The 111138-nt window shown below is 74.6% G+C and carries 111 protein-coding genes (1 of these 111 only partly in view); 44 read left to right on the plus strand and 67 right to left on the minus strand.

All coding sequences use genetic code 11. From position 1 onward, the window contains the following. Positions 1 to 16: 16 nt before the first annotated feature. The 6 genes from Q3W71_RS24455 to Q3W71_RS24480 all read right to left on the minus strand — a co-directional run bounded on the left by Q3W71_RS24455 (position 17) and on the right by Q3W71_RS24480 (position 7012). Entirely contained in the window at positions 17 to 775 is a 759-nt protein-coding gene (locus Q3W71_RS24455) for a class I SAM-dependent methyltransferase (RefSeq protein ID WP_302921795.1), read from the minus strand. Between the two features lie 208 nt (positions 776 to 983). Beyond that, positions 984 to 1487, minus strand: coding sequence for a DUF2231 domain-containing protein (locus Q3W71_RS24460; RefSeq protein WP_302921796.1), 504 nt, complete (start codon positions 1485 to 1487; stop codon positions 984 to 986). Positions 1488 to 1563: 76 nt separating this feature from the next. Next, the gene (locus tag Q3W71_RS24465) at positions 1564 to 2304 is read right to left on the minus strand and encodes a GAF and ANTAR domain-containing protein (RefSeq protein WP_302921797.1); all 741 of its coding nucleotides are present in this window, start codon (positions 2302 to 2304) and stop codon (positions 1564 to 1566) included. A gap of 175 nt (positions 2305 to 2479) precedes the next feature. Next, complete coding sequence (gene secA2, locus Q3W71_RS24470) at positions 2480 to 4771, minus strand: accessory Sec system translocase SecA2 (RefSeq protein WP_302921798.1); 2292 nt, start codon at positions 4769 to 4771, stop codon at positions 2480 to 2482. Between the two features lie 149 nt (positions 4772 to 4920). After that, positions 4921 to 6009: a zinc-binding dehydrogenase gene (locus Q3W71_RS24475; protein WP_302921799.1), complete on the minus strand. Its 1089-nt coding sequence runs from the start codon at positions 6007 to 6009 to the stop codon at positions 4921 to 4923. After that, positions 6002 to 7012, minus strand: coding sequence for a Gfo/Idh/MocA family protein (locus Q3W71_RS24480; protein ID WP_302921800.1), 1011 nt, complete (start codon positions 7010 to 7012; stop codon positions 6002 to 6004). The genes Q3W71_RS24475 and Q3W71_RS24480 overlap by 8 nt, the downstream gene beginning before the upstream one ends. 226 nt (positions 7013 to 7238) lie before the next feature. On the opposite strand from Q3W71_RS24480, the gene Q3W71_RS24485 reads away from it, so the two are divergent. The 5 genes from Q3W71_RS24485 (at position 7239) to ctaD (ending at position 12984) form a co-directional block, all read left to right on the plus strand. Further along, entirely contained in the window at positions 7239 to 8222 is a 984-nt protein-coding gene (locus tag Q3W71_RS24485) for a glucosyl-3-phosphoglycerate synthase (RefSeq protein WP_302922077.1), read from the plus strand. A gap of 55 nt (positions 8223 to 8277) precedes the next feature. Further along, positions 8278 to 9435, plus strand: coding sequence for a glycosyltransferase (locus Q3W71_RS24490; RefSeq protein WP_302921801.1), 1158 nt, complete (start codon positions 8278 to 8280; stop codon positions 9433 to 9435). Between the two features lie 130 nt (positions 9436 to 9565). Then, a complete protein-coding gene (locus Q3W71_RS24495; RefSeq protein ID WP_302922078.1) occupies positions 9566 to 10018 on the plus strand; it encodes a DUF4383 domain-containing protein in 453 nt (150 codons plus the stop codon). Between the two features lie 148 nt (positions 10019 to 10166). Beyond that, entirely contained in the window at positions 10167 to 10892 is a 726-nt protein-coding gene (locus tag Q3W71_RS24500) for an ATP-binding protein (protein ID WP_302921802.1), read from the plus strand. Between the two features lie 88 nt (positions 10893 to 10980). Further along, positions 10981 to 12984, plus strand: coding sequence for a cytochrome c oxidase subunit I (gene ctaD, locus Q3W71_RS24505; RefSeq protein ID WP_302921803.1), 2004 nt, complete (start codon positions 10981 to 10983; stop codon positions 12982 to 12984). Between the two features lie 65 nt (positions 12985 to 13049). Here the strand turns inward: ctaD and Q3W71_RS24510 are convergent, their stop codons facing one another. Beyond that, the gene (locus tag Q3W71_RS24510; RefSeq protein WP_302921804.1) at positions 13050 to 14189 is read right to left on the minus strand and encodes a SigB/SigF/SigG family RNA polymerase sigma factor; all 1140 of its coding nucleotides are present in this window, start codon (positions 14187 to 14189) and stop codon (positions 13050 to 13052) included. Positions 14190 to 14407: 218 nt separating this feature from the next. Further along, complete coding sequence (locus Q3W71_RS24515; protein WP_302922079.1) at positions 14408 to 15811, minus strand: hypothetical protein; 1404 nt, start codon at positions 15809 to 15811, stop codon at positions 14408 to 14410. Between the two features lie 248 nt (positions 15812 to 16059). On the opposite strand from Q3W71_RS24515, the gene Q3W71_RS24520 reads away from it, so the two are divergent. Further along, positions 16060 to 16287, plus strand: a complete 228-nt coding sequence (locus Q3W71_RS24520) for a CDGSH iron-sulfur domain-containing protein (RefSeq protein ID WP_302921805.1) — start codon at positions 16060 to 16062, stop codon at positions 16285 to 16287. Positions 16288 to 16362: 75 nt separating this feature from the next. Here Q3W71_RS24520 and Q3W71_RS24525 read toward each other — a convergent pair whose 3' ends face one another. Genes Q3W71_RS24525 through Q3W71_RS24535 form a run of 3 tightly spaced genes read right to left on the minus strand, consistent with a single transcriptional unit; the run spans position 16363 to position 20387 of the window. Then, positions 16363 to 17454: an iron-containing redox enzyme family protein gene (locus tag Q3W71_RS24525; RefSeq protein WP_302922080.1), complete on the minus strand. Its 1092-nt coding sequence runs from the start codon at positions 17452 to 17454 to the stop codon at positions 16363 to 16365. Between the two features lie 52 nt (positions 17455 to 17506). Next, complete coding sequence (locus Q3W71_RS24530) at positions 17507 to 19270, minus strand: thiamine pyrophosphate-binding protein (protein ID WP_302921806.1); 1764 nt, start codon at positions 19268 to 19270, stop codon at positions 17507 to 17509. Further along, positions 19263 to 20387 (minus strand): Vms1/Ankzf1 family peptidyl-tRNA hydrolase, encoded by a 1125-nt coding sequence (locus tag Q3W71_RS24535; protein WP_302921807.1) that lies wholly within the window; start codon positions 20385 to 20387, stop codon positions 19263 to 19265. Before Q3W71_RS24535 ends, Q3W71_RS24530 begins: the two co-directional genes overlap by 8 nt. Positions 20388 to 20530: 143 nt before the next feature. On the opposite strand from Q3W71_RS24535, the gene Q3W71_RS24540 reads away from it, so the two are divergent. Next, complete coding sequence (locus Q3W71_RS24540; protein WP_302922081.1) at positions 20531 to 21079, plus strand: hypothetical protein; 549 nt, start codon at positions 20531 to 20533, stop codon at positions 21077 to 21079. Positions 21080 to 21112: 33 nt separating this feature from the next. Here the strand turns inward: Q3W71_RS24540 and Q3W71_RS24545 are convergent, their stop codons facing one another. Continuing rightward, positions 21113 to 21469, minus strand: coding sequence for a DUF3817 domain-containing protein (locus Q3W71_RS24545; RefSeq protein ID WP_302921808.1), 357 nt, complete (start codon positions 21467 to 21469; stop codon positions 21113 to 21115). 173 nt (positions 21470 to 21642) lie between these two features. On the opposite strand from Q3W71_RS24545, the gene Q3W71_RS24550 reads away from it, so the two are divergent. Beyond that, complete coding sequence (locus Q3W71_RS24550) at positions 21643 to 23121, plus strand: glutamate--cysteine ligase (protein WP_302921809.1); 1479 nt, start codon at positions 21643 to 21645, stop codon at positions 23119 to 23121. Positions 23122 to 23145: 24 nt separating this feature from the next. Here the strand turns inward: Q3W71_RS24550 and Q3W71_RS24555 are convergent, their stop codons facing one another. The 5 genes from Q3W71_RS24555 to Q3W71_RS24575 form a co-directional block, all read right to left on the minus strand. Further along, positions 23146 to 24078, minus strand: a complete 933-nt coding sequence (locus Q3W71_RS24555; RefSeq protein WP_302921810.1) for an ion transporter — start codon at positions 24076 to 24078, stop codon at positions 23146 to 23148. A gap of 241 nt (positions 24079 to 24319) precedes the next feature. Continuing rightward, the gene (locus Q3W71_RS24560) at positions 24320 to 24892 is read right to left on the minus strand and encodes a GNAT family N-acetyltransferase (RefSeq protein ID WP_302921811.1); all 573 of its coding nucleotides are present in this window, start codon (positions 24890 to 24892) and stop codon (positions 24320 to 24322) included. A gap of 43 nt (positions 24893 to 24935) precedes the next feature. Continuing rightward, positions 24936 to 26108: a zinc-dependent alcohol dehydrogenase gene (locus tag Q3W71_RS24565; RefSeq protein ID WP_302921812.1), complete on the minus strand. Its 1173-nt coding sequence runs from the start codon at positions 26106 to 26108 to the stop codon at positions 24936 to 24938. Positions 26109 to 26133: 25 nt separating this feature from the next. Further along, a complete protein-coding gene (locus Q3W71_RS24570; protein ID WP_302921813.1) occupies positions 26134 to 27087 on the minus strand; it encodes an SRPBCC family protein in 954 nt (317 codons plus the stop codon). Between the two features lie 145 nt (positions 27088 to 27232). After that, positions 27233 to 27847 carry a TetR/AcrR family transcriptional regulator gene (locus Q3W71_RS24575; RefSeq protein WP_302921814.1) on the minus strand — a complete coding sequence of 205 codons (615 nt, stop codon included), beginning with the start codon at positions 27845 to 27847 and terminating at the stop codon, positions 27233 to 27235. A 172-nt stretch (positions 27848 to 28019) separates the two neighbouring features. Here Q3W71_RS24575 and Q3W71_RS24580 point away from each other — a divergent pair, with 172 nt between their 5' ends. After that, positions 28020 to 29009, plus strand: a complete 990-nt coding sequence (locus tag Q3W71_RS24580; RefSeq protein ID WP_302921815.1) for an alpha/beta fold hydrolase — start codon at positions 28020 to 28022, stop codon at positions 29007 to 29009. 117 nt (positions 29010 to 29126) lie between these two features. Then, entirely contained in the window at positions 29127 to 29996 is an 870-nt protein-coding gene (locus tag Q3W71_RS24585; RefSeq protein ID WP_302921816.1) for an alpha/beta fold hydrolase, read from the plus strand. Positions 29997 to 30008: 12 nt separating this feature from the next. Here the strand turns inward: Q3W71_RS24585 and Q3W71_RS24590 are convergent, their stop codons facing one another. Further along, positions 30009 to 30911, minus strand: coding sequence for a LysR family transcriptional regulator (locus Q3W71_RS24590; RefSeq protein ID WP_302921817.1), 903 nt, complete (start codon positions 30909 to 30911; stop codon positions 30009 to 30011). Positions 30912 to 30992: 81 nt separating this feature from the next. Here Q3W71_RS24590 and Q3W71_RS24595 point away from each other — a divergent pair, with 81 nt between their 5' ends. The 8 genes from Q3W71_RS24595 to Q3W71_RS24630 all read left to right on the plus strand — a co-directional run bounded on the left by Q3W71_RS24595 (position 30993) and on the right by Q3W71_RS24630 (position 36497). Continuing rightward, on the plus strand, positions 30993 to 31994 hold the full coding sequence (locus Q3W71_RS24595; protein ID WP_302921818.1) for a DMT family transporter: 1002 nt from the start codon (positions 30993 to 30995) through the stop codon (positions 31992 to 31994). A 100-nt stretch (positions 31995 to 32094) separates the two neighbouring features. After that, entirely contained in the window at positions 32095 to 32523 is a 429-nt protein-coding gene (locus tag Q3W71_RS24600; RefSeq protein ID WP_302921819.1) for a hypothetical protein, read from the plus strand. Continuing rightward, the gene (locus Q3W71_RS24605) at positions 32517 to 32744 is read left to right on the plus strand and encodes a helix-turn-helix transcriptional regulator (protein WP_368051115.1); all 228 of its coding nucleotides are present in this window, start codon (positions 32517 to 32519) and stop codon (positions 32742 to 32744) included. Before Q3W71_RS24600 ends, Q3W71_RS24605 begins: the two co-directional genes overlap by 7 nt. Then, the gene (locus Q3W71_RS24610; RefSeq protein ID WP_302921820.1) at positions 32741 to 33736 is read left to right on the plus strand and encodes an NAD(P)-dependent alcohol dehydrogenase; all 996 of its coding nucleotides are present in this window, start codon (positions 32741 to 32743) and stop codon (positions 33734 to 33736) included. The genes Q3W71_RS24605 and Q3W71_RS24610 overlap by 4 nt, the downstream gene beginning before the upstream one ends. A gap of 29 nt (positions 33737 to 33765) precedes the next feature. Then, on the plus strand, positions 33766 to 34305 hold the full coding sequence (locus tag Q3W71_RS24615; RefSeq protein WP_302921821.1) for a GNAT family N-acetyltransferase: 540 nt from the start codon (positions 33766 to 33768) through the stop codon (positions 34303 to 34305). Positions 34306 to 34401: 96 nt separating this feature from the next. Beyond that, complete coding sequence (locus Q3W71_RS24620; protein ID WP_302921822.1) at positions 34402 to 35337, plus strand: cyclase family protein; 936 nt, start codon at positions 34402 to 34404, stop codon at positions 35335 to 35337. Between the two features lie 169 nt (positions 35338 to 35506). Beyond that, on the plus strand, positions 35507 to 35854 hold the full coding sequence (locus tag Q3W71_RS24625; protein WP_302921823.1) for an antibiotic biosynthesis monooxygenase: 348 nt from the start codon (positions 35507 to 35509) through the stop codon (positions 35852 to 35854). Positions 35855 to 36065: 211 nt separating this feature from the next. Further along, positions 36066 to 36497, plus strand: a complete 432-nt coding sequence (locus Q3W71_RS24630) for a RidA family protein (RefSeq protein WP_302921824.1) — start codon at positions 36066 to 36068, stop codon at positions 36495 to 36497. A gap of 9 nt (positions 36498 to 36506) precedes the next feature. On the opposite strand, the gene treZ is transcribed toward Q3W71_RS24630, so the two are convergent. The 3 genes from treZ to glgX are packed head-to-tail and all read right to left on the minus strand — an operon-like array spanning position 36507 to position 42659. Next, positions 36507 to 38240 carry a malto-oligosyltrehalose trehalohydrolase gene (treZ, locus tag Q3W71_RS24635; protein WP_302921825.1) on the minus strand — a complete coding sequence of 578 codons (1734 nt, stop codon included), beginning with the start codon at positions 38238 to 38240 and terminating at the stop codon, positions 36507 to 36509. Then, entirely contained in the window at positions 38237 to 40540 is a 2304-nt protein-coding gene (gene treY / locus Q3W71_RS24640; protein ID WP_302921826.1) for a malto-oligosyltrehalose synthase, read from the minus strand. Before treY ends, treZ begins: the two co-directional genes overlap by 4 nt. 1 nt (position 40541) lies before the next feature. Continuing rightward, on the minus strand, positions 40542 to 42659 hold the full coding sequence (gene glgX / locus Q3W71_RS24645) for a glycogen debranching protein GlgX (protein ID WP_302921827.1): 2118 nt from the start codon (positions 42657 to 42659) through the stop codon (positions 40542 to 40544). A gap of 334 nt (positions 42660 to 42993) precedes the next feature. Here glgX and Q3W71_RS24650 point away from each other — a divergent pair, with 334 nt between their 5' ends. Then, on the plus strand, positions 42994 to 44397 hold the full coding sequence (locus tag Q3W71_RS24650) for a glycosyltransferase family 4 protein (protein WP_302921828.1): 1404 nt from the start codon (positions 42994 to 42996) through the stop codon (positions 44395 to 44397). Between the two features lie 306 nt (positions 44398 to 44703). Here the strand turns inward: Q3W71_RS24650 and Q3W71_RS24655 are convergent, their stop codons facing one another. From Q3W71_RS24655 to Q3W71_RS24670, 4 genes are all read right to left on the minus strand, one after another. Then, entirely contained in the window at positions 44704 to 45987 is a 1284-nt protein-coding gene (locus Q3W71_RS24655; RefSeq protein WP_302921829.1) for a citrate synthase, read from the minus strand. Positions 45988 to 46233: 246 nt separating this feature from the next. After that, a complete protein-coding gene (locus Q3W71_RS24660) occupies positions 46234 to 48246 on the minus strand; it encodes a sulfatase-like hydrolase/transferase (RefSeq protein WP_302921830.1) in 2013 nt (670 codons plus the stop codon). 175 nt (positions 48247 to 48421) lie between these two features. Next, on the minus strand, positions 48422 to 49846 hold the full coding sequence (locus Q3W71_RS24665; protein ID WP_302921831.1) for a class I SAM-dependent methyltransferase: 1425 nt from the start codon (positions 49844 to 49846) through the stop codon (positions 48422 to 48424). A 10-nt stretch (positions 49847 to 49856) separates the two neighbouring features. Then, on the minus strand, positions 49857 to 50006 hold the full coding sequence (locus Q3W71_RS24670; protein ID WP_192902051.1) for a hypothetical protein: 150 nt from the start codon (positions 50004 to 50006) through the stop codon (positions 49857 to 49859). 171 nt (positions 50007 to 50177) lie between these two features. Between Q3W71_RS24670 and Q3W71_RS24675 the strand changes: the two genes are divergently transcribed. Further along, a complete protein-coding gene (locus Q3W71_RS24675; protein WP_302921832.1) occupies positions 50178 to 50579 on the plus strand; it encodes a VOC family protein in 402 nt (133 codons plus the stop codon). Positions 50580 to 50616: 37 nt separating this feature from the next. Here the strand turns inward: Q3W71_RS24675 and Q3W71_RS24680 are convergent, their stop codons facing one another. After that, positions 50617 to 51306, minus strand: a complete 690-nt coding sequence (locus tag Q3W71_RS24680; RefSeq protein WP_302921833.1) for a helix-turn-helix transcriptional regulator — start codon at positions 51304 to 51306, stop codon at positions 50617 to 50619. 84 nt (positions 51307 to 51390) lie between these two features. On the opposite strand from Q3W71_RS24680, the gene Q3W71_RS24685 reads away from it, so the two are divergent. Then, positions 51391 to 52245 (plus strand): arginase family protein, encoded by an 855-nt coding sequence (locus Q3W71_RS24685; protein ID WP_302921834.1) that lies wholly within the window; start codon positions 51391 to 51393, stop codon positions 52243 to 52245. Positions 52246 to 52248: 3 nt separating this feature from the next. Here Q3W71_RS24685 and Q3W71_RS24690 read toward each other — a convergent pair whose 3' ends face one another. The 3 genes from Q3W71_RS24690 to Q3W71_RS24700 are packed head-to-tail and all read right to left on the minus strand — an operon-like array spanning position 52249 to position 54743. Next, on the minus strand, positions 52249 to 53727 hold the full coding sequence (locus Q3W71_RS24690) for a cell wall metabolism sensor histidine kinase WalK (RefSeq protein ID WP_302921835.1): 1479 nt from the start codon (positions 53725 to 53727) through the stop codon (positions 52249 to 52251). Further along, positions 53705 to 54451, minus strand: coding sequence for a response regulator transcription factor (locus Q3W71_RS24695; protein WP_302921836.1), 747 nt, complete (start codon positions 54449 to 54451; stop codon positions 53705 to 53707). Before Q3W71_RS24695 ends, Q3W71_RS24690 begins: the two co-directional genes overlap by 23 nt. 58 nt (positions 54452 to 54509) lie before the next feature. Then, the gene (locus Q3W71_RS24700; RefSeq protein WP_302921837.1) at positions 54510 to 54743 is read right to left on the minus strand and encodes a hypothetical protein; all 234 of its coding nucleotides are present in this window, start codon (positions 54741 to 54743) and stop codon (positions 54510 to 54512) included. A 189-nt stretch (positions 54744 to 54932) separates the two neighbouring features. Here Q3W71_RS24700 and Q3W71_RS24705 point away from each other — a divergent pair, with 189 nt between their 5' ends. The 3 genes from Q3W71_RS24705 (at position 54933) to Q3W71_RS24715 (ending at position 57533) form a co-directional block, all read left to right on the plus strand. Next, complete coding sequence (locus Q3W71_RS24705; protein WP_302921838.1) at positions 54933 to 55880, plus strand: serine/threonine-protein kinase; 948 nt, start codon at positions 54933 to 54935, stop codon at positions 55878 to 55880. 82 nt (positions 55881 to 55962) lie between these two features. Then, positions 55963 to 56391: an OsmC family protein gene (locus Q3W71_RS24710; RefSeq protein ID WP_302921839.1), complete on the plus strand. Its 429-nt coding sequence runs from the start codon at positions 55963 to 55965 to the stop codon at positions 56389 to 56391. A gap of 299 nt (positions 56392 to 56690) precedes the next feature. After that, positions 56691 to 57533, plus strand: coding sequence for a hypothetical protein (locus tag Q3W71_RS24715; protein ID WP_302921840.1), 843 nt, complete (start codon positions 56691 to 56693; stop codon positions 57531 to 57533). A 42-nt stretch (positions 57534 to 57575) separates the two neighbouring features. Here Q3W71_RS24715 and Q3W71_RS24720 read toward each other — a convergent pair whose 3' ends face one another. The 5 genes from Q3W71_RS24720 to Q3W71_RS24740 all read right to left on the minus strand — a co-directional run bounded on the left by Q3W71_RS24720 (position 57576) and on the right by Q3W71_RS24740 (position 61975). Next, a complete protein-coding gene (locus tag Q3W71_RS24720; protein ID WP_302921841.1) occupies positions 57576 to 58070 on the minus strand; it encodes an ATPase in 495 nt (164 codons plus the stop codon). Positions 58071 to 58225: 155 nt separating this feature from the next. Further along, on the minus strand, positions 58226 to 58672 hold the full coding sequence (locus Q3W71_RS24725) for a response regulator (protein ID WP_302921842.1): 447 nt from the start codon (positions 58670 to 58672) through the stop codon (positions 58226 to 58228). Positions 58673 to 58742: 70 nt separating this feature from the next. Next, positions 58743 to 59087, minus strand: a complete 345-nt coding sequence (locus tag Q3W71_RS24730; protein WP_302921843.1) for an STAS domain-containing protein — start codon at positions 59085 to 59087, stop codon at positions 58743 to 58745. Positions 59088 to 59201: 114 nt separating this feature from the next. Beyond that, a complete protein-coding gene (locus tag Q3W71_RS24735; protein ID WP_302921844.1) occupies positions 59202 to 60242 on the minus strand; it encodes a B12-binding domain-containing protein in 1041 nt (346 codons plus the stop codon). Next, positions 60239 to 61975 (minus strand): PP2C family protein-serine/threonine phosphatase, encoded by a 1737-nt coding sequence (locus tag Q3W71_RS24740; protein ID WP_302921845.1) that lies wholly within the window; start codon positions 61973 to 61975, stop codon positions 60239 to 60241. The genes Q3W71_RS24735 and Q3W71_RS24740 overlap by 4 nt, the downstream gene beginning before the upstream one ends. A 172-nt stretch (positions 61976 to 62147) precedes the next feature. On the opposite strand from Q3W71_RS24740, the gene Q3W71_RS24745 reads away from it, so the two are divergent. Next, the gene (locus Q3W71_RS24745; RefSeq protein WP_302921846.1) at positions 62148 to 62492 is read left to right on the plus strand and encodes an STAS domain-containing protein; all 345 of its coding nucleotides are present in this window, start codon (positions 62148 to 62150) and stop codon (positions 62490 to 62492) included. A 79-nt stretch (positions 62493 to 62571) separates the two neighbouring features. Here the strand turns inward: Q3W71_RS24745 and Q3W71_RS24750 are convergent, their stop codons facing one another. Next, positions 62572 to 62886, minus strand: a complete 315-nt coding sequence (locus tag Q3W71_RS24750) for a hypothetical protein (protein ID WP_302921847.1) — start codon at positions 62884 to 62886, stop codon at positions 62572 to 62574. A 212-nt stretch (positions 62887 to 63098) separates the two neighbouring features. On the opposite strand from Q3W71_RS24750, the gene Q3W71_RS24755 reads away from it, so the two are divergent. Next, the gene (locus Q3W71_RS24755; RefSeq protein WP_302921848.1) at positions 63099 to 64079 is read left to right on the plus strand and encodes a DUF2267 domain-containing protein; all 981 of its coding nucleotides are present in this window, start codon (positions 63099 to 63101) and stop codon (positions 64077 to 64079) included. A gap of 113 nt (positions 64080 to 64192) precedes the next feature. Continuing rightward, entirely contained in the window at positions 64193 to 64978 is a 786-nt protein-coding gene (locus Q3W71_RS24760) for a spermidine synthase (protein WP_302921849.1), read from the plus strand. 70 nt (positions 64979 to 65048) lie between these two features. On the opposite strand, the gene Q3W71_RS24765 is transcribed toward Q3W71_RS24760, so the two are convergent. Further along, on the minus strand, positions 65049 to 66350 hold the full coding sequence (locus Q3W71_RS24765; RefSeq protein ID WP_302921850.1) for an NAD(P)/FAD-dependent oxidoreductase: 1302 nt from the start codon (positions 66348 to 66350) through the stop codon (positions 65049 to 65051). Positions 66351 to 66390: 40 nt separating this feature from the next. Continuing rightward, positions 66391 to 68541 (minus strand): glycogen debranching N-terminal domain-containing protein, encoded by a 2151-nt coding sequence (locus Q3W71_RS24770; RefSeq protein WP_302921851.1) that lies wholly within the window; start codon positions 68539 to 68541, stop codon positions 66391 to 66393. Between the two features lie 119 nt (positions 68542 to 68660). Here Q3W71_RS24770 and Q3W71_RS24775 point away from each other — a divergent pair, with 119 nt between their 5' ends. Then, positions 68661 to 70106 (plus strand): M20/M25/M40 family metallo-hydrolase, encoded by a 1446-nt coding sequence (locus Q3W71_RS24775; protein ID WP_302921852.1) that lies wholly within the window; start codon positions 68661 to 68663, stop codon positions 70104 to 70106. Positions 70107 to 70217: 111 nt separating this feature from the next. Beyond that, positions 70218 to 70379 carry a hypothetical protein gene (locus tag Q3W71_RS24780; RefSeq protein WP_302921853.1) on the plus strand — a complete coding sequence of 54 codons (162 nt, stop codon included), beginning with the start codon at positions 70218 to 70220 and terminating at the stop codon, positions 70377 to 70379. Positions 70380 to 70426: 47 nt separating this feature from the next. Here Q3W71_RS24780 and Q3W71_RS24785 read toward each other — a convergent pair whose 3' ends face one another. The 8 genes from Q3W71_RS24785 to Q3W71_RS24820 form a co-directional block, all read right to left on the minus strand. Continuing rightward, entirely contained in the window at positions 70427 to 70954 is a 528-nt protein-coding gene (locus Q3W71_RS24785; RefSeq protein WP_302921854.1) for a GNAT family N-acetyltransferase, read from the minus strand. Positions 70955 to 71058: 104 nt separating this feature from the next. Continuing rightward, complete coding sequence (locus tag Q3W71_RS24790) at positions 71059 to 71424, minus strand: nuclear transport factor 2 family protein (protein WP_302921855.1); 366 nt, start codon at positions 71422 to 71424, stop codon at positions 71059 to 71061. Positions 71425 to 71531: 107 nt separating this feature from the next. Further along, the gene (locus Q3W71_RS24795) at positions 71532 to 71825 is read right to left on the minus strand and encodes a DUF6510 family protein (RefSeq protein ID WP_088993634.1); all 294 of its coding nucleotides are present in this window, start codon (positions 71823 to 71825) and stop codon (positions 71532 to 71534) included. A 16-nt stretch (positions 71826 to 71841) separates the two neighbouring features. Continuing rightward, a complete protein-coding gene (locus Q3W71_RS24800; protein WP_302921856.1) occupies positions 71842 to 72588 on the minus strand; it encodes a ferredoxin reductase in 747 nt (248 codons plus the stop codon). Then, on the minus strand, positions 72585 to 73175 hold the full coding sequence (locus Q3W71_RS24805) for a sulfite oxidase-like oxidoreductase (RefSeq protein ID WP_302921857.1): 591 nt from the start codon (positions 73173 to 73175) through the stop codon (positions 72585 to 72587). Before Q3W71_RS24805 ends, Q3W71_RS24800 begins: the two co-directional genes overlap by 4 nt. 81 nt (positions 73176 to 73256) lie before the next feature. Beyond that, on the minus strand, positions 73257 to 74273 hold the full coding sequence (locus Q3W71_RS24810) for a TerC family protein (RefSeq protein ID WP_302921858.1): 1017 nt from the start codon (positions 74271 to 74273) through the stop codon (positions 73257 to 73259). A 185-nt stretch (positions 74274 to 74458) separates the two neighbouring features. Then, complete coding sequence (locus Q3W71_RS24815; protein WP_302921859.1) at positions 74459 to 75448, minus strand: glycosyltransferase family 9 protein; 990 nt, start codon at positions 75446 to 75448, stop codon at positions 74459 to 74461. Further along, positions 75441 to 76613 carry a glycosyltransferase family 4 protein gene (locus tag Q3W71_RS24820; RefSeq protein WP_302921860.1) on the minus strand — a complete coding sequence of 391 codons (1173 nt, stop codon included), beginning with the start codon at positions 76611 to 76613 and terminating at the stop codon, positions 75441 to 75443. Before Q3W71_RS24820 ends, Q3W71_RS24815 begins: the two co-directional genes overlap by 8 nt. Before the next feature lie 148 nt (positions 76614 to 76761). Here Q3W71_RS24820 and Q3W71_RS24825 point away from each other — a divergent pair, with 148 nt between their 5' ends. Then, positions 76762 to 77928 (plus strand): CaiB/BaiF CoA-transferase family protein, encoded by a 1167-nt coding sequence (locus Q3W71_RS24825; RefSeq protein ID WP_302921861.1) that lies wholly within the window; start codon positions 76762 to 76764, stop codon positions 77926 to 77928. Positions 77929 to 78079: 151 nt separating this feature from the next. On the opposite strand, the gene Q3W71_RS24830 is transcribed toward Q3W71_RS24825, so the two are convergent. Beyond that, positions 78080 to 78490, minus strand: coding sequence for a DUF2267 domain-containing protein (locus tag Q3W71_RS24830; RefSeq protein WP_302921862.1), 411 nt, complete (start codon positions 78488 to 78490; stop codon positions 78080 to 78082). A gap of 181 nt (positions 78491 to 78671) precedes the next feature. On the opposite strand from Q3W71_RS24830, the gene Q3W71_RS24835 reads away from it, so the two are divergent. Continuing rightward, the gene (locus tag Q3W71_RS24835; RefSeq protein WP_302921863.1) at positions 78672 to 78941 is read left to right on the plus strand and encodes a DUF2795 domain-containing protein; all 270 of its coding nucleotides are present in this window, start codon (positions 78672 to 78674) and stop codon (positions 78939 to 78941) included. Between the two features lie 393 nt (positions 78942 to 79334). On the opposite strand, the gene Q3W71_RS24840 is transcribed toward Q3W71_RS24835, so the two are convergent. Together Q3W71_RS24840 and Q3W71_RS24845 are read right to left on the minus strand one after the other, a co-directional pair. Continuing rightward, entirely contained in the window at positions 79335 to 80000 is a 666-nt protein-coding gene (locus Q3W71_RS24840) for a hypothetical protein (protein ID WP_302921864.1), read from the minus strand. Between the two features lie 47 nt (positions 80001 to 80047). Beyond that, the gene (locus Q3W71_RS24845; RefSeq protein WP_302921865.1) at positions 80048 to 81019 is read right to left on the minus strand and encodes a pirin family protein; all 972 of its coding nucleotides are present in this window, start codon (positions 81017 to 81019) and stop codon (positions 80048 to 80050) included. A 211-nt stretch (positions 81020 to 81230) separates the two neighbouring features. Here Q3W71_RS24845 and gdhA point away from each other — a divergent pair, with 211 nt between their 5' ends. After that, positions 81231 to 82568 carry an NADP-specific glutamate dehydrogenase gene (gene gdhA / locus Q3W71_RS24850; RefSeq protein ID WP_302921866.1) on the plus strand — a complete coding sequence of 446 codons (1338 nt, stop codon included), beginning with the start codon at positions 81231 to 81233 and terminating at the stop codon, positions 82566 to 82568. Positions 82569 to 82689: 121 nt separating this feature from the next. Further along, on the plus strand, positions 82690 to 84060 hold the full coding sequence (locus Q3W71_RS24855) for a hypothetical protein (RefSeq protein ID WP_302921867.1): 1371 nt from the start codon (positions 82690 to 82692) through the stop codon (positions 84058 to 84060). A gap of 19 nt (positions 84061 to 84079) precedes the next feature. On the opposite strand, the gene Q3W71_RS24860 is transcribed toward Q3W71_RS24855, so the two are convergent. The 5 genes from Q3W71_RS24860 to Q3W71_RS24880 all read right to left on the minus strand — a co-directional run bounded on the left by Q3W71_RS24860 (position 84080) and on the right by Q3W71_RS24880 (position 89639). Then, complete coding sequence (locus Q3W71_RS24860; protein ID WP_302921868.1) at positions 84080 to 85246, minus strand: CapA family protein; 1167 nt, start codon at positions 85244 to 85246, stop codon at positions 84080 to 84082. A gap of 103 nt (positions 85247 to 85349) precedes the next feature. Then, positions 85350 to 85943, minus strand: coding sequence for a hypothetical protein (locus Q3W71_RS24865; RefSeq protein WP_302921869.1), 594 nt, complete (start codon positions 85941 to 85943; stop codon positions 85350 to 85352). A gap of 844 nt (positions 85944 to 86787) precedes the next feature. Further along, positions 86788 to 87486: a hypothetical protein gene (locus tag Q3W71_RS24870; RefSeq protein WP_302921870.1), complete on the minus strand. Its 699-nt coding sequence runs from the start codon at positions 87484 to 87486 to the stop codon at positions 86788 to 86790. A gap of 415 nt (positions 87487 to 87901) precedes the next feature. After that, a complete protein-coding gene (locus Q3W71_RS24875; RefSeq protein WP_302921871.1) occupies positions 87902 to 89026 on the minus strand; it encodes a DUF3626 domain-containing protein in 1125 nt (374 codons plus the stop codon). 139 nt (positions 89027 to 89165) lie between these two features. Further along, a complete protein-coding gene (locus tag Q3W71_RS24880; protein ID WP_302921872.1) occupies positions 89166 to 89639 on the minus strand; it encodes a VOC family protein in 474 nt (157 codons plus the stop codon). 273 nt (positions 89640 to 89912) lie between these two features. Between Q3W71_RS24880 and Q3W71_RS24885 the strand changes: the two genes are divergently transcribed. Next, the gene (locus tag Q3W71_RS24885) at positions 89913 to 90845 is read left to right on the plus strand and encodes a sensor histidine kinase (protein ID WP_302921873.1); all 933 of its coding nucleotides are present in this window, start codon (positions 89913 to 89915) and stop codon (positions 90843 to 90845) included. Continuing rightward, the gene (tsaA, locus tag Q3W71_RS24890; protein ID WP_302921874.1) at positions 90842 to 91258 is read left to right on the plus strand and encodes a tRNA (N6-threonylcarbamoyladenosine(37)-N6)-methyltransferase TrmO; all 417 of its coding nucleotides are present in this window, start codon (positions 90842 to 90844) and stop codon (positions 91256 to 91258) included. The genes Q3W71_RS24885 and tsaA overlap by 4 nt, the downstream gene beginning before the upstream one ends. Before the next feature lie 10 nt (positions 91259 to 91268). Here tsaA and Q3W71_RS24895 read toward each other — a convergent pair whose 3' ends face one another. Both Q3W71_RS24895 and Q3W71_RS24900 read right to left on the minus strand, forming a co-directional pair. Continuing rightward, complete coding sequence (locus Q3W71_RS24895) at positions 91269 to 91898, minus strand: MBL fold metallo-hydrolase (protein WP_302921875.1); 630 nt, start codon at positions 91896 to 91898, stop codon at positions 91269 to 91271. Further along, entirely contained in the window at positions 91898 to 92983 is a 1086-nt protein-coding gene (locus Q3W71_RS24900) for an S-(hydroxymethyl)mycothiol dehydrogenase (protein ID WP_302921876.1), read from the minus strand. The genes Q3W71_RS24895 and Q3W71_RS24900 overlap by 1 nt, the downstream gene beginning before the upstream one ends. A 196-nt stretch (positions 92984 to 93179) precedes the next feature. Here Q3W71_RS24900 and Q3W71_RS24905 point away from each other — a divergent pair, with 196 nt between their 5' ends. Continuing rightward, a complete protein-coding gene (locus Q3W71_RS24905; protein ID WP_302921877.1) occupies positions 93180 to 93599 on the plus strand; it encodes a hypothetical protein in 420 nt (139 codons plus the stop codon). Positions 93600 to 93670: 71 nt separating this feature from the next. Here the strand turns inward: Q3W71_RS24905 and Q3W71_RS24910 are convergent, their stop codons facing one another. The 3 genes from Q3W71_RS24910 to Q3W71_RS24920 all read right to left on the minus strand — a co-directional run bounded on the left by Q3W71_RS24910 (position 93671) and on the right by Q3W71_RS24920 (position 96795). Continuing rightward, on the minus strand, positions 93671 to 94966 hold the full coding sequence (locus Q3W71_RS24910) for a nitrate/nitrite transporter (protein ID WP_302921878.1): 1296 nt from the start codon (positions 94964 to 94966) through the stop codon (positions 93671 to 93673). Next, a complete protein-coding gene (locus Q3W71_RS24915; RefSeq protein WP_302921879.1) occupies positions 94963 to 95619 on the minus strand; it encodes a GntR family transcriptional regulator in 657 nt (218 codons plus the stop codon). Before Q3W71_RS24915 ends, Q3W71_RS24910 begins: the two co-directional genes overlap by 4 nt. Positions 95620 to 95688: 69 nt before the next feature. Then, complete coding sequence (locus Q3W71_RS24920) at positions 95689 to 96795, minus strand: CapA family protein (protein ID WP_302921880.1); 1107 nt, start codon at positions 96793 to 96795, stop codon at positions 95689 to 95691. A 71-nt stretch (positions 96796 to 96866) separates the two neighbouring features. On the opposite strand from Q3W71_RS24920, the gene Q3W71_RS24925 reads away from it, so the two are divergent. Both Q3W71_RS24925 and Q3W71_RS24930 read left to right on the plus strand, forming a co-directional pair. Continuing rightward, a complete protein-coding gene (locus tag Q3W71_RS24925; protein WP_302921881.1) occupies positions 96867 to 97760 on the plus strand; it encodes a glycosyltransferase family 2 protein in 894 nt (297 codons plus the stop codon). 128 nt (positions 97761 to 97888) lie between these two features. Then, positions 97889 to 99067: a low temperature requirement protein A gene (locus Q3W71_RS24930; RefSeq protein WP_302921882.1), complete on the plus strand. Its 1179-nt coding sequence runs from the start codon at positions 97889 to 97891 to the stop codon at positions 99065 to 99067. On the opposite strand, the gene Q3W71_RS24935 is transcribed toward Q3W71_RS24930, so the two are convergent. Genes Q3W71_RS24935 through Q3W71_RS24945 form a run of 3 tightly spaced genes read right to left on the minus strand, consistent with a single transcriptional unit; the run spans position 98976 to position 102299 of the window. Continuing rightward, positions 98976 to 99872 (minus strand): alpha/beta fold hydrolase, encoded by an 897-nt coding sequence (locus Q3W71_RS24935; RefSeq protein WP_302921883.1) that lies wholly within the window; start codon positions 99870 to 99872, stop codon positions 98976 to 98978. The genes Q3W71_RS24930 and Q3W71_RS24935 overlap by 92 nt on opposite strands. Then, complete coding sequence (locus tag Q3W71_RS24940; protein WP_302921884.1) at positions 99869 to 100807, minus strand: SDR family oxidoreductase; 939 nt, start codon at positions 100805 to 100807, stop codon at positions 99869 to 99871. Before Q3W71_RS24940 ends, Q3W71_RS24935 begins: the two co-directional genes overlap by 4 nt. Continuing rightward, entirely contained in the window at positions 100800 to 102299 is a 1500-nt protein-coding gene (locus Q3W71_RS24945; protein ID WP_302921885.1) for an NAD(P)/FAD-dependent oxidoreductase, read from the minus strand. Before Q3W71_RS24945 ends, Q3W71_RS24940 begins: the two co-directional genes overlap by 8 nt. A 115-nt stretch (positions 102300 to 102414) precedes the next feature. On the opposite strand from Q3W71_RS24945, the gene Q3W71_RS24950 reads away from it, so the two are divergent. After that, positions 102415 to 103077, plus strand: coding sequence for a TetR/AcrR family transcriptional regulator (locus Q3W71_RS24950; protein WP_302921886.1), 663 nt, complete (start codon positions 102415 to 102417; stop codon positions 103075 to 103077). A 96-nt stretch (positions 103078 to 103173) separates the two neighbouring features. Here the strand turns inward: Q3W71_RS24950 and Q3W71_RS24955 are convergent, their stop codons facing one another. The 3 genes from Q3W71_RS24955 to Q3W71_RS24965 are packed head-to-tail and all read right to left on the minus strand — an operon-like array spanning position 103174 to position 104834. Beyond that, the gene (locus Q3W71_RS24955; protein ID WP_302921887.1) at positions 103174 to 103803 is read right to left on the minus strand and encodes a GyrI-like domain-containing protein; all 630 of its coding nucleotides are present in this window, start codon (positions 103801 to 103803) and stop codon (positions 103174 to 103176) included. Further along, positions 103787 to 104320, minus strand: coding sequence for a PadR family transcriptional regulator (locus Q3W71_RS24960; RefSeq protein ID WP_302921888.1), 534 nt, complete (start codon positions 104318 to 104320; stop codon positions 103787 to 103789). Before Q3W71_RS24960 ends, Q3W71_RS24955 begins: the two co-directional genes overlap by 17 nt. A gap of 4 nt (positions 104321 to 104324) precedes the next feature. Beyond that, positions 104325 to 104834, minus strand: a complete 510-nt coding sequence (locus Q3W71_RS24965) for a VOC family protein (RefSeq protein WP_368051131.1) — start codon at positions 104832 to 104834, stop codon at positions 104325 to 104327. Between the two features lie 155 nt (positions 104835 to 104989). Between Q3W71_RS24965 and Q3W71_RS24970 the strand changes: the two genes are divergently transcribed. Then, positions 104990 to 105640 carry a flavin reductase family protein gene (locus tag Q3W71_RS24970; RefSeq protein WP_302921889.1) on the plus strand — a complete coding sequence of 217 codons (651 nt, stop codon included), beginning with the start codon at positions 104990 to 104992 and terminating at the stop codon, positions 105638 to 105640. A gap of 8 nt (positions 105641 to 105648) precedes the next feature. Here Q3W71_RS24970 and Q3W71_RS24975 read toward each other — a convergent pair whose 3' ends face one another. Next, complete coding sequence (locus Q3W71_RS24975) at positions 105649 to 106110, minus strand: hypothetical protein (protein WP_302921890.1); 462 nt, start codon at positions 106108 to 106110, stop codon at positions 105649 to 105651. Further along, positions 106110 to 106589 (minus strand): hypothetical protein, encoded by a 480-nt coding sequence (locus tag Q3W71_RS24980; protein ID WP_302921891.1) that lies wholly within the window; start codon positions 106587 to 106589, stop codon positions 106110 to 106112. The genes Q3W71_RS24975 and Q3W71_RS24980 overlap by 1 nt, the downstream gene beginning before the upstream one ends. 44 nt (positions 106590 to 106633) lie before the next feature. On the opposite strand from Q3W71_RS24980, the gene Q3W71_RS24985 reads away from it, so the two are divergent. After that, the gene (locus Q3W71_RS24985; protein WP_302921892.1) at positions 106634 to 107620 is read left to right on the plus strand and encodes a YafY family protein; all 987 of its coding nucleotides are present in this window, start codon (positions 106634 to 106636) and stop codon (positions 107618 to 107620) included. Between the two features lie 10 nt (positions 107621 to 107630). Here the strand turns inward: Q3W71_RS24985 and Q3W71_RS24990 are convergent, their stop codons facing one another. After that, positions 107631 to 107987, minus strand: coding sequence for a nitroreductase/quinone reductase family protein (locus Q3W71_RS24990; RefSeq protein WP_302921893.1), 357 nt, complete (start codon positions 107985 to 107987; stop codon positions 107631 to 107633). Between the two features lie 195 nt (positions 107988 to 108182). Here Q3W71_RS24990 and Q3W71_RS24995 point away from each other — a divergent pair, with 195 nt between their 5' ends. The 3 genes in view from Q3W71_RS24995 to Q3W71_RS25005 are tightly spaced (each overlapping or abutting the next) and all read left to right on the plus strand, a layout consistent with a single transcriptional unit that may run on beyond the window. Beyond that, complete coding sequence (locus tag Q3W71_RS24995; protein WP_302921894.1) at positions 108183 to 108818, plus strand: ATP-binding cassette domain-containing protein; 636 nt, start codon at positions 108183 to 108185, stop codon at positions 108816 to 108818. Continuing rightward, positions 108815 to 110086, plus strand: a complete 1272-nt coding sequence (locus Q3W71_RS25000; RefSeq protein WP_302921895.1) for an extracellular solute-binding protein — start codon at positions 108815 to 108817, stop codon at positions 110084 to 110086. The genes Q3W71_RS24995 and Q3W71_RS25000 overlap by 4 nt, the downstream gene beginning before the upstream one ends. Next, positions 110083 to 111138 carry the 5' portion of an ABC transporter permease subunit gene (locus tag Q3W71_RS25005; RefSeq protein WP_302921896.1) on the plus strand. The gene runs 708 nt beyond the window's last position, so only the first 1056 of its 1764 coding nucleotides appear in the window; it begins with the start codon at positions 110083 to 110085; its stop codon lies off the right edge, out of view. The genes Q3W71_RS25000 and Q3W71_RS25005 overlap by 4 nt, the downstream gene beginning before the upstream one ends.

Here is a 111138-nt window from a genome sequence, read left to right on the forward strand (position 1 = left end):
CTCAGGGTGGTGGTGGTCAGGGGCGGTGGGTTTGGATGAGGAAGCGGCGGGCGTGGGCGGTGAAGGGGCCGTCGGTGCGGATGCGGTGGTGGAGGCGGGCCAACTGGGGGCGGTAGCGGTCGACGGTGAAGCCGGGGACGGTCCAGACCACCTTGCGCAGGAACCAGACCACCGCGGCGATGTCGTGGAACACCGTGCGCAGAGTCGCCTCGCGCAGGTCCACCACGGTCAGCCCGGCCGCCCGCGCGGCGGCCACCGCCTGCTCCGGATGGCGCTCGGCCGGTGGCGGCAGCGGCCCGAGGATCGCCTCGCTGAGCTCGCGGACCGTGCCGGGGCCGATCTGCTGGGACAGGAACGTCCCGCCCGGACGCAGCACCCGCGCCGTCTCGGCCCAGTCGGTGCGTACCGGGTGCCGGCTGACCACCAGGTCGAAGGTGGCGTCCCGGAACGGCAGCGGGGCGTCCGGGGTGACCGCGACGACGGTGGCGCCGACCCGGCGCAGCACCCGGCGGGCCACGAGCACGTTCGGCGGCCACCCCTCGGTGGCCACCAGCAACCGGGGCGGTTGCGGCACCTCGGCCAGCACCTCGCCGCCGCCGGTGTCCACGTCCAGCGCCGCGTCCGCCGTCGCCATCCGGGCCGCGACCAGGCGGGCGTACCCCCAGGGCGGGCGTTCCTCGGTGGCCCGGCCGGCCAGCCAGTCGAAGGCCCAGCCCTCGACCGGGGCGGCCGCCCCCTCGGCGAGCAGTTCCTCGAAGCTCGGGTCGGTGGTCATCCGGCCAGCCTGTCCGGCCGGGCCCGGCCGGGCAACGCAATTGCCGCCACCGGCCGGGTCGCCGACGCCGCCCCGCCGCCCGGCGAGGACCCGCGGGTCAGGAGCGCGGCGAAACGATCTCGACGGCACCCGGTCGCCCCGCTGAACGTGCCGGCCAGGTCGCCGGCGCCGCCCCGCCGGGCCCCGCCGCCCGGCGAGGACCCGCGGGTCAGGAGCGCGGCGAAACGATCTCCACCGTCGAGCCGGTCGCGCCGCTGAGCGCGTCGAACGTGGTCGGCTCGGTCCGCCGGCCGGCGTCGAACTGGCGCATCAGCCGGGCGCCGAGCCGTACCCCGATCCCGCCGACGGCGAGCGCGACCACCTCGGTCAGCAGCAGCACCACCGACGCGCCGCGCTGCGGCGCGTCCGCCCGGATCAGGCAGCCGATCAGGAACAGGCCGGCCATGGCCGTGTTCACCAGGTTGAAGGTGATCGCCGTCCGGCGGGTCCGGTCGCCCGGCACGTCCCACAGGTCGATCATGCCGGCGATCGCGGTCAGCCCGGCGGCCACCAGCGCGGCGACCGCCGTCCAGTAGCCGACCTCGCCGAGGAACGCGGGCCCGCCGAGGACGTCGGTCAGGTCGAAGACGGTCGCGCTGACGAAGAGCCCAAAGGGGAACGTCACCAGCATCGGTTGGATCGGGTGTCCCTGCACCCGCAGCCGGCTCTGCATGGGTCCTCCCCTGGTCCGCTGCTCAGCCCACCAGTCCAGGGTGCTACCCGGCCGCCAACCGGGTGAAACGACGCGGTCAGCCGCTCCGTTGCCGGGAGACCGTGCTGACCAGCCGCTCGGCCACCTCGCGCAGCGGAATGGACAGCGACGACGCGGCGCTGCGCAGCACCTCCAGCGCCTCCGGCGCCGGGCAGCCGCGCTGCGTCATGATCACCCCGATCGCCTGCCCGACCACCCCGTCGCCGAGCAGCGACGCGTCCCGCTCCCCGGCCAGCGCCGCCTGCCGGGCCCGGTCCCGGACGGCGGCCAGCAGCAGCCCGGCGTGCTCGGCCAGCAGCATGGCGGTGAGCTGGTGGCCGGTGGTGAGCGCGTCGGAGGCGCCGGCGTACAGGTTGATCGCGCCGATCACCTGCTCGTCCACGTCGACCGGCGCCGAGATCACCCCGTGGACGCCGAGGTCGCGTGCCCGCACCGTCCAGGTCGGCCAACGCCGCTCCCGGCCCAGGTGCTCGGAGCGGATCATCTCCCGGCGGCGGATCGCCTCCATGGCCGGGGTGTCCGGGCCGTGCCGCAGGTCGTCGAGGCCGGCCAGCCGGGCGTCCGAGGCGGCCACCCCGGCCGGCTCCCCGGCCCGCAGCGCGGTGAAGCCGCACCAGGTGACCCCGTCGACGGCGTCCCGGGTGATCCGCACCAGGGCGGTGAGCGCCGCGTCGAAGTCGTCCACGGCGATCAGGCCGGCGGTCAGCTCCCGCAGCAGCGCCGCGGTCTCCAGCACCCCGAGCGTCTCGACCGCCGGCACCCGCGTGTCCAGGTTCACCGGTCCACAGCCCCCGCCGCCCCCGAACCGCCAGCCGGTGCTGTCATCACCCGTGTCATCCTCTTGTTCTCCCGACTCTAGGGCCCCGGCCTACTACCCCGGCGAACATGGGTCGAAACGGCCTAAAGGGGGCCGCGGCCGGGCGCGCGGACGCGCCGGACGCGACCCCCGGGCCTCAGCGGGACGCGCCGGTGAGCCGCCGCCCGACCGAGGCGATCAGCCGGTCGAGCTCGGAGCCGAACGGGTTGTCGTGCACCAGGTACGTCCAGGTGGCGCTCGGCCGGACCAGCTTCGCCGCGTCCGGCTCCCAGTCCTCGTCGAACTCGGTCTCCTCGAACGTCGCGATGGTCCGCCTCTCGATCTCCGGGACCAGCTCGTTGAAGGCCGGCACCGCGGCCCGGTGGAACTCGTCGAGCGGGTCGAGCCGGCCGAGCGCGCGCAGGTGCACGCCCTCGCGTACCTCGGACAGCTCGGCCAGGTGGTCGGCCCAGAGCCGGTCGAGGTGGTAGAGGGCGATCGACCGGGCCACCCGGGCGAGCAGGTCCTCGTCCATCTCGCCGGCCTTGTCCGGCACCTTGTCCAGCAGCATCAGCGCCGCCACGTCGGTGGTCAGCAGCCGCTCGCGGCGCTCGGCGAGCGCCTTGCGCTGCTGCTCGATGACCACGCTGTAGCGCCAGGTGTTGCGGTGGATCTCGTGGTTGACGCCCTCGGCGACCCGCTGGGCGTGCTCCACGGCGTAGTCCACCAGCTCGTCGGTGACCAGACCGTCGGCGTTCATCCGCGGCGACGCCGGGACGGTGTCGCCGGCGTGCCGGACGACCAGGTCGTCCTCCAGGCTGACGAAGAAGACCGAGCCACCCGGGTCGCCCTGCCGGCCGGCCCGGCCGCGCAGCTGGTCGTCGACCCGGCGGCTGTCGTGCCGGCCGCTGCCGATCACGTAGAGGCCGCCGAGCTCGGCGACCCGGTCCCGGTCGGCCTGGTCACTGCCGCCGAGGCGGATGTCCACGCCCCGGCCGGCCATCTGGGTGGAGACGGTCACCGCGCCGTACGCGCCGGCCTCGGCGATGATCGCCGCCTCCTCGTCGTCGTTCTTGGCGTTGAGCACCACGCAGGGCACCCCGGCGGCGTTCAGGCCGGCGGCCAGCCCCTCGGACTCCTTGACGTCCAGCGTGCCGACCAGCACCGGCCGCCCGCGCTCGTGGTTGCGCTTGATCTCGTCGATCAGCGCCTCCTCCTTCTCGGCCCGGGTGGCGTAGATCCGGTCCGGCTCGTCCTCGCGGACGCACGGGGTGTTCGGCGGGATCACCGCGACCTCGAGGCCGAAGAACTCGCGCAGCTGGTCGCCGACCAGCACCGCGGTGGCCGTCATGCCGCACACCTTCGGGTAGAGCGCGATGTACGCCTGCACGGCGATGGTGCCCAGCACCTCGCCCTCGGCGGTGGCGTCCAGGCCCTCCTTGGCCTCCACCGCGGCCTGGAGCCCGTCCGGCCAGCGGCGGCGCTGGGCGACCCGGCCGCGCATCTCGTCGATCAGCTCGACCGACCCGTCCCGGACGATGTAGTCCACGTCGCGGTGCAGCAGGGCGTGCGCGTGCAGCGCCACGTTGACCGCGGAGAGCTGCTCGACGTGCTCCTCGTCGTAGAGGTCGAGACCGAGCTTGGCCTCCACGGCGGCCAGGCCGGCGGCGGTGAAGGCGACGCTGCGGCCGTCCTCGGCCACCGTGTAGTGCTTGCCCTTGCGCAGCCCGCGCACCAGGGCGGCGGCCGCGTGCACCGGGTCCTGCTCGCCGGGCACCGCGCCGGCCAGCACCATCGGCACCCGGGCCTCGTCGATCAGGATCGAGTCGGCCTCGTCGACGATCGCGGTGCGCAGCGCCGGCTGCACCCGGTCGGCGAGGTCGGTGACCAGCTGGTCGCGCAGGTAGTCGAAGCCGGCCTCGCTGACCGAGACGTAGGTGACGTCGCAGGCGTACGCGTCGCGGCGCTCCTGCGGGGTGGAGGCCTCGTTGACCCAGCCCACGGTGAGGCCGAGCAGGTGGTAGACCGGCTCCATCCACTGGGCGTCGCGGCGGGCCAGGTAGTCGTTGACGGTGAGCACGTGCACCGGGCCGTTGCCCAGCCGGACGTGCCCGTACGCGGCGATGGTGGCGGTGAGCGTCTTGCCCTCACCGGTGGCCATCTCGGCGACCTTGCCGGAGAGCAGCGCCATCGCGCCGAGCAGCTGCACGTCGTACGGCCGCTGGTCGAGGCCGCGGCGGGCGGCCTCGCGGCCGATCGCGCAGATCTCCTCGTAGCCCTCGGCCCGGCCGGCGGCCTCGGTCAGCTCGACGTCGTCGAGCGCCGACAGCTCCTCCTCGCGGGCCTCGATGGCCGGCAGCAGCTTCTCCAGCGGCGCCAGGTCGACCGTCGTTCCCGGGCGCTGGAGGAACCGGCGGAACCTGGTCTTCAACCGTTGCGACACACCCATGAGCGGCAACGGTACGCGACGCGGCTGACCTTGGGCGGCCCGCCCGGCCGCGGGGCGCGCCGCCCGTTTGCCGCGATCTTGCAGTCGTTGCCCCGACGAATGCGGCAGATGCCGCGGAACAGGGACCAGAACTGCAAGATCGCGGCGGGTCAGGGGGTTAGGACCACCTGGAGTTCCTGGCGACGCCGCTCGGCGAGGTCGGTGAGGAGGGTGGGGGCCTCCTCGAAGGGCACCACCGCCGAGACCAGGTGCTTGCGGATCAGGTCCCCGTACGCGCGCAGCAGGTCGATGGTGTCGGCGGAGAGCCGCTCCCGGTCCCAGGTGGGGGCGAGCCCGCGGGGCACCCGGCCGATCTGGGCGCAGCGCAGCGACAGCCCGTTGTGGTGGAACTCCTCGCCGAGCCGGACCGCGTCCGCGCCGGCCTGGTAGAAGGCCAGGTCGATCACGGTGCCCTGCGGGCGGAGCAGGCGCAGCGCCAGGTGCAGCGCCCAGGCCTGGCCCCGGCACTGGAACACCACGTCGGCGCCCCGGTCACCGGCGGTGTGCGCCCAGCGGGTCTTGAGCACCACCGCCGGGTCGTCGGCCTCCGGGTCGAGGGTCTCCAGGCCGAGCGCCTCGGCGACCTCCCGCCGCCGCGGGGTCGGGTCGAGCACCACCACCGAGGCGGCGCCGTGCCGGCGGGCGAACAGCGCGGTGAGCAGGGCCACCACCCCGCTGCCGACCACCGCCACCCGGCGCCCGCGCACCCCGTCGCCGAGCCCGCGCACGTCCGTGCCGTAGAGGTCGGCGGCGGCGTGCAGCAGGCCGTTGGCGCAGATCGGCCCCATGTGCGCGACGTAGACGCCGAGCAGCGGGTCCAGGTCGTCGGGGAGCGGGACGAACCGCTCGGCGAGCGGGTCGGCGACGTGGCCGGTGCGGTGCCCGTAGGTCATCGCGCCGACGGCGCCGACCTCGACCGCCGGGGTGGCGCTCTCCACCACCTCGGCCACCTGCATGTAGCCCAGCCGGGTGACCGGATACGGGGTGCTCGCCTCCCCGGGCTGGAACAGCCCCAGGTCCGCGTTCCAGGCGACGTTGAGGTACGGGTTGGTGCCCTTGACGTAGCTCAGCTCGGTGCCGGCGGAGACCCCGCTGAACAGCGTACGGACCCGGAAGGTGCCGGGGCGCAGCTCGGCGGCGTCCTGCTCGACCAGCTCCACCCGACCCGGGCCGGGCACCGTGACGACCTTGTCACGCATCGACCGTCACCCCCGTGCGCAGGGTCGCCGGGGCGGCCGGCGCGGCCAGCCGGACGGGAGTGCCGGTGCGGGCCGAGTCGGCCACCGCGACGGCCAGCCGCTGGGTGCCCAGCGCCTCGGCGTACGGGACCCGGATGTCGTCGCCGACCCCGCGCACCGCGTCGACGAACGCCCGGTCGACGGCGACCCGGGCGGCGTCCGGGTCGGCGGGGAACCGGCGCTCCCCGTCACCGTCCCGGACGACCAGGCCGTCCTCGGTCAGCGCCAGGGCCAGCCCGTCGGCGAGGATCTCCAGCCCGGCGCGGTGCTTCCAGCCGAGCACGCAGGCGGCGGTCAGCGTGCCGACCGCGCCGCTGCTGAAGCGCAGCGCGGCGGTGGTGACGGAGTCGATGTCCGCCCCGTCGACCGGGGGCGGTGTGCCGTCGGCGTACGCGGTCACCTCGCTCACCTCGCCGGCCAGCACCCGGATCAGGTCCAGCACGTGCGCGGCCTGCTCGACCACCGGGCCACCGGAGCGGTCCCGCCGCGACCACCAGGCCACCGGGGGGACCTTGTCCAGCCAGGCGCCGGCCACCATCCGCACCGGGCGGTCGGCCAGCAGGCGGCGGGCCTGCTCCACCACCGGCAGGTAGCGCCAGTGGTGCCCGACCGCGGTCCGCAGGCCGCGCCGGGCGACCAGCTCGCCGATCCGCTCGGCGGTGGCGAGGTCGACGGCGACCGGCTTCTCCACGAACATCGGCAGCCCGGCGGCGATCACCGCCTCCTCCGCCGGCCCGTGCGCGAACGGCGGGACGCAGACGTACACCGCGTCCGGCCCGGCGGCGAGCAGCTCCTCGACACCGGCGCAAACCCGCGTGTCGTACGCGGCGGCCAGCTCGGCGGCGGCCGCCGGCAGCACGTCGGTCACCCCGACCAGCTCCACGTCGGCGAAGCCGCTGAGCACCCGGGCATGGCGTTGCGCCACCCCACCGGCTCCTACCAGTCCCACCCGGCACGTGCGCATCCAAGCCCCTCCCACCCACTGTTCATGTCGTCGAGGTCAGCACTCCCCTCGGGTGGGCGCAATCAAACGTTCACGACCCGGGAACCCCCGCATGCCACGTTTGTGATCAGGCTGTCGGGGATGATCCGGTTAGCGCGTGGTGGGAAGTGGGAAAACCCTCCCTTGGATTTTCCGCCTCGATCAGGGGGTGCCTGTGCGGAATACGGAATCGACGGTTTCGCCGGTGGTGGAGGCGTGGGCCACCTACCGGACGACGTCAGCGGCCGACTGGCCGGCGCGGCGGCTGCTGCGCGCCAAGGGTGACACCCGGGTCAGCGTGGTGCTGCCGGCCCGCAACGAGGAAGCCACGGTCGGCGCCATCGTGTCGACCATCCGCGAGCACCTGGTGGACCGGGTGCCGCTGGTCGACGAGCTGATCGTGGTCGACTCCCGGTCGACCGACCGCACCGCACAGGTGGCCCGGGCGGCGGGCGCCGAGGTGGTCAGCCAGGACGCGATGACCCGGGGGCTGCCCCGGCTGACCGGCAAGGGCGACGCGCTCTGGGCCGGGCTCGCCGCCGCCGAGGGGGACGTGGTGGCCTTCATCGACGCCGACCTGCGGGAGTTCCGTCCGCACTTCGTGAGCGGGCTGATCGGCCCGCTGCTGACCGACCCGTCGGTCGACTTCGTCAAGGGGTTCTACCACCGGCCGCTGGTCGGTACGGCCGGGGTGGAGGCCGACGGCGGCGGCCGGGTGACCGAGCTGATGGCCCGGCCGCTGCTCAACCTGTTCTGGCCGGAGCTGGCCGGCTTCGTGCAGCCGCTGGCCGGCGAGTACGCCGGCCGCCGGGAGGTGCTGGAGCAGGTGCCCTTCGTCTCCGGCTACGGCGTGGAGACGGCCATGCTCATCGACCTGCTGGAGCTGGTCGGGCTGGACGCGCTGGCCCAGGTGGACCTCGGCGAGCGCAAGCACCGCCACCAGGACACCGCGGCGCTGGGCCGGATGTCGGCCCAGATCATGCTCACCGCGTGGTCGCGGTTGCAGCGGCGCGGCTGGGCCAGTCCCGGGGCGGTGCCCGCCGCGCTGCTCACCCAGTTCCGGCGGGGCGGCTCGGAGGCGCTGCCGAACCTGGAGCGGGAGATCGTGGTCAGCGACGTCTCCATCGAGGAGCGCCCGCCGCTGGCGCAGCTGCGGCACCGGGTGCCGCGTCGCCGGGTGGCGGCGGCGTGAGGCGCCGGTCGGCGGCGGCGAGCCCCGGTCCCCGCGCGGGACGGGGGGCGGCGCGATGAGCCTCACCGTGTTGATGAACGCCGGGCCCTGGCTGTCCGTGCCACCGCCCGGCTACGGCGGGATCGAGAACGTCGTCGCCACCCTGGTGCCGGAGCTGCGCCGGCTCGGCGTACGGGTGGTGCTCGCCTCGGTCGGGACCAGCAGCCTGCCGGTCGACGAGCTGGTGTCGGTCTTCCCGGACGGCCAGTTCGCCCAGCTGCAACGGCCGTACAACCAGGTCTGCGGCGTCGCCCAGGCGCACCTGGGCGGGGTGGTCCGGGCCCTGCGCTCGCGCGACGACATCGACCTGGTGCACGACCACGTGGAGGCGGTCGGGCTGGCCACCCTCGCCGCGATGGGCCCGGACGCCCCGCCCGCGCTGCACACCCTGCACTGGGACCTGGCCAAGCACCCGGCGCTCTACGGCACCTTCGACGGCGGCGACCGGGTCCGGGTCAACGGCGTCTCCGCCTCGCAGTTGGCCCGGGCGCCCGAGGCGCTGCGGGCGCACTCGGTCGGGCACGTGCACCTGGCCACCCCGCTGGCCGTCGGCGCCGACCGCCGACCGGCGGCGCGCAAGGGCGACTACGCGCTGATCCTCGGCCGGATCAACCCCGGCAAGGGGCAGGACCTGGGCGCCCGGCTGGCCCAGCAGGTCGGGGTACCGCTGGTGCTGGCCGGCCCGGTCGGGCCGTACCACCGGCCGGAGGATCTGGCCGCGGCCGGCGACGAGGCCCGGCAGAACCCGGACGTCCGGTTCTTCCTGGACGAGGTGGCCCCGCACGTGGACGGCGAGCTGGTCCGCTGGGTCGGCACGGTGGCCGGGCAGGAACGCGACGACCTGCTGGCCGCGGCCCGGGCCACGCTGTTCCCGCTGCGCTGGGAGGAGCCCGGCGGCACCGCGGTGGTCGAGTCGCTCGCGCTCGGCACGCCGGTGGTGGCGACCGCCCGGGGCTGCCTGCCGGAGCTGATCGAGCACGGCCGCACCGGGCTGCTCACCACCGACGAGGAGGAGCTGGGCGAGCTGCTGCTGGCGGCCAGCCTGCTCGATGGGCGCGAGTGCCGTCGGGAGGCCGCCGTGCGGTTCACCCCGGCGGTGATGGCGCGGGAGTACGTGCGCCTCTACGACCAGGTCCGTCAGCACGCCACCGCCCGCCGCCTGCAACCGGCCTGACAGTTGCGCGACGAGCACCGGCCGGGTCCCGCCACGCGGGGCCCGGCCGGACTGTTTGCCGGCCGCCGGAGCGGGTAGCCGGGCAGGGCTCTGCACCGCCGCACGGAGGGAGTCCGCGGTGACCGGTCCGATGGCGCACTCGCGCGCCCGATCCAACCCGGCCGACGGCAAGGCCCCGGTACGCCGGGCCGCCATCATCGTGTCCTGGGTCTTCGTTCTCGTCGGCCTGCTCGGGTTCGTGCCGGGCATCACCACCAACTACGGCGACCTGGGGTTCGCCGGCCACCAGTCGGAGGCGAAGCTGCTCGGCGTGTTCCAGGTCTCGGTGCTGCACAACCTCGTGCACCTGCTGTACGGGGTGGTCGGGCTGGCGCTGGCCCGGACCGTCGCCGGCGCCCGGACGTACCTGATCGGCGGTGGCGCGATCTACCTCGTGCTGTGGCTCTACGGCCTGGTGGTCGACCACGACAGCGGGGCGAACTTCATCCCGCTCAACATGGCCGACAACTGGCTGCACCTCTTCCTCGGCGTCGGCATGATCGCGCTGGGCCTGCTGACCACGCGCCGCACCGCCCGCCGCTGACGCGGCACCGCCCGGCCGCGGCGCCGACCATGGGCCACCACCGGCGACGACCACGTGACGGTCGTCGCGGGGGTGGCCCGCCCCGTTTGACCCGCCGCGCGCCCGGGTAGTTCGCAGTCCTGCGGACGAGACCCGAACGAGGGCGGAGATGTCGAGCCGGATCAGCTGCCAGGTGAGCGACGGGTCGCCGACCGTCGTCCGGCTCGGCGGCGACCTGGACCTGGTCACCATGCGCTCGGTGCACCGGGTACTGGACCGGTGCCTGGCCGCCCAGCCCGACGCGCTGGTGGTCGACCTCGCCGACGTCACCGTCCACGACCGGCTCGCCCTGTCCGTCTTCGCCGCCGCCGCCCGGCAGGCCGCCGACTGGCCGGCCGTGCCGCTGGTGCTCTGCGCCCCGTCCCCCGAGGCCGCCGCCTGGCTGGCCGAGTCGACCACCTGCCGGGTGGTGCCGGTCCGGCGGGACTGCGACGAGGCGGTCCGGGTCGCCGGCGCCGCGGCGGCGCCCCGGCTGCGGGCCCGGCTGGAGCCGGCGGCGGGGGCCTGCCGGCGCGCCCGCGAACTGGTCGCCGACGCCTGCGCCCGGTGGAGCCTGCCGGAGGCGGTCGGCCCGGCCTCGGTGGTGCTCTCCGAACTGGTCGGCAACGTGGTCCGGCACGCCGGCACACCCATGCAGGTCACCCTCACCCTGCGCCGGCCCTGGCTGCACCTGACGGTGGTGGACGGCAGCCCGGACGCCGCCCGGCCCGGCGACCCGGACCTGCGGGCCGAGGGCGGCCGGGGGCTGATGCTGGTACGCGAGCTGGCCCAGCGCTGGGGCAGCGTGCCGGCCGGGGACGGGAAGGTCGTCTGGGCCACCCTGCCCGCGAATTGACCGAAATTACCGCCTTCGCCTGGTTACATGGACGGAGCGGCGGGTAGCCACGCCCGTCCTTTCTGTCGTCATGGCGGGGTGAGAGTCAATGCCCAGACGGGTCACCACGGAACCCGGACGCGACCGCGGACCGGCCATCCTGGCCCCGGCCCGGTTCGGCGGCTACCCCGGACCGCTGCGCAAGCCGCTCCCGGGCGGCAAGCTGATCCGGTTCCTGGCCACCACCGACCACAAGCAGATCGGGCTGCTCTACCTGCTCACCTCGTTCCTGTTCTTCATCGCCGCCGGCATCGAGGCGATGCTGATCCGCGCCGAACTGGCCCGGCCGGGCCTGCAGTTCCTCTCCTCGGAGCAGTACAACCAGCTGTTCACCTCACACGGCGCCGTGATGCTGCTGCTCTTCGCCACCCCGGCGGCGTTCGGGTTCGCCAACTACATCGTGCCGATCCAGATCGGCGCCCCGGACGTGTCGTTCCCGCGGCTCAACGCCCTCGCGTACTGGCTCTACCTGTTCGGTGGCGTGATGGTGATCGCCGGTTTCCTGACCCCGCAGGGCTCCGCCGACTTCGGCTGGACCGCGTACACCCCGCTGAGCAGCGTGGAACACTCCCCCGGCGTCGGCGCCAACATGTGGGTGATGGGGCTGGTCATCTCCGGCCTGGGCACCATCCTCGGCGCGGTCAACCTGATCACCACGATCCTGACCCTGCGCGCGCCCGGCATGACCCTGTTCCGGATGCCGATCTTCACCTGGAACATGCTCTTCACCAGCGTCCTGGTGATCCTGGTGTTCCCGCTGCTCGCCGCGGCGCTGCTGGCGCTGTCGGCGGACCGGCTGCTCAACGCGCACGTCTACGACCCCGGCACCGGTGGGCCGATGCTCTGGCAACACCTGTTCTGGTTCTTCGGCCACCCCGAGGTGTACATCATCGCGCTGCCGTTCTTCGGCATCATCACCGAGATCATCCCGGTCTTCTCCCGCAAACCGATCTTCGGCTACACCGGTCTGGTGCTCGCCACCATCGCCATCACGGTGCTGTCGATGACCGTGTGGGCGCACCACATGTTCGCCACCGGGCAGGTGCTGCTGCCCTTCTTCAGCATCCTCAGCTACCTGATCGCGGTGCCCACGGGGGTGAAGTTCTTCAACTGGATCGGCACCATGTGGAAGGGACAGATCACCTTCGAGACGCCGATGCTGTTCGCGATCGGCTTCCTGGTGACGTTCCTGCTCGGCGGGCTCACCGGGGTGCTGCTGGCCAGCCCGCCGGCGGACTTCCACACCCACGACACCTACTTCGTGGTGGCGCACTTCCACTACGTGGTCTTCGGCACCGTGGTGTTCGCGCTCTTCGGCGGCTTCTACTTCTGGTGGCCGAAGATGACCGGTCGGCTGCTCGACGAGCGGCTCGGCAAGGTGCACTTCTGGACCATGTTCATCGGCTTCCACGGCACCTTCCTGGTGCACCACTGGCTCGGCAACGAGGGCATGCCCCGCCGGTACGCCGACTACCTGCCCAGCGACGGGTTCACCGCGCTGAACACCATCTCCAGCATCTTCGCGTTCGTCCTCGGCATCTCGACGCTGTTCTTCATCTGGAACGCCTGGAAGTCCTGGCGTTACGGCGCGATGGTGACGGTGGACGACCCGTGGGGCTTCGGCAACTCGCTGGAGTGGGCGACCACCTGCCCGCCGCCACTGCGCAACTTCGACCGGATGCCCCGGATCCGCTCCGAGCGGCCGGCCTTCGACGCCAAGTACGGCCCGCTCGTCGCCGACCTCGGCCGGGACCTGCCGCAGCGCACCACCAAGCCACCGCAGGGCTTCCGCGACGAGATGCACCGGGAGACGCACCTGCCCGAGTCGCCGGCCGCCGAGGGCGCGCACGGCGCGCGGGAGGCGGTCGCCTACCAGCCGGCCCCGCAGTCCGGCGCCCGGCCGGTGGACGTGCCGGAGCCCGGCGACGTGCGCCGGCCCAGCTTCGAGCAGACCGACGAGCCGGAGGAGACGCACCTCGGCGCGCAGCGGGCACCGCAGCCCAACGACGAGTGGCGGCACCCGCGCGGGTCCGGCGACACCCGGGAGAACTGACCGCGCACCGACGCAGGGGGCCGGCGCGTCAGCGCCGGCCCCCTGCGTCGTCGTCCTTCGCGCCGTCAGCCGTCCCGGCCCGGCGCCAGGCCGGCGGCGGTGAGCGAGCGGCGTACCGCGGGCTGGACCCGGGTCAGCCGCAGCGGCACCCCGGTACGCGCGGCCGCCTCCCGGCCGGCCATCAGCGCGGCGATCCCGCCGGCGTCGAAGCCGCCCGCGCCGACCAGGTCCACCACCACCTCGGCCGGCTGGCCGGTGACCGCCTCCAGCATGGCCCGGCGCAGCTGGTCGGCGCCGTCCCGGTCGACCTCCCCGCCGACCTCGACCACCACCCGGTCGCCGTTCTGCTTCACCGAGATCCGGGTGCGGCCGGGATCCGGCTCGGCGGCGCCGTTCTGCCAGGGCGGCGGCGCGTCGGCCAGCATCGCCTGGCGCAGCCAGGTCAGCGCCCGGGACAGCAGCCGGGAGACGTGCATCTGGGAGATGCCGAACCGGGCGGCGATCTCGGCCTGCGTCTGGTTGCCGTAGAAGCGCATGGCCAGGATCCGCCGCTCCCGCCAGGGCAGCCGGTGCAGCAGCCCGCTCACCGTCACCCGGTCGTCGACGGATTCCAGCGCGTTGTCCGACTCCCCCACCAGGTCGCCGAACTCGGCGGAGCTCTCCCCGCCGACCGGCGCGTTCAGCGACGCCGGGCTGTAGCCGGCGGCCGACTCCAGCGCGGCGAGGATCTCCTCCTCCGGGGTCTCCAGCCGGGCGGCCAGCTCCGCCACCGTCGGCGCCCGGGACAGCTCGCTGGTCAGCGCCGCGGTGGCCTGCCCGACCTCCAGGATCAGGTCGCGCAGCCGGCGGGGTACGTGCACGCCCCAGGTGCGGTCCCGGAAGTGCCGCTTGATCTCGCCGACGATGGTGATCGCCGCGTACGCGGTGAACGAGCCCCGTTCCGGGTCGTACCGGTCGACCGCGTTGACCAGTCCCAGCCGGGCGACCTGCTCCAGGTCCTCCAGCGGCTCGCCCCGCCCCCGGTAGCGGCGGGCCAGCCGGCCGGCGAACGGCAGGGCGAACCGGACCAGGTCGTCGCGGGCCTCCTGCCGCCGCTCCGGTGGCAGTCCCTCGATCCGCGCCGCGTACGCCATCGCCGCCGCGTCGAGGTCCTCCAGACCCCGGTCGGTGGGTGGTGGTGTGGTCGTGCCGGTCTGTCCGAACATCCGCGCCTCCCTCAGGAAGGTCCCCCGCCCGGATTTGGGAAACCGGTCGTGCGCGTGGCCGCACCACGCACCGGGCCGGAAGTGGGTTACGTGACTGGGGTGCCAGCGGGCGCCGCACTACGCGGCGTGATCAGGCCGTCGCAGCCAGCGGTGTTCCCGCTCCGTAGGTACTCAATCACGGGATCCCCGGTTCGCGAGGATGTTTCGCCGGGCCCGCCTCAACAGACCAGCAGGCCGTGCTGGGTGCCGCTGTCCCGGAGCGCGGCGAGCGCCACCGGCACGGCCAGCGGCGGCGGTACCGGCAGGTCGTACGGCTGGGCCCGGAGCACCTCGGTGGCCCGCCGGGTGGGTACCGTGGTGACCGGGTAGCCGCGCGCGGTCGGCCGGTCCAGCGCGCGCCGGCGACGGCCGAACCCGGCGACCGCGAGCCACTGCGGCAGCCCGGCCAGCGCCGGCGAGCGGACGCCGGGCGGCTCGGGCAGCACGTCCACCGAGCTGAACGGCTCGCTGCCGGCCAGCCACCACTCCGCCCCCTCGACGCTGCGCCGGGTGGCGTTCTCGCACCAGTACGGCACCAGGCCGGCGCGGACCACCTGCCACGGGTCGAGCAGCCGGCCGCACTCGACCACCAGCCGGTCGCCGGTCTTGCCGGCGGCGCGCAGCCAGCCGCGGTACAGGTCGGCGGTGGCCGCGCTGAGCGCCTCCGGCCGGGGGAACAGCACCCGGTGCAGCGGATGCCCGTGCCGGCCGGTCCACTCCCGGGTGCTGAGCTCGAAACCGGACTCCACGACGTGTTCGGCGTAACCGGTCGGCGAGGTGACCTCCGGCGGCTCCCAGTGCGCGCCGTCCCCGCCGGCCGAGCGGAGCACCTGGCGCAGCGCGTGGCTGTCCGGGTGGAAGTCCACCGGGTCCAGCCCGCTGGCCGGGCAGCCGACCTGGAAGCTGTGCCCGGGGGCGGAGTCGAGCACCGGCCAGGTCCGCGCGTCGCGCAGCAGCAGCACCGGCGCGCCCGGCGCCAGCCGGTCGGCCAGGAACCGCCGGTACGCCTCCGGCAGCGCCTGCCACCGGGCCGTCAGCGCCACCGTCGCGCCGGCCAGCGCACCCCGGCTGGCCGGGCAGTGCACCTGGCGTACGTGCAGGTCGGTGTTGCCGGCGAGCAGCCGGGCGGCGAGCGCGGCGCCGTGGTCCAGGGCGGCCCGCGGCCGGTCCACCGCGCCCTGCGCCCAGTGCACGGTCATCTCGAATCCGGTGGGCAGCCAGGGCACGCCCAGCGCGACCGCGAGGTGCGCCGCCGCACCGTGCGGCGAGCCGACCAGCACCCCCGGGTAGCGCCGGCGCGGGTACTGGTCGACGAACCACGCCGCCACCCGGTCCGCTTCCACCTCCGCCGTCTGCCCGCAGGTCAGCGCGACCCGGCCGGCGGCCCGGTTGGCCGCCGCCCGGCGGACCGGCTCGGGGGCGCCGGTGAACCGGGACAGCGGGCCGATGTGCCCCAGGTCGGCGCAGTCCACCCCGCGCAGCGCCCGGGCGGTGGCGCCGACCAGGATCCGCGCGGCGCTGCCGGGCGCCACGACCCGGTCGCCGGCCAGCCCGGCGCCCTGGGCCGTGAGCCCCTCGCGCACCTTGCGCACCGGCCCCACCTTGCCTCGATCGCTCACCACGCGGCCCGGCTTCCCGTCCCGATGCGGTTCAAACGGGGCATCCCCCACCGGGCGGGAGCAATCCGGTGATCTTCCGGCCCTTCGCCGTCCCGGACCGTTGGCCCCCTCCCGGCCCGCGCGTCCCGGCTGGGCCGGCCCGACTCGGTCGTCCCGGGTGGGCGCGGCGTCCCGCGGGTTTCGGACCGGCCGGGACGGGCACTTCACCGCCCATGCGCGAGGACCAGCACACTCCCCCGGCGGCCACGATCACCCCGTACCAGGACGGCCCACTGCTGGTGCGGGGCGACTTCGCCCTGGTCACCCCGGACGGGCAGACCATCGACGCGCGACGCGGCACGGTCGCCCTGTGCCGCTGCGGCAAGTCGGCCCTCAAGCCCTTCTGCGACGGCACCCACAAGGCCGTCGGCTTCCGCGCCGGCACCAACCGCGAGAGCTGACCACCCCGTCGATCGTGAAGTTGTTGTCGGCCGGCACGGCGTGTCGGGTCACCAACTTCATGATCAGCGGGGCGGTCAGGCCACCGCGGTGAGCGAGGATGGGGTGGTGGGGGCGGAGAGGGTGCGGGTGGGGTTCGCGGGGGTGCGGGGGGTACGCAGGGAGCTGCGACCGGCGGCCCAGGCGTCCAGCACGTACGCGGCGAAGAGCCGGTCCACCGCCAGCGCGGCGGCCGCGCCGAAGACCACGTCCGGCGCCAGCGCCGGCTCCACCTCTACCAGCCCCCCGCACAGGTCGTGCGCGGCGATCTGCTCGTGCACCGCGTCCGCCTCGACGTGCTCGTCGTAGAAGCGGGTGGCCACCTCGTCCAGGCCCAGCCGGCGCAGCCCGTTGCCGTAGCGGCGGTTCGGCAGCGACGAGGTCATCTCGTAGGCCGCCAGGTGCCCGAGCAGCGCCCCGCGCAGCCGGCGGTGCAGACCGAACAGCGACATCAGGTTGTTGGTGGCCAGGGTGACCGCCGGCACCGCGTCCAGGTGGGCGGCGTACCCGGTGTCCAGGCCGAGCCGGGCCATGGTGGTGCGGAACAGCTCGGCGTGCATCCGGTCCAGCCGCCCGTTGCCGTACTCGTCCATCTGGATCTCCACCAGGGCGGCCTTGGCCGGGCCGCCGAGGCGGGGCAACGCCCAGCTGTGCGGGTCCGCCTCCCGCAGGTGGTAGACCGAGCGGTGGGTGACGAACTCGCGGAACTGCGCCAGGGTGGCCCGCCGCTGCAGGTGCGCGGCGAGCGACGGCCCGTCGTCCGCGGCGACCACGTCGGCCAGCGCCGCCGGGACCCCGGCGGGCAGCACCGCCGGCAGCGGGCCGACCAGCCGGCGCACCGCCGCCTCGAACACCCGCTCGGCGGACGACCGCAGCGCCAGCAGCGACGGCTGCCACTCCCAGTCGTCGGCGACGTCCCGCCAGCCCCGGTAGTGCGTCTCGTAGCAGAGGAAGAGGGTGAGCTGGAGGTCCTCGTCGGTCAGCGGGTCGGCCGGGTCCAGCGCCGCGGCGAGGTCGTCCGGCAGGTCGTGCGGCGGGCGCCGCAGCGCGTCGAGCACCGCCGCCGACACGGGTCCGCGCGGGTTCGGCAGGGGCGCGGGGCCGTACCGCCGGTCAACGGACTCGGACAAGGTCACCTCCAGCATCGAACTGAGGATCACCAGTTGCCCAGGCAGGCTGCCGCTAAACGAGATCCTCCGCCTCCACGGCCACCCCGGCCGCCAGCATCCGGTCGCGGACCCGGCGCGCGGCGTCGCCCTCGGCGAAGACACCGCGCAGGTCGGCGAAGGCCGGCTCGGGCGGCGCCAACGGCACCCCCGGGTCCACCACCGCCTCCAGCACGCAGGGGCGGTCCGCGGCCAGCGCCTCGTCCCAGGCCGCGCCGACCAGCTCCGGCCGGTCCACCCGGACGCCGTGCAGCCCGAGCAGCCGGGCCCAGCCGGCGTACGGCACGTCGGGCCGGCGCTGGGACACATCGGACGTCGGCTGCCGGCCGCCCCCCATCCCGGACTGGTCGCGGTTGTTGAGCACCAGCACCACCAGCCGCGGGTCGGACCAGCGCGACCAGTGGTGGGCGACGGTGATCAGCTCGGCCAGGCCGTTGAGCTGCATCGCCCCGTCGCCGACCAGCGCGATCACCGGCTGGTCGGGGGCGGCGAGCTTGGCCGCCACCGCGTACGGCAGGGCGCAGCCCATCGAGCCGAGGGTGCCGCACAGCTGGGCGTTGACCCCCGGGGGCAGTTCCAGGTGCCGGGCGTACCAGTAGATGACCGAGCCGACGTCGACGGCTATCGACCCGGCCCGCGGCACCCGGGCGGAGAGTTCGTGCAACACCAGCTGCGGGTTGACCGGCTCGGCCGGCGCGCCGGCCCGGTCCGCCGCCTCGGTGCGCCAGCGGTCGACCGAGCGCTCGACGGTGGCCCGCCACCCCTGGTTCGGGTCGTTGCGCACCCGGGCGAGCAGCGCGCGCACGGTCTCCGCGGCATCGCCGACCAGCGGCACGTCCACCGGGTAGCGGGTGCCGATCCGGCGGCCGTCGAGGTCGATCTGCACGGTGCGGACCTGGCCGGCCATCGGGAAGTAGTCGGTCCACGGGTCGTTGGTGCCGATCAGCAGCAGGGTGTCGCAGCCGCCCATCAGCTCGGCGCTGGCCGGCGTGCCGACCTCGCCGAGCACGCCGGTGTGGAAGGGTAGCCGCTCGTCGAGCACCGGCTTGCCGAGCAGCGAGGTGGCCACCCCGGCGCCGAGCCGGTCGGCGAGCGCGACGATCTCGTCGGCCGCGCCCCGGGCGCCCTGCCCGACCAGGATGGCCGGGCGCTGCCCGGTGCCGAGCAGCTGCGCGGCGGCGTCCAGGTCCACCTCGTGCGGCAGCACCCGGGCCAGCGGCTCGCCCGGGGTGGCGGTGACCACCCCGGCCGCCTGCGGCTGCAGGTCGGGCACGGCGATCTCCTGCAACTGCCGGGGCAGCACCACGCAGACCGGGCTGCGGGTCGCCGCGGCGGTGCGGAACGCCTGGTCGAGCAGGGCCGGCACCTGCTGGGGCGTACGGGCGTAGCCGACGAACTGGTTGCACACGTCGCCGAAGAGCCGGCTCAGCCCGATCTCCTGGTGCGCGCCGCCGAGCGGGCCGGAGATGTCCTCCCCGACGATGGCCACCACCGGCTTGCTGTCCAGCTTCGCGTCGTAGAGCCCGTTGAGCAGTTGCACCGCGCTCGGCCCCTGGGTGGCCAGGCAGACGCCGATGCCGCCGGTGAACTTGGCGTGCCCGGTGGCCATGAACGAGGCGGTCTCCTCGTGCCGGGCCGGCACGAACGCCGGGTCCCCGCCGGCCGCGTCCAGCGCGTCGACCACCGGCGCGATGGCCGCACCGGGATAGCCGAAGGCGCGCGGTACCCGCCACGCGCGCAACCGCTCGACCACCAGGTCGGCGACGGTGCGCTCAGCCATTGCCCCGCCCGGGGGTGCTCGCGTCCGCGTAGCGCAGCACCGCGCCCACCCCGTCGACCAGCTCCGGGGCCTCGTCCGGGCCGAGCACGGTGAGCTCGGCGTCGGTGCCGACCAGCGCGCGCACCAGCGCGGCGTCGGCGCGGACCTTGGCCGGGTCGGTCACCGACATCGCGTTCAGCTCACCCGGGTCGGTGGCGATCTCGGTGGGCTCCGGGCCGATCCACAGCTCCCCGGTGGCCGACGGGTCGTCCACGATCAGCATGTTCTCCACCTGGTTGCGCTGCAGGGCGGAGACCACGGCGTCCAGCCCGGCCCCCACGTCCTCCTGCATGCCGAACCGGTCCAGCGTGGCGCTGATCCGCTGGTCGGCCACCTCGGCGATGGTCTGCACGGTGAGGTCGTCCAGCAGGGTCTGGTCGGCACCGGCGGCCCGGGAGCCGGCGTCGGTGCGCACCACCGCGTCCTGCCAGCGGTTCGGCATCTGGGCGGCGATCATCCCGGTGGCCCGGACGTCGCCGGCCACCACCAGCACCTCGGCGCCGACCTTCTCGGCCAGCTCGACGGCCGCCGCGGTGACGTCGCCGGCGTTGTGGTGCCAGGCCTCCATCGCGGCCCGCTGGTAGCGGGACTGGGACCAGCCGCCCGGCTGCACCCGGCGCAGCTGGTGGGTCTCCCGCCCGGCGACGTGCGAGCGGCGGGGCACCCCGCCGGCGCTGATCGCCATCGCGTCCGCGCCGGTGCGGTCGGCCAGCACCCGTACCCAGGCGACCTGCTCGCCGCGCTGGGCGAGCAGCGGCATCACGTGCGGCAGCGCGGAGAACGCGGCCAGGTCGCGCAGCGGCGGGGCCGACAGGTACTCGGAGAGCACCACCCGGCCCCGGGTGGCGAAGATCGCGAGCCCGTAGTCCCCGGCCATCGGATCGTGCCCCCGGACCACCCGTTCCACGGCGTCGATACTCGCCACGTCGGCGCGCTGCCGCTGGAGTTCGTCGCGCAGCGCGCGCCAGCGCAGGTCGAGCGCCGGGTGGGCGTCCTCGGTGTTGGCCGAGGCGTCCAGGTAGACCGAGCACCACGGCCCGGGTCGGTCGTAGAGCGGGCGCAGGAAGGACAGCTGCATGCTCGACCCCTTTCCAGCTCGGCCCTGCGCTTACCCGCGCGACCGCGGTTGTCACCTGGCCGGTGAGCGGGCGTGACCCGGGTTCATTCACGTCGTTCAACCTGCGCGGACCGATACCATCAGTGAACGGAACCGGACTCTGGGTGGTGGGGATGGACAGCGACCTGCATATCCGGCGGATCGTCCACCCGACGGAGCGGATCGTCACCGGCCGGGTGGTCCGGCTCATGGACGGCTACGCGCGGGAGCTGAAGGTGGGCCAGCCGGTGCTGGTCGCCGTGCTCGCCGCGGCCGGGGTGGCCGGGCTGCTGGTGGCGCTGGTCCGGGCGCTGCTCTCGATCGGCTCCGGCGGCAGCCGGCGGGCGTTCAAGGACCTGCGCAAGGGCCCGGAGTACCTGGTCACCCCCCTGCGGATCCGGGACACGGTCGGCCAGCTCTGCGAGGTGGAGCTGCACGGGCACCTGCCGCAGAGCGCGCTGCACCCGGCGGACCACGTCCAGTTGACCCTGCGCCGGCAACGCGACCCCGACCTGCCGCCGAAGGTGGAGCGGATCGTCAACCTCACCACGGGGCAGCTGCTCACCCCGCGTACCGCGACCCTCTGGTCACACCTGGGCCCGCCGCTGCTGCTCCAGGCGGCGCTCGGCGCGCTGCTGGTCGCCGCGCTGCTCGCCTGGTCCGCGCTGACCTGACCCCGGACCAGCCGGCCGGATCGGCCGGCGGTCTCAGCCGACCGGGGTCGGGGTGCGGGTCGGCCCGGCGGCGGTGCGCAGCATCCCCCGCCGGTGCGCCCAGCGCTCGAAGGCGATCGTGGCGAACGGCGGCACCGCGCAGGCCAGCGCGACGAGGGTGGCCGGCCAGCTCCACCGGTGCAGCCGGGCGACGACGGCGACCAGGGCGACGTACGCGACGAACAGCCCGCCGTGGATCGGCCCGAAGATCTGCACCCCGATCTCGTTGCCGGGCGGGCCGTACTTGACGGCCATGCCGGCCAGCAGCCCCGCCCAGGAGCACGCCTCGGCGATCGCGGCCGCCACGAAGAGCCGGGTCAGCCGGGTACGCAGGGTGGGATCAGCGGTCACGGCGAGCCATGCTACCCGGCGCCCCACCGGGCCGGACCGGCCGCACCGGCGGTGCCGGCGGAACCCGTGCCGGATTAACACCCGTCCGGTACGGGAAAGGACCGGGCGGGGTCTTCCCCGGCTCGTCACCTCCGTGCGAGTTTGGTGGAACCAGCGGTGACAGGGTGGTGACCATGGGCGAGGACGTCGGCGTACGCAACTTCAGCCGGGAGGATCGGGCCCGCTACCGGGAGAAGGTCCGCCGCTGTCTGGACGTCTTCGCGGAGATGCTGCGCGAGTCCCGGTTCGACGTCGACCGGCCGATGACCGGCCTGGAGATCGAGTTGAACCTGGTGGACGACGACTCGATGCCGGCGATGCGCAACGCCGACGTGCTGGCCGCGGTGGCCGACCCGAGCTTCCAGACCGAACTCGGCCAGTTCAACGTGGAGATCAACGTCGAGCCCCGCCGGCTGGCCGGCACCGGCACCGCCGAGTTCGAACGGCACGTGCGGGCCAGCCTGAACGCGGCCGAGGAGAAGGCCCGCACGGTCGGCGCGCACATGGTGATGATCGGCATCCTGCCCACCCTGCGCCCCGAGCACCTGACCGCGGAGACGCTCTCGGCCAACCCGCGCTACCGGCTGCTCAACGAGCAGATCTTCGCGGCGCGCGGCGAGGACCTGCGCATCTCGATCAACGGGGTGGAGCGGCTGGCCGTCACCGCCGACACCATCACCCCGGAGGCGGCCTGCACCAGCACCCAGTTCCACCTCCAGGTCAGCCCGGCCCAGTTCGCCGACTACTGGAACGCCGCCCAGGCCATCGCCGGGATCCAGGTGGCGCTCGGCGCGAACGCGCCGCTGCTCTTCGGCCGGGAGCTGTGGCGGGAGACCCGCATCCCGCTGTTCCAGCAGGCGACCGACACCCGGCCGGAGGAGATCAAGGCGCAGGGCGTACGACCCCGGGTGTGGTTCGGCGAGCGCTGGATCACCACTGTCTTCGACCTGTTCGAGGAGAACGTGCGCTACTTCCCGGCGCTGCTGCCGGTCTGCGAGCCGGAGGACCCGGCCGAGACGCTCGCCGCCGGCGGGGTGCCGAAGCTGTCCGAGCTGCGGCTGCACAACGGCACCATCTACCGGTGGAACCGGCCGGTCTACGACGTGCTGCGCGGCCGCCCGCACCTGCGGGTGGAGAACCGGGTGCTGCCCGCCGGGCCGACCGTGCTCGACACCGTCGCCAACGGCGCCTTCTACTTCGGGCTGGTCCGGGCGCTGGCCGAGGCGGACCGGCCGCTGTGGTCGCAGATGTCGTTCAGCGCCGCCGAGGAGAACTTCTCCAACTGCGCCCGGCACGGCATCGACGCGCAGGTGTACTGGCCCGGCCTGGGCTACCTGCCGGTGACCGAACTGGTGCTGCGCCGGCTGCTGCCGCTGGCCTACCACGGGCTGGACCGGTGGGGGCTGGACCCGCAGGAGCGGGACCGGCTGCTCGGCATCATCGAACAGCGCTGCCTGACCGGGCGCAACGGGGCCAGCTGGCAGGTGGCCACGCTGCACCGGCTGGAGTCCGCCGACCACCTGGACCGGCCCGAGGCGCTGCGCGAGGTGGTGCGCCACTACGTCGACCTGATGCACAGCAACCGGCCGGTGCACGAGTGGCCGCTGCCCTGACCGGGCGCGGTGGGGCGGACGGGCTCAGGGCCGGTGTGGCGGCCGGGCGTGGCCGTCCTCGCGGTCGATGCGCAACTCCCGCTCCAGTTCGGCGATGACCGCCCGCAGGTCGTCCAGCCGCTGGGTGAGCGCGATTCGGTCCACCTCGTCGGGCACGCCGTCGCCGTCCTCGTCGTAGCCGGGCGCCAGCCGCTCGGTCATCTCCAGCCGGCGGGCCTCCTCCATCGAGTTGACGATGACCGCGATCAGGATGTTGAGCAGCAGGTTCACCGTGATGAGCACGTAGCTGACGTAGTAGAGCAGCGTCCACGGCGACACCGCCATGCCCTGCTCGATCAGGTCCGGCAGCGTCTCCAGCGACAGCAGCACGAACAGGGTCAGCAACGACCGCCCGATGTCGCCGTACTGCTCGGGGTAGGTGTCGGCGAACATCAGCCAGCCGGCCATGCCGTAGACGTACAGGGTCACCACGGCCAGCGCGAGGAAGCCGGCGACGCCGGGCAGGCTGCGCAGCAACGCCGCCACGATCGTGCGGAGGCCGGGCGAGAACCGGACCAGCCGCAGCACCCGGGCCACCCGCACCACCCGCAGCAGCGCCGAGTCGCCGTGCAGCCCCGGGATGAAGATGGCGAGGGTGACCAGGAAGTCGAAGACGTTCCAGCCGTGCCGGAAGAACTCCTGCGGCCGCCGGCCGTAGGCGAGCACCCGGATGACGATCTCGACCACGAAGGCGACCCGGAACGCCAGTTCCAGCCCGTGCAGGATCGGCCCGGCCCGGCCCAGGTCCGGGTACGTCTCCAGGCCGAGCACCACCCCGTTGGCCATGATGAGCACGATGATGGCGACCTCGAACGGGCGGGACCGCACGACGCGGGCGCACCGGTCGGCCACACTGGACCGGTCCGGGGCGGACGCACCGGTGGCCCGCCGCTGGTCGGGCACGCGGGGACGACTCACCGGGCGGCGAGCGCAGACGCCACACCCGGTCGCCGGCCGCGCCGACCGGCCGATCGCGACTGTTCGGCGAGGGCCTTGGGCACGACGAGCATGGCGACAGCCTAGCGAGTGATCACGCCTCGGCGGATCCTCGGCACCGGCCACCCTCGCCGGTGAGCGTGCTACCGCGGACCCATCGTGATGACTGTGCGATATCACCGAACCGGGCGACACGTCCGCGCCGGGAGGGTGCCGCGCCGGGTCAGCCCGCCGTCGCCGGCCACGGGGACGGGTCGTCGCGCAGCCGGCTGTAGAGGTAGCCGTCGCGCCACCGGCCGGCGCGGAACTCGCTGGCCCGGATCACGCCCTCGAACCGGAAGCCGGCCTTCTCCAGCGACCGCTGCTCGGCCGCGTTCTCCGGGTGGGTGCCGGCCTGGATCCGCTGCGCCGGGGTGTGCGCGAACAGGTAGTCGCAGAGCAGCGCCTGCGCCCGCCAGCCGATGCCCCGCCCGCGCCACTCCGGCAGCAGGGCGATGCCGATCTCCCAGTACCCGGCCGGCCCGGCGTACCGCCCGGCCCGGTAGCTGACGAAGCCGACCGCCCGCTCCGGGTCGACCTCGACGACCAGCCGCCCGTCGTCAGCGCCGAGGTAGCCGTCGGCGGCGAAGCGCCGGGCTGGGGCTGCGGCGTCCCGGAATCCGCTCCAGTCCAGCCCGATCAGGCCGGGCTCGCTGACGAAGCGGCGCAACATCGCCAGGTCCGGCTCGGCCACCGGGCGCAGCCGGACGGTGAGGCCGTCGGTCTCGTGCTCGATCCCGGCCAGCGATTCGTCCATTCGCGACACGCTAGCGGGCCACCGGCCGGCCCCGCCGCCCGGGTCAGACCGTCAGCAACACCTTGGTGCAGTCGTCCTGCTTCTTCTGGAAGATCTTGTAGCCCTTCGGCGCGTCGGCCAGCGGCATCCGGTGGCTGATGATGAAGCTCGGGTCGATCTCGCCCCGCTGGATCCGCTCCAGCAGCGGCCGGGTGTAGCGCTGCACGTGGCACTGTCCGGTCCGCATGATCAGCGACCGGTTCATGAAGGCCCCCATCGGGAACTTGTCCACGAACCCGCCGTACGCGCCGACCACCGAGACCACCCCGCCGCTGCGGCAGGACAGGATCGCCTCGCGCAGCGCGAAGGGCCGTTCCGTCTCCAGCCGCACCGCCTGCTTGGCCCGGTCGTACGCGTAGATCGCGGCGTTGCCGTGGTGCCCCTCCAGGCCGACCGCGTCGATGCACGCGTCCGGCCCCCGGCCGGCGGTCAGCTCGTTGAGCGCGTCGAGCACGTCGGTGTCCTCGTAGTTGATCGTCTCGGCGCCGGCGTGCTCGCGGGCCAGCCCCAGCCGGTACGGGTACCGGTCGATGACGATCACCCGGTCGGCGCCGAGCAGCCGGGCGCTGGCCGCGGCGAGCAGCCCGACCGGGCCGGCGCCCCAGACGGCGACCACGTCACCCGGCTTGATGTCGCACATCTCGGCGCCCATGTAGCCGGTCGGGAACACGTCGGCGAGCATCACCGCCTGCTCGTCGGGCACCTCGTCGGGGACCTTGATCGGGCCGACGTCGGCGAACGGCACCCGGGCGTACTCGGCCTGGCCGCCGGCGTAGCCGCCAAGCAGGTGGGAGTAGCCGAAGATGCCGGCCGGCGAGTGACCCATGACCTTCTCGGCGATGCCGGCGTTGGGGTTGGAGTTCTCGCAGACCGAGTAGAGGCCGCGCTGGCAGGAGGTGCAGTGCCCGCAGGCGATCGGGAACGGCACCACCACCCGGTCGCCGGGCCGCAGGTTGCGCACCTGCGGGCCGACCTCGACCACCTCGCCCATGAACTCGTGGCCGAGGATGTCGCCCTTGCGCATGGCCGGGATGTAGCCGTGGTAGAGGTGCAGGTCCGAGCCGCAGATCGCGGTGGAGGTGATCCGGACGATCGCGTCCCGGGCGTTCATGATCTTCGGGTCGGGCACGTCGATGACCTTGACGGTGTCCTTGCCCATCCACGCGGTGGCCTTCATCGGCTCTCCTTTCCGGGTCGGTCGGTCATCGGGTGGCGGCCGGCAGCGGCTGGGCCGGGCGTTGCATGACCTGCTGGCGGACCGAGATGCCGTCCGGGCTGCCCTCGGAGCGGACCACCTCGCCGGTCTCCAGCACCTGCTTGAACCGGCGCAGGTCGTCACGGACCTGCTGCTCCGGCTCCTCGCCGAAGAGCTTGGCGACGGTCCGGCCGAGCGCGCCGCCCGGCGGGGCGTAGCGCAGCTGCACGCGGACCTCGGTGCCCCGGTCGCCGGGGGCCGGTACGAAGCGGACCCGGCCGGCGTTGGGCACCCGGGTGCCGGGCAGCGACCGCCAGGCCAGCGACCGGTTCGGCTGGTCGTCGATGATCTCCGCGTCCCACTCGACCGAGCGGCCGGCCGGGCCGCGGGCGACCCAGTGCGAGCGGCGCAGGTCCTCGGCGCGCACCGACTCCAGGTGGGACATGAACCGGGGCAGGTTCTCCACGTCCCGCCAGTACCGGTACGCCTCGGCGGGCGTGCGGTTGACGGTGACCGCCAGTTCCATCCGGATCAGTCGCTGCCGGGCCCGGTGGGCGCGGCTGGCCCGTACCGCGGTGACCAGGTCGACGGCGGCGATGCCGGCGACCACGGCGGTGGTGAGGGCGACCCGCCGGCGGCGCTCGCCGCCGCGGTCGGCCATCGCCCGACCGAGCAGGGTCAGGTCCATCGCGTCGCCGGCCACCCTGGTCCACGCCCAGCCGGCCGGCCGGCGTCCGGCGATCAGCCCGGCCGCGTGCGCCAGCTCGCGGGCGCCGACCGCCGGGATCACCGCGCGGGCCGCGGGTGAATCGTCCACTCCGGTCAGCCGCGCGAGGGGACCGGGCGCGGCGAGCGCGCCCGCGCCGAGCGCCAGGCTGAGCCAACCCAGCGCCCGGGGCAGCAGCGCGGTCGGCTCCGGCCCGTCCAGTTCGGGCAACAGCACCTCGTCGGACCTGTCCACGGTCTGCCTCCTCGGTCGGCACGAGGCCGCCCGGTGCGACGGCGGGCGGCCTGGCGGTGAATCCGCCACCGTGACGCTATGCCCCGGAAACGGGCCATGAACCCGATTCCGCCGAGGTGACCGGGACGGCTTGCCGGCCGGAGGCTCAGCGGCGGCGGTACGACCGGTCCAGCAGCTCGACCAGTTCGTCGGCGGCGCGGCCGCTGTCGAAGTCCGGTCGGGCCAGCTGCTCGGCGACGATGGCGTCGACCGCGCCGTTGACCAGCACGGCGGCCAGGTCCGGGTCGACGTCGGGGCGGTAGTCCCCGGTGGACCGGGCGGCCTCGACGAGAGCCGCCACGCTCTGCCGGCGGCTCGGCGCGTCCGGCCGGTCGGTGACGCCGGTCTCCTCCGCGATGGCCTCGACGATCATCCGGGCGTGCTCGGGGTGCGCCCGCAGGTGGGCGACGAGCGAACGCACGTAGGCCGCCAGGGCGTCGGCCCCGGAGGCCGCCTCGACGGCCGCGCCGACCTCCGCGACCAGTGCCTCGATGGCCGCGGCGTAGGCGGCCCGCACCACCGCGTCCTTGGAGGGGAAGTGGTAGAGCACGGCCGCCTTGGACAGGCCCGCCGCCTCGGCGATGCGCGCCAGGGAGGTGCCGGCGTAGCCGTGCCGGGCGACCAGGTCGGTGGTCACCCGGATGAGCTGGGCACGCCGCGCCTGCTCGGTGAGGGTCAGCGGCCGGTCGGCGCGGTCCCTGCGGGTGGCGTCCGGTGTCATGCGGCGGTCCTCGGCTCTCGGGCGGTCGGCCCCGGCCAGCCTAGCCGGCCCGGCCGCCTGGCTGACCGGACGGTCGGTGTTTCTACCGCATGGTAGAAAATCTGACCGCTCGGTAGAATGGGGGACGCGAACGATCCATCGGAGATCACCACCGGAACCGAAGGTGAGCACCATGCGAGTACGCGTACCTCAGCTGCGGAATCGGCGGCGCTGGCTCCTCGGCGGCGCCCTGGCCCTGGTCACCGCCCTGGCGGTGACCGCCGGGCTCGCGCTGCACCAACCCTCGCCGGTCGGCTACTTCGTCTCCACCGAGGCGCAGGACCGCTTCGACCGGGCCTACCGGCGGGCGATGGCCGACCTGCCCACGCCGGACCGCACCCTCGACGTCCGGACCAGCTACGGCGTGGTCCGGGTCTACCACTTCGCCGGCGCCTCCCCCGCCGCCGACCCGCTGCTGCTGCTGCCGGGCCGGGCCGCCCCCTCGCCGGTGTGGGCCGACAACCTGCCGGCGCTGCTGCGGCTGCGCAACGTGTACACGGTGGACCTGCTCGGGGAACCCGGGATGAGCGTCCAGCGCCGCCCGATCGGCTCGGCCGAGGACCACGCGCAGTGGCTGCACGAGCTGCTGCGCGGGCTGCCCGAGCAGCGGCTGCACCTGGTCGGCCTGTCGATCGGCGGCTGGACGGCGATGAACCTCGCGGCGCACCGGCCGGAGAAGGTCGCCAGCGTCGTCCTGGTGGAGCCGGTCCTGGTCTTCACCGACCTGTCCTGGGCGGCGGTGCTCCGGTCGATCCCGGCGAGCGTGCGCTGGTTCCCCCGCTCCTGGCGGGACGACTTCGCCAGCTGGACGGCGAACGGCGCACCGGTCGAGGACGTCCCGGTCGCCGAGCTGATCGAGGCCGGGATGCAGTCGTACGTGCTGAGGCTGCCGACCCCCGACCGGCTCACCGAGGAGCAGCTCGCCGGCGTGCGGGTGCCGGTGCTGACCCTGCTCGCCGGGAAGTCGCCGATGCACGACGCCGCGGCCGGGGCCGAGCACGCCCGCCGCGTCCTGCCCGACGGGGTGGTGAAGGTCTACCCGGACGCCTCGCACGCGATCAACGGCGAACACCCGGAGGAGATCGCCGCGGACATCGCCGCCCACCTGACCCGCGTCCGGTGACCGGGGGGCCGCCCGCCGACGCCGCGCCACGCGCGAACGCGCGACCAGGCCGCCGCGGTGGGGCAGGATGACCGGTGGCTGTCGAGTTCCCCGAGTGGTGAAGAGGTCGCAGGCGCCATGGGTAGCCCGGAACTGGTCAGGTACGAGATCGGCGACGCCGAGCTGGCGGTGCGGTTGGCGGGCGACCGGCAGCAGCCGGCGCTGCTGCTGATCCACGGGTTTCCGGCCTCCTCGGCGTCGTTCCGGAACGTGATCGACACCCTCGCGCGGACCTGCTTCGTGATCGCTCCCGACCTGCCCGGGTTCGGTGGTTCCGCGCCGATCGACCGGCCCTCGTTCGCCCGGTTCGCGGACCTGGTCGGCGAGCTGCTCGCCCGACTCGACGCCCGGTCCTTCCACCTCTACCTGCACGACTACGGAGCGCCGGTGGGGCTCCACCTCGCCACCCGGGCGCCGGAGCGGGTCCGCGGCCTCATCGTCCAGAACGCCAACGCCCACACCAGCGGGATGGGGCCCACCTGGTCGGCCACCCGCGCCTACTGGGACGACCCCACCCCGGAACGGGCGGCCGAGGCGACCGCGCACCTGAGCTTCGAGGGGGTGCGCGACCAGTACGTGGGCGGCATACCCGGCGACCTCGCCGAGCGCGTCGACCCCCGGCTGTGGGCGGAAGACTGGCGGATCATGTCGCTCCCCGGCCGGCTGGAGACCAACCGCGCGCTGGTGCTCGACTATCGCCACCACGTCGCGCGCTTCGGGGAGATCGCCGACTACCTCGCTCGCTGGCAGCCACCGGCGCTGATGCTGTGGGGGCGGCACGACATCTTCTTCGACCTCGCCGAGACCCTCTCCTGGCTGAGGGCGCTGCCGCGGATGGAGGCGCACATCCTCGACGGACCACACTTCCTGCTGGAGACCCACCCGGTCGAGTGCGCCGCCCTGATGGACGCCTTCATCCGCCGGGTGGAGGAGCAGCGCCGCCGGTGAGCGGCCGCCGAATCACCGCGCCGGACCCACCAGCGTCACGGCCTCCCGCAGCGCGGCGACCGCCGTCCGCACCGCCGGGGCGTGCTCGACCCCGTCGTGCACCACCGCGTGGATCGACCGGATCGGTGTCGGGCGGACGAGCCGCACGCAGGTCACGCCGGGGGGCAGGTGGGCCGCGCCGAGCGCGGGGAGCACCGTCGGGCCGATGCCGGCCGCGACGAAGGCGAGCGCCGTCGGGTAGTCGTGCGCCTCGACCCGGAAGGCCGGGCTGAACCCGGCGGCGGTGCAGGCCTCGATGAGGTTGTCGCGGCACCAGCCGCGGGCGAAGTCGTTGTCGACCCAGCCCTCGTCGGCCAGGTCGGCCAGGTCCACCTGCCCCTTGCCGGCGAGGCGGTGCCCGGCGGGGAGCACCGCCACGTAGGGGTCGTCGACCAGGTGCTCGGCGGTGAGGCCGGAGCCGGGGTCGAAGCCTGACCCGGCCACCACCACCTGGATGTCGGCGCGCTCCTCCCGGCTGTCCGGGATCTGTTCGCGCAGTCGCAGGTCGAGCCGGACACCGGGGTGCTCGGTGAGGATGCGCCGCACCACGAGCGGCATCCACGCCGCCCCGACCGACGCGAAGTACGCGACGGAGAGTGCGCCGGTGCGGCCGGCCCGCAGGTCGGCGACCAGCGACTCGGCCGCGCCGAGCCGGGCGAGCACCCGTTCGGCTTCGGCGGCCAGGGCGTGCCCGGCCGCCGTGGGCCGCAGGCCCCGCCCGGCCCGGGCGAGGAGGGTGAGGCCCGTCTCGCGCTGGAGCGCGGTGAGGTGCTGGCTGATGGCGGAGGGGGTGTAGCCGAGGTTGGACGCGGCCGCCTGGACGGACCCGGACGCCACGACGGAGCGGAAGACACGGAGACGGTGGACGTCGAGCATGCCACGACTATAAAGCTCGACTGAATCGTGGTGAAGATACATTCACTGGTGCTGCACGGTAAGCCGCACGAGAATCACCACATGACCCGTGCGCGCACCGCCAGCCTCGCCGCCCCGAGCCGCTCCGACGCCCGGCCCGCGGCGGCCGGAGACGCACCCACCGGCGTTCCGGCGGACTCCCGGCCCCGGTCGTGGCCGACCGTGGCCGCCGCCGGAATCACCGTGTTCCTGTGGGCGTCGGCGTTCGTCGGCATCCGCTTCGCCGGGCACGACTACTCCCCCGGCGCCATGGCGCTGGGCCGGATGGCGGCGGCGTCGGCCGCGCTGAGCGCGTTCGTGGCCCTCACCGCCGGCGTCCGGCGCGAGCGGGCGCCGCACGCCGCGCCGGGCCGCCGGGCCGCGCTGCCCCGGGGCGGCACCCTGGGACTGATCGCGCTCTGGGGCGTGGCCTGGTTCGGCGGGTACAACGTGGCACTCAACGCGGCCGAGCGGCTGGTCGACGCCGGCACGGCGGCACTGCTGGTGGCGATCGCGCCCATCCTCGTCGCGGTGGCCGCGGTCGCCGTCCTGGGCGAGCGGCTCACCGGCCGGCTTGGCGTCGGGGTGGTGGTCGCCTTCGCGGGGGTCGCCCTGATCGCGGCCGGCGGCTTCACCGGGCAGGCAGACAAGGTCGGCGTCGCGCTGGCGGTGCTCTCCGCCGTGCTGTACGCCTTCGGCGTACTGCTCCAGAAGCGCCTGCTGGCGCGGGTGGACGCCGTGACGATGACCTGGCTCGGCGCGCTGGCCGGGACGGTGGCCCTGCTGCCCTTCGCGCCCGCGCTCGTCGCGGAGCTCGCCGCGGCCCCGGCGCCGGCCACCCTGGGCATGCTCTACCTGGGGGTGTTCCCGACCGCTGTCGGCTTTCTCGCCTGGGGCTACGTGCTGTCCCGCTGGACCGCCGGCCGCACCACCGCCGCCACCTACCTGTCGCCGCCGGTGACCGTGCTGCTGTCGTGGACGCTGCTGGGCGAGGTACCGGCGCCGCTCGCGCTGCTCGGCGGCGCGCTCTGCCTGACCGGCGTGGTGTTCGCGACCCGCCGCTGACACCCTCGCGCCCGCCTCCCCGATGTAAAACTTTCTAGACACGATGTCAAGAACGCCTTACTCTGACTGTGTCAAGGATTCTTTACATCGGGAGGCGGTCATGACGCACGAGGAGAAACGCGCCTGGATCATGCTGGTGGTCAGCGCGGTCGGCTACGCCGTCTACGCGACCGTCGTGCTGAGCCGGGTCGACGGCGAGCCACTCGCCGCCACCCCCTACGCCGGCGTTCTGCTGTGGACCATCGGCGGCGCGATCGTCGCCAGCATCGTGGCCGAGATCGCCATGGGCGTGGTGAACCCCCGGGCGTCCCGGGTCAGGGACGACCGCGACCGGGAGATCGGGCGGCTCGGCGACCACGTCGGCCAGGCGTTCGTCATCATCGGCGCGGTGTCGGCGCTGCTCATGGCGCTGGCCGAGTGGGACTGGTTCTGGATCGCCAACGTCATCTACCTGTGCTTCGTCCTGTCGGCGGTGGTCGGCTCCCTGGCGAAGGTGATCGTCTACCGCCGGGGTGTCCCGCAGTGGTGAAGCCGACCCGCGTCACCAACAGCATCCGCGCGCTGCGCTTCGCGCACGACGAGATGACCCAGGCCGAGCTGGCCGAGCGGATCGGCGTGACCCGGCAGACGGTCATCGCCATCGAGCAGGGCCGCTACTCCCCCTCGCTGGAGATGGCGTTCCGGATCGCCCGCGTGTTCGGCGCGCGGCTCGACGACGTGTTCCAGTACCCCGAGGAGGCGGCACCGTGAAAGCCATCGTCCACGACAGCTACGGCCCGGCCGACGTACTCCGGCTCCGCGACATCGACCAGCCGGCCATCGGCGACGACGACGTGCTGGTCCAGGTCCGCGCCGCCGCGGTCGACCCCGGAGTGTGGATCTTCATGACCGGCCGCCCCTACCTGGCGCGGCTGGCCAGCGGGTTGCGCCGGCCCCGGGTGCCGGTGCTCGGCCGGGACCTGGCCGGCGTGGTGGCCGCGGTCGGCGCCCGGGTGACCCGGTTCCGGCCGGGCGACGAGGTCTACGGCACCTGCCTGCGCGGCTCGTACGCCGAGTTCGCCAGCGCGCCGCAGCGGCGCCTGGCCCACAAGCCGGCCAACCTGTCGTTCGCGCAGGCCGCCGCGGCGCCGGTCTCCGGGATGACGGCACTGCGCGCGGTCCGCGACAGCGGCCAGGTCCGCGCCGGGCACCGGGTGCTGGTCATCGGCGCGTCCGGCGGCGTCGGCTCCCACGCCGTGCAGATCGCCAAGGCGTACGGGGCGACGGTCACCGCCGTCTGCGCCCCGGCCCGGGCCGAGTTCGTCCGCTCCCTCGGCGCCGACGACGTCCTCGACTACACCAGCGAGGAGGTCGACCGCGACGGCCCGGTCTACGACGTGGTCATCGACACCGGCGGCGACCGGCCGTTCTCGCTGCTGCGCCGCGCCCTCACCCCGCGCGGGACGCTGGCGCTGGTCGGCGGCGCGTACACCAAGGGCCCGGTGCTCAGCGGCTACGACCGGCAGATGGTCCGCGCACCGCTGCTGTCCCTGTTCGTCGGCCAACGGCTGCGCAGCGTCAGCGCCGTGGAGCGGGCCGAGGACCTGGCGGAGCTGGGGAGGCTCATCGAGTCCGGCGCGCTCACCCCGGCGGTGGACCGCACCTATCCCCTGGCCGAGACGGCGGACGCGATCCGCCACCTCCGGGACGGTCACCCGGCCGGAAAGATCGTCATCACCATGCCCGGATTAACCGGTCGTTGATCAGCCGGGCCGGCTGTTAGCGTCGGGCGGTGTTCGCCACCGAACGGGTGCGACTGCGCCCACCCACGCCCGACGACGCGCCGAACCTGTTCCGCCTGAAGAGCGATCCCGAGCTGCACCTGATCACCGACGGCGAGCCGTTCCTGCCGCGCCACGTCGGCCAGCTCCGGGCCTGGCTGGAGCGGCAGGTCGTCGAGCCGGCCGACGGCCAGAGCCCGGTGCTGCTGCTGGCCGAGACCGTGGCCGACGGCACCTTCCTGGGCCGCGGCGTGCTGTGGGGGATCAACGCGTTCAACGGGTACGGCCACCTCGGCATCGCGCTGGTCCCCGAGGCGCGCGGCCAGGGGTACGGGACCGAGGTGATCCACCTGCTCTGCCGGTACGGCTTCCGCAACCGCAACCTGCGCCGGCTGGAGCTGGAGACGCTGGCCAGCAACACGGCCATGCGGCGGACCGCGGAGGCGTGCGGCTTCACCCACGAGGGCACCCAGCGGGAGCGCGAGTACGACGGCGACGGCTTCGCCGACTTCGTGCTCTACGGCCTGCTCCGGCGCGACTGGAAGCCGTAACCGGGCGGTCCTAGCGGGAGGGCGGGATAGCCTACCTGCGGCGCCGCGATCCGCGTGACCGGAGGAGTCGATGCTGGGATGACGGCAGAGCGACCGATGCCCACACAGGACGACGTGCTCGGGTACTTCCACACGCTGTCGAACTGGGGACGGTGGGGCGACGACGACCAGCTCGGGACGCTGAACCACATCACCGACGACGTCCGGCTGGCGGCGGCGCGGGCCGTACGCCACGGCAGGAGCGTGTCGTGCGCCTGGGAGGTCGCCGCACCGGAGGAGATGGAGCGGTCGACGACGACGTGCCCGTGCGCCGCCGACATGCCGGGTGCCGAGAACATGCCGCCCGCCTTCCACGCCGACCGGCGCTGGGGCTTCTCGTCCGAACGGCTCGGCATCATGTTCCACGGCAACACCGTCACCCACCTCGACTCGCCGTGCCACATCTTCTGGGACGGCACGATGTACAACGGGCGGTCGCACTCGCTGGTCGACGCCGCCACGGGATCGGGGTGGGCGGCCGTCACGGCGGCGGCGAACGGGATCGTCACGCGTGGTGTCCTGCTGGACGTCGCGAGGGTCCGTGACGTGCCGTGGCTGGAACCGGGGCAGGGTGTGTTTCCCGACGACCTGGAGGAGGCCGAGCGTCGCCAGGGCGTGCGGGTGCGACCCGGCGACGCGGTACTCCTGCGGACCGGCTACGGCCGCTTCCGGCACGAGTCCGGTGCTACCAGTGGTGTCACCCAGGCCGGCTGGCACGCGTCCTGCCTGCCGTGGCTGCACGAACGGGAGGTCGCGCTGATCGGCGCCGACACCCCGCAGGACGTCCAGCCGTCGGGGTACGACGACGTGCTGATGCCGGTGCACGCCGTGAGCCTCGTCGCGATGGGGCTGTGGCTGCTCGACAACTGCGACCTGGAGGCGTGCGCGACGACGGCCGCCGACCTCGGCCAGTGGGACTTCCACCTCGCGGTCGCGCCGGTCCGCTTCGCCGGTACGTCCGGCAGCCCGGTCAACCCGATCGCCACCTTCTGACCTGACGTACCCCGTCAGGCCGGCCGCCCGCGATCCTGTTCACCCACGCCGCCCGGTGTCGATCCCGGTCACGAGCGGGCGTGGCATCGCGGTAAACCGGGTTGTGGACCCGGGTGGGCGCGCGAGATCGTTTGAGGCGGCACCCTGCCGCACCTGTTGGAGGACTTGAATGGCCGACCTCGCGCCCGCATCGCTGCCCGCCCCGCCCTACTACGCGGTCGTGTTCACCTCCGTGCGGACCCCTGGCGACAACGGCTACCGGGACCGGGCCGAGCAGATGCTGAAGCTGGCTGCCGACCAGCCGGGATTCCTCGGCGTCGATTCGGCTCGCGGTGCGGACGGTCTGGGGATCACGGTGTCGTACTGGCGAGACGAGGAGTCGATCGCGGCCTGGCGGGCTCACGCGGAGCACGCCCCGGTCCGTGCCCACGGGCGGGAGCACTGGTATGCCTCGTTCGCGGTGCACGTAGCCAAGGTCGAGCGCGCCTACGGTTTCACCCGCCCAGCAGGTCGGTAGGCGCCGCCGCGGTTTCACCGCCGCCACTTGGACGCCCCGGCCGGCCTGTTCCTTCCGCCCCTGCGTCTCGCGCAGAAGCTGGACGGTCCGGCAGCTGCGGCTGGAGCAGGACGACAGTTGTCACGATTGGTAATCGCCTAAGCACTCTCGGCGACTATTGTCGATCGGGGACAGCGGCGTCCAACCAGCGGTCGCGGAGGGGCGAGGACGAATGGCCGGTGACGTTCGTGCGGGCGAAGTCGACGAACTGACGTTCATCAACCCGACGGGTCTCTACGATCCTCGGCCGAACGCGTACTCACATCTTGCGGTGTTCCCGGCCGGCTGGCGAATGATCCTTCCGGCCGGACAAGGCGGCGAGACCGAGGACGGCGTCCTGTCGGAGGACTTCGGGACGCAGCTCAGGCAAGCGCTGACGAACACGGAGACCGTGCTCGCGGCCGCCGGCGCCACGATGTCGGACGTGGCGAAGTTCAACCTGCTCATCGTCGACCACGACGAGGAGAAGTTCGGGGTGGTGAAACAGGAGTTCGGTCGGGTGTGGGGTGACCGCAAGCCGGCATGGACGCTGATCCCGGTGCCCGCCCTGGCGTTGCCCGGCATGCTGGTGGAGATCGACGTCATCGCTGTGGTGCCGCGCTGAGAGAACAGCTCACAGCGCCACTATCGCCGCCGTCTCCGCCGGTAGCTCGATCCGGTCCCGCATCACCGTGACCCCGTCCCCGGTGGCCAGCAGCACCCGCCGCGCCACCCCGGGCAGCGTGATCCGCTGCGGCTTCGCCGCCAGGTTCGCCGCCACCAGGCACTCCCCCCGCCGCATCACCAGGAACTGGTCCCCGTGCCGTACGTCCACCGCCGACAGCCGCGGATCCGACAGGTCAGCCCGCGACTTCCGCAGCGCGATCAGCCGCCGGTAGAACTCGTACATCTCCCGGTGCTCCGGCTTGTCCAGCTCCGCCCAGTCCAACCGCGACCGCAGGAACGTCTCCGGATCCTGCGGATCCGGCACGTCAGCCGAGGCCCACCCGTGCGAGGCGAACTCCCGCTTGCGCCCAGCGGCGACAGCAGCGGCAAGCTCCGGTTCGGGATGCGACGTGAAGAACTGCCACGGCGTGGAGGCCGCCCACTCCTCCCCCATGAACAGCATCGGCGTGAACGGCGCCGTCATCAGCAGCGTCGCGCCCACCCGCAGCAGCGCAGGCGACAGCGAAGCCGAGATTCGATCCCCAGTAGCCCGGTTCCCGATCTGGTCGTGGTTCTGCAAATAGGCCACCAGCCGGTGCCCGGGCAGCCGCTGGCGGTCCACCGGCCGCCCGTGGTGCCGCTGCCGGAACGACGACCAGGTGCCCGCGTGGAAGAACCCGCCGGTCAGCACGTCGGTCAGCGCTTCGAGCGACCCGAAGTCCCCGTAGTAGCCCTGCCGCTCTCCCGTCAGCAGCGTGTGCAGCGCGTGGTGGGCGTCGTCGTTCCACTGGGCGTGCAGGCCGTACCCGCCGGCCTCGCGGGGCGTGATGAGCCGCGGGTCGTTGAGGTCGGATTCGGCGATCAGCGACAGCGGCCGGCCCAGGTGCGTCGACAGCGCCTCGACCTCGACGGTCACCTCTTCGAGCAGATGCACGGCCCGGGAGTCGGGCATGGCGTGCACGGCGTCCAGCCGCAGGCCGTCGACGTGGTAGTCGCGCAGCCACATCAGCACGGAGTCGATGATGTAGCGGCGTACGCCGTCGGAGTGCGGCCCGTCCAGGTTGACGGTGCGGCCCCACGGGTTGCTCTGCTCGCTGAGGTACGGCGCGAACATCGGCGCGTAGGCCCCGGAGGGGCCGAAATGGTTGTAGACGACGTCGAGGATCACCCCCAGCCCCTTGGCGTGGGCGGCGTCGACCAGGCGTTTCAGCCCGTCCGGCCCGCCGTAGGGCTCGTGCGGGGCGAACCAGCAGACCCCGTCGTACCCCCAGTTGTGCTCGCCGTTGAAGGCGTTGACCGGCAGCAGCTCGATCAGGTCGACGCCCAGGTCGACCAGGTGGTCGAGCCTGCCGATCGCCGCGTCGAAGGTGCCCTCGGGGGTGAACGTGCCGACGTGCAACTCGTACAGAACGCTGCCGGGCAGTTGGCGGCCGGTCCACGACGCGTCGGTCCAGGGGAACGAGGGATGGGAGTAGAGCCGGCTCGGTCCATGCACGCCGGCCGGCTGCCACGCCGAGCGCGGGTCGGGCAGCGGTTGGTCGTCGTCGTCGAGGAGGAAGGCGTAGTCGGTGCCGGGGCCGGCGCCGGGCACCTCGACCCGCCACCACCCGCCCGGGCCGGGGCGCATCGCGCGGTCCGCGTCGCCGGTCAGGCGCAGCCGGACCCGGGTGACGTCCGGCGCCCACACCGCGAATTCGGTCATGACGCAGCCTCCACGGACTCGGTGGTGGGAGCCAGCAGCGCGACGGGATAGGTGCTCAGCAGATCATGAAGGAGCAGCTCAGACCCACTGTAGACCCGACCGGTGAACATGTCCCTAACTCGATGAACAGAAATCGACAGGGTGGTGCCGCGCCACCCGCCGGCGGCGGCCAGCCGCAGCGGCAGCCGGGTCGCCACCGCTGTCGCGCCACCCCGGTCGAAGGCCACCACGTGCCGGGCGGCCGGCCCGCGCACCGGCACCGGCCGGTAGCCGGTGAACAGCTCCGGGCGGTCCCGCCGCAGCCGCAGGGTCCGCGACACCACCAGCAGCTTCGCCGCCCCGCCGGCGTCGACCGCCGGCCGCCAGCCGGCGTCGAGCCGGGCCAGCAGCCCTCGGCGTACGGCGAAGTCGACCGGCCGCCGGTTGTCCGGGTCGACCAGGGAGTTGTCCCACAGCTCGGTGCCCTGGTAGGTGTCCGGCACCCCGGGCATGGCCAGCTGCACCAGCTTCTGCCCGAGCGAGTTGGACCAGCCCGCCGGGGTGATCTCGGCGGCGAAGGCGCCGATCGAAGCGGTCAGGGCGGCGTCGTCGTACATCGCGTCGACCAGCGCGTGCATGGCCCGCTCGAACGCCGGGTCGGGGTCGGTCCAGCTGGTCGACGCGGCGGCCTCCCGGGCCGCCTTCTCGGCGTACGCGTGCAGGCGCTCGCGCTCGATCGGCCAGGCGCCGACGGCGGTCTGCCACAGCAGGTGCGCGAAGGCCGGGTCCGGCAGCGGTACCCGTGCCATCCAGTCGCCCACCAGCGACGCCCAGCGCTCCGGCAGCTCCGACAGGACGGCCAGCCGGGCCCGCACGTCCTCCGACCGCTTGGTGTCGTGGGTGGAGAGCGTGGTCATGCTCGCCGGCCAGCGCACCTGCCGGGCGGTGGCGAACCGGTGGAACTCGGCCGGCGGCACGCCGAAGTGCGCCGGGCTGCCGCCGACCTCGTTGAGTGCCACGAACCGGCTCCACCGGTAGAACGCGGTGTCCTCCACGCCCTTGGCCATCACCGCGCCGGTGAACTGCGGGAACCGCTGGGCCAGCTCGTCGTCGGGGTCGCGCAGCCGGCGGGTCAGCGCGTCCAGGGCGCCGGTGAGGTCGGGGCGGCGCCGGCCGGCCTCGGCGCGGGCGGCGGCCAGGTGCCGGGCGCCCTCCGGCGGGTAGCCCCGGTACACCGGGAAGGCGGCGGCGAGTTCGGCCAGCGCCGACCGGGCCGCGGCCGGCTCCACCTCGGGGACGAGCGCGGCCAGCCGGGTCAGCTCGGCGGCGAGCAGCCGGGTGGCCGCGGCCAGCTTGGTGTCGTGGGTCAGGTCCTGCCACGAGGTGGGGTGCCCGACCAGCCGGGTGTCCAGGGCGGTGAAGTCGGCTTCGACGTCCGGGTCGACGAAGAGGCCGCCGACGGCGGCGAGGGCGTCGTAGCCGGTGGTGCCGTCCACCGGCCAGTCCGGCAGTTCCTCGCCGTACTCCAGGATCTTCTCCACCACCAGCCAGGCGCCCGGCGCGGCCGCCCGCAGCCGGGCCAGGTAGCCGGCCGGGTCGCGCAGGCCGTCGGGGTGGTCGACCCGGATGCCGTCTACCTCGCCGGCCGCCGCCCAGCGCAGGATCTCGGCGTGCGTGGCGGCGAAGACCTCCGGGTCCTCCACCCGCAGCCCGGCCAGGTCCGAGACGGCGAAGAACCGGCGGTACGTCAGCTCGGCGTCACCGCGCCGCCAGGAGACCAGCTCGTAGTGCTGCCGGTCGTGCACCTGGCGGGGCGTGCCCTCGCCGGTGCCGTCGGCGATCGGGAAGCGGTGCTCGTGGTAGCGCAGCTCGCCGTCGGCCAGCTTGAGGTCGTCGAGCGCGTCCGGGGTGTCGGCCAGCACCGGCAGCAGCAGCGGGCCGCGCTCCCAGTCGATGTCGAACCAGCCCGCGTACGCCGACTCGCGGCCCCGGCGCAGCACGTCCCACCAGGCCGGGTTGGCCGCCGGCACGGCCACCCCGGCGTGGTTCGGCACGATGTCCACGACCAGGCCGAGGCCGGCCGCCCGCAACGCCCGCACCAGGCGTTGCCGGCCGGACTCGCCGCCCAGTTCCGGGCTGACCGCCCGGTGGTCGACCACGTCGTAGCCGTGCGCGGAGCCGGGCGTGGCGGTCAGCAGCGGCGCGCTGTACAGGTGGCTGACGCCGAGGTCGGCCAGGTAGTCGGCGAGGCCGGCGGTGGCGGCCAGGTCGAAGCCGGGGCGGACCTGCACGCGGTAGGTGGCGCGCGGGGTGGTCGCCATGTCAGGCCGTCCTCTCCAGCACCACCACGCAGCGGTCCGGCACGGTCAGCGCGCCGCCGGCCTCGACCACCGCCGTCTTCTCCGGTTCCGGTTCGGCGGTGCTGATCACCACTTCCCAGCGCTGCCCGAACTCGGGACCGGGCAGGGTGAAGTCCAGCGGCGCGTCGTGGGCGTTGAAGCAGAGCAGGAAGGAGCTGTCGACGTGGCGCTGGCCGTACTGGCCGCGTTCGCGGATGCCCTCGCCGTTGACGAAGAGCGCCACCGAGCGGCCGAAGTCGTTGCCCCAGTCCTCGCCGGTCATCTCCCGCCCGTCCGGGGTGTACCAGGCCAGGTCGGGCAGGGGCTCGTCGACCAGCCGGGAGCGCACCGGCAGGCCGGTGAAGAACCGGCGGCGGCGGAACACCTGGTGCCGGCGGCGGAAGGCGACCAGCTTGCGGGTGAACTCCAGCAGCTCGGCGTCGGCGCCGTCCCAGTCGATCCAGGCCAGCTCGCTGTCCTGGCAGTAGGCGTTGTTGTTGCCCCGCTGGGTGCGGCCCAGCTCGTCGCCGTGCCCGATCATCGGCACGCCCTGGGAGAGCATCAGGGTGGCCAGGAAGTTGCGCCGCTGCCGGGCCCGCAGGGCGAGCACCGCCGGGTCGTCGGTGGGCCCCTCCACGCCGCAGTTCCAGGACCGGTTGTGGCTCTCGCCGTCCCGGTTCTCCTCGCCGTTGGCCTCGTTGTGCTTGTCGTTGTACGACACCAGGTCGGCCAGGGTGAACCCGTCGTGACAGGTGACGAAGTTGATGCTGTGGAACGGGCGGCGCCCGTCGTCCTGGTAGAGGTCGGCCGAGCCGGAGATGCGGGAGGCGAACTCCGCCAGGGTGGCCGGCTCGCCGCGCCAGAAGTCGCGCACGGTGTCCCGGTACTTGCCGTTCCACTCGGTCCACACCGGCGGGAAGTTGCCCACCTGGTAGCCGCCGGGGCCGACGTCCCACGGCTCGGCGATCAGCTTGACCTGGCTGACCACCGGGTCCTGCTGCACCACCTCGAAGAAGGTGGAGAGGCGGTCCACCTCGTAGAACTCCCGGGCCAGGGTGGCGGCCAGGTCGAAGCGGAAGCCGTCGACGTGCATCTCGGTCACCCAGTAGCGCAGCGAGTCCATGATCAGCTGGAGCGAGTGCGGGCTGCGTACGTTGAGGCTGTTGCCGGTGCCGGTGTAGTCGACGTAGTAGCGCCGGTCGTCCTCGCTGAGCCGGTAGTAGCTGGCGTTGTCGACGCCCTTGAAGCTCAGCGTCGGGCCGAGGTGGTTGCCCTCGGCGGTGTGGTTGTAGACCACGTCGAGGATGACCTCGATGCCGGCGGCGTGCAGCGCCTTCACCATGCCGCGGAACTCCTGCACCTGCTGGCCGAGCCGGCCGAGCGCGGAGTAGCCGTGGTGCGGGGCGAAGAAGCCGATGGTGTTGTAGCCCCAGTAGTTGCGCAGTCCCAGGTCGGCCAGCCGGTGGTCGTGCACGAACTGGTGCACCGGCATCAGCTCGATGGCGGTCACCCCGAGCCGGGTCAGGTGCTCGATCATCGGCGGCGAGGCGATGCCGGCGTACGTGCCGCGCAGCTCCTCGGGGATGTCGGGGTGGCGCATGGTCAGGCCGCGCACGTGCGCCTCGTAGATCACCGAGTGGTGGTACGGGGTGCGCGGCGGGGCGTCGTTGCCCCAGTCGAAGTACGGGTTGACCACCACCGACTTGGGCATGAACGGCGCCGAGTCGGTGGTGCTCATCCGCTCCGGGTCGCCGTGCTCGTAGTCGTAGACCGCCGGGTCCCAGGTGACGTCGCCGTCGATCGCCTTGGCGTACGGGTCGAGCAGCAGCTTGTGCGGGTTGCAGCGCAGCCCGTTCGCCGGGTCGTACGGGCCGTGCACCCGGTAGCCGTACCGCTGCCCGGGCTCGATGCCCGGGACGTAGGCGTGCCAGACGTAGGCGTCCACCTCGCGCAGCTCGACCCGCCGCTCGGCCCCGACGTCCCACTCGTCGAAGAGGCAGAGCTCGACCCGCTCGGCCACCTCCGAGAAGATCGCGAAGTTGGTGCCCATCCCGTCGTAGGTGGCCCCGAGGGGATAACGCTCACCCGGCCAGACCTGCATGTCGCTCCTTCGGCGCAAGATCATGAGCGCACCACGCACCATGAGCACACCACGCGGCGAGGCCGGCGGTGCGCACGCCGGGTATTGCCCCGCCCGCTCCGCGGCCAATCCACCCGTTCGGCCGATGACCGTAATCCGCCCGACTGATCCGCGTTGAACCCTTCGGGTGGCGTCCGTCACCTTGGCCCTTTTCGAGATGCGGGATCGGCGCCGATGCCTTTTGCTTGTTCGCGGGACGCGCCCGCGCGTCGCCGCCTCGGCCCTCGGCCACCCTTCCTTCCGCTCCGCCGGCACCGGCGCCGGCGCGTTCCAGCCTGCATGGACGGAGATTGATGTGACCACGCTGCGGGTCGGCGAGCCGCTCGCCACCGCCTCGGACCGCACCTGCCGGCCCACCCCGACGTCCCGCCCCGCCATCCCGCAGCCCACCACCGGCGGCGTGGCCCCGCCGTCCCGGCGCATCCTGATGCTGTCCTGGGAGTACCCGCCGGTGCTCGTCGGCGGCCTCGGCCGCCACGTCCACGCCCTCTCCGTCGCCCTCGCCGCCGCCGGCCACCAGGTCACCGTCGTCACCCGCCACGCCGACGGCGCACCCCTGGAGGAATACGCCGACGGCGTCCGCGTCATCCGCGCCGCCGAAGACCCCGTCACCTTCCCCCTGGCCACCAACAGCCTGCTGGCCTGGACCATGGCCTTCAACCACACCCTCACCCGCGCCGCCCTGCGCGCCACCGACACCGCCCACTACGACGTCATCCACGCCCACGACTGGCTCGTCGCACACACCGCGATGACCCTGCGCGATCACCTGGACGTCCCGCTGGTCAGCACCATCCACGCCACGGAGGCCGGCCGGCACCAGGGTTGGCTGCCGGAGGAGATGAACCGCACCATCCACGGCGTCGAGCACTGGCTCAGCACCGAGTCGACCCGGGTGATCGTCTGCTCGGGTTACATGCGTGACGAGGTGGGCGCGCTCTTCGGCGTGCCGGGCGGCCGGGTCGACGTGGTGCCCAACGGCGTCGAGCCGCGGCGCTGGCGGGCGCCGGCGGCCGCGATCGCCGCCGCCCGGGATCGGTTCGCCGGCACCGGACCGCTGGTCACCTTCGCCGGCCGGCTGGTGTACGAGAAGGGCGTGCAGCACCTGCTCGCCGGGCTGCCCCGGCTGCGGGAGCGGCACCCCGGGCTGCGCGTGGTGATCGCCGGCGACGGGCCGTACCGCGGCGAACTGGAGGCGGACGTGCACCGGCTCGGCCTCGGGGCCGCGGTGAGCATGCCCGGTTTCCTCGGCGGCACCGACCTGCCCGCGGTGATGGCGGCGTCGGACTGCTTCGCGGTGCCGAGCATCTACGAGCCGTTCGGCATGGTGGCGCTGGAGGGCGCGGCGGCCGGGGCGCCGCTGGCGGTCTCCGCGACCGGCGGGCTGGCCGAGATCATCGAGCCCGGGGTCACCGGGATGACGTTCCGGCCGCACGACCCGGACGGGCTGACCGACGCCGTGCACGCCCTGCTGTCGGACCGGGAGCGGGCCCGCGCGCTGGCCCGCCGGGCCCGGGCGATGGTGCACGAGCAGTACGGCTGGGCGGCCATCGCGCAGCGCACCGCGGCCACCTACGCGGCGGCGATCGCCGGCGCCCCCGCCTTCACCGCCGAACGCGCGGCGCAGCGGATGGCCCAGGGCCACCAGCTCCCGGCCATCGCCGAGGGCAACCTCCTGGCCGCCGCCGGCCTGCGCTGACCCGCACGGACCGGACAGCTCGACCGACCGCACCCCAACCGTGTCGAGCTGCCCTCACCGACGGGGCAGCGACGAACCGCACCCGACCCCGTCGAGCTGCCCCCACCAACGGGGCAACGCGACCAACCCGCACGCCGACCCCGTCGAGCTGCCCGCGCGGACGGGGCGATGAATCCGCCGCGTCCCCACGTGCGTGGTCTCATCGGCGGGGCAGCTCGACAGGGCGCGAGCAGGGGTACAGGCCCCCCGCACGACGGAACAGGCCGCCGACCCTCACGAGGGTCGGCGGCCTGTTCGACGCGGTGGTCAGCGCTCGGTGAGCGGCAGGTAGTCGCGCTGCGGGGAACCGGTGTAGACCTGCCGGGGGCGGCCGATCTTGGTCTCCGGGTCGTTGATCATCTCGCGCCACTGGGCGATCCAGCCGGGGAGCCGGCCCAGCGCGAAGAGCACCGTGAACATCTTGGTCGGGAAGCCCATGGCCTTGTAGATCAGGCCGGTGTAGAAGTCCACGTTCGGGTAGAGCTTGCGGGAGACGAAGAAGTCGTCCGCCAGGGCGATCTCCTCCAGCTCCATCGCGATGTCCAGCAGCGGGTCCGGCTTGGCCATCCGGCCGAGCACGTCCTGCGCCGCCTTCTTCACGATCGCGGCCCGCGGGTCGTAGTTCTTGTAGACCCGGTGGCCGAAGCCCATCAGCTTGACGCCGTCCTGCTTGTCCTTGACCTTGCGGACGAAGGAGCGTACGTCGTCGCCCTCGGCCTGGATCTTCTCCAGCATCTCCAGCACTGCCTGGTTGGCGCCGCCGTGCAGCGGGCCGAACAGCGCGTTCACGCCGGCGGAGACCGAGGCGAAGAGGTTGGCGTTGCTGGAGCCGACCAGCCGCACGGTCGAGGTCGAGCAGTTCTGCTCGTGGTCGGCGTGCAGGACGAAGAGCATGTCCAGCACCTTGGCCATCACCGGGTCGACCTCGTACGGCTCGGCCGGCACGCCGAAGGTCATCCGCAGGAAGTTCTCCACGTAGCCCAGCGAGTTGTCCGGGTACAGCAGCGGCTGGCCGATCGACTTCTTGTACGCGTACGAGGCGATGGTGGGCACCTTCGCCATCAGCCGCACGGTGGACATCTCCACGTGCGAGGAGTCGAACGGGTCCAGGCTGTCCTGGTAGAAGGTGGAGATCGCGCTGACCGCCGAGGAGAGCACGGCCATCGGGTGCGCGTCGCGCGGGAAGCCGTCGAAGAAGCGGCGCATCTCCTCGTGCAGCAGCGAGTGCCGGCGGATCCGCTCGCTGAACTCGGTCAGCTGCTGCTCGGTCGGCAGTTCACCGTAGATCAGCAGGTAGGAGACCTCCAGGAAGGAGGACTTCTCGGCCAGCTGCTCGATCGGGTACCCCCGGTACCGCAGGATGCCCGCGTCGCCGTCGATGTAGGTGATCGCGGACGAGCAGGCCGCGGTGTTGACGAAACCGGGGTCGTAGGTCGTCAACCCGGTTTCCTTCAGCAGCTTGCCCACCCCGATACCGGCGGGGCCCTCGACCGCGGACTTCACCGGCATCGACAGCTGCCCACCGGGGTGATCGAGCTTGACTTCCGTCATGTGGTTCCTCGCTTTGCCGGCAGATCTACGTTGAATTGCCTTCGCTTCTACCGTATTCGCGGTTCCCGGGACACCGCCCACCGTGGTTCGGCGGTGAGGCATGCGTCACCCGATTCCCGACCAGTCAGCGGGGAAACCCGACCCGCCACCCACCCGGCCCGGGCCGGACCGCCGTGGGAGCGCGCCCGGGCTCGGCCTGGAAACGCGGCGGCCAGGCGCGGGGAACGGGTCCGGCGCGCGGGTGGGTCAGGAGAGGGCGAGCCGGCGCAGCCCGCCGTCGGCGGCGACCTGGTAGACGTCCAGCCGGTTCGCGCCGGCCTGGAAGAGCCGGTCGTCGGCGAGCAGGGCGGCGAAGCGCCGGCCGCCGGCGTCGCGCGGGGCCACCGGGACCACCGCGCCGACCCGGCCGTTGACCGCGACCGCCAGCAGCGTGCCGTCCGGCACCTGGTCCGGCACGTCGCCCCAGACCAGCGCCGGCAGCCGGCCGGTGTCCGGGTCGACGTCGGCGAACGCGGCCAGGTCGCCCACCCGGGCCGAGCCGCCGGCCGGCCGGTCCCCCACCGTCGTGCCGACCAGCGGGTGGGTCGCCGGCGGCGGGAGCGGGTCGGGCACCCCACCGGGCAGCGGGACGGGCTGCCCGGGCCGGTCGTAGAAGTGCTTCGCCGCGTCGCGCGGCGCCTGCCGGGCCGAGCGCCCGTCGACCGGCCGGGGCAGCCGGATGGCGGCCTCGTCGGCGACGGTGGGCAGCAGGTCGACGTGTTCCCAGTTGCGGTCGTCGACCCGGCCGGCCCGCTGCCCGGGTGACTTGACGAAGAGCGGCACCCAGGCCACCTCGTCCGGGGCGGCCCGGATGGCGTCCATCCCGCGGCCCTGGAAGCCCTGGGTGAAGCTCACCCCGTGGTCGGCGGTGACCACCAGCAGGGCCTGGTCGTAGAGGCCGGTGGCGCGCAGCGTCCGCAGCGTCTCGCCGATCAGCCGGTCGGTGTAGGCGAGCTGCGCGAGGTGCCGCTGCCGGGCCAGGTCCACCCAGCCGGCCCCTTCGTTGGGCAGGTCCTCGGGCGCGTCGTAGCGCACCCCGGAGGGCAGGTACGCCCACGGCGAGTGCGGCATCAGCAGGTGCAGGAAGTGCAGCGTCGGCCGGTCGGCGGGCTTGAGGCCGGCCAGGAACGCGGTGAACCGGGCCGGCTGGTTGTCGTCCAGGCTGTCCCAGCGGAACTTCGGGTCGGCCGGGACCGGTTCGGCGGCGTCCAGGCCCGCCTCGGCGCGGGTGCGTTCCCGGTAGGAGTCCTCCGGGTCGATCCGGCTCTCCACCGGCGCGGTCAGCTGCCCCAGCAGCCGGCCGGTCTCCCGGACCAGCACGCCGAGCCCCTGCTGCGGGCTGACCGGCTGGTCGCAGCGGCTGGGCGGGCAGAGCCGGGTGATGCTCTCCTCGGCCCGGACGTCGTAGAGCCCGCCGAAGGCGGTGAAGAGGTTGTCCGGGTACTGCGAGTAGTGCGGGGCCACTTCGCGCTGCGGGTAGCGGCCGGTGAGCATCGCCGGCAGCGCGTACGGCGTCCAGCCGCTGACCCCGGTGGCGTTGCGGTACCAGGTGGAGCCGGCGGCCAGCTCGGCGAAGTGCGGGAACCGGGTCGCGTCGACCCGCCCGTCCGGACCGAGCAGGCTGACCAGCGGCAGCTCGTCGAGGATCAGCATGACCACCGGCGGATGCCGGCCGCCCTGCGCCGCGCCGGCCACGCCGCCCTCGCCGCGCGGCAGCACCACCGCCGACGCGGGCGAGACGAACAGGAACAGCCCGACGAAGACCAGCGGACCGGCCGCCGCCACCCGCAACACCCGCCCGGGCGCCCGCCACCGCCGGTGCGCCGCCGCCCCGGCCGCGCCGGCCACCGCCGCCGCCAGCAGCAGCGGTACGCCCCGCAGCCCGGTGACGTGCCGGCCGGCCTGCACGGCCAGCGCGGCGAGCAGCAGCCCGACCAGCAGGGTGTGGGTGGCGGCGCGGGCGGCCCGGCCGGCCAGCCGGGTCAGCGCGCCGAGCAGCGCCACGGCCAGCGTGGGCGCGACCGCGATCAGCGCCACCAGCAGCAGGATCTCGCCCCGGTCGGCGCGGTGGAACAGGAAGAAGTCCGGGCTGCGCCCGAGCACGTCGAGCAGCGGCTGGGTGACCACCAGCCCGACCAGCGCCGCCACCTCCAGCAGCCGGGCCAGCTCGGCCCGCCACCCCGCCGCCGGTTCCCGACCCCTGCTCGCCGGTCCGGGCACGGGCGGGTCCCCGGCCGCGGGCGCGCGGGCCGGTCGGGCCGAGGGCGTGGGCCGATCCCCCTCCGGAGATCCGACCGCGGGTGTGGGCGTGGCACGGGGCGCGAGGGCCGGACCGGCCGGATCCGGCGGGTTCGGTCGCGGGTCGGTCGGGCCGGGCGGCGGGGCGGGTGGCGGTTCAGCCACCCACGACCACCGCGTACAGGGTCCGGGTGCCCGACGGCAGCTCCAGCCGGCGCTCGATCCGGCCGCGCGCGCCGAGCAGCCGCTCGAACGCGTCGCGCCGGTAGTCGGGGAAGAGCCCGTCGGGCTTGTTGGCCAGCAGCCGGCGGGCCATCGGGTCGTCCGGATGGACGAACTCCACCACGATCCGCGCGCCGGGCGCGCAGAGCCCGGCGAGGAAGTCCACCACCTCGGGCAGCGGCACGTTGCGGCCGATCGCGAGGTGGTGCACCACGGCCAGGGCGAGCACCACGTCGGCGGCCGCCCGGTCGGCGAACCCGGCCCGCTCGACGCTCCGCCAGCCGCCGCCCGGTGAGGGGTCGGCGAGGTCCATCACCAGCGGCAGGACGCGCCGCTCCCCCTCGGCGCGCAGCGCCCGGTACAGCTCGTCCACCACGGCCGGGTCCTGTTCCACGGCGACGACGTACTCGGCGTGCCGGGCGGCGAGCCGGGCGTACCGGCCGTCGTTGGCGCCGAGGTCGAGGACCAGCCGGGCGTGCGGGGTGGCGGCCAGCGCCCCGGCCACGAACGCCTCCTTGGCGGCCCGGTCGCCAGCCGAGTAACCGCAGGTGCGCTGGTACGCCGACCAGTGGCTGGCGGTGCCCGGCGGGTCCAGCCGGCGGACGAGCTTCTCGAGGCCGCGTACGGTGGCCAGCCCCAGCTCCCGCGAGTAGCCGGCGGCCCGGAGCCGGTCCCGGGTGTCGGCGGTGCTGGTGTCGGCGTGCCGGCTCTGCATCGCCCCGTGCAGGTGCACGTGGGTGAGTACGCCCGGCCGCAGCCGGCGGGCGCCGCCGAAGAGCCGGCGCATCTGGTCGGCGTCGAGGCCGTCCACCCGGGCCCGCAGCCAGGGCTGGAAGTCCAGGCCGAGGTGGGCGCCGAGCAGCAGCGGATAGAGCAGGGTCTGGCAGAACTGGCGGTAGCCCGCCCAGGGCTCGCCGTCGCGGGCCGGGGTGAAGGAGCCGACGTCGATGAAGACCGGCTCGACGCCGCGCCACTGGAGGTTGTACGCCGAGCCGTCCTTGGTGGTGAACCCGGCCGGCAGCGCCGTGCGGAGGATCTCCAGGTGCAGCAGCGCGGCGTCGCGCAGCATGCTGAAGGACCACTCGTACGGGTGGGAGACGAACGGGATGCGCTCGTGCCGGAGCGCGGCGGTCCAGCCGGCGCCCGCGGGCAGCAGCGCCGGGTCGGCCGGCTCGGTGCCGCAGACCTTGCCGGCGGCGAGCAGGGCGGCGAAGAACTCGGTGCCGGCCAGGGTCCGCCACTCCTCGGCCGCCCGCGCGTCGAGCCCGCGCAGCACGTCGTCGCCGGCATGGAAGACCCGGTTGGCCGGGTCACGGAAGGAGCCGGGCTCGGGCCGCAGGTCGGTGTGGGAGATCGCCATCGCCGGCGGATCAGCGCTGGTCGGTGGGCTGGCGGCGGAACCGGTCGACCAACCGCCGCCAGTAGAGCTTGGCGGCCACCGCCACGCCGGCCACCCCGCCGACCACCGCCTGCACGATCAGGCTGCCGGACCCCGCGTCCAGGTAGGCCAGATGGTTCACCGACCGCTCCTTCCCCTCGCCGTGTTGACACCCGACGCCCGGATATGACCGGAAAGCCGGACTTCAGACACCGTACGTCGGCTGTCCGCCTCGTGGAGGCGACATCGGCCATCCGTCCGCCGTCCGATTCGTTCAAGACACCGGCCCGGGACCCTCCCTACCGTGGGCGTCATGGCACCGACACTCGATCTCATCGGTTTGGTCAGCGGCGACCTGCCGCGCTCGCTCGCCTTCTACCGCCGGCTCGGCCTCGACATCCCGGCCGACGCCGACGCCACCTCGCACGTGGAGATCACCCTGCCCGGCGGGCTCCGGCTCGCCTGGGACACGGTGGAGGTCATCCGTTCCTTCGACCCGGACTGGAAGCCCGGCCAGGGCGGGGGCGCGAGCCTCGCCTTCCGCTGCGACGATCCGGCCGAGGTGGACCGGCTCTACGCGGAGCTGGTCGCCGAGGGCCACCAGGGGCACCTGCCGCCGTGGGACGCCGAATGGGGGCAGCGCTACGCGGTGGTGCTCGACCCGGACGGCAACGGGGTGGACCTGTTCGCCTGGCAGCCGAAGACCACGGACTGACCGGCACCGGCACCTCGGTCCGCCGCCACCGCCGCGATCAGCCGCGGGCGAGCAGGGCCGTCGGGGGTACGCCGGCCAGGTCCCGCACGTCCCGGGTGAAGTGCGCCTGGTCGGCGTAGCCGCAGCGGGCGGCCACCTCGGCCAGCGGCGCGCCCGTGCGGGCCAGCTCCAGCGCGCGGCGCATCCGCAGGATCCGGGCCAGGGTCTTCGGGCCGTACCCGAACCACTGCCGGGACCGGCGGTGCAGGACGCGCGGATCCAGCCCGACCTCGGCGGCGGTCGCGGCGACCGGGGCGCCGGCGGCCAGCGCCGCAGCGACCCGGGCGCCCACCGGGTCGGGGCCGCCGGCGGCGCGCAGCCGCCGGCGGGCCACCTCGACCAGCACGGTGGCCGGGTCGGCCGCGGCCCGCTCGGCCAGCCCGGCGACCGCCCGTTCGCCCCAGAGGTCGGCGAGCGCCACCCGCCGGTCCCGCAGCTCGACGGCGGGCACGCCGAGCACCGCCGGGCCGGTGCCGGGCGGCAGCCGCAGCCCGACCCACCGCTGGCCGGGTACGGGGACGCTCAGGTGGGCGGTGCGGTCCGGCCCGGCCACCAGCAGCCCGGCGTGGCTGGACCAGAGCAGGTCGACGCAGCCGTCGGGCAGCACGCGGGTGGGCGCGGGGCCGCCCGTGCTGGCTGCCGTCCAGAGCACCGCGTCGGCGAGCCCCGCGGGGCGTTCCCGGTACACGCCGACCAGCCTGCCACGGCGCCGGTCGGGGCACGACCCGGCGATCGCCGGTGCGGACGCCGGTCACGTCGCTAACCTGCCGGTGTGCGATGGGTCGTGGTCGACGCACCGCTGGACTCGTCCGGGCGGGGCCGGGGCGAGCAGCGGGCCCCCGACGCGCTGCGCGCCGCCGGCCTGCTCACCGCGCTCGACGCCGAGGACGGCGGCCGGGTCGAGGCGGTGGTCGACGACCCGGTCCGTGACCCGGAGAGCGGGCTGATCGGGGCGACCCAGGTCCGCCGGGCCGGCGCCGCCATCGCCGAGCGGGTCGGCGCGCTGCTCGCCGGCGGCCGCCGGCCGCTGGTGCTCGGCGGTGACTGCACCATCCTGCCGGGCATCTGCCTGGCCCTGCCGCCGGCGGTGACGCTCTGGTTCGTCGACGGCCACCCGGACTTCTACGACGGGCGGATATCGGAGACCGGCGAGGGCGCCGACATGGACCTCTCGGTGGTGACCGGGCACGGCCCGTCCGCCGCGGTGGGCCGGGACGGCCCGCTCGTGGACCCCGCCCGGGTGCACCTGATGGGGCACCGCCCGCCCGCCGACGGCCCCGGCCGGGCCGAGGCGGACCGGATCGACCCGAGGATCCACCGGCTGCCGGCGGCGGAGCTGCGGCGGCGGGGTCCCGGCGCGGTCGGCGCGGAGCTGGCCGCGGCCGGCGACGGGCCGGCCTGGCTGCACCTGGACCTGGACGCGGTCGACCCGGCCGACCTGCCGGCGGTCAGCTATCCGGAGCCGGACGGTCTGCGCTGGGCCGAGCTGACCGCGCTGGTGACGCCGCTGGCTCGGGCCGACCGGCTGCTCGGGATGAGCGTGACCGACCTGAACGCCGACCTCGACCCGGACGGGCGGCACGCGCGGCGGGTGGTGGCCGTGCTCGCCGAGCTGCTGGCGCGCTGACGCTCACCCGTCGGCGAGCGGACCGGGCAGCCGGACGGTGAACACGGTCCGGCCCGGCCGGCTGTCCAGCGCCACGGTGCCGTGGTGCGCCGCCACCACCGCCGCCACGATGGCCAGGCCCAGCCCGGTGCTGCCGTGCGCCCGCGAGCGGGAGCTGTCGCCGCGGGCGAAGCGCTCGAAGACCTCCGGCCGCAGCTGCTCCGGCACCCCCGGACCGTCGTCGGCCACGGCGAGCACGGCGGCGTCCGGCCCGGCGCGCAGGGTGGTGGTGACGGTGGTGCCCGGCGGGGTGTGCGCCCGGGCGTTGGCCAGCAGGTTCGCCAGCACCTGGTGCAGCCGGGCGGCGTCGCCGGGCACCCGGACCACCGCGTCCGGCAGGTCGAGCCGCCAGTGGTGCTCCGGGCCGGCGACGTGCGCGTCGCTGACCGCGTCCACCACCAGCGCGGTGAGGTCGACCGGTCCGACCGCGAGCGGCCGGCCGGTGTCCAGCCGGGCGAGCAGCAGCAGGTCGTCGACGAGGCTGGTCATCCGGGCGCTCTCCGACTCCACCCGGCGCAGCGCGTGCGCGACGTCCGGCGGCACCCGGTCCCGGCCGCGCCGGGCGACCTCGGCGTAGCCGCGGATCGCGGCCAGCGGGGTGCGCAGCTCGTGGCTGGCGTCGGCCACGAACTGGCGGACCCGGGTCTCGCTGGCCTGCCGGGCGGCGAGGGCGGCGCCGACGTGCCCCAGCATCCGGTTCAGCGCCGCGCCGACCTGCCCCACCTCGGTACGCGGGTCGGTGTCGGCGGCGGGCACCCGCTCGGAGAGCGCCACCTCGCCGCGGTCCAGCGGCAGCTCGCTGACCCGCCCGGCGGTGGCGGCGACCCGGCGCAGCGGCCGCAGCGTGGCCCGGACGACCAGCGCGCCCGCCGAGCCGGCCACCAGCAGCCCGGCGGTGGCCACCCCGGCCTGCGCGACGACCATCCACCAGACGGTCTCCCGCACCCCGGCCAGCGGCAGGGCGACCACCTGAATCCGACCGCCGGGCAGTTGCCGGGCCACGGCCCGGTAGTCGCCGCGCTCGCCCAGGTCGACGGTGCGCGGCGCGGCGCCAACCGGAAGCCGGGCCAGCGGGGCCACCTCCGCCACCGGCACCGGCTCGCCCCCGGCCCGGCTCCCGGCCTGCGTCCGCGCCTCGGTCACCGTGCCGTCGACAACGGTGGCGGCGAGGGAGCCGGGTGGCAGCCCGGGCGGGAGGCCCGCGCCGAACGGCGGGAACGGGCGGTCGCCCCGGGACATCGGGCCGGGCACCAACTGGGCGTCGATCCGCTCGACCAGGAACTGCCGCAGCGCCACCGTGGTCAGCCCGCCGATCGCGACACTGACCAGGGCCAGCAGCCCGACCAGGGTGACCACCAGCCGGGTCCGCAGCGACCAGCCGGCCGGCCAGCGCCACAGCCGTCCCGGCGGGCCGGCGGGGTCACCCGGCCGGCTTGAGGACATACCCCGCCCCGCGCAGCGTGTGGATCATCGGCTCGCGACCGGCGTCGATCTTCTTCCGCAGGTACGAGATGTAGAGCTCGACCACGTTGGCCTGGCCGCCGAAGTCGTAGTTCCAGACCCGGTCCAGGATCTGCGCCTTGCTCAGCACCCGGCGCGGGTTGCGCATCAGGTAGCGCAGCAGCTCGAACTCGGTGGCGGTCAGCGTGATCAGGTCGCCGGCGCGGCGCACCTCGTGGCTGTCCTCGTCCAGGCTGAGGTCTCCGACGGTGAGCACCGCCTCCTCCCGCGCGGCGACCGCGAAGCCGGACCGGCGCAGCAGCGCCCGCAGCCGGGCGATCACCTCCTCCAGGCTGAACGGCTTGGTGACGTAGTCGTCGCCGCCGACGGTGAGCCCGGCGACCCGGTCCTGCACCGCGTCCCGGGCGGTCAGGAAGAGCACCGGGACGGTCGGGGCCTGCTCGCGCAGCCGGCGCAGCACCTGGAAGCCGTCCAGGTCGGGCAGCATCACGTCGAGCACCACCGCGTCCGGCTGGAACTGCCGCGCCGCGCCGAGCGCCGATGTCCCGTCGCCGACCGTGCGGACCTGCCAGCCCTCGTAGCGCAGCGCCATCGCCAGCAGCTCGGCCAGGGTCGGCTCGTCGTCGACCACCAGCACCCGGACCGGCTCACCGTCCGGGCGCCGCAGCTCCACCCGGGTCTGCCCCTCGCTTCCCATGGCCCCCATGCTGGCCGGGCAGCCTACGGCCCCGGTGTGCGCCGGCTGTGTGCCAGCTGTGGGCCGCTCACTCGGTCACCCCGACCGGGTCGGTGCGCACGTAGGTCATCGTCCAGGTGCCCCCGCCGTCGGGGTTGCCCCGCTGGTAGAGGTGGTCGGGCCCGCCGGGGGTGACCGCGCCGGCGCCGTCGGGGTGGCTGAGGATCCACCGCGCCGGTGGTGCGCCGTCGGCGTCCGCGGGCAGCCGCCGGACCAGGTCGTGGGCGGGTCCGCCGACGAACCGTACGGTCACCTCGCTCATCGCCCGACCTCCCGCGCCGCGCGGCCGGCCCGCCCGGCCCGGACCACCGCCCTGGCTCGCAAGCTACCCGCCCACCCCGCCGGGCGGACCCGGTCGCGCCGGATCGGCCGGCGGTTTGCCCTGATCGGGGCCCGGGTACCGCTGCCCAAGGCACCGCGCGGGCGGCGCCACGGAGACGAGGAGCGGTCGATGAGAACGCTGGACGGGCGGTACCGGCTCGAACAGCGCATCGGCATCGGCGGCATGTCGGAGGTCTGGCGGGCCCACGACGCGGTGCTGGACCGGCTGGTCGCGGTGAAGTTGATCTCGCCGGGGCAGGAGGGCCAAGACGCCTCGGTGGAGCGGATCCGGGCCGAGGCCCGTTCCGCGGCCCGGCTGGTGCACCCGAACGTGGCCAGCGTGCACGACTTCGGCACCTGCGCGACGCTGCCCGGCCGCGAGGTGCCCTACATCGTGATGGAGCTGGCCGAGGGCGAGACGCTGGCCGCGCACCTGCGGGCCGGGCCGCTGGACTGGCGGATAGCGGTGCGGGTCTGCGCCGAGGTGAGCGCCGCGCTGGCCGCCGCGCACGCGCACGGCATCGTGCACCGCGACGTCAAGCCGGCCAACGTGATCCTCACCCCGGCCGGGGTGAAGGTGCTGGACTTCGGCATCGCCACCCCGGCGGGCACCCCGGACCCGATGCCCGACGGGATGCTGGTCGGCACGCCCGCGTACCTGGCGCCGGAGCAGCTGGACCGGGCCCCGGCCACCCCGGCCGCCGACATGTACGCCCTCGGCGTGCTGCTCTACTACTGCCTCTCCGGCGAGCTGCCGTACCCGGCCGGCACGATGACGCAGCTGCTCGGCGCGCGCCGCCGGCAACCACCGCGGCCGTTGCCGGCGGTCGACGGGCTGCCGGCCGAGGTGGCCGAGCTCTGCGCGCGCTGCCTGACCGACGACCCGGCGGCCCGGCCGAGCAGCCTGATGGCCGCGCTGGTGCTGGCCGAGGCGGTGGACGCCCGGGTGTACGTGCCGATGCGGCTGCCGACACCCCCGCGCCCCCGGCGGGCGGCGGTCTCCCCGTGGACCGAGCGGGCCGCCGCCGAGGCGACCGAGGTGGCCGCGGCCGCCGATCTGACCGGCCACGCCGGCTGACCGCCCGCCCGGACGCGCCCTGTCCTGCGGTTTCACCGGTCAGGGGCCGGGTAGCCGGGCGGGGAGTGACGGGAGGAACGCGATGCCGGATCCGAGTTCCTGGCTCAACGAGACAGCCACCGCGACCGCCGAGGGCGGCCACGTACGCACCGACGACGAGGTGCTCTCCACCACCCTGGCGTCCCCGCTGGCACCGCACTGCACCGGGTTGACCCCGTCGCAGCTGCTCGCCGCCGCCTTCGCGTCCTGCCTGCACCACGCGGCGGTGGAGGCGGCCGGCGGGATCACCGACGAGGCGCACACCGTGCAGGTGCGGGCGGAGGCGAAGCTGGGCCGCGACGACGACGGCCGGTACCGGGCCGACGTGCACGCCTCCATCGCCTCGGCCGGGTTGAGCCGGCAGCAGCTGGCCCAACTGGTCGAGCACGCCGACCGGTTGTGGCCGTTCTCCAGCGGCGACGGCAGCCGTCACCGGCTCACCGTCACCCCGGCGGAGAACGGCCGCCACTGACCGCCCGGGTGCCGGGCCGGCCGGAGATGGACCGCCCGGCCAGGCGCTCCTCGCCTGAACGGGCTACGACGGCCTCCACTGTTCGGCGGAGGCCGTCGAGCGGCCCGCCGAACCGTCCCAAGATCCACGTTGCGCCCGTTACCAGCGGGTATATACGACATGAACGGAAAGACGGACAGCGCCGCGATGTGAGCTAAGCGGATTCCCGCCCTCGATCGTCCAGCAGATCGGGCGAAATTGTGACGCATGCCACCAACCAGACCGGTGGCAACGGCCGAGGCACTTTCTAGCCTCGGCGGGTGCACCCCGACGACCATTTCGACCAGAAGCTGACCGAGGAACGGCCGGACACCCCGCCGGCCGATGCCGCATCATCCGAACGGACGATCGGCCGTCACCGCGCTCCGGAGCCGTCCCGGCGCGGCGTCCGCGCCCTGCTGACCTCGGCCCCCGCCCGGGTCGCCCTGGCCACCGGCGTCTCCTGCTGCCTCGGCGTGGCCACGATCGCCGTCGTGCGCGGCGACGACGCGCCGCGCGAGCCGCTCGCCGAGGCGGTGGCCGAGCGGGCCGCGGCGGCCGACGAGGCGGCCTCCCGGTCGCTGGACCGGGCCGTCTCCCCCGCGCCGGTCAGCCCCAGCCCGACCCCGAAGCCCACCCCCTCGGCCACCAAGAAGAAGGCCCCGAAGAAGCCCGCCAAGCCGCGCCGCCCCCGTCCGGTCGCCGGCCTGACCCAGGCGCAGATGGACAACGCGAAGATCATCGTGGACGTCGGTGTGGACATGAAGATCCCCCGCCGCGGCCTGGTGGTCGCCATCGCCACCGCGATGCAGGAGAGCAACCTCTACAACTACGCCAGCGGCGTGCTGCCCGAGTCGCAGAACTACCCGCACCAGGCCATCGGCTGGGACCACGACTCGGTCGGGCTGTTCCAGCAGCGCCCGAGCAGCGGCTGGGGCACCGTCAAGGACCTGATGCGGCCGGCCTACGCGGCCCGGGCGTTCTACGAGGCGCTGCGCGAGATCCCCGGCTGGCAGGAGATGAGCGTCACCGCGGCCGCCCAGGCCGTGCAGATCTCCGCCTTCCCCGACGCGTACGCCCAGCACGAGGGTCGGGCCACCACGGTGGTGGCCGCGCTCGTCTGAGTCGTTCGACGGCGCCTCGCGTCGGCGGTCGGCCCGGCCGGGTCACCGCCGGCCGGGCGCCGGCACCCCTGAGGGCCCGGTGACCGCCGCGGCCGCAGTCGGCGTGTCCGCCGGCACCGGCTCGGTGCGCAGGCCGCCGAGGATCTCGTCGACCCGGTCCTCCCGGCGTCGGCGGTCCAGCAGCGCCGCCTCGAACTCCCGGCGGGCGCGCAGCGCGTCGGCGTACGCCTGCTCGCGCAGTTGCCGGGCCTCCTCGCGGGCGGCGTCCAGCTCGAGGCGCGCCCGGGCGAGCAGCTCGGCCGCCTCCCGCTCCCGTTCGCCGGCGCCGCCCCGGCCGGCGCCCGCGTCGCCGGCCTCCAGCCGCCGCAGCAGCCCGCAGAGCCCGGTCGCCTCCTGCCGGATCAGGTCCCACTCCCGCCCAGTCCCCCCGGCGCGCTCCGCCCGCGCCGCCAACCGGGTCAACCGGATCCCCAGCTCGTCCAGGCAGGAATCGACCTGCCGCTGGTCGTAGCCGATGTCAACGACGGAGAACCTCATACTGTCGCCCCCCAGGCAGCTGGTGTTTCTTCCCCACCTGGATCCTCGGCGCTGGCGGCGACGCCCGAGCGGGTTCGGGAAAAATGTTCAGCATCCGAGCGGCGGCGGGTCGTCGGGCCGGCCGGCGGGTCCGCCCGGGGGCGAGTCGGCGCGGCTCAGGAACGCTTGGGCAGCACCACGACCCGGCCGAAGAACTCGTCGATCCGGCGCACCACGTCGTTGAAGTCGTCCAGGTCGATCGGCTTGGTGACGTACGCGTTGGCCTGCAGGGTGTAGCTGCTGACGATGTCGGTGTCGGCGTTCGAGGTGGTCAGCACGACGATCGGGATGGTCCGCAGGTCCTCGTCGCGCTTGACCTCGCCGAGCACCTGCCGCCCGTCCATCCGCGGCATGTTGAGGTCGAGCAGGATGACGTCGGGCCGCCGGGCGTCGGTGTGCCGCCCCTCGCGGCGCAGGAACTCCATCGCCTCCTGGCCGTCGCCGACCACGTCGATGACCTTGTCGACGTCGGAGTCCGCGAGCGCCTCCTCGATCATGAGGACGTCGCCCGGGTCGTCGTCCACCACCAGGATACGAACCGGAGTCGGGGTGTCTGAAGGCATCACTACCTGCCTCTGGTCGGCGGGGACGGGGACCTGACGATCACCGTGGCTGGCGGGGAAATCTAGCCCATCACGGCGTGGTCTGTGACGCCGGGTCGGTCATGTCGGAATCGTGACCGAGGACGTCGGCCAAGCCGGTCACCTCGAGCACCCGGGCGACCCGGCCGCTGGCCCCGGTGACCCGCAGCCAGCCCCCGGCCGCGCTGGCCCGGTTGTCGCCCCGGACGAAGGCGGCGATGCCGCTGGAGTCGCAGAAGGTCAACCCGGTCAGGTCGACCAGCAGGCGGTGCGTCCCCGCGTCGGCGAGCCGGTCGAGCACGGCGACGAGTTCCCCGGCGGTACTCAGGTCGAGCTCTCCGGCGAGCCACAGCCGTGCCCCGCCGTCCCGCTCGGTGTACCTGACGGTGAACGTCACCGGGATCTCCCTCGCTCCGCCGCAGGCAGACGCTTGCAGTGGAGCAAGTATAGGGGGGAGGCCCAGGCCCGTCGCGACCCACGCCCGGTCCGCCGGCCAGCGGTCGTGGCGCGGTCAGCCGGCACCGGCCGGGGTCACCGTCGCCCGGGCCTGCGCGAGGAACCGGGCCGCCCGGGGATGGTCGCGCAGCACCGTGGCGTAGTGCCCGAGGGTCATCGGCAGCGCCGCGGCCGGCACGCCCCGGCTGGTGAGGATGCCGGCCATCCAGGCGACGAAGTCGGTGAACAGCGTGCCGTCGTCCACATAGAGCGCGGCGGCCAGGAAGTCCAGGATGTAGCCGAGGTCGCTGACCGTGGAGTCCAGTTGGGCCGGGGTGTAGTCGCGGCTGGCCGGCATCCGGTCGCGCACGTCGGCCAGGGCGCCGTCGATCAGCTCACCCCGCCGGCGGACCAGGCCGGCGTACTCGTCGTCGACCAGGTGGGACAGCTGCGCCGCGGGCGTACGGCGCAACGACCGCTCGTCGGCGACCAGGTCGGCGGCCGAGGGCGCGTCCGGCGCCCAGGCCACGCCGAGCCGGCGGGCCCACCGCCCGTCCGGCCCGAACCCGCGCCCGCCCACCACGATCGGCACGTCCGAACGGCGGCACGCCTCGATCATCCGGTGCGCGTGCGGCAGCCGCATCGGCAGCGCGCAGGCCAGGGCGACCGCGTGCGCGTCGTGCCGGTGCAGGTACGACACCAGGTGCGCGGCCGGCACGCTGGCGCCCAGGAAGGTGACCTGCCAGCCGCGCAGCCGCAGCACCTCGGCGACCAGCCGGGGCGGCAGGGCGTGCCACTCGCCGTCCATGCACGCCACCACCACCCGCCCCCGGGTCGGGCGGGGATCGGCGTACCCGGCGACGGCCGCCACCACCCGCTCGCTGATGTGCGTGGCGGCGTGCTCCTGCGCCACGCTCCACTCGTTGCGCGCCCAGCGCTCCCCCACCTCGGCCTGCGCCGGGGCGACCAGGTCGAGCAGCACCCGCTCGGCCGGCACGCCGGCGTCGAGCAGGCCCCGCGCCACCTCGATCGCCGCGTACTCGTCGGCCTCCTGGAGGCAGTGCAGGTAGGCCGGGAAGACGGCCGCCGGGCCGGCCTCGGTGGTCGCGGCGGTCACGGGCGGGTCTCCCTCGTCTCGGGTACGGCGTGCAGGTGCCGGGCCGCCCGGGTGCCCGGACCGGCCGCGCGCAGGACGAGCACGGCGATGTCGTCGTGGTCGCCGTGGGCGAGCCAGTCGCAGGTGACCTGCTCGACCCGCTCGGCGAGCGCCGGCGCGGGCATCCGGTGGCAGTCGGTGAGCGCGGTGACCAGCCGGTCGGTGCCGAACTGCTCGTCGCCGCGCCGCCCGCCCCGGGCCTCGGTCACGCCGTCGCTGTAGAGCAGGCAGGTCTCCCCGGGCGCCAGCCGGACGGTCACCTCGCCGATGCGCGGGTCGGGCACCACCCCGATCAGCATCCCGGACAGCGGCACCGGCTCGACAGTGCCGCAGCCGCGCAGCACCAGCGGCGGCAGGTGCCCGCCGCCGGCCATGGTCAGGGTCAGGCCGCCGTCGCGGTGCGGGCGCACCACGCCGAGCACGATGGTGGCGAACCGGCCCTGGCCGTGCGCCTGGGTGGTCTCCAGCAGCGCGTCGTTGAGCAGCTTCAGCAGCCGGGCCGGCTGCGACTCCACCCGGTGCAGCGCCTGCAGGCACTGGCGCAGCTGGCCGGTGAAGACCGCCGCCTCGACCCCCTTGCCCGAGACGTCGCCGAGGAAGAAGACCGAACCGCCGTCGGCCAGCCGGTGCGAGCCGTAGAAGTCGCCGCCGATGCGCAGCCCGGCCTGGGCCGGCCGGTAGGCGGTGCCCCACTGCACGCCGGCCGCCTCGGCCGGCTCCACCGGCAACAGGCTGGCCTGCAGGGTGTCGGCGACCTCGGCCTGGTCGCGGTAGAGCAGCGCGGTGGTCAGCGCCGCCCCGGCCCGGGCCGCGAAGGCACGCACCAGGTCGACGTCGGCCGGCTCGTACCACCGGGTGGCCCGGCGGGCGACCAGCAGCACGCCGGCCGGCGCGTCCCGGCCGGGCAGCGGCACCACCCGGGCGGTGACGTCGGCGGCGGCCAGCCCGGGCAGCCAGCCGGCCTCGGCGGCCTGCTCGACCAGCCAGTCGACCGCGTGCGGCTCGGCGCCGGCCAGCCCTTCGCCGATCGCGGCCGGCAGGTCCACGGCGGCCAGCACGCCACTGTCGACGGTGTGCCCCTCGTCGTCGGCCCGGGTCGCCCGCCACCAGCGGGCCCGGCCGGAGCGGGGCGCGAGCACCAGCACCGCCACCTCGGCGAGGGTGGGCACGGCGAGGCGGACCACCGCCGCGGCGGCCCGGTCGGGGTGCAGCGGGTTGCCGAGCTTCTCGCCGACCACGGCGAGGAAGGCCGAGCGGGCCCGCTCGGCGAGCAGCGCGTCGGCGCGGGTCACGCTCTCCGTGACGTCCTCGACGTACCAGCAGCAGCGGCCGCCGGAGAGCGGCACCAGGCGGGTCCGCAGCCGGCGGCCGTGGTGGGTGAACTCACCACCGGCGCTGAGCTGCGGCAGGCCCGCCGCGGCCAGCGGTGCGTCCGCGACCACCTCGGGCAGCAGGCGCTCGGCCACCGGGCTGACGTGCCGGACGACGCCCCGGGCGTCGCAGACGACCAGGCCCTCCCGGAAGTGCTCGACGACCTCGGACCAGTCGACCGGGCTCGGCGCGCGGTCGCGGGCCAGGGCGGGCAGCGCGGGGCCGACCGGGCCGGCGGCCGGCCGCCCCGGCGCCCGCGCGATGCCCGGCGTGGAGATCCGACCGTCGCCCGGGTCCCAGTCCCTGACGTCGGTTGAAGTCACCAGCTGAGCCCCACTCTCCCCATCGACACCGCGCACCGCCGTCCACCCGGCATGCTGGTCGGGTCCGTCACCCCACCCTACGCCGGTACGCCGGTAACGCCACCCCGCGCGTGGCCGGACCGCCCCGCGCCCCCCGGCTTGCCTCCCGGCCGGGGGCTGGGAACATGGAGGGATGGCCGCCCAGCTGTTGACCATCGAGGTGGACCGGCTCGACTCCGGCCGGGCCCGGCTACGGCTGTCCGGCGAACTCGACTTCGACACCGCCCCGGAGCTGGTCGCCGCCACGGCCGACCTGCGCCGGGACGGCTACCGGGAACTCCTGATCGACCTGGCGGGCGTGACGCTCTGCGACTCCTCCGGACTCAGTGCCCTCGTGGTGGCGCACCGCGGCGACGCCGCGGTGGTCCGGCTCACCGGCGTGGGCCCGCAGCTGGCGTCGCTGCTCAACCGCACCGGCCTGACCGAGCTGCTCGGGGTGGAGCGCCCGGCCGACGGCGGGATGCGCGCCGTCGGCTGAGGCGGGCCACCCGTCGCTCGACCCGAGCGGGGGGATGGCCCCCGACCCTGGGACCAGGGGTCGGGGGCCGGAGGATGGTTCAGGGCGTGGCCACCGGCTGTAGTCGTGGCCCGGTGCTGCCACGGCGGGGCGCCGCGGGTGGCTCCGCGTCGTCCGGTGGTCCGGAATCGGGCGTCTGAAAGAGATAGCGGACAAACTCCCCACCCGCCTCGTTGTCGTCCGCTCCCGGCCACTGCCCGATGCAGTCCACCCCGACCACCTCGCGTCCGGTGCCGTCGGCCTCCTCCAGCAACGCCCAGAGGCTCACCGGGTAGCAGCGGGTGTCCTCGGGCGAGAGCCGCCAGCGGGCGTACCAGCCCGGACGGGCGGGCACGATCTCGACGATCCTCTTCATGACGACCTTCCCTTCCGCGTACCTCGGAAGTTTCCCGGTCCGCCCCGATCGTCGGCGCCGCCCGGGTGAGCGTCCCTCACCCCGGCCGGATGAAGCTGCCGGCGGCCGGCCCGGCGCCGCTGCCCGACCCGGAGCGTCCGTTTCGGCCGCGGCGACGGCGGGAAGGCGGCCCGACGGAAGCGAGGGAACACCAGCGGAAGCGAGGTGTCACCATGCGCAAGCAGATGGAGGGCGACAACCAACGCCGCCGGGCCCTGGCCCGGCAGGCCCGCGAGCGCGGGATGCAGGCCAGCGAGGTCGGCGCCAGCCTGAGCGCCACCAAGCAGCTCACCAAGCTCGACCGGGGCAAGCGCCTCGGCCCGCAGCCGGCGGGCAGCCGGCACAAGCCGGACAGCACCCGGGGCGGCCCGGCGCCGCCGCCGGCGGGCATCCCGGAGAACCCCCGGCCCCGCCCGGAACCCGGCGCCGGTACGCCGGCGGAGACCACCGTCGGCTACCGCCGGCTGGTCGAGGACGTCGCCCGCCGTACCGGGGCGGACTTCCGTACCGCCAAGATCGGCGCCGAGGCGACCGTGCTGGTCCTGGCCTGGGCGTTGGGCGAGGCGGAACGACAGCGGCTGCTGACCGCGGTGCCGCCGAAGCTGCACGACGTCGTCCCGGTCGACGGCATCCAGCGGCACCAGGACCTGTCCGGCTTCCTGGCCGAGGTGGGCCGGATCAGCGGGAACACCCCGGAGCACGCGCGCTACCAGGCGGAGGCGACCATGGCGGCGCTGCGCGACCAGGACGGTGAGCTGGTCGCGTCACTGCACGTGCCGGAGGGTCTGCGGGACCTGCTGGCCCCGCCGGAGCCCGGCGGCGGTGTGGTGGGCGCCAGCACCAGCACCCCGACGCTCGGCGACGCCGAGATCCGCGAGGCGCTGGGCGACCTGCCGTACTGGTCGGGTGACACCAACTCGCTGTCGCGCACCATCGCCCTGCCGCCGGACAACCTGGAGCGGGTGCTGGCCCGGCTGGACCAGCTCCGGGAGGAGACCGGACGCGGGCCGCGGATCGGCCGGGTGGACCAGACCACCGCCGTGGTGACGGTCCGCTCCCGGCAGGCCCGCGCGGTGACGGCGCGGGACGTCGACCTCGCGCACGCCGTCGACGCCGCGATCGACGAGGCGGGCGCCGGGCTGAACAGCGGCTGACCCGCCCCGCGGGCCGACGGGCCCGGGTGGCGCGCCGGCGTCCCGCGCCGGCCGGGCCCGCAGCGCCGGCCCGCCCGCCACGCCGGGCGCGGGGGTCGGCTAGCGTGCCCGCCATGGACCGCGCCGCCGACCGGTTGGAGCTGGTCGACGACCCGGCCCGCCCCGGCGGGCGTACGCTGCTGGCCGCCGGCGTCGAGCAGTCGTACGTGGACGTCACCGACCCGCGCCACCTGCACTTCGAGTACGTGCGGCGGATGGCGGCGGTGGCGGACCTGGCGGCGCCGGCCGGCCGCCCGCTGGACGTGCTGCACCTCGGGGGCGGGGCGCTGACCCTCCCCCGCTACCTGGCCGCCACCCGGCCCGGCTCGGCGCAGCTGGTGGTCGAGCGCGATCCGGCGGTGGTCCAGCTGGTGGCCCGGGAGCTGCCGGCGCTCCCGCCGCAGGTGCGCACCGAGGTCGCCGACGCCCGGGACGCGCTGGCCGCCGCCCCGACCGGGCGGTACGACCTGGTGCTGGCGGACATCTACCGGGCGGCCCGGATGCCCGGGCACGTGACCACCGTCGAGTTCGCCGCCGAGGCGGCCCGGGTGCTGCGCCCCGAGGGCATCTACCTGGTCAACGTGACCGACCTGCCGCCGCTGGTCTTCGCCCGGGTCCAGGCGGCCACGCTGCGCGCCGCCTTCGCCGACGTGTGCCTGGTGGCCGACCGGCGGATGCTGCGCGGCCGGCGCTACGGCAACCTGGTGCTGGCCGCCGCCCGGCGACCCGGCCGGCTGCCGGTGGGCCGGCTGGCGGTGCTCGCGCTCCGGGACCGGGTGCCCGGCGGCGTGCTGCACGGCCCGGCGCTGGACGCGTTCGTGGCCGGCGCCCGCCCGGCCACCGACGCCGCCCTCCGCTGAGGCGCGCAGCGCGCCCGCACGCCACCGACGCCGGCTTGCTCCGCCCTGCTGCCGTCGGGCGGCGAGGCGCTCAGCGGGCCCGGACGGCCACCTCGGGCGAGGAGCTCTCCAGCGGCACCGCGTTGGCCGGGACCAGGCCGAGCTGCACCCCCGGCCGGGGCAGCGTCGCGTCGAGCACCCAGTCGGCGCCCACCCGCGCCCGGTTGCCGGGCATGGCCAGCAGGTGGTAGCCGCGGGTGACCGCCTTCGCCGGCAGTCCGGCCAGGTTCAGCTTCAGCGGGTTCGCCGCCGCGTCCCGGCCGCCCAGGTCGACCACCCAGCCCAGGTCGTGGTGCCGGTACGGCCGGCGGCGCCCCTGTCCGTACGAGGCGGCGATGTTGTGCGCGGCCAGCTTGCCCTGCCGCTGGGCGTGCTGTGCGGTCATCGTGCAGATCTGCCCGGGGTGGGTCAGGTCGGGCACCGCGGCGGCGTCGCCGCAGGCGTACACCTCGGGGAAGCCGGGGACGGTGAGGTACTCGTCGACGACCAGCCGGCCCCGCTCGGTGCGCAGGCCCAGCTCGGCCACGAACGGGTCGGGGCGCACCCCGACGCACCAGACCAGCGTGCAGGTTGGCACGTAGTCGCCGTCGGTGAGCTTGACCCCGTCGGCGGTCGCCTCGGCGACCGAGGTGCCCATCCGCACGTCCACGCCCCGGCGCTCGAGCACCCGGTGGGCGGTGTCCGACATCCGCTTGTCCAGCTCGGGCAGCACCCGGGGGGCGATGTCGAGCAGCTGCCACCGGGGGCGGATCTTCAGCCGTGGTCGCTGGGCCATCAGCGCGTCGGTGAAGAGCTGGCCGTGTGCGGCCACCTCGGTGCCGGTGTAGCCGGCGCCGACCACCACGAAGGTGGACCGGGCCCGCTGCTCGGCCGGGTCCTCGGCCTGCTCGGCCAGTTCGATCTGACGGACCACGTGGTCGTGCAGGTAGAGCGCCTCGGGCAGGCCGCGGAAGCCGTGCGCGTACTCGGTCACCCCGGGGATGGGCAGCAGCTTGTTGACGCTGCCCACGGCGAGCACCAGCCGGTCGTACGCCAGCCGGTTGCGGTCCCCCTCCGGCTGGGTGAACCCGACCCAGCGGTTCTGCAGGTCGACGTGGTCGGCCTCGCCGATGACCACCCGCACCCCGTCCAGCGTGCCGGCCAGCGGCACGGCGATCCGGGTCGGCTCCACCACCCCGGCGGCCACCTCGGGCAGCAGCGGCAGGTAGAGGAAGTAGTCGGTGGAGTTCAGCACCACGATCTCGGCCTTGTTCCGGGCCAGCCGGCTCAAGGTCTTCGCCGCGTGGTAACCGGCGAACCCGGCCCCCACGATCACCACACGAGGTTTCGTCATTGCGGCCCCGTTCCCACCGACTGGAGGGACAAACGTGGCCTCAACCGGAAAGCCGGACGTACCCGGCGTCGCCCACCGCCTCCACGTCCCAGGAGTGGTCGAAGGCCCGGATCCGGTCCACCCTGATCCGGCCGATCTCGGCCGGGATGTGCGGATCGAGGGTCAGCCGCCCGTCCACCGGCTCGAGTCCGAGCATGGCCCGGACGAAGGCCAGCGGGGCGCCGGTGGCCCACGCCTGCGGGCTGCACGCCGTCGGGTACGGCACCGGGAAGATCAGCCGGTCCCGGGGAAAGCCGCTCATCGCCTCGGGCAGCCGGTGGCCGAACTGCTCGGCGGCCTCCAGCAGCGCCAGGCTGATCCGGTTCGCCTCGTCCCGGTAGCCGTAGCGGGCCAGGCCGAGCACGGCCAGCGAGTTGTCGTGCGGCCAGACGGTGCCCAGGTGGTAGCCGAGCGCGTTGTAGAGCCGCTCGCGGCGGGACATGGTCCGGATACCCCAGCCGGAGAACATGTCGTCCGACATCAACTGCCGCACCACCGCCGCCGCCCGCTCCGCCGGCACGATCCCGCTCCACAGCAGGTGGCCCAGGTTGGAGGTCATCGCGTCGACCCGGTTCTTGTCGCCGTCCAGGGCGACCGCGTAGTAACCGCCCCGCTCCTCGATCCAGTAGTCCCGGTTGAACCGGTCGAACAGCCCGGCCGCGTCCGCGCGCAGCCGCTGCGCCAGCGCGGGGTCGGCCAGCGGCCCGTCGGCCAGCTCGGCCAGCCGCAGCTTCGCGTCGTAGGTGTAGCCCTGCAGGTCGGAGGTGGCCAGCGGCAGCACCGGGATCCGGCCGTCGGCGAAGCAGACCCCGTCCGGCGAGTCCCGCCAGCACTGGTTGCCGAGCCCCTCCGGCGAGCGGGTGGCGTACTCGACGTAGCCGTCGCCGTCCCGGTCGCCGTAGTCGTCGATCCAGTGCAGCGCGGCGATCGCGTTGTCCCGCAGCAACCGGACGGTCTCGTCGTCGCGGCTCCACCGCCAGTACTCCGACAGCAGGATCAGCCACAGCTGGGTGGCGTCCGCGGTGCCGTAGTTGGGCGTGTACGGCTTCACCCCGGTCCGGGTCAGCTCGCCACTGCGTACCTCGTGCAGGATCTTGCCGGGCTCCTCGTCGGTGAAGTCGTCACAGCGCCGCCCCTGCAAGCGGGCCAGCGCGAGCAGCGCCCCCTTGGCCAGCATCGGCCCGGCCCCCAGCGTCTGGTACGCGGTGATCAGGGTGTCCCGGCCGAAGACGGTGAGGAACCAGGGCAGGCCCGCCCCGGGCAACACGATCCGCTGCCCCCTGACCTCGAGTTCCAGCCGCAGCGCGGCGAGGTCGTCGCGCGACTTGCGCACGGTCTGCGTCAGAGCCTCGTTGTCGCTGGTCAGCAGCGCCCGGTTGGTGGTCCACCGGCGCACCGGGTCCTCGGCGCGCTGGTGGACCACGTCGGCGATGTCGCCGCGGACCGGCTCCACCACCCCCATCCCCGGCGGCAGCGGCACGTGCAGGTCCACCTCCCACTCCTGGCGTGGGGACAGCTCGATCCGCCAGACCAGCTCGTCGCCCTCGATCCGGGCGACCGGCATCGAGCTGCGCACCCGGGTCTCGGCGGCGAACCCGTCCACCGCGTACGAGAAGCACAGCTCGGAGCGGTCCGGCTGGTGGTCGCGGACGATCTGCGCCGAGCGGTCCCGCACGCCCGACTTCACCTCGAACAGGTCGGCGAAGTCGGCGGTCACCGCCAGGCGCAGCTCGAACCGGACCGGCTCCGGCCGGAACGACACGATGGTCACCCGCTCGTGGAAGCCGTCGCCCACGTAGCGCAGCCGGCGCAGGCCCAGGCTGTTGAGGGGCAGACCGGGCAGGTCCGGGTTGGTCAGCACGTACTGGGCCGAGTAGTGCTGGAGCGTCTGCGAGCGCAACGCCAGCAGGCGGCTCCCGTTGACCGACAGCACCCACCCGCAGACCAGCCGGGTGTCCAGGTGCACCAGGCCGCCGATGCTGCCCGGCGGCACGTCCCCGCACCGGTCGGCGTACATGAAGGTCGGGCCGCTGAGCACGGCGAGCGAGTCCGGGCCGAGCTCGGGCGGCAGGGCCCGCTGGTCACCGCCCTCCCAGGCGGTGGCGACCAGGCCGGGGGTCGGATCCGCGGGCGTGGCACGCACGGCAGCCATACGTCTCACCGTAGGAACGCCGATCACCGTCCGTCATCACCCGCTCCGGGTGAAAACCGGCAGCACATCCACGATCGACGATATGGACAAACACCACCGTCGATGGCGAGGATGCGGTGATGGGATCTCATGACACCGCCGGCGACCGACCCACGAGGTCCACCCGGCGCACCTTCCTGTCCGCCTCCGCCGCCGCCACCGCCGCCACCGTCGCCGTTCCCCTGCTGGCCGAGCCGGCCGCCGCACACGACGCCCCGCCGGACGGGCCCGGCCGCCCGGTCCGGCCGCAGCCCCCCGACCGGGAGCTGCGTGACCTGCTGCGGCAGGTCGACCAGCGGCGGATCGAGGCGATCGTCCGCCGGCTGGCGGCGTTCGGCACCCGGCACACCCTCTCCAGCCAGGACGACCCGGAGCGCGGCATCGGCGCCGCCCGGGACTGGATCCACGACCGGATGCGCGAGTACGCCGCCGCCTCCGGCGGCCGGATGACCGTCGAACTCCAGTCGTACGTGCAGCAGCCGGCCGCCCGGATCCCGGTGCCCACGACGATCACCAACGTGGTGGCGACGCTGCGCGGGGAGACGTCGCCGAACCGGACGTACGTGATCACCGGGCACTACGACTCCCGGGCCAGCGACGTGATGGACGCGGTCAGCGACGCCCCGGGCGCCGACGACGACGCGTCCGGGGTGGCCGTGGTGATGGAACTGGCCCGGCTGATGGCCACCCGGCGCACCGCCGCCACCATCGTCTTCGCCGCCGTGGCCGGCGAGGAGCAGGGGCTGTACGGCTCGGCGTACCTGGCCGGGCAGCTCAAGGCGGCCGGCGCGGACGTGCAGGGCATGTTCAGCAACGACATCGTGGGCAGCAGCACCGCCGACGACGGCACCCGCGACCCGCGCAGCGTGCGGCTCTTCGCCGAGGGGGTGCCGACGGCGGAGACGCCCGCCGAGGCGGCCACCCGGCAGTCCGTCGGTGGCGAGAACGACTCGTCGTCGCGGCAACTGGCCCGGTTCGTCGCCGACACCGCCGAGAACTCGGCCACCGGCATGCGGGTCCGGGTGATCTACCGGCGGGACCGCTACCTGCGCGGCAGCGACCACATCTCGTTCCTGCGCGAGGGCTGGCCGGCGGGCCGGTTCACCGAGCCGAACGAGGACTTCGCCCACCAGCACCAGGACGTCCGGGTGGTCGACGGCAAGCAGTTCGGCGACCTGCCGGAGTTCTGCGACTTCGCGTACATCACCCGGGTGGCCCGGGTCAACGGCGCCGCGCTCTGGTCGCTGGCCCGCGCCCCCGGCACCCCGAAGGGCGCGGTCATCGTCACCAGCAACCTCACCAACGACACCACCCTGCGCTGGCAGCGCGGCACCGAGCCGGACCTGGCCGGCTACGAGGTGCTGTGGCGGGAGACCACCGCGGCGGAGTGGCAGCGGGTGATCCCGGTCGGCGACGTCACCGAGGTGACCATCGACCTGTCCAAGGACAACGTCTTCTTCGGCGTGCGGGCGGTGGGCCGCGACGGGCACCGCAGCCCGGTGGCGTTCCCCCGGCCGGGCAGCTGAGCTTCCCGCCGGGCGGCTGAGCGGTTCACCCGGATCGGGTGGGGTCCGCTCACCCGGGGACGGCGGAGCATGGTCGTCGGTCCGATCTGAGCGCACGACGGAGGCAACCTGATGAGCACGCCGATGTCCAACGACCAGCGGCAGCCGATCTACCTGCGGCAGAGCGGGCGCAAGCAGCTCACCCCGCGGCAGCGGCGGCGGGTGGAGCACAAGCAGGGGCGCATCGAGCGGCTGGGCATGCTGCGCACCGACGCGCGGCGACCCGGGCGCTGAGTCGCCCGCCGGTGCCGGCCGCCCCGCCACGGGCGGCCGGCACCGCGCTATCCGGCCGCCGGAGCGGTGATCGCCCAGCGCTCGTGGTCCCGCCAGGCCCCGTCGATGTAGAGGTACTCCGGCGAGTAGCCCTCCAACCGGAAGCCCAGCTTGCGGGCCACCCGGCGGGACGGCTCGTTGCCCGGTTGGATGTTCGCCTCCAGCCGGTGCAGGCCCAGCACGGTGAAGGCGTGCTCGATCACCAGGCCGATGCCGGCCGAGGCGTGCCCGGTGCCGCTGTACGGCAGGAACGCGGCGTAGCCGAGGTAGCCGCCGCGCAACGCGCCGAGCAGGATGCCGCTGATGTTCACGTACCCGGCGATCGCCCCGCTGGCCCGGTCGCAGATCAGGTAGCCGGCGTGGTCCCGGCGGCGGATCTTCGCGAGGTACGCGGCGTACGCCGCCGGGTCGGCGGGCGCGGCGAGCCAGGGGTGGTGCAGCTCGCGGCTGCGCCGCGCGGCCGCGATGAACTCGGCCTCGTCGCCGGGGCGGGGTCGGCGGATGCCGGCCGGGCCGGCGGTGCGCAGATATCTCACGGCGGACAACTGTGGCCCCCGCTCCGGTCGGCGTCCAGCGGGTTACCCGGATCGGCGTCCGGGTGTGCCCGGCGTCACCGGCGCGGCCGTCGCCGGCGCGCCGGTCAGGCTCGGCGCTCGACGGTGTAGTGGATGGTCTGGGCGACGATCCAGCCCTGCTCGATCACGAACGAGTCCGCCCCGTCGCGGACCCGGGCGCCGTCCGCCTCCGCCGTCCACTCCAGGAACGCCACCCGCCCCTCCACCAGCCGGTTGGTATACGTGTACCGGCCGCCGGGCAGCTCCTCCTCCAGCAGCCGGGCCAGCTCGCGGACCCCGGCGTGGCCGCGGAACACGCCGCGGCGCTCCAGCACGACCACGTCCGGCGCGGCGTTGCGCTCCAGATCCTCGGCGAACCGGTGTTCGGCGGCCAGGCGCAGGTGGTCGTCGAAGACCTCCCGCGCCGACCGGGCGCGCAGTTCCGCCGTCATGACCGCTCCCTCCGCCGACCTGGCCCGCCGCCCCGATCGTCACCCACCCACCCCCACCCGCACCGCCCAATCCCGCATCCCCGCCCCGACCCCGGCGGGGCGGCCGGTCAGAGCGGGCCGGGGTGCGGCTGGTCGAGCGGCATCGGCACCTGGAGGTAGGTGCTGCCGCGCAGGTCCAGCCAGGCCCGGTCGGGCGAGCGGACCAGGCGCAGCATCACCCCGGAGCAGTTCGGGCAGCGCCCGACCAGACCGGGGGCGTGCGAGTAGACCCGCAGCCCGGCCATCGGGCCGAGCATGCCGCAGTTCTCGCAGCGGCCGCTGGCGGTGCTCAGGTCGACGGCGAACAGCTCGCGCAGCGGGCCGTCGAGCATGTTGCCGTCCAGGTAGGACATGTCGGTCATGGTGCCTCCTCGACGCTCAGCCGGTGGGGCCGAACCGTTCGGTCTTCACCCGCCGGCTCTGGTGCCCCAGCCCGACCAGCAGGTCCGCCACCGTCTCCACGAACCCGGTGGGGCCGCAGACGTAGCAGAGTGGTTCCAGGTCCGGCGGCCAGCCGTGGCTGTTCACGTCGGCCAGCCCGATCCGGTGCGGCTCACCCCGCCATCCTGGCGGCGTCTGCCGGGTGTAGACGTACGCCACGTCGAGGCCGAAGTCGTCCCGGGCCCGGCGGCGCAGCTCGTCGGCGTAGATCACGTCGTCCGGGGTGCGCACCGAGTAGAGCAGCCGGAACGGCGCCCGGTTGCCGGCCGCCCGGCGGGCCCGGATCATCGCCATCAGCGGCACCACGCCCGACCCGCCGCCGACCAGCAGCACCGGGGCGGTCTCCTCCGGCCGCCAGACGAACCAGCCGCCGACCGGGCCGCGCACCTCGACCGGGTCACCCTCGGCGTACGTGTCGATCAGGTACGGCGACACCTCGCCGTCCGGCACCCGCTGGACGGTCACCTCGATCCGTGGGCCACCGGTGCCGTCCACCACCGGCCCGGCCACCGAGTACGACCGCGCCGCCTGGTAGCCGTCCTCGGCGGTGAGCCGGAGGTCGACGTGCTGCCCGGGCACGTGCCCCGGCCAGTCCGGCACCTCCAGCACCAGGGTATGCGCGCTCGGCGTCTCGACCCGGCGCTCCACGAGCCGGGCCACCCGCCACCGCAGCGGCGCTGTCAATCGCCCTGGTACCGCTGCTCACGCCACGGATCCCCGTAGTCGTGGTAGCCGGCGGTCTCCCAGAATCCGGGCTCGTCGGTGGGGGTCAGCCGGATGCCGCGCACCCACTTGGCCGACTTCCAGAAGTACAGGTGCGGCACCAGCAGCCGGGCCGGCCCGCCGTGTTCGGCGGGCAGCGGGGCGCCCTCGAAGGTGTGCGCCACCCAGGCCCGCCCGCCGCGCAGGTCGTCCAGCGGCAGGTTGGTGGTGTAGCCGCCGTACGAGTGGGCCTGTACGTAGTGCGCGCCGGTGTCGACGCCGTCGAGCAGGGTGTCCAGCGAGACGCCCTGCCAGGTGGTGTCCCGCTTGGACCAGCGGGTCACGCAGTGGATGTCCACCGTCGGTGTCTCCTGGGGCAGCGCCATCAGCTCGTCCCAGCTCCACCGGTACTCGGCGCCGGTCTCGGTGGTGATGACGAACTCCCAGGTGTCCAGCGGCACCTTCGGGGTCGGGCCGGCGGAGAGCACCGGGAAGTCCTGGGTCAGGTACTGCCCCGGCGGCAGGGCCGGCTCCGCGGAGCGGGGCCGGCCCTGGAAGCCTGGTGACACGATTCCCACCCGTCAGTCGTACCACCCCCGGTCGGGCCGCCGGGGGCGGTCGGGCGGAGCCGACCGGGCCGGGTGACCCGCTCAGCGCCGCTCGGCGACGACCTCCCGCTCCCCGGCCACGGTGCGGGTGGCCCGCAGGCTGGTGATGGTGACCACCACCAGCACCGCGATGATCACGCCGAGCGAGGCCAGGGTGGGGATCTCCGGCACGCCCTTCCAGATGCCGTGCGCCCAGTGCAGGGCGAGCTTGACGCCGATGAAGGCCAGGATGACGGCCAGGCCGTAGGTGAGGTGGACCAGCCGGCTCAGCGCGGCGTGCAGCACGAAGTAGAGCGCCCGCAGGCCGAGCAGGGCGAACGCGTTGGTCGCGAAGACCAGGTACGGGTCCTCGGTGATGCCGTAGACGGCCGGCACCGAGTCGACGGCGAAGACCACGTCGGTGGCGAGCACCGCGACCACCACGAGGGCGAGCGGGGTCAGCGTCCGCCGGCCGTGCTCCCGGATGGTCATCCGGGTGCCGTGGTAGTCGTCGGTCACCGGCATGAACCGGCGCAGCAGCCGCACCGAGCGCATCTTGTTGATGTCCACCTCCTGCTGGTGGCCGGAGACGGCGTCGCGCAGCAGCTTGATCGCGGTGACGATCAGGATCGCGGCGAAGAGCAGGAAGGCGAAGTCGAGGGTCTGCAGGGCGGCGGCGCCGAGCGCGATGAAGATCGCCCGGAGCACCAGCGCGCCGGCGATGCCGTAGAGCAGGACCCGCTGGGCGAGGACCGCGGGCACCGCGAACGCGGCCAGCAGCAGCATGAAGACGAAGAGGTTGTCGACCGAGAGCGACTTCTCCACCAGGTAACCGGTGAGGTAGTCGATGCCCTGCTGGGAGCCGTAGCGGCCCCAGACCCAGACGCCGAAGGCGAGCGGGAGGGCGATGTAGAAGGCCGACCAGCCCAGTGCCTCGCGCAGCGACACCTCGTGCGGGCGGCGGGTGACGAGGAAGTCCAGCACCAGCAGCGCGAGCACGCCGACGATCGTGACGCCCCACAGCGTCGGGGTGCCGACCGACTGGATCTCAGCCGCAGCAAGGTATGACGAACCGGACATGGAGCCTCCTCGAACACCGTGACATGTTCGAGGTCTCCTTCACCCACCTTTCGTGGGCAACCACCCGAGGCGCGCTCCGGGGCCCGCCGTACTGACCGGAATGGTTCGTGGGAAGTACTCCCCTCGTGGCGACAAGGTTAGGCCAGGCTGATTCCGCGCGCCAAGCGGCACCCCGGTGGGCGGGATCAGCGGGCGGTGATCGCGGCCAGGACCCGGTCGACGGCCAGGTCGGCCATGCAGGCCGGACCGGCCGGGTCCAGCGGGCAGCGCGCCGCCCACCAGCAGGGCTGTTCGGTGATCGCGGTGGGCCGACGGTGCTCGCACCCGGGCAGTCCCTGCAGGTCGATCCCGCCGATGCCGTACCGCCGGGCGTCGGTGGGGCCGAAGAGGGCGACCGTGGCCGCGCCCGCGGCGGCGGCGAGCCGCACCGGCCCGGTGTCCGGGCCGACCACCACGCCGCCCCGGCGGGCGACGGCGGCGAACTGCCCGGCCAGGGTGGGCAGGTCGGCGCGGGGCAGCGGAACGCCGAGCGGGTCCTCGGCGGGCACCGGCCCGACGGTCAGCACCGGGTGCCCGCGCCGGGCCAGCTGGTCGGACAGCCGCCGCCAGTGCGGGTCCGGCCAGCGCTTCACCGCCATGCCCGCGTCGGTGACCAGCACCACCGGCGGCGCCGGCGGGTCACCGACCAGCCGGTCGACGACCCGCTCCCCGGCCGCGCGGGCGGCGCCGGGGACGTGCACCCGGGGCCGGGCGGCCCGGTCCGCCGCGTCCAGCAGCCCCTCGGCGTGCAGGATCTCCAGGTAGCGCTCGCCGACCGGCTGGTCCGGCGGGGGTTGGCGCCACAGGTTGGTCACCGCACGGGTCGCCGCCGCCGACAGCAGCTCCGGGATGCCGTCGTAACGGGTGGTGCTGACCGCCAGGTCGGGGCGGCGCTCGGCGAGCGCCGCGACCACCGCCTCCCGCTCCGCTCCCGGCCGGCCGTGCCGTGGCGTACACACCTCGGTGACCGCCGGGTCGGCGCGCACCAGGTCCGCCCCCGGCTCGTGGGTGAGCAGCCGGATCCGGGCGCCCGGGTGGCGGCGGGCCAGCCCGTGCACCGCCGGCAGCAACATCACCAGGTCGCCGATCCCGCCGAGCAGGTCGACCACCAGGATGTCCGGCCCCCGGTCAGGCACCGGCGCCCGCCAGGGTCCGCCGGTAGAGGTCGCGGTGCGCGGCGGCCACCCGCGGCCAGGAGTACGCGGCGGCGAAGGCCCGGCCGCGCTCGGCGAGCCGCCGGCGCAGCACCGGGTCGGCGAGCAGCTTGCCGACCGTACGGGCGACGGCGGCGGCGTCCCGGCGCTCCCGGATGACCGCCACGGCGCCGCTGCGCCCGAGTTCGCCGTCGCCGGATTCGGGCAGGGTCACCGCGGTCGGCAGGCCGTGGGCGAGCGCGGCCAGCAGCGCCCCGCTCTTCGTGCTCACGCCGGCGGTGAACGGCAGCACCGCCACGTCGGCGGCGTGCAGGGCGGCGGAGACCCGCTCGGCGGGCAGGTGGCCGGTGAAGGTGACCGCGTCGGCGACGCCGTGCCTCCCGGCGAGGGCGGTCAGTTCCGCCCGGAACGCGCGCGCCTCGGGCTCGGGCAGTGCCTGGGCGGTGAACCCGCCCACCACCAGCAGTCGCAGGTCGGGGTGGTCGCGGCGGAGCGCGGGCAACGCCTCGATCAGGTAGCGCACGCCCTTGACCGGGTGCACGAAGCCGAAGAACACCAGCACCGGCGTACCCTCGGGCAGGCCCAGCTCCGCGCGCAGCCGGTGCCCGGCGGTGGGTGCGCCCACCTGGTCGGCGACGTTCGGGGCGAGCGGGATCTGCGCGGCGTCGCGCCCGGTGCGGGCCCGCAGCACCGCGGCGTGACCGGGGTTGGTGACGATCACCGCGGCGCTGGCCGGCACCAGCCGGCCCGACTCCCGGTCCCAGCGGCGGGTCCGCTCCACCGCCGACCAGAGGCGGGCGGGCAGCCAGCCGGGCCAGGCCCACGAGCCGTACTCGTGCAGGGTGGTGACCAGCGGAACGGTCCGGGGCAGCCGCAGTGGCAGCAGCCCGGGTTGCCCGGAGAAGCGGTACGCCGCCGGCGCGAACTGCACGTGCACCAGGTCCGGGGCCAGCCGGCGGACCGCGCGGGCGGCCCGGGTGGTGGCGCTCGCCCAGCCGTCGCCGTCCGGCCGCACCGGCACGCCGGTGGCCTCGACCCCGACGTCGGGCAGCGCGGCCAGCAGGTGCCGCACGTAGTCGCTCACCCCGTCGTGTTCCGGTGACCCCGGGCCGTGCAGCATGGCCACCCTGATCCGGTCGTCGACCACGCCGCCTCCCCGCCTGCGCCGGAGCCCGCCCGGGCGGCAGCCGGCTGCCCGGCCCCGCACGCCTTCTGCCCGCACCGGGGCCCGCCCGGACCGGAGGCGGATTCCCGGCCCCTTACGGCGCAAACCCGCCAGCGCCTATCGTGGCCCGATGACCGAGGACGTCCCGGCCGGCCCGCTCGCCGGCGTACGGGTGGTGGAGCTGGCCGGCATCGGGCCGGGCCCGTTCGCCGCGATGATGCTGGCCGACCTGGGTGCCGACGTGGTCCGGGTGGACCGGGTCGCCGAGGTGGACCCGGCCGCCTTCGGCACCCCGCACCCGGACCTGCTCAACCGGGGTCGCCGCTCGATCGCCGTCGACCTGAAGTCCGCCGGCGGCCGGGAGGTGGTGCTCGCCCTGGTGGCCGGCGCGGACGCGCTGATCGAGGGCTTCCGGCCGGGGGTGACCGAGCGGCTGGGCATCGGTCCGGCGCACTGCCTGGCGGCGAACCCCCGGCTGGTCTACGGGCGGATGACCGGCTGGGGGCAGGACGGGCCGGTCGCCCCGTACGCCGGGCACGACATCGACTACCTGGCGCTGACCGGGGCGCTGCACGGCATCGGCCGGGCCGGCGAGCGCCCGGTGCCGCCGATGAACCTGCTCGGCGACTTCGGCGGCGGCGGGATGATGCTCGCCCTCGGCCTGGTCGCCGCCCTGTACGCGGTCCGCGGCGGCGCCACCGGCCAGGTCGTCGACGCGGCCATCGTGGACGGCGTGGCGGTGCTCAGCACCCAGATCCACGCGCTGCGGCGGCTCGGCATGTGGCAGGACCCGCGCGGGGTGAACCTGCTCGACGGCGGGGCGCCCTTCTACGACACCTACGAGTGCGCCGACGGTAAGTACCTGGCGGTCGGCGCGCTGGAGCCGAAGTTCTACGACGAACTGGTGCGCCGCACCGGTTTCCCGCTGCACCCGGACGAGGCGCTGGACCGTACCGACCCGGCGAACTGGCCGGCGCTGCGGGCGGCCTGGGCGCGGCTGTTCCGCACCCGCAGCCGGGACGAGTGGACCGCGCTGCTCGGCGCCTCGGACGCCTGCGTGGCCCCGGTGCTGGACTGGCGGGAGGCGCCGGAGCACCCGCACCTGGCCGCGCGGCGCACCTTCGTGGAGCGGGACGGGGTGACCCAGCCGGCGCCGGCGCCCCGGTTCTCCGGCACCCCGACGGCGCTGCGCCGGCCGCCGCCGCAGCCCGGCGAGCACACCGACGAGGTGCTGGTCGAGGCGGGCTTCGACGCGCTCCGGATCGCCGACCTGCGGGCGACCGGCGCGATCGCCTGACCGCGGCCCACCTCCCTGGTCGCACCGCGCCCCCCGGCCGCGCCGGCCCACCGTCGTTCGGGTGCATCTGTGGTCGCTGGAACGACAACGGATGCACCCGGTCCCGCGCAGGCGACCGGCGGCGGTGCGACCGGGCCGGCGGGCCGGCCGGTCAGGAGCGGCGCAGTGTCGCGCCGGGGGCCATCGCCGGCTCGACCAGGTCGCGGTAGTCGCGCGGCAGTTGGGCCGCGACGTCGTCGAACTCGCCACCGCTGATCGCCTCGCGGAGGGTGACGAAGACCGCCCGCGCGCCGTCCCGGGCGGCCGCCTCGTCGACGCCGGCGCGCAGCGCGACCCGGGCGACGAACTCGGCGCCGCCGAACCGGTCCGCCGACTCGGTACGCGGGCTCGGCTTGAGCACCAGCTGGAGCGGCTTGGGCAGCTGCACGGCCAGGTCCAGCACCTCGCCACCGGTCAGCCGCTCGGCGAGCGTCTCCAGGGTGGCCCGGGTCAGCGCGACGGCCCGCTCGGACGGGGTGCGGGTGCGCTGGGCGACCTGGTCGATGAAGGTGTCGTAGTTCATCGCGTGCTCCCTCGGCTCGGTGCGTGCGCGTACCCGCGACCCGGGTCGGGAAACGGCGCGCGTACCCGCGGGCCGGGTCGGGAAACGGCGCCGGATTTCCGGCGGGGACGGCGCGTGCCGTCCGGCTGGGCGGGTAACCGCCGCCGGTCGTGACCGGATCGATGCCCGAGGAGCCGACACCATGGCGAGTTACGCCGACGTGCTGCAGTACCTGTCGAGCCTGGACTATCCGGCCGGCAAGGACGACGTGGTCCGCGAGGCGGAACGGGAGGGCGCCCCGCCGGAGGTGCTCAAGGCCCTGCGCGCCCTGCCGCCGGTGGACTACGCCAACGGCAACGAGGTGGTCCGCTCCGCGGGCATCGACGCCGCGCCCGAGCTGAGCGCGTCCCAGCGGGCGGCGCAGGCCCGGGAGCCGCACACCCGGGTCTCGCAGCACCTGCGCGGCATCTGACCCCGCCGCCACCCGCACCCGGGCCGACCCGGTCGCGCCGCCGCGCGACCGGCAACGGTCCGGGCTTCCTTCGGCGCGCCGCCCGGCGCTCACCGCCGTCGTCGGCCGCTCGGCCCCCGCGTCGTGGCGGTTTCCCGCGCGGTTCGCGCTCGGACGCGGTGCGGCAGGCGGCGGTGGGTGACGGGCCGGACAGGCGGGCGCCCCGTGTCGCGAACCGCGACCGGGGCGCCCAACAAACACCTGACCTGGGCGAACGCGCCCGAACCGGAACGCGGCCGCCAGGCGGTGACGTACGCCCGAACCGGGCGGGCATCACTGCCGCGATCATCATACGATAGGGATCATCCGTACGGTCAGAAAATCCGGAACTGTGGGCCAGTCCACTCCACCGGATCAGCCGGTCACCTCGGCGTACCGGTGTTCCAGGTCGACCCGGGCCAGCGCACCGACCAGCCAGGCGAGCCGTTCCGACTCGCCGCTGCCGGCCAGCCCGGCCAGGTCGGCGGCGGAGCGCCCGAGCCCGAGCTTGCGGGCCGCGACGAGGGCCCGCCGGTCGGCCACCGGCGCCACCTCCCGCCACAGCGCCTGCGCCTCGCGCAGGAACAGGTCGACCACCTGGTCGTCCACCCCGGGCAGGTCGGTGAGCAGCTTCCGCTCGCGGGCCGGGTCGTGGTGGGCCACCGCGCGCAGCCGGCGCAGGTCGCCCCGGTAGCGGTCCACCACCGTCTGGGCGAGGTCGCCGAGGACGGTGGCCAGCGCGTCCACGTCGCCCCGCTGGCCGGCCTCGCGCAGCACCCGCAGCCGGTCGGCGTGCAGCGAGCGGGCCAGCCGGGCCGCGCTGTCCCACCCGTTCGCGGGCAGCGCGCGGGCACTGTCCACGGCCCGCCGGAAGTCGCCCCGGCGGGCCAGCAGGACGGAGAGACAGAGCAGTTGGAACAGGTTCGACGGGTTGTTGATGACCCGGAAGCCGTACTGCTCGGCGAACCCGCGCCCGCTGCCGGCGAGCCGGCGTACCAGGCGCTTCTTGTCCTCGATGCTGGAGATGGCACTGGTCGGCATGCCCGCGACTACCCGCGTCGCCGCCGGCCACGCCTGCCCGAGCGGGGTCAGCCGCGCACGCCGCCGCTGCGGTCGCGGGCCTTGAGCCGGGTGGTGGGCAGCGCGGGGGCGGGCAGCGGCGGGGCCGGGTCGTCGGCGACGACGCCGAACCGGCGCCCGGCCATCCAGTCCTCCCGGGCGGCGGCGACCTCCTCGTGCGAGCGCCCCACGAAGTTCCACCACATCACCAGCGGCTCCTCGAACGGGGTCCCGCCGAGCAGCAGCAGCTGGCTGCCGGGTTCGCCGCGCACGGTCAGCCGGTCCCGGCCGGTGCCGAGGTAGAGCAACGCGCCCGGGGCGAACGACACCCCGTCCACCTCGGCGGAGCCCGACATGGCCAGCAGGCCGTACTCGAAGTCCGGGCGCAACTCCAGCGCGGACGGTGCCGGACCGCGCAGCTCCAGCTGCGCGCCGAGCAGCGGGGTGTGCACCACCGCCGGGGAGCGTTCCCCACCCAGCTCGCCGACCAGCAGGGTGACGTCCAGCTCGCCGGCGGCCCAGCGGGGCAGCTCGCCGTGGTGGGCGAAGTCGGGGTCGCCGGCCCGCGCCGGGTCGGGCAGCGCCACCCAGAGCTGCACGCCGTGCATCAGCGGCGGGTGCGCCGCCGGCGAGCGCTCGGAGTGCGCGATGCCGCGCCCGGAGGTCATGACGTTCAGCTGGCCGGGCCGGATCGGCTGGACGCTGCCCAGGCTGTCGCGGTGCAGGATCTCGCCGTCCAGCAGCCAGGTGACCGTCTGCAACCCGGTGTGCGGGTGCGGCGGCACCTCCATGCCGGGCCGCTCGGCGACGTCGTCCGGGCCGAAGTGGTCGACGAAGCACCACGCGCCGACCATCCGCCGCTGCCGCTGCGGCAGCAGGCGACGCACAGTGGTGTAGCGACCCAACGGGACGTCGTGGCCGGGCAGCAGCACGCTGCCGGGATCGACGGTGGCCACGCCCGGCGGTCGGGTCTGCGCCGGCATCGATTCGGTACGCTCCACCGCCCCGACTGTACGCTCACCACCCAGGGCGCGGGCCCGGACCTCGGCGGCGCGGCCGGCCGGCGCGACCACTCCGGGCCTCGACGTGAACGCTCCCGTCCCGGGCCGGTGAACCGGGCGACGGTGACCGTCCGTATTCCGGGACGGTTGGCGGGTACGCCGACGCGGGTGGTAGCAACGGGGCTGCCAGGAAGCGAAGGGACGTGTCGGTATGCCGGAGACCGTCGAGTCGGTGTTCGCCAGGGTGGTCGCCCGCAACCCGGGGGAGCCGGAGTTCCACCAGGCGGTGCGGGAGGTGCTGGAGAGCATCGGCCCGGCGCTGGCCCGCCACCCCGAGTACGCCGAGGCGCGGATCGTCGAGCGGATCTGCGAGCCGGAGCGGCAGGTCATCTTCCGGGTGCCGTGGGAGGACGACCAGGGCCGGGTGCGGGTCAACCGGGGCTTCCGGGTGGAGTTCAACAGCGCGCTCGGCCCGTTCAAGGGCGGCCTGCGCTTCCACCCGTCGGTCTACCTCGGGATCGTGAAGTTCCTCGGCTTCGAGCAGATCTTCAAGAACGCGCTGACCGGGCTGCCGATCGGCGGCGGCAAGGGCGGCGCGGACTTCGACCCGAAGGGCCGCTCGGACCGCGAGGTGATGCGGTTCTGCCAGAGCTTCATGACCGAGCTCTACCGGCACATCGGCCCGCAGACCGACGTGCCGGCCGGGGACATCGGGGTGGGCTACCGGGAGATCGGCTACCTGTTCGGCCAGTACCGGCGGATCACCAACCGGTACGACTCCGGCGTGCTGACCGGCAAGGGCCTCGCCTACGGCGGCGCCCAGGCGCGCCGGGAGGCGACCGGCTACGGGGCGGTCTTCTTCGCCGAGGAGATGCTCCGGCAGGCCGGCGACGGCCTGGAGGGCAAGCGGGTGGTGGTGTCCGGCTCCGGCAACGTGGCGATCTACGCGATCGAGAAGGTGCACCAGCTCGGCGGCCGGGTGGTGGCCTGCTCGGACTCCACCGGCTACCTGCTGGACGAGAAGGGCATCGACCTGGACCTGCTGCGGGAGCTGAAGGAGGAGCGCCGCGCCCGGCTGGACGACTACGTGCGGCACGTGCCGCACGCGGTGGCGGTCCCCGGCCGTACGGTCTGGGAGGTGCCCTGCGAGCTGGCGCTGCCCTGCGCCACGCAGAACGAGATCGGCGGCGCGGAGGCCGCCGCGCTGGTGGCCGGCGGCTGCGTCGCGGTGGTGGAGGGCGCGAACATGCCCACCACCCCGGAGGCGGTGCGGATCCTGGGCCGGGCCGGCGTCCGGTTCGCGCCCGGCAAGGCGGCCAACGCCGGCGGGGTGGCGGTGAGCGCGCTGGAGATGCAGCAGAACGCCAGCCGGGACTCGTGGACGTTCGCCCACACCGAGCAGCGGCTGCGGGAGATCATGCGGGACATCCACGACCGCTGCTGGGCCACGGCCGAGGAGTACGGGCTGCCCGGCGACTACGTGGCCGGCGCGAACATCGACGGGTTCCGCCGGGTGGCCGAGGCGATGCTGGTGCAGGGCCTGATTTGACCGTCCGCTCGGTCAGCCATTGACGGCGGTTGACGGCGGCCCTAGGTTCAGGGGCACTACCGGCCGGTAGGCACCCGTCCCGCCGCCGACCACGGGCGGCACCGTCCGAGGTGGAGCACCGATGCCGCCCTCATCCGCCCGTACCACCCGGCGTCTGCTGGCCGCCGGCGTCGCCCTGATCCTCGCGGCCGGGCTGGCCGGCGCCGCCCCGGCCGCCGCCGCCCCGGACCGCCACTCCGACGGCTCCCAGCCGCTGCCCGGCTACACGATCAGCAACCCGCCCCTGGATCCGCTGGTGGTGGACGGCCGGCCGACCACGGTACGGCAGGGCGTGCACCGGCACGCCGGCTACATCGTCGAGGTGCCGGCGCGGTGGAACGGCGACCTGGTGCTCTGGGCGCACGGCTACCGCGGCCAGGAGAAGGTGCTCTCCCCCGAGCCGCCCGGCTTCGGGCTGCGGCAACGGCTGGTCGAGCAGGGGTACGCCTGGGCGTCCTCCTCCTACTACAGCAACGGCTTCGACATCCGCTCCGGGGTGCTCAGCACCAGGGACCTGGCCACCCACTTCGGCCGGCTGGTCGAGCGACCGCACCGGACCTACCTGGCCGGGGTGTCGATGGGCGGCTACATCATCGCCCGCTCGCTGGAGCAGTACCCGGGCTTCTACGCCGGGGCGCTGCCGATGTGCGGGGTGCTCGGTGACCAGACGCTGCTCGACTTCTTCCTCGACTACAACCTGGTCGCCCAGGCCCTCGCCGGGGTGCCCGCGTACCCGACCCCGGCCGACTACCTGACCAACGCGGTGCCGCGGATCCAGCAGGCGCTGGGCCTGGCCGGGCTCACCCCGACCGGCCCGGACACCACCAACGACCTCGGCAAGCAACTGCGTGCCATCACCGTGAACCGCTCCGGCGGCCCGCGGCCCGGCGCCGAGGCGTCCTTCGCGGTCTGGAAGGACTTCCTCTTCGCGATCAGCACCACCAGCGGCGGCGACTCCCCCGCCGAGCGGCCCGGGCAGCTCGCCACCAACCTGTTCACCCGGTACGCCCCGAACTCCCCGGTCGACGTGAACGCCACCGTGCGGCGCGTCGCCTCGGAGAACCTGCGCCAGCGGCTCTCCCCGACCCTCACCGAGGTGCCCCGGATCGCCGGCCGGCCCACCGCGCCGGTGGTCAGCCTGCACGACCTCGGCGACCTGTTCGTGCCCTTCTCCATGGAGCAGGCGTACGCCCGGGACGTCGCCAAGCACGGCCGGAGCAGGCTGGTGGTGCAGCGGGCCATCCGGGCCGCGCAGCACTGCGAGTTCACCCCGGCCGAGGCCGGCGCCGCCTGGGACGACCTGGTCTCCTGGGTACGCCACGGCAAGCGGCCGGCCGGCGACACGGTGACCGACCCGGCGGTGGTCGCCGCGCCGGACTACGGCTGCCGGTTCAGCGACCGGGCCGCGTACGCCGCCGGCGTCGGCACCCGCCGCCTCTACCCGGCCTGCTGAGGCAGCCGGGCGCGGGGCGTCAGTGCTGCGTGCGCAGCCCCGCCTCCAGGGCGCCCCGCAGGCCCAGGTAGCCGACGATCCGCTGGTGGATCCGGGCGTAGTGGGCGCGCTGCCCGGCCGACAGCCGCGGATCCGTCATGGCCGCGGCCAGGTCGACCACCCGGGCCGCCGGCCGGTACTCCATCCAGGTCGGCAGCACCGTCACGTCGGTCACCTCCCACCGCCCGCTCGCCGTGCGGCGGAAGGTGAACTCCGGCACCACGGCGTCCTGCGTGTTCTCCGGCGAGCCGTCGCCGAACCGGGTGGTCAGGTTGCCCATGCCGTAGGCGACCCACTTCGCGCCGATCTTCTCGAAGGGCTGCACCACGTGGGCGTGGTGGCCGACGATCAGGTCGATCTCGGCCGAGTCCAGCAGCACCCGGGCGAGGTCGAGCTGGTCGCCGTTCGGCTCGTTCTGGTACTCCGTCCCCCAGTGCATGGACAGGATGACGATCTCGGCGCCGGCCGCCCGGGCCCGCCGGGCCTCGGCGAGGATGGCGTCCTGGTCGATCCGGTTCGCCGCCCACGGTCGGCCCGCCGGCAGCTCGATGCCGTTGAAGCTCAGGGTGTACGACAGCTGCCCGACCTTGACCCCGGCCACGTCCAGCACGTTCGGCCGGGCGGCCTCCGCGGCGCTGCGGGCCGTGCCGGTGTGCCGGAGCCCGACCCGGTCCAGGTTGTCCAGCGTACGGGCGATGCCCGCCACCCCCGTGTCCAGCGAGTGGTTCGAGGCGGTGGAGCAGGTGTCGAAGCCGGCCCAGGCGGCCGCGTCGGCCAGTTGCGGCGGCACGCTGAACTCCGGCCAGCCGGTGAACGGCCCCCCGGGTTCGGCCAACGGTGTCTCCAGGTGGCAGATGGCGAGGTCGGCGGCGCTGACCCGGGGGCGGATCGCCGCGAGCACCCGGGTGAAGTCGTGTCCGTCCCGGCCGTTGCGCCGCGCGTCGAGTGCCGCCTGCTCGGTGAGCGGCGGATGGACCAGCAGGTCACCGGCGGCCACCACGGTCAACTCGGTACGCGGCGTCGGCGCCGCGCTCGGCTTCACCGGCCCGCTGGTGGGTGCCGCCGGCGGATCGAGCTGCCGCTCCGGCGCCCCACAGCCGGCGACGAGCAGTACGACCAGCAGGACCATCCCGACCTTCGACTTCATGGCCGACATACTGCTGGTCCGGCCCCGGCCCGGGTGGGCAAACGCCGAAGGCTCCCTCCCCGGAGTGGGGAGGGAGCCTTCGACAGTCCTTCATGTTCGGTTGTCAGTTGTTCCAGTGCTCGGTGACGAGGTCGGCGGCCTGCTGTTCCCACTGGGCGTAGTGGTCGGGGTAGGCCGACACCTGCACCGTCTGCGCGGCCTCGGTCAGGGGCATGTCCTGCCAGCCGTCGACCTGCTTGAGGCCCTTGAGGAACGCCATGGTGGAGTACTCGGGGTCGGTGATCTGCTCGACCGTGCCCCAACCGCTGGATGGGCGCTGCTGGAACAGGCCCTGCGAGTCGTGGTCGTTGCGCTCACCCAGGTGGCCCAGGTTCTCCAGCTTCGACTCCTGCAGCGCGGTGGCGATGGCCACCACGGCGGCCCGCTCGTCCATGCCGGACTTCTTCGTCGCCGCGATGATCGCCTTCACATTCGCGGTCTGCTCATCGTTCAGCTCGATGCGCGACTGCTCGCCCTGCACACCATGCGGGATCAGCTTCGCCTTGTCCACACCCGGCTTGTCGGCCTGCACGGCGGCGACCGGCTTGACCGCCTGCACCGGGGCGGCGTCGGCATGGGCGGTGGGGCCGGCGAAGACGCCACCGGCGAACGCCAGACCAGCGATACCCAGAACGCTCTTACGCATGATCGTGTTCATCACAAAAGCTCCTTCGGGGGGTCAACGCCACCAGCCCAAAAGGGGGAACGGGCACAGGGGCGCAAGCACCACCAGGGCGCTCAGAAAGACTTCGGAGGATTCGGCACGCGCGGGGCGGGGGATGCCCTGGTACCGGGATGCCCGGCAGACCTGCGAGACGGTGTCCTTCGCGGTGCCGGACTGTGTGTAACGACCACCGGGCCACCATCATTCCGGGGCCTACGACCCTCACCGGCGTGTGCCGGGCAAGGGCTGCCGCGATCGTTCGGGGGGATGCAAGGACCACGGGGCCGCCGTCATTCCGGGGCCACGATCCTCAACCGGCGGGTGCCGGCGGGACCGGTCCTGCGATCGTCAGGGGGGATGTAACGACCGGCCGCCCGCGATCATTCCGCCAGGCCCGGGACCCTCGCGCCGGCCATACCAACGAGCCCTTGCTCGATCGTCCGCACGATATAACGCCCCCGACCCGGGCCCGATTCCGCCACCCGGATGCCACCGATCACACCCACGAACCCGACAAACACCCCACACCGGCACGACGGCTCATGTGCCAGTCGGCAGTCGCCGGGATGATCGACTCCATGCCGCCGATATGGGGCCATCCCGACCGGGCTGACACCGCCACATCGGCGAAACGGCGCAGGCCCCCAGGCGGATACCGTCACATCGGCGACAGGGAGCAGCCCCTGGGTCAGATGGCCGCGTCGGTTCGTCGCGCAGGACCCTTCAATACCGCCACATTGGCGAGTCAATACCGCCACATCGGCGATAACAACGCAGGCCCCCGCATACGAAACCGGCCGGCCCCCGTGCGGGGACCGGCCGGTTCGTCAGGCGGTTGTCACCAGAGCTGCGCGACGATGTCCGCCGCCTGCTCCTCCCACTGCGCGTACGCGAACGGGTAGGCCGAGACCTGCACCGTCTGCGCCGCGGCGGTCAGCGGCAGGTCCTGCCAGCCGCCGACGTTCTTGAGCGCGGTGAAGAACGCCGTCGAGGCGTACTCCGGGTCGGTGATCTGCTCCGGCGTACCCCAACCCGACGACGGGCGCTGCTGGAACAGGCCCTGCGAGTCGTGGTCGTTGTACATGCCCAGGTGGCCGAGGTTGTACAGCTTCGACTCCTGCAGCGACGTCGCGATGCCGATCACCGCGCCGCGCTCCCCCACGCCGGTCTTCTTGGCCACGTCGATGATGGCCCGGGCGTTGGCGAGCTGGGCGTCGTCCAGCGGGATACGCGACTGCGCACCCTGCACGCCGTGCGGGATCAGCTCCTCGCGGGTGGGCTTCTCGTCGGCGGGCTTGACGGTGCTGCCGCCGGTGGTCAGTGCGGACTCCTCGGTCCGGTCGGTCTTGGCCCGGCCGGTGGCCTTCTCGATCGCCGCCACGGCGCCCTCGTGGGGGCCGGTGGTGATCGGCGCCGCCGCGGCCGTCGGCGCGAGGGCCAGGCCACCCAGTGCGGCCACGCCGGCCACGCTGAGTGCGGTCTTACGGTACGAGTCCTTCGCGATGGCGGGGAGCCATCGAGTGAAGTCGACCTTCACGATGGTTGCCCTTTCGATCGTGAAGCGCTCCGGTTGAGCACCTCTCGGGGGATCTCCGGTGCCGGAGAAGAGGTTTGCGCTCCGGCGGTACGGGGGACACAACCAGCTTCACGTGTCGGTCATTCCGGATATGCGCCGGAGCTGGACCGGCTGCGGCCCAGGTCACCGGAGGTCAGCGGGGCGGCCACACCCGGGCAGGACCGGGCGGCCATCAACCGGACCCGAAGCTCAGACCGGGAGGGCGGCACAGCCAGGGCCGAACGGGGTACGAACACCCCGTTGAGCGCGGCCGGCCGCTACGGGCCCAACCGGTACGTACACCCCGTGAGTACAGCCCGGCGATCCCGGCCACACCGGCACGAACAACGTGCACCGCCGGGCCCGCGCCACACCGGCACGAACAGCCCCGACGGGCTCAGTCGCCGTACGGGGTGCCGAACCGGACCAGCACGTGCCAGAGCTGCTTGAGGTGTTGCAGGGTCACCTCGGTGGGCCCGCGGTCGGCCCAGCGCTCCGGCTCACGCACCACCGAGGCCGCCGCCCGGCCGATCAGGGCGGCGTCGACCGGGTCGCCCGGCCGGGCGAACTCGGCGTGCACCCGGGCCGCGAGCGGCGGGATGGCCGGCCCCCGGAACTCCGGGTCGATCTCGTCCACCGGCAGGACGAAGCCGCGGTGCCAGCAGAGGGCGAAACCGTGCCGACGGGCGATCCCGGCGAGTGTCTCGCCCGCCTCGGTGCCCCGGAACGACGGGTCGACGACCACCGCCTCCACGTCCCGGCCGAGGTCGAGGTCGCCGTGGACCTGCGCCTCGATGTAGTCGTCCAGCGCGCGGCCGGCGGCGCCGGGCGACCAGGCCACGTCCTCCCGGCGGCGCAGCAGCTCCCGCACCAGGGCCACGGTGTCCATGCCCGGCCGCCCGAGGCTGGTCCCGGTGCCCTCGGTCGCCGCGACCAGGACGGCCAGCACCGGTTCGAACACCTCGACGGTGCCGAGGTCACGGGGGCCGAGGTGGCTGTCACCGAAGCAGAAGGTGGCCCGGGCCAGCACCTCGGGGCGCAGCCGCAGGTGGCACGAGCCGAAGCGGGGGCAGGCGCCGTCGGGGTGGTCGAGGAGGTTCAGCCCGCCGTACTTGGGCCGGTCGGCGGGGCGTACGCCCGGCGTCTGGTAGGCGCCGCCGAACAGCGACTCCTCCCACCGGTCCCGGTCACCCCCGGGATACGCGGTCAACCCGCCGTTGGAGATCCGGGTCTCGAACTGGCTGCGGTAGATCCCCTCGTCGGCGAGCGCCCCGGCGACCGTACGGCCGTCGGCGAGCAGCCGGTCGGGGTGGAAGTTGAGGGTGAGCCGCCCGTGCCGGCCGATCGCGGCGATCAGCTCCTCCGGCTGGTGCGTGACGCCCGACCCGGCCAGTGCCCGGGCGATCGTGGCCAGGGCGGCCGGGCGGTCCCGCAGCGCCGTGCGCCGCACGTGGTCGAGCGCCGCGCGCTGCGCCGGGGTGAGCGGAACCGGGGTGGTTGCCGGGTTTCCGACGGACTGCACGCCGGGGATCATCGCCGTGCCCGCCGGGTGGGCGCATCCCGTTTTCCGGCGGCATCGGAACGGGGTACGGCGGATTCCGGGGTCGGGCCCGCGGCGGGGTTGGTCGGGGCGACCACGCGGCGAGCGCTCGATCGTCGGGTCACTCGCCGCGCGGGCGGTCGGTGCCGAAGCCGTCCAGGGTCGCCCGCTCGTCGGCGTCGAGGAGTTCCTGGAAGAGGGTGATCTGCAGGCCGGCCGGGGCGTCGAGGCGGGAGTTGAGGGACTGCCACGGCGTCACCGTGGGTGGGGCGATCTCGGTGGCGCCGGCGGCGACCAGCCGGTCGGTCGCGGCCCGGCTGTCGTCGACCTCGAACGCCACCCGGAGCTTCGGGGCCACCTGCCGCCCCACCTCCACCTCGTCGATCATCCGCTTCTGTGCCGGGTTGGCGATCTCCAGGGTGGCCCGGCCGGCGTCCAGGATCACCACCCGCGCGTCGCCCTCGCCGGTGAACGCCGCCTGCTCCGGCAGGCCGAGCGCGTCGCGGAAGAACGCCACCGCCGCGGCGTAGTCCTCGGCCTCCACCACCAGGCGGAGTTGACGTACGGCGGGTGGGCGGGTGAGATCATCGGCCATGTCCGGAGAGCCTACCCAGCGCGCCAGCAGGTCGGCCGCCAGGTGGCCGGCCGGGCAGGGCTAGAGTGGGGGGCTCCGACCGGGAGGCGATGAGGTGACTGCTGCCGACGGCGCCGACCAGGTGCCGCTCGACGACCGCCCGGGTCGGCACGTCCGGGTCGCCCGGGTGGGTGCCGCCGTCCGGTCCGCGCCGGATGCGAGCCCGACCCGCGCCTCCGGCCGCTCGGGCCCGATGGGGGCCGGGCCGGCCGGCGGGACACCGGGGCGGCGGGCATGACGGTGCCGGGCGCCGGCGGGTTCGTGCACGAAGGGCTCTTCTACCGCACCGCCGACGACCTGTTGGCCGGCACCGTCCCGTTCGTCGAGGACGGGCTGGCCGCCGGTGAACCGGTGCTGGTCGCCATGCCGGGCGTCAACCTGGGGCTGGTCCGCGCGGCAGTTCGCGGCGCGGAGCGGGTGCACTGGGCGGACATGACCGAGGCCGGCCGCAACCCGGGGCGGATCATCCCGTGGGTGCTGCAGGCGTTCGCCGACCGGCACGCCGGCCGGCGCGTGCGGATCATCGGCGAGCCGATCTGGGCCGGGCGCACCGAGGCGGAGTATCCGGCCTGCGCCCAGCACGAGGCGATGATCAACGCCGCCTTCGCCGGCCGCCCGGCGACCATCCTCTGCCCGTACGACACGGCGGCGCTCGACGAGGTGGCGCTCGCCGACGCGTGCGTCACCCACCCGGTGCTGGTGGACCGGGCGGGGCGGCGGCCCAGCCCGGACTACGCCCCGGCGGAGGTGGTGGCCCGCTACAACGTGCCGCTGCCCGCGCCCGCCGAGCCGGTCGCGGCGCTGGCCTACCAGGTCGACACGCTCTCCGCCGTACGCCGGTTCGTCGCCGGGCACGCCACGGCGGCCGGGCTGGCCGCGGACCGGGTGGCGGACCTGCAGATCGCGGTCACCGAACTGGCGACCAACAGCGTCGCGCACGGCGGGGGCGGCGGGGTGCTGCACGTGTGGCCGACCGCCGAGCACCTGGTCTGCGAGCTGCGGGACCAGGGCTGGCTGGCCGACCCGCTGGCCGGGCGGGTGACCCCGGCGGCGGACGGCGTCGGCGGGCGGGGTCTGGTCATCGTGCACGCGCTCTGCGACCTGGTGCTGGTGCACACCTCCCCCGCCGGTACGGCGGTCCGGCTGCACATGCGCAGGACCACGTGACCGACGAGACCTTCCGGCTGCGCCCGGTCGGGCGGGTCGTCTCACCGCTGACCGACCCGGCGACCGCGCCCCGGCAGGGCGACGAGGGCGCGCCGGAGGCGTACCTGGACTTCGCGCCGCAGGTCGCCACGGCCCTGCGCGACCTGCGCGTGGGCGCGGAGGTGCTGGTGCTGACCTGGCTCGACCGGGCCCGCCGGGACGTGCTGGCGGTGCACCCGCGCGGCGACGCGTCCCGGCCGGAGACGGGGGTGTTCAGCACCCGGTCGCCGCACCGGCCGAACCCGATCGGTCTGCACCGGGTACGGGTGCTGGCGGTCGACGGCCTGCGGGTGCGGGTCGCCGACCTGGAGGCGCTGGACGGCACCCCGGTGCTGGACGTCAAGCCGGTGCTCGGCCCGCCCGACGAACGCTGAGCCGCCCGGCTCAGTGGCCCCGGGCCAGCCACTCGTCGAGGTGCGGCGCCTCCGCGCCGACGGTGGTGCTCGCGCCGTGGCCGGTGTGCACGACCGTCTCCGCCGGCAGGGTGAGCAGCCGGTCCCGGATCGAGTCGATGATCGTGCCGAAGTCGCTGTACGAGCGGCCGGTGGCGCCCGGCCCGCCGGCGAAGAGGGTGTCCCCGGTGAACACCGCACCGAGCGCCGGCGCGTGGAAACTGCACGCGCCTGGGCTGTGCCCGGGGGTGTGCAGCACCGTCAGCGCGGCGCCGGCCACCTCGACGGTGTCGCCGTCGCGCAGCTCGCCGCCCGGTGCCTCGTCCGGGTGCACCAGGTCCCAGAGCACGCGGTCGGCGGGGTGCAGCAGCACCGGCGCGCCGGTGGCCCGGGCCAGCGCCGGCGCCACCCGGACGTGGTCGTCGTGGGCGTGGGTGGCGAGGATCGCCCGCACCCGCCGGTCGCCGACGACGGCCAGGATCGCCGCCACGTCGTGCGGGGCGTCGACCACGACGCACTCGGTGTCGTCGCCGACCACCCAGACGTTGTTGTCCACGTCGAAGGTCTGGCCGTCGAGGGAGAACGTGCCGGCGGTGACGGTGTGGTCGATCCGGGCGGCCATCAGAAGACCACCACCGAGCGGAGCACGTCGCCCCGGTGCATCCGGGCGAACGCCTCCTCCACCTGGTCGAGCGCGATCTCCTCGGTGACGAAGGCGTCGAGGTCGAGGCGGCCCTGCAGGTAGAGGGCGGTGAGCATGGGGAAGTCCCGGCTGGGCAGGCAGTCGCCGTACCAGCTGGACTTGAGGGCGCCGCCGCGGCCGAAGACGTCCAGCAGCGGGACCTCGACGGTCATCTCGGGGGTCGGCACGCCGACCAGCACGACGGTGCCGGCGAGGTCGCGCGCGTAGAACGCCTGCTTCCAGGTCTCCGGACGGCCGACCGCGTCGATCACCACGTCGGCGCCGAAGCCGCCGGTGGCGGCGCGGATCGCCTCGACCGGATCCTCGGCGGAGGCGTCCACGGTGTGGGTGGCGCCGAACCGGCGGGCCCACTCCAGCTTCCGCGCGTCGGTGTCCACCGCGATGATGGTGGTCGCTCCGGCCAGCGTGGCCCCGGCGACCGCCGCGTCGCCGACCCCGCCGCAGCCGATCACCGCCACCGAGTCGCCGCGGGTGACCCCGCCGGTGTTCATCGCCGCGCCGAGCCCGGCCATCACCCCGCAGCCGAGCAACCCCACCGCGGCGGGCCGGGCGGCCGGGTCGACCTTGGTGCACTGGCCGGCGTGGACCAGTGTCTTCTCGGCGAACGCCCCGATGCCCAGCGCCGGGGCCAGCTCGGTGCCGTCGGTGAGGGTCATCTTCCGCGCCGCGTTGTGGGTGGCGAAGCAGTACCACGGCCGGCCGCGGCGGCAGGCCCGGCAGACGCCGCAGACGGCCCGCCAGTTGAGCACCACGAAGTCGCCCGGCACGACGGAGTCGACGCCCGCCCCGACCTCCTCCACGATGCCGGCGGCCTCGTGGCCGAGCAGGAACGGGTAGTCGTCGGTGATGCCGCCCTCGCGGTAGTGCAGGTCGGTGTGGCAGACCCCGCAGGAGAGCACCCGCACCACCGCCTCGCCCGGCCCCGGGTCGGGCACCACGATGGTGACCACCTCGACCGGCGCGCCCTTGCTGCGGGAGATGACTCCCCGGACCTGCTGGCTCACGGTCTCCTCCTGCTCCGCGGCGCGGCGCGCCGCCGTCCGTCGGGATCCGGCGCCGCGGGGTACGGCGACCCGGTGGATCAGGCTCTCGGGCGAAACTACCGCCGATCACCACCGGCGGCCCAGAGCCGCGCGGCGGTTATCCCGGCGCGGTCCGGGTAGGCGGGGGCACGATCCTGCCGTCGGACGGGAGTGCGCCATGAAGGTGAGCCATCTGCCGCTGCGCGTGAGCATCGGCGCGTTCATCCTCAATTCCGGGCTGAGCAAGCGGACGCTGGAGGGTGAGGCGGCACAGGGCATGCACGGGATGGCCGTCAACGCCATCCCCCAGCTCAAACAGTTCCCGCCGGACAAGTTCGCCCGGCTGCTGTCGGGGGCCGAGATCGCGCTGGGCGCCGCCCTGCTCGCGCCGTTCGTCCCGTCGGCGCTGGTCGGCCTGGGGCTGACCGCGTTCGCCGCCGGCCTGACCCAGCTCTATCTCAAGACGCCCGGAATGCGGGAAGAGGGCAGCCTGCGGCCCACCCAGCAGGGCATCGGCCTGGCCAAGGACGTCTGGATGCTCGGCGCCGGCCTGACCCTGGTGCTGGACGACCTCACGCACCGCCGCGGTCGCGCCTGACGGCGGCGCCCCGACCCACCGCCGCCGTCGCCCCGACGGCGGCACCCGGGCCGCACGCCGGGCGCGCCGGGTCAGGGCGCTGTCGGCGCGGCGGCGGCGAGCGCCTGCGCGGCGACCTGCCGGCGGGCGGCGTTGCGGTAGCGGAGCACCTGCACCGCGCCGAGCGCCCAGAGCAGGTACTGCGCGGCGAAGGCCCACCGGAAGGCGGACAGGTCGGGGGTGGCCCGGCCGGCCGGGGTGGCCAGGTCGAGCACCACGCCCACCACCAGCACCAGGGTGATCGAGGCGACGAAGCCGCCGACGTTCACCACACCGGTGGCGCTGCCGATCCGGCTGACCGGGTTGAACGAGCGCGCGTAGTCGAAGCCGATCAGCGAGCCGGGGCCGTTCACCGCGAGCACCAGCACCAGCGTGACCAGCAGCCAGCGCGGCGCCGGGCCGGGCCAGAGGAGCACCACCGCCCAGACCGCCGCGGTGCTGGCGGTGATGGCGAAGACCAGCACCGACCGGTGGAACGGGTGCCGGGCGCAGAAGTGCGCGATCGCCGGGCCGGACACCAGCATGGCGACGGTCATCAGGGTCAGCAGCGACGCGGCGGCGGTCGGCGTGAGGCCCTGCCCCTGCACCAGGAAGGGGTAGCCCCAGAGCAGGGCGAACACCGCGCCGGAGAACTGCGTCACGAAGTGCGTCCAGAGCCCCAGCCGGGTGCCCGGCTGCGCCCACGCCGCGGCGAGTTCCCGGCGCACCGCGGCCAGGTCCGGCGCCGCGCCGGCGGCGACCTCGCGGTCCGGGGTGTCCCGGACCGCGACGACGACCATCAGCAGCACCGTCGCGCCGAGCGCGGCCGCGACCAGGAACGCCGGGGTCCAGCCGGCCCGGTGCAGCAGCGCCACCAGCGGTACGGCGCCGAGGATGGCGCCCAACTGGCCCAGCGTGCCGGTCAACTGGGTCAGCATCGGGTAGCGCCGGCCCGGGAACCACAGGGCCACGATCCGCAGCACGCTGATGAAGGTCATCGCGTCGCCCAGGCCGACCAGCACCCGGCCGGTGACCGCCAGCCAGACCTCGGTGGCGAGGGCGAAGCAGAGCTGCCCGGCGACCATCAGGGCGCCCCCGGCGATCAGCAACCGGCGCGAGCCGTACCGGTCGAGCAGCACGCCGACCGGCACCTGCATGGCCGCGTACACGGCGAGCTGGGCGACCGAGAAGGTGGCCAGGGTGCTGGCGTTGATCGCGAAGCGGTCCGTGGCGTCGACCCCGGTGACCCCGAGCGAGCTGCGGTGGAACACCGCCCCGACGTACGCGCCCACCGCGACGCCCCAGACCAGCCAGCCGGAGCGGAGGCGGGCTGTCGACCCGGCGGTCACCGCAGCGTCCGCAGCACGGTGGCGGCGTTGTCGATGTGCGCCGCGACCGTGGCGAGCCAGCGTTGCGGGTCGTCGCCGTCGAGGGCGGCGAGCTGGGCGGCGTGCTCGGTCAGCGCCACCTCGGCCCAGCCGGGCGAGAGCCGGAAGCTCGCCTCTCCCATCCGCAGCTGGCGGTCGCGCAGCCGCTGGTACAGCTCGGCCAGGATCTCGTTGCCGGCGGCGTCCACCACGGTGGCGTGGAAGGCCCGGTCGGCGGCCATCAGGGCGGTCAGGTCGCCGGCGGCGTGCGCGGCGCGCATCTCGGCCAGCCGCGCGGCGAGCTCGGCCCGCAGCGCCGCCCGGCGGGGCCAGACCCGCTCGGCGGCGTGCAGCTCGACCAGCCGGCGGGCCTCGATGACATCGGTGATCTCCCGGGCGGAGACCGGCCGGATCAGCGCGCCCCGCTTCGGGTAGAGCCGGACCAGCCCTTCGGCCTCCAACCGCAGCAGCGCCTCCCGGACCGGCGTGCGGGACACCCCGGTCGCCTCGGCGATCTCCCCCTCGCTGACCAGCTGCCCGCCCGGGTAGAGCTGCTCCAGGATGGACCGCTTCAGGTGCCGGTAGGCCCGCTCGGCGGCCGAGGTCGCGGCGGCCGGAGCCGAGGGATGCGTCATGTATCTATGATCGAGCCGGCCCCGGCCGGCGCCCCGCCGGGTGCCCGGGACGTGGCCCAAGCCACCCCGTCACAGTGCGTCGGGGTGCAGGGTGAGCAACCCGTCGGCGGCCACGTCGAACCGGGGACCGAGCCGGCCGAGCAGGTCGGCGAGCCAGGCCACCTCGCCGGGGTCGGCCGGGGACAGCCGCATCCGCCGGATCCGCACCGGCGCCGCCCGCAGGCCCCGCAGCCGACCGCTGCCCGGGTCGAGCGCCGGCAGCCAGAGCAGCCGCAGCTCCGGCCGGTACGCCTGCTGCCCGCCGATGCCCTCGTAGTCGTCGATCAGGTCCCCGCAGCCGTACAGGATCAGCCGGTCCCGGTAGACCTCCACCGGCCGCACGTGGTGGGAGGAGTGCCCGTGCAGCACGTCGACCCCGGCGTCGACCAGGCGGTGGGCGAACTCGACGTGCTCGGGCGGCACCTCGTACCCCCAGTTGCCGCCCCAGTGCACGGAGACCAGCACCCGGTCCCCCGGCCCGGCCACGGCGGCGATCCGCTCCGCCAGCAGGTCGGCGGTGGCCACCGAGATCTCCGGCAGGTACGCGACCCCGGGCCGGTCGCCGGTGGTCGCCCAGGGCGGCGGCACGCCGCTGGACGGCGCGGCCACCGAGAAGACCAGCAGCCGGCGGTCCGCGCCGAGGCCCACCCGGGCGGGTGCCCAGGCCGCCGCCGCGTCCCGACCGGCGCCGGCGGTGGCGATCCCCGCCCCGGCCAGCGCGTCGAGGGTGTCGGCGAGCCCGACCGGCCCGAAGTCGAGCACGTGGTTGTTGGCCAGCGCGCAGACGTCCAGCCGGGCGGCGGTCAGGCAGGGCACGTTGTCCGGGTGCATCCGGTAGTGCACGGCCTTGCCCGGCGCGGGCTCGCCCCGGCCGGTCACCGCGGTCTCCAGGTTGACGATCCGGGCCGCCGGGCGCAGGTCGTCCAGGAGCGGCAGGGCCACCCCCCACGGCCACTCCGGCGGCACCGGCCGCGGGATCGGGCCGCTGACCGACTCGGCCAGCCCGACGTACTCGTCGGCGTCGCGGACCGCCCGCTCGCGCAGCTCCGGAGGGCCGGGCCGGGGCAGGATCCGGTCCACCCCCCGGCCGGTCATCAGGTCCCCGGCCAGGAACAGGGTCACCGCGTCGTCGGGCATCCGCCGGCATCCCCCGCGCCCGCCGGGTCGAAACGGCGTGGCCCGGCGGCGCCCGGGGTACCAGGGTCGCCATGACCGATGTGACCGTCGTGGTGGCCACCCGCAACCGCCGAAGCCAACTGGTGGCGACGCTGGCCCGGCACGCCGCACCCGTGATCGTGGTGGACAACGGCTCCGACGACGGCACCCCGGAGGCGGTGGCGCGGGCCTTTCCGGACGTACGGGTGGTGCGGCTGCACGCGAACGCCGGCGCCGCCGCGGCCCGCAACGTCGGCGTGGCGCTCGCCGACACCCCGTTCGTGGCGTTCGCCGACGACGACTCGTGGTGGGCGCCGGGTTCCCTGGACCGCGCGGCCCGGCTGCTGCGCGGGCACCCGCGCACCGGCCTGCTGACCGGGCAGGTGCGGGTCGGCCCGCAGGGCCGGCTGGACCCGGTGTCGGCGGCGATGGCGCGGGCCCCGCTGGGCGTCCCGCCGGACGCGCCCGGCCCGGCGGTGCTGGGCTTCCTGGCCTGCGCGGTGGTGCTGCGCCGCGAGGCGTTCCGGCAGGTCGGCGGCTTCGCCGAACCCCTCGGCACGTACGGCGAGGAGGCGCTGCTGGCGATGGACCTGGCGGCGGCCGGGTGGCGGCTGGCGTACGCCGAGGAACTGGTGGTGCACCACCACCCGCTGCCGGCGGGCCGGGACCGCCGGACCCGGCAGCGCGTCGAGGCGCGCAACCGGCTGCTCACCGCGACCCTGCGGCGCCCGGCCGGGGTGCTGCTGCGCACGGTGACCGAGGTGGCGCGCGACCCCGCCGGCCGGGGCGCCCTGCTCGACGCGGCCCGCGAACTGCGCTGGGCCCTGCCGCGGCGGCGCCGGTTGCCGGCTCGGGTGGAGGCCGCCCTGCGCACCCTGGAACGGCTGGACGCCGAGCCGCCGGCGGCGCCGCAGGCGCCGCGACCGTCGGTGGTCGCCGCGGACTGAGTCGACCGCAGCGCCCAGCCCAGCGCCTCTCGTCCGGCATGCTCGGCGGCTGCGCCGAAACCCGGCTCGGCCGGGCCGGGGACCTGCCTATGGTGAACCCGTCCGGCCGGCGGCGCGAGGAGAGCGCGGTGACCACGAAGGGCGGGCCGCGGCCCTGGTACCGGCCGATGGCCGCACGCGACCGCGGCGAGGCGCACCGCGCCGCCACGCCGCTGGAGCTCTTCTTCGACCTCTGCTTCGTGGTGGCGGTGGCCCAGGCGGCCGCGAACCTGCACCACGACCTGGCCGAGGACCACGTCGGGCACGCGGTGCGCAGCTACCTGATGGTGTTCTTCGCGATCTGGTGGGCGTGGATGAACTTCACCTGGTTCGCCTCCGCCTACGACACCGACGACGACGTCTACCGGATCACCACCCTGGTGCAGATCGCCGGCGCGCTGATCCTGGCCGCCGGGGTGCCGCGCGCCTTCACCGAGGGCGACTTCGCCACCATCACCTACGGGTACGTGGTGATGCGGCTGGCCCTGGTGACGCAGTGGCTGCGGGCAGCCGCCAGCGACCCCGCCCACCGGGCGGCCGACGTCCGGTACGCGGTCGGGGTGACCGTGGTGCAGGTCGGCTGGCTGGTCCGGCTGCTGCTGCCCGACGACTGGCGGATCGGCTCGTTCCTGGTGCTGGCCCTGGCCGACCTGCTGGTGCCGGCGTTGGCCGAACGGCCGGGGATGACCACCTGGCACCCGCGGCACATCGCCGAACGGTACGGGCTGTTCACCCTGATCGTGCTCGGCGAGGTGGTGCTCGCCACGTCGGTGGCCATCCAGACCGGCGTGGACGCGGGCGAGGGCGGCCTGTGGCGGCTGGCGGTGGCGGACATGGTGATCGTGTTCGCGCTGTGGTGGCTCTACTTCGACCGGGAGGCCGAGGCGCCGGCGCGGCTGCCCGCCTCACTGGTCTGGGGGTACGGGCACTACCTGGTGTTCGCGGCGGTCGCCGCGGTGGGCGCCGGGTTGGAGGTGGTGGTCGACCACCACCGGCACGTGGCCCACGCCGGCAGCGTGGTGGTCGGGCACACCGTGGCCGTCCCGACGGCCGTCTACCTGCTCACCGTCTGGGTGCTGCGGGTGCTGCCCCGCCAGCGCGGGGTGGTGGTGGCGGCGTTCCCGGTGACCGCGCTGCTGGTGCTGGCCACTCCCTGGGCGCCGGTGACGCTCTACCTCATCGCGGCGCTGCTGCTCGCCCTGGTGGCGGTGACGGTGCTGGCTCGGCAGCGGGAGCTGCGGTCCAGAAGTCGACCAGCAGTCGGCTGAACTCCTCGGCGCACTCGATCTGCGGCATGTGCCCGCAGTCGGTGAACAGGTGGGTGCGGGCACGCGGCAGCCGGGTGCGGGCGGCGTCCAGGTGGGCCGCCGGCAGGATGAGGTCCCGGTCGCCCCAGACGACCAGGGTGGGCACGTCCAGCCGGGCCAGCTCGGTGAGCAGCTCCTCCCGCCACTGCGGGCTGACCCCCCGGAAGGTGCCCAGGCTGTGCGCGGTCTCCAGCAGCACCCGCGCGGCGTGCGGCTGGCGGGCCACCTCCAGGGCGTACGCGACGCGCTCGGCGGTGGCGAACGCGGCGTCGTGGAAGAGGGCCCGCTCGGTGCGCCGGGCGGCCGAGCGGCTGGGGCGCAGCAGCAGCCGGCCCAGCGGCCGCAGCGCGAGCAGCCGCAGCATCATGGTCACCTCACGGCCGAAGCCGGCGCTGTTGACCAGCGCGAGGCTGGCCACCCGGGCCGGCTCGGCGACGGCCAGCCGCATGGCGATCGCGCCGCCGAGGGAATTGCCGACCAGGTGCGCGGGCGCCTCGACGCCGACCGCGTCGAGGTAGCGGCCGACGAACCGGGCCAGCGCCGGCAGGGTGTACGGCTCGGCCATCGGCAGCGAGCCGCCGTAGCCGGGCAGGTCGACGCTGTGCACCCGGTACCGGTCGGCGAGCAGCTCGTGCTGCTCGGTGAAGTCGCGCAGGGTGCGGCCGATGCCGTGCAGCAGCACCACCGGCGGCCCGTCGCCGTCGACCCGGTGGCGCACCCGCCGCCCGTCGACGGTGACGTGCCGGGGGCCGGCCGGCGCGCTCACGCCGGATCCCCCGCCCGCTCGGCGGACCGGTCGCCCGGCCGGGCCGGCTCGGGGTCGCCGGGTGGCCGCTGGGCGGGGACGGCGGTGGCCCGCCGCGCCGGGTCCGCGGCCGCCCGGGCCAGCCCGAGGGCGAGCACCCGCCCGTACGAGGCGGGGGCGACCCGGGCCAGCAGGTCGGGCAGCTTGGCCGACCAGCCGACCAGCACCCGGCCCCGGCGGCGGCGCACCCCGCGCAGGATGATCTCGGCCGCCTTCGCCGGGTCCATCGAGAGCAGCTTCTCGAACTCCTTCCGGCCGGCCTCGTACTCGGCGGCGGAGACGCCGCTGCCGATCCGGGCGCTCTGCGCGATCCGGGTGCGGATGCCGCCCGGGTGCACCGAGGTCACCCCGATCCCGTCGTCGACCAGCTCGTGGCGCAGCGCCTCGGTGAAGCCGCGGACGGCGAACTTGCTCGCCGCGTAGGCGGCCTGTCCGGCCGGGGCGATCAGGCCGAACAGGCTGGAGACGTTGACCAGGTGCGCGCCGGGCTCGGCCTTCAGCGCCGGCAGCAGGGCGTGGGTCAGCTGCACCACGGCCCGGAAGTTGATCTCGATGACCCAGGTGAACTCGTCCAGGGTCACCTGGTCGAACCGGCCGCCCAGGGCCACGCCGGCGTTGTTGACCAGCAGCCGGATCGCGGGGTGCCGCTGCCGGATCTCCTCGGCCACCCGGGCGGTGGCCGTGGCGTCGGCGAGGTCGACCAGGTAGCTGGTCAGCTGCCGGTCGGGGTGCGCCGCGCGGATCGCGGCGACCACGGCGGCGAGCCGGTCGGCGTCCCGGTCGAGCAGCACGAGGTCGCTGCCGCGGCGGGCCAGCCCGTGCGCCAGGGCCTCCCCGATTCCGCTGGCCGCGCCGGTGACCACGGCCGTGCCGGAGGTGAAGTCGAAGCTACGCATCGGCGGTGCTCCTTTCCGGAGTGCTCGACCGGTCGGCGGCGGCGCGGGAGAAGCGCACCCCGACGTCGGTCAACCGGCCGTGCCGCATCAGCAGCACGTCGCGGGGGTAGTTCTGGTGCAGCCGCCACGGCGCCGAGGCGCCCTGCTTGGGCAGCGCGTCGACGCTGCGCAGCACGTAGCCGGACTTGAGGTCGATGATCGGCTCCAGCGGGCCCTCGCGGGGTGCGAGCGGGGTGACGACCTGCTGGCCGGTGCGGTCGAGGTGGCGCAGCAGCCGGCAGACGTACGTGGCGACCAGGTCCGCCTTCAGCGTCCAGGAGGCGTTGGTGTAGCCGATGGTCATCGCGAAGTTCGGCACCCCGGAGAGCATCATCCCCTTGTAGGCGACCCTGCTCGCCAGGTCGACCTCGGCGCCGTCCACGCTCAGCGTCATCCCGCCGAGGGCGAGCAGGTTCAGCCCGGTGGCGGTGACCACGATGTCGGCCGGCAACTCCTCGCCGGAGCTGAGCCGGATGCCGGTCGGGGTGAACGTGTCGATGGTGTCGGTGACCACCGAGGCCCGGCCCCGGCGCAGCGCGGTGAACAGGTCGCCGTCGGGCACCACGCAGAGCCGCTGGTCCCACGGGTCGTAGCGGGGCGAGAAGTGGCGGTCGACGTCGTAGCCGGCCGGCAGCCGACCCTTGGCGGCGCGCCGCAGCAGCTTCCGGACCAGCCTGGGGGCACGGCGGCTGGCCTGGAAGTTGGCCGTGGCGAGCAGGACGTTCTTCCAGCGCACCACCGGATACACGGCCTTCGCCGGCAGCAAGCGGCGCAGCGTGTCGGCGAGCACATCGCGCGAGGGCAGCGCGATGACGTACGTGGGTGAGCGTTGCAGCATGGTGACGTGCCCGGCCCGCTCGGCCATCGCCGGCACCAGGGTCACCGCCGTCGCGCCGCTGCCGATCACCACCACCCGCTGGCCGGTGTGGTCGAGGTCGGCGGGCCAGTGCTGCGGGTGCACGATCCGTCCGGTGAACGTCTCCGCGCCGGGCAGGTCGGGCGTGTAGCCGGCGTCGTAGCGGTAGTAGCCGGCGCAGGTGTACAGGAACGAGCAGGTCAGCACCACGTCCTCGGCGGTGTCGTCGCGCCGGGCGTGCACCGTCCAGCGGGCGGTCGCGCTGTCCCAGTCGGCCCGCACCACCCGGTGGTGGAAGCGGATGTGCTCGGTGACGCCGTACTCGTCGGCGGTCTCCCGGACGTACGCCCGGATGGCGTCGCCGTCGGCGATCGCCTTCGGGTCGGTCCACGGCCGGAACGAGTAGCCGAGGGTGAACATGTCGGAGTCGGACCGGACGCCCGGGTAGCGGAACAGGTCCCAGGTGCCGCCGATCGCGCCCCGGGCCTCCAGCACCGCGTACGTCTTGCCCGGGCAGGCGCGCCGCAGGTGGCAGGCGGCGCCGATGCCGGAGAGGCCGGCACCGACGATGAGCACGTCGACGTGGTCGCAGGCCATGCCATCTCCCGATCCCGAGGCGGTGACACCGGACACTATCCACCGCCGTCGACGCCCGTCAACACCCTGTCGGGTCCAATCGACACAGTGTCGATCCGGTGTAGAGTGAGCGGTCATGACGCCCGCCCGTACGCCCACTCCGACCGCGGCCCCGCGCGGACGCCGCGCGGCCCGCTCCTCCGGCGACGAGCGGGAATCGGCCATCCTGGCCACCGCCGAGCGGCTGCTGCACGAGCGGGCCTTCGCCGACATCTCCATCGACGACCTGGCCCGCGGCGCCGGCATCTCCCGGCCGACCTTCTACTTCTACTTCCCGTCCAAGGACGCGGTGCTGCTGACGCTGCTGGACCGGGTCACCGAGGAGGCCGAGGCGGCCTGCGGCGACGTGCTGGTCCGGCTGGCGGAGGATCCGCCGGCCCGGTGGCGGGAGCTGATCACCCGGTTCCACGAGACGTTCGGCGGGCACCGCGCGGTGGTGCTGGCCTGCGCCCAGGTGCGCGGCACCAACGCCGAGGTGCGCCGGCTCTGGGCGACCGTCATGGAGCGCTGGGTGCAGGCCATCGAGACCGCGATCGAGGCGGAACGCCGGCGCGGTGCCGCGCCGGCCGGGCTGCCCGCCCGGGACCTCGCCATCGCGCTCAACTCGATGAACGAGCGGGTCTGGTACGCCACCTTCGCCGGCGACGGGCCGGCGGTGGCCGAACGCGACGTGGTCGACGTGCTGCTCGACGTCTGGCTGACCGCGATCTACCGCACCACCCCTCCCCCACCCGCCTGACCCGCCGGCCGACTCGGCGTCGCGTCGCGACGACAGTGGTCGTCCGCGGCGAGTCAGGGCGGAAGGAGCTTCGAGCGACCGTCGACGGTCAGACGATCACCGGGCCGGCGCCGAGGGGCCGACCGGCTGCCGGAGGATGGTGCGGAGCTTCTCGGGGGCGGTCCGGCGGAAGTCGCTGAGGTAGATCTCGTGGTGCTTGCCCACCATCCGCAACCCGTTGCCCGGGATGAACTCGTGGTGCATCCGCGCCAGCACCGGGGCCTCGTCGTCGTGGGAGCCGACGTGGAGCGTCTGCACGCAGCGCCCCTCGGAGAGCGCCCCGAGCCGGACGTCGTCGAGGCGTCGCGGGCGGTCTCCGGCCGCCACCTGCTCGACGGCGCCGGCGAACATCTCCTCGTCGATCCAGTCGGGGACCATGATCATCAGGGTCCAGTCCCACCGGGACTTGTCGCGCAGCGCCGTGAACGTGGCCATGTCGTCGGCCCACCAGAGGGCCTCCAGGGGCATGACCACGTAGTCGCGCCCCAGGGTCCGCTTGCTGGCGAACTTCAGCTTGTAGGCCAGCGGGTAGAGCGCCTCGGCCGCGTCGGTGAAGGCCGGGGTGTTCGGATCGCCGTGCCCGTCGATCATGAGGTACCGCAGGTCGGGCACGTCGACGACGTCGAACCGCCCGCGGCTCGCGCGGTAGGTGTCGATCTCCCGCTTGAAGTCAGTCTTGTCCGTCATCACGCACCTGGGCCCGCGCCGCGAGCCACGACCTTTCCGCCTCCAGGAGGCTGAGGGAGTAGGAGAAGACCTCGCGGGCCGGCGGCGCGAGGGGGGACTGCGCGGCCTCGGCCGCCCGGACGGCGGCGATCCGCGCCTCGACCCGGGCGAGCCGGTCGCCCAGCGCCCGCCGGTACTCCTGGTCGGAGAGCAGGGCCAGGTTCGCCACGCCCACGAGAAGGGGATGCGCGACCGGACGCGGCTCGGCGATGAGCGCGAGCGCGCCGCGGGCGGCGGCCTCCCGCCCCGCGGCCGTGGCGTGGAAGACCCGCCGGGACTTCGCCGCCGCCGGCGCCTCGGGGGCGTGGACGAGCCCGCGACTCTCGAGCTTGGCGAGCAGGTAGTAGATCGAGGAGAAGCCGATCTCGGTCCACTGGCGGATCCCGCGACGCTCGATGACCTGCTCCAGGTCGTAGCCGTGCCGCGGGGACTCGACGATCAACCCGAGGACGACCAGTTCGGACGGCGTCAGCTCCACGGCCTTATTCTAGTACTAGAATAGGGATTGGCAAGCCGCCGGTTGGCGGTCCGGCACGGGGTCCCGGGCGACCGTCAGTCGAGCTGCTCGGCCAGGGCGACGATGAGTCCGCTGGGCCGCGGACGTAGCAGAGGCGGTAGGCATCCTCGTACCGCGCCACCTCGCCGACGAGTTCGGCGCCGTGGGCGCGCAGCCGGGCGAGCACGTCCGCGAGGTCGTCGACGGCGAACATGATGCGACGGATGCCGAGGGTGTGCGGCGGTGCGTGCGCCGGCTCGGCGCTGACCGCCGCCGGCGTGCGGAACCTCGTCAGCTCGATCCGGCCGTGGCCGTCCGGCGTGCGCATCATGGCGATCTCGACCCGGACGCCGTCGAGCCCGACGACCCGGTCCACCCACCGTCCCTCGACCGGCGTCCGGCCCTCCAGCTCCATCCCCAGCTCGGTGAAGAACGCGGTGGCGGCGTCGAGGTCGTCGACCACGACGCCGACGTGGTCCATCCGCTGAAGCGCCACGTGCCGAGCATAGGCACGCAGGTCCGGCGGTTCGCCCCGGAACGGCGAGGGTCGAACGCGATGTCCGATCGCCGCCAGCAACGGCCGGCCGCCCCGGCGCAGAGTCGACGGCGGAGGCGCGACACCCGGTCGCGCCCGTGATGGAAGGCGTACGGATGCACGTGGTTCCCGGTCTCAAGGTGCTCTACTTCGGCACGCCGGTGGTGCTGGTCAGCTCGCGCAACCCGGACGGCACGGCGAACCTGGCGCCGATGTCGTCGGCGTGGTGGCTCGGGCAGCACGCCATGCTCGGCCTCGGCGACAGCGGCCAGACCACCGCCAACCTGCGCCGCGAGCGGGAGTGCGTGCTCAACCTGCCGTCCGCGGCGATGGTGGACGCGGTGGACCGGATCGCGCTCACCACCGGCCGCCCCGACGTGCCCGAGCACAAGGTCCGCCAGGGCTACCGCTACGAGCCGGACAAGTTCGCCCTGGCCGGGCTGACCGCCCAGCCGTCGGAACTGGTCCGGGCACCCCGGGTGGCGGAGTGCCCGGTCCAGCTCGAATGCCGGGTCGTCGCGACGCACCGGTTCGGCGGCAGCAGCGCGCAGGCCACCGCCTTCGAGGTGCAGGTGCTGCGCGCGTACGTCGAGGAGGACCTGGTCATCCCCGGCACGAGCTATGTCGACCCGCTGCGCTGGGACCCGCTGATCATGAAGTTCTGCGAGTTCTTCGGCGGCGGGCAGAACGTGCACCCGTCCCGGCTGGCCGACGGCTGGGAGATGCCGCACCGGCTACGGCCGGACGCGACCCCGGTGGTCGGCTGAGCGGTGACTCAGACAGCCGGCGCGCGGGTGAACTCCATGGTCCAGTTGGTCTCCCAGGTGCGTCCGCCGTCGGTGGAGAACGCCTGCTCCCAGCGGCAGGAGGTCGGGGTGATCGCCGACCAGATGAACCGGCACCGGACCGGGCGGCCCTCGTCGACGTCGTCGGCGTAGAAGGTGCCCACCCCGTCGACGAACCGGCCGACCACCGGCGGCAGCTCCAGCCTCCCCCGGTCGCTGTTCATCCAGTAGATCGACCAGGTGCCGGCGGCCGGGTCGAAGATCCGCACGGTGGCGCCGGAGAAACCCTTGGTCGGGAAGGTGATCTCGTCGAAGCTGCCGGCGCCGCCGAAGAAGGCCCGGGCGACCGACCGCCCGGGGAACTCGTCCCACTCGTCGCTGCCGACGTGCCGCTTCACCAACCGCCGGTTGACCACGTCCCAGGTGCCGACGAAGAAGTCGAAGTCGCCCATCAGCGGCCCACCGGCCCCTCGGCCCGGGTGTCGGCGCGCCAGCCGGCCAGGTCCGGACGCTCCGGCGCGAGCACGTGCCGGGCCCAGGCGGCCCGCTCGTGCTCCAGCACCCCGAGTTCCCAGATGCAGCCCACCCACGGCCGGTGCTGCTCGACGAAGCGGGTCGGATCGTTGTCCGGGCAGTCCAGGACGGGCTGGCCGGCGGCGGCGATCCGTACCCGCACCACGTTGTCCCACACCCAGGTGTACGCCAGCAGGTAGGCGCCGGTGTCGGCGCCCCGGTGCAGCACCACCCAGCCGGCCGCCGGGGTGCCGTCGTCCGGGCCGGCCGGCAGCAGCCGGGGCAGCAGGTCGTACGCGGCCTTCTCCACCTCCGGTTCGATCCGCCGGTGCGGCTGGTCGATGTGGTAGCGCTTGAGCTCGCGGCCGGCGACCGTTACCGGTCCCGGCACCCAGAGATCCTTGTCGCGAAATGCCATGCCGGGACGGTAGGACCGCTCCCCTGACAGCTACTGTCAGCGGAGTGCGGGCCAGTCGACTCCTCTCCCTCCTGCTGCTGCTCCAGAGCCACGGGCGGCTGACCGCCGCCCAGCTCGCCCAGCGGCTGGAGGTCTCCGTCCGCACCGTCTACCGCGACGTCGAGGCGCTGCACGCGGCGGGCATCCCGCTCTACGGGGAGGCCGGGCACGCCGGCGGCTACCAGCTGGTCGAGGGCTGGCGGACCCGGCTCACCGGGCTGACCGCCGAGGAGGCCGAGCGCCTCTTCCTCGCCGGGCTGCCCGGCCCCGCCGCCGAGCTGGGCTACGGGGCGGTGGTGGCCGCCCTCCAGCTCAAGCTCCAGGCCGCGCTGCCGCCCGCGCTGGCCGACCGGGCGCAGCGGCTCCAGCAGCGCTTCCACCTGGACACCCCCGGCTGGTACGCCGACGGCGACGCCTCCCCCCACCTGGCCGCGGTGGCCGACGCGGTGTGGCGGGAGCGGCGCGTCCGGGTCCGCTACCGCAGCTGGAGCGGCGAGGTGGAGCGGGTGTTGGAGCCGTACGGGCTGGTGCTCAAGGGTGGCCGCTGGTACGCGGTGGCCAACCGGCCGGGCCGGGACACCCCGGCGACCTACCGGATCAACCAGATCCTGGCGCTGACCACCCTGGACGAGGGCTTCGACCGGCCGGCGGAGTTCGACCTGCCGGCCTGGTGGCAGGCGCACGTGGTGCGGTTCCGGGCCCAACTGCACCGCGCCGACGCGACGATCCGGCTGACCCCGCGCGGCCGGCAGCGGCTGCGCGAGATCGCCAGCGACGTGGTGGCCGGGGCGGCGGAGCGCAACGCCGGCCCGCCGGACGCCGCCGGCTGGGTGACCACGCTGGTGCCGATCGAGTCGCTCACCCACGCCCACGGCGACCTGCTGCGCCTGGGCGCCGAGGTGGAGGTGCTGGCCCCGGCCGAGCTGCGGGCCAGGCTCGCGGACACCGCCGCCGCGCTGGCCGCGCTCTATCGTCGCGAGCCGCCGGGCTGAGCACCCCGGCTCAGCCGAGGGAGACCTGGACGGCGACGTCGCGCCTCGGGTAGTGCTCGTCCACGTACTGGCGGCCGTACTTCGCGCGGAACATCTCCACCACGTGGTCGACCCGGTCGGCGTCGGTGATCGGGGTGGCGGGCGCGCTCACCGCCGTCCCGTTCACGGCCACCTCGATCAGCGGCGTCTGCCGGACGTTCTTGTACCAGTCGCTGTCCGACCCGGTGATCGGCACCAGGAACATGCTCTGCTCCTCCTGCACGAACCACACCGGGTGGGAGATCTGCCGGCCGGTCCGCCGGCCGGTCACGGTGATCTCCACTTCCTCGGCACCGGCAAAGGCGTCCCTGGCGTCCTCGATGCTCACCGCTGACCTCCGTCGACGATCCCGTGGTGCTCCTCAGCGCCAGGTTAGGGGGCAGCGGGCCGGCCCGGTGCCCGTTCCGGCCGAGGCCCCACCGACGGGTGAGGGCCGCTCGCGCCTCCACAAGGGAGGGTGCGGGGGCGTGTCCGTCGTCCGGATGTGCCACCCTGGGGGCGACGACTCGGGTCACCGGAGGTGATGGTCACGTTACGACTCTGCGAACTCGTCGTGCCACCCGCCGGCACGCCGGTGACCCTCGACGTGCCCGCCGGCGCCACCGTGGCGCTGGCCGCCCCGCCCCGGGTCGGCACCGCGCTCGCCCGGGTGGTGGTCGGGCTGGCCGCGCCGGCGGCCGGCGCCGTCCTGGTCGGCGGCCGGGACGTCACCGACCTGCCGCCGCTGCGCCGCCGCATCGGGTACGTCCCGGCCGGCGGCGCCCTGCTGCCCCACCTGACCGTGCGCCGCAACATCGCCTACGGCCAGCGCAAGCGGGAACGGGTGCGCGAGGTGGCCGACAGCTGGGCGGCGGCCGTGGTCGAGCGGCTGGAGCTGGCGCCGACCCTCGACCTGCGGCCGCACCTGCTCTCCGAGGGCCAGCGGTTCCGGGCGGCGCTGGCCCGGGCGATGGCCTGCCTGCCGGAGGTGCTGGTGATCGACCTGCCCGGTGGCGCCCCCGACGGCGGGCGGCTCACCGACCTGGTCGGGCGGCTCGCCCCACCGGACGCGCCGGGCCTCGCGGTGCTGGTCTGCACCGCCGACGAGGCCGTGCTCGCCGAACTCGGCGAGCCGGTCCGGGTCGAGCCGGCCGACGCCGCCACGGAGGCGGGCCGGTGACGCTGCGCCGCCGTACGCTGCTGCGCGCCGCCGCCGCGGCGGGCACCGCCTCGGCCGCCGCCGCCTGTTCCCGCGGCGAGCCGGCGGTGCAGGTGGCGGTGGTGTGGAGCGGCACCGAGCTGGCCCGGTTCCGGCAGGTGGTGGCCGGCTACGGCGCCCCGGTGCGGGTGGTCAGCGCCGGTAACGACATCGACGCCTTCCTGCGCGCCCGGCACCTCGCCGGCACCAGCCCCGACGTGGCGATCCTGCCCCGCTCCGGCCTGGTGGTCGAGTACGCCCGGCGGGGCTGGCTGCGCGAACTCGCCCCCGCCGCGAGCTACGCCGTCCCGCCCGGGATGGCCGACCTGCTCGCCACCGACGGCCGCCGCTACGGGGTCTGGGTGAAGGCGGCCCACAAGTCGCTGTTCTGGTACTTCCGCTCGATGCTCTCCGAGCCCCCCGCCACCTGGGACCAGCTGGTGGCGATCACCCGTCGGCTGGGCGCCCGGGCCCGGGCCGGCATCGCCCCGGCGCCGCTGGCGATCGGCGCCGCCGACGGCTGGGTGCTCACCGACTGGTTCGAGAACGTGCTCGCCGACATCGCCGCGCCCGATTTCTACGAGGCGCTGGCCCGCGGCGAGGCCGACTGGCGCAGCCGATCGGTGCGGATCGCCCTGGAGCGCCTCGCCGAGCTGTGGAGCATCGACGGCGCATTTCCCGGCGGCCCCCGCCGCGCCCTGCTCACCCAGTACGAGGAGTCGGTGATCCAGGTGGTGCACCACCGCCGGGCGACGATGGTGTTCGAGGCCGACTTCGTCGACGACGTCAGCGCCCGGTTCCAGCGCGGTACGGAGCAGCCGGTCACCTTCCGGTTCCCGGGGTCGCGGGCGGCGGACCGTCCGCTGATCCTGGGTGGCGACGCGGCCGTGGCGTTCGCCGGGTCGCCCCGCGGGGCCGAGCTGGTGCGCTGGCTCAGCGGAGGGGAGGCGTTCCAGCCGTGGCTGCGCGCGGGCGGCTACCTCTCCCCGAACGTCACGGTCCCGCTGGAGAGCTACCACGACCCGATGCGCCGCGCGCTCGCCGCCGAGCTGCGCGACGCGGAGTCGGTCCGCTTCGACCTCTCCGACCGGCTGCCCGGCCCGTTCACCGGCTCGGACGGGGTCGGCATCTGGCGGATCATGCAGGACTTCTTCGCCGACGTCACCGGTGGGGTGTCCGCCGCCGAGGCGGTACGCCGGGCCACCGGCCAGCTGGCCGCGGCGGCCCGGGCGGCCGGGGGTGGGCGATGACCCGGCCGGTCCTCGGCGAGCTGGCGGTCCTCGACGACGTCGGGCCGCCCCGACGCGGCCGGGCCTATCCGGCCGCCGGGGCCACCTCCGCGCTGCTGTTGCCGGCGCTGCTGCTGCTCGGCGGGCTGGTGGCCTGGCCGGTGCTGCGGACGCTGCACGCCAGCGTGGTCACCGACGGCCGGTGGGTCGGCGCGGCGAACTTCCGGGCCGCGTTCGCCGCGCCGGGCACCGCGGCGGTGGTGGGCCGGACGGTGCTCTGGGCGCTGCTGGTGCCGGCGGTGGTCACCGTGCTGGGCTACCTGCTGGCCGCCGCGTCCCGCCGCTCCCAGGAGGGCGGGCTGGTCCGGCTCATCCTGGTGGTGCCGACCGCGCTGCCGCTGGTGGTCACCGGGGTGACCTTCCGGCTGCTCTACGACCCCGATCCGCAGCGCGGGCTGGCCACCCTGCTGCTGGCCCGGCTCACCGGGCGCCCCGCCGAGCAGGTGCCGCAGCTGCTCGGCCCGGGCCTGGTCACCGTGGCCCTGATGTCGGCGTTCGTGTGGGCCTGGGTCGGGCTGGCCGTGCTGGTGTTCCGGGCCGCGCTGGACGCGGTGCCGCCGAGCCTCGGCGACGCGGTCCGCGCCTACGGCGGCAACCGGCGCGACGTGCTCTGGGACGCGCAGTGGCGCCCGCTGCTGCTGCGTACCGTCGCGGTGGTGTTCGCCCTGGTGGCGCTCGGCACCAGCCGCACCTTCGACCTGATCCTGGTGATGACCCCCGGTTCGGTGCGCGACGAGGCGTCGGTGCTGGCGCTGCGGGTCTGGCAGACCTCCGGCGGCACCACCACCGGCGAGGGCGCCGCGCTCGGGGTGATCTGGCTGGCGGCGGTGGCGGCCGGCATGCTGGTGGCGGCGCTCTTCGTCCGGCAGGCGTGGCCGCCACCGCGCGACCCGGGGCCGGTCGACCCGGAGCCGGCGGCGCCGCCGCGCCGGTCGATCCGGTTGCTCGCCGCCGGCGCCGCGCTGGCCTGGCTGGTGCCGCTGGGCGTGCTGCTGGCCACCTCGCTGCACCGG

It is taken from the genome of Micromonospora sp. C28SCA-DRY-2 (genome assembly GCF_030519475.1).
GTDB lineage: Bacteria > Actinomycetota > Actinomycetes > Mycobacteriales > Micromonosporaceae > Micromonospora.

Excerpts from the sequence above, each read along its gene's own strand:
- Q3W71_RS24455 (WP_302921795.1), bottom strand. The coding sequence starts at position 775 with ATGACCACCGACCCGAGCTTCGAGGAACTGCTCGCCGAGGGGGCGGCC.
- Q3W71_RS24460 (WP_302921796.1), bottom strand. The coding sequence starts at position 1,487 with ATGCAGAGCCGGCTGCGGGTGCAGGGACACCCGATCCAACCGATGCTG.
- secA2 (WP_302921798.1), bottom strand. The coding sequence starts at position 4,771 with ATGGGTGTGTCGCAACGGTTGAAGACCAGGTTCCGCCGGTTCCTCCAG.
- Q3W71_RS24475 (WP_302921799.1), bottom strand. The coding sequence starts at position 6,009 with ATGCGTGACAAGGTCGTCACGGTGCCCGGCCCGGGTCGGGTGGAGCTG.
- Q3W71_RS24480 (WP_302921800.1), bottom strand. The coding sequence starts at position 7,012 with ATGCGCACGTGCCGGGTGGGACTGGTAGGAGCCGGTGGGGTGGCGCAA.
- Q3W71_RS24490 (WP_302921801.1), top strand. The coding sequence starts at position 8,278 with ATGAGCCTCACCGTGTTGATGAACGCCGGGCCCTGGCTGTCCGTGCCA.
- Q3W71_RS24495 (WP_302922078.1), top strand. The coding sequence starts at position 9,566 with ATGGCGCACTCGCGCGCCCGATCCAACCCGGCCGACGGCAAGGCCCCG.
- Q3W71_RS24500 (WP_302921802.1), top strand. The coding sequence starts at position 10,167 with ATGTCGAGCCGGATCAGCTGCCAGGTGAGCGACGGGTCGCCGACCGTC.
- ctaD (WP_302921803.1), top strand. The coding sequence starts at position 10,981 with ATGCCCAGACGGGTCACCACGGAACCCGGACGCGACCGCGGACCGGCC.
- Q3W71_RS24510 (WP_302921804.1), bottom strand. The coding sequence starts at position 14,189 with ATGTTCGGACAGACCGGCACGACCACACCACCACCCACCGACCGGGGT.
- Q3W71_RS24520 (WP_302921805.1), top strand. The coding sequence starts at position 16,060 with ATGCGCGAGGACCAGCACACTCCCCCGGCGGCCACGATCACCCCGTAC.
- Q3W71_RS24530 (WP_302921806.1), bottom strand. The coding sequence starts at position 19,270 with ATGGCTGAGCGCACCGTCGCCGACCTGGTGGTCGAGCGGTTGCGCGCG.
- Q3W71_RS24535 (WP_302921807.1), bottom strand. The coding sequence starts at position 20,387 with ATGCAGCTGTCCTTCCTGCGCCCGCTCTACGACCGACCCGGGCCGTGG.
- Q3W71_RS24550 (WP_302921809.1), top strand. The coding sequence starts at position 21,643 with ATGGGCGAGGACGTCGGCGTACGCAACTTCAGCCGGGAGGATCGGGCC.
- Q3W71_RS24560 (WP_302921811.1), bottom strand. The coding sequence starts at position 24,892 with ATGGACGAATCGCTGGCCGGGATCGAGCACGAGACCGACGGCCTCACC.
- Q3W71_RS24565 (WP_302921812.1), bottom strand. The coding sequence starts at position 26,108 with ATGAAGGCCACCGCGTGGATGGGCAAGGACACCGTCAAGGTCATCGAC.
- Q3W71_RS24575 (WP_302921814.1), bottom strand. The coding sequence starts at position 27,847 with ATGACACCGGACGCCACCCGCAGGGACCGCGCCGACCGGCCGCTGACC.
- Q3W71_RS24580 (WP_302921815.1), top strand. The coding sequence starts at position 28,020 with ATGCGAGTACGCGTACCTCAGCTGCGGAATCGGCGGCGCTGGCTCCTC.
- Q3W71_RS24585 (WP_302921816.1), top strand. The coding sequence starts at position 29,127 with ATGGGTAGCCCGGAACTGGTCAGGTACGAGATCGGCGACGCCGAGCTG.
- Q3W71_RS24590 (WP_302921817.1), bottom strand. The coding sequence starts at position 30,911 with ATGCTCGACGTCCACCGTCTCCGTGTCTTCCGCTCCGTCGTGGCGTCC.
- Q3W71_RS24595 (WP_302921818.1), top strand. The coding sequence starts at position 30,993 with ATGACCCGTGCGCGCACCGCCAGCCTCGCCGCCCCGAGCCGCTCCGAC.
- Q3W71_RS24600 (WP_302921819.1), top strand. The coding sequence starts at position 32,095 with ATGACGCACGAGGAGAAACGCGCCTGGATCATGCTGGTGGTCAGCGCG.
- Q3W71_RS24620 (WP_302921822.1), top strand. The coding sequence starts at position 34,402 with ATGCCCACACAGGACGACGTGCTCGGGTACTTCCACACGCTGTCGAAC.
- Q3W71_RS24625 (WP_302921823.1), top strand. The coding sequence starts at position 35,507 with ATGGCCGACCTCGCGCCCGCATCGCTGCCCGCCCCGCCCTACTACGCG.
- Q3W71_RS24630 (WP_302921824.1), top strand. The coding sequence starts at position 36,066 with ATGGCCGGTGACGTTCGTGCGGGCGAAGTCGACGAACTGACGTTCATC.
- treZ (WP_302921825.1), bottom strand. The coding sequence starts at position 38,240 with ATGACCGAATTCGCGGTGTGGGCGCCGGACGTCACCCGGGTCCGGCTG.
- treY (WP_302921826.1), bottom strand. The coding sequence starts at position 40,540 with ATGGCGACCACCCCGCGCGCCACCTACCGCGTGCAGGTCCGCCCCGGC.
- glgX (WP_302921827.1), bottom strand. The coding sequence starts at position 42,659 with ATGCAGGTCTGGCCGGGTGAGCGTTATCCCCTCGGGGCCACCTACGAC.
- Q3W71_RS24655 (WP_302921829.1), bottom strand. The coding sequence starts at position 45,987 with ATGACGGAAGTCAAGCTCGATCACCCCGGTGGGCAGCTGTCGATGCCG.
- Q3W71_RS24665 (WP_302921831.1), bottom strand. The coding sequence starts at position 49,846 with ATGGCGATCTCCCACACCGACCTGCGGCCCGAGCCCGGCTCCTTCCGT.
- Q3W71_RS24675 (WP_302921832.1), top strand. The coding sequence starts at position 50,178 with ATGGCACCGACACTCGATCTCATCGGTTTGGTCAGCGGCGACCTGCCG.
- Q3W71_RS24690 (WP_302921835.1), bottom strand. The coding sequence starts at position 53,727 with ATGTCCTCAAGCCGGCCGGGTGACCCCGCCGGCCCGCCGGGACGGCTG.
- Q3W71_RS24695 (WP_302921836.1), bottom strand. The coding sequence starts at position 54,451 with ATGGGGGCCATGGGAAGCGAGGGGCAGACCCGGGTGGAGCTGCGGCGC.
- Q3W71_RS24700 (WP_302921837.1), bottom strand. The coding sequence starts at position 54,743 with ATGAGCGAGGTGACCGTACGGTTCGTCGGCGGACCCGCCCACGACCTG.
- Q3W71_RS24705 (WP_302921838.1), top strand. The coding sequence starts at position 54,933 with ATGAGAACGCTGGACGGGCGGTACCGGCTCGAACAGCGCATCGGCATC.
- Q3W71_RS24710 (WP_302921839.1), top strand. The coding sequence starts at position 55,963 with ATGCCGGATCCGAGTTCCTGGCTCAACGAGACAGCCACCGCGACCGCC.
- Q3W71_RS24720 (WP_302921841.1), bottom strand. The coding sequence starts at position 58,070 with ATGAGGTTCTCCGTCGTTGACATCGGCTACGACCAGCGGCAGGTCGAT.
- Q3W71_RS24725 (WP_302921842.1), bottom strand. The coding sequence starts at position 58,672 with ATGCCTTCAGACACCCCGACTCCGGTTCGTATCCTGGTGGTGGACGAC.
- Q3W71_RS24745 (WP_302921846.1), top strand. The coding sequence starts at position 62,148 with ATGGCCGCCCAGCTGTTGACCATCGAGGTGGACCGGCTCGACTCCGGC.
- Q3W71_RS24750 (WP_302921847.1), bottom strand. The coding sequence starts at position 62,886 with ATGAAGAGGATCGTCGAGATCGTGCCCGCCCGTCCGGGCTGGTACGCC.
- Q3W71_RS24755 (WP_302921848.1), top strand. The coding sequence starts at position 63,099 with ATGCGCAAGCAGATGGAGGGCGACAACCAACGCCGCCGGGCCCTGGCC.
- Q3W71_RS24760 (WP_302921849.1), top strand. The coding sequence starts at position 64,193 with ATGGACCGCGCCGCCGACCGGTTGGAGCTGGTCGACGACCCGGCCCGC.
- Q3W71_RS24765 (WP_302921850.1), bottom strand. The coding sequence starts at position 66,350 with ATGACGAAACCTCGTGTGGTGATCGTGGGGGCCGGGTTCGCCGGTTAC.
- Q3W71_RS24770 (WP_302921851.1), bottom strand. The coding sequence starts at position 68,541 with ATGGCTGCCGTGCGTGCCACGCCCGCGGATCCGACCCCCGGCCTGGTC.
- Q3W71_RS24775 (WP_302921852.1), top strand. The coding sequence starts at position 68,661 with ATGGGATCTCATGACACCGCCGGCGACCGACCCACGAGGTCCACCCGG.
- Q3W71_RS24780 (WP_302921853.1), top strand. The coding sequence starts at position 70,218 with ATGAGCACGCCGATGTCCAACGACCAGCGGCAGCCGATCTACCTGCGG.
- Q3W71_RS24790 (WP_302921855.1), bottom strand. The coding sequence starts at position 71,424 with ATGACGGCGGAACTGCGCGCCCGGTCGGCGCGGGAGGTCTTCGACGAC.
- Q3W71_RS24795 (WP_088993634.1), bottom strand. The coding sequence starts at position 71,825 with ATGACCGACATGTCCTACCTGGACGGCAACATGCTCGACGGCCCGCTG.
- Q3W71_RS24810 (WP_302921858.1), bottom strand. The coding sequence starts at position 74,273 with ATGTCCGGTTCGTCATACCTTGCTGCGGCTGAGATCCAGTCGGTCGGC.
- Q3W71_RS24825 (WP_302921861.1), top strand. The coding sequence starts at position 76,762 with ATGACCGAGGACGTCCCGGCCGGCCCGCTCGCCGGCGTACGGGTGGTG.
- Q3W71_RS24830 (WP_302921862.1), bottom strand. The coding sequence starts at position 78,490 with ATGAACTACGACACCTTCATCGACCAGGTCGCCCAGCGCACCCGCACC.
- Q3W71_RS24835 (WP_302921863.1), top strand. The coding sequence starts at position 78,672 with ATGGCGAGTTACGCCGACGTGCTGCAGTACCTGTCGAGCCTGGACTAT.
- Q3W71_RS24840 (WP_302921864.1), bottom strand. The coding sequence starts at position 80,000 with ATGCCGACCAGTGCCATCTCCAGCATCGAGGACAAGAAGCGCCTGGTA.
- gdhA (WP_302921866.1), top strand. The coding sequence starts at position 81,231 with ATGCCGGAGACCGTCGAGTCGGTGTTCGCCAGGGTGGTCGCCCGCAAC.
- Q3W71_RS24855 (WP_302921867.1), top strand. The coding sequence starts at position 82,690 with ATGCCGCCCTCATCCGCCCGTACCACCCGGCGTCTGCTGGCCGCCGGC.
- Q3W71_RS24860 (WP_302921868.1), bottom strand. The coding sequence starts at position 85,246 with ATGAAGTCGAAGGTCGGGATGGTCCTGCTGGTCGTACTGCTCGTCGCC.
- Q3W71_RS24865 (WP_302921869.1), bottom strand. The coding sequence starts at position 85,943 with ATGAACACGATCATGCGTAAGAGCGTTCTGGGTATCGCTGGTCTGGCG.
- Q3W71_RS24880 (WP_302921872.1), bottom strand. The coding sequence starts at position 89,639 with ATGGCCGATGATCTCACCCGCCCACCCGCCGTACGTCAACTCCGCCTG.
- Q3W71_RS24885 (WP_302921873.1), top strand. The coding sequence starts at position 89,913 with ATGACGGTGCCGGGCGCCGGCGGGTTCGTGCACGAAGGGCTCTTCTAC.
- Q3W71_RS24895 (WP_302921875.1), bottom strand. The coding sequence starts at position 91,898 with ATGGCCGCCCGGATCGACCACACCGTCACCGCCGGCACGTTCTCCCTC.
- Q3W71_RS24905 (WP_302921877.1), top strand. The coding sequence starts at position 93,180 with ATGAAGGTGAGCCATCTGCCGCTGCGCGTGAGCATCGGCGCGTTCATC.
- Q3W71_RS24915 (WP_302921879.1), bottom strand. The coding sequence starts at position 95,619 with ATGACGCATCCCTCGGCTCCGGCCGCCGCGACCTCGGCCGCCGAGCGG.
- Q3W71_RS24920 (WP_302921880.1), bottom strand. The coding sequence starts at position 96,795 with ATGCCCGACGACGCGGTGACCCTGTTCCTGGCCGGGGACCTGATGACC.
- Q3W71_RS24925 (WP_302921881.1), top strand. The coding sequence starts at position 96,867 with ATGACCGATGTGACCGTCGTGGTGGCCACCCGCAACCGCCGAAGCCAA.
- Q3W71_RS24940 (WP_302921884.1), bottom strand. The coding sequence starts at position 100,807 with ATGCGTAGCTTCGACTTCACCTCCGGCACGGCCGTGGTCACCGGCGCG.
- Q3W71_RS24945 (WP_302921885.1), bottom strand. The coding sequence starts at position 102,299 with ATGGCCTGCGACCACGTCGACGTGCTCATCGTCGGTGCCGGCCTCTCC.
- Q3W71_RS24950 (WP_302921886.1), top strand. The coding sequence starts at position 102,415 with ATGACGCCCGCCCGTACGCCCACTCCGACCGCGGCCCCGCGCGGACGC.
- Q3W71_RS24955 (WP_302921887.1), bottom strand. The coding sequence starts at position 103,803 with ATGACGGACAAGACTGACTTCAAGCGGGAGATCGACACCTACCGCGCG.
- Q3W71_RS24970 (WP_302921889.1), top strand. The coding sequence starts at position 104,990 with ATGCACGTGGTTCCCGGTCTCAAGGTGCTCTACTTCGGCACGCCGGTG.
- Q3W71_RS24975 (WP_302921890.1), bottom strand. The coding sequence starts at position 106,110 with ATGGGCGACTTCGACTTCTTCGTCGGCACCTGGGACGTGGTCAACCGG.
- Q3W71_RS24980 (WP_302921891.1), bottom strand. The coding sequence starts at position 106,589 with ATGGCATTTCGCGACAAGGATCTCTGGGTGCCGGGACCGGTAACGGTC.
- Q3W71_RS24995 (WP_302921894.1), top strand. The coding sequence starts at position 108,183 with ATGGTCACGTTACGACTCTGCGAACTCGTCGTGCCACCCGCCGGCACG.